Here is a 115,343-nt window from a genome sequence, read left to right on the forward strand (position 1 = left end):
GCTTTCACGCCCATTTCCTTCGCTTGCTCCAGTTTGGCCTCTTTTAAGGCTGTGGTGAGTACAAGATCACCTTCACTAGGGGCGATTTTGTTTTGCTTTGGCGATGAATCCCGCATGTTCATGACGATCCCTATCGGAAAATCTTTAAAATTCTCAATTTCCACTACAGCAATTTTTCCGCTTGCCTGTTCATAATCACCACGCTTCGTGTACACCAGTTCCCCAGTTACACCCTTTTCGTCCGTTTCCCCGGAATAAGGAAAAGCTGAAGAGACATGAATGGGCTGCTGATCAATAACCAAAGAGCTGTTCTTTTCTTCCCATCGGTCAAACGTATATTGATCACGGTATACAGTCAGCCCCATATCCGTTACCTGCTGTTCCAACCAAGCAATAAACTTATTATGGCCTTCCGAGCCGGTTGTACGGCTTCCAAAGGAATTCATCACTTCAATATTCTTTAGCATTGCTGCTGACGAATCCAATCTATGTTCATCAATGGTGGCCGTGACATCCACCTCTAACGCCACAGGTTTAGTAATCGGCTTCGCATAGATACCAAGAATCCAAAGCGCACTAACGAATAGAACAGCAATGCTGAATAACACTTTTCGACCCATCATAAACGCAGTGACTTTTCTTCGTACAGCTTGACCAAAAAGTCCTCTCCATACGCCCGCCACGATCAGCAGCAGGATAGATAGCGCCAGCAGCCAAAACTCCTCAGTCAGCAAAAATAACCCTTCTGTTACGATGGCGCTGAGCAACACCATTTGCAGCTTCTCACGTTTCTTTAGAAGTAAATATGAAGTGCCTAATTCAATCAGTAAAATGATAATCGTCGCTATCGAGATTACTGTTTCTTGACCGATAAATACGGTAGCACAGAATGCCAGGATCAACAGCAGTATAGCTGTCAATCGTCTGTATAAATTCTTTAACATGACACCCTCCCATTTTAAAAAGCGAGAAGGAACGAAGGGGAATGGTTGGAACTGTAGGAGCGAAAGCGACCGCCTGAAAGCTTTCCGCAGGAAAGCTCGCGTCGAGAACTTCCGCTGTGCCCCGATTTTAACCGCTAGAAGCGGTTAAATCGAAGAAATCTGGGGATCACAGCGACCGTAAGTCCAAATATTCACCGTAATGACGACCGAAATTTAAGTGAGAGTCTTAAGTTCGGATAGAAATGTAATTAACGGCATTTTTGTACCTTAAATCCTCTGCAGCGAGGGGGTAGTAGAGATTAAGTGCAATATTGTACCTTAAATCCTCCAGAAATACCTCTCCAGCGTCTTTTCCGAAAAATAAGATACAATAATGCCCTTATTTGCCTCATTTAGATATATACCTGAAAAATAAGGTACAAAAATGCCGTTAGTTGGGGAAGTACCCCCTCTTTTCCACTGTTAAGACGACTGGTGAAGGGAAACTTACCGCTTCTATATGACATCCCTGGATTTAAACAGCCATGAATTATAGCTCTTGCTGTCGACAGACTATGATCCGGTGCGAGCTCTCCTATGGAAATCTCGTTCAGGTGATCGCTTTGCGCCTACTGTTCCAAACTTCTCCTTTCGCTCATCTTCGCTTTTTTATTTCTTATGTTCGTCTTATGTAGCTACAACTTTGACATTACATTTGTAATGCCTTATGGTTTAGCATATTGAAAAGAGTCATGAAAAACAATAAAACGAACGCCAGAACGTACAAATGGAGGGGAATTGTCATCGCAAATCATGAATTATACAGTCCAAACACCTCTAAACATAATTCCAATAAAGAAACCAATCGCTTGACCAGGGAAGCCATCTGCACGGCATTAGTCTTCTTAATCCAGGAGCAGCCTTTTAGCAAAATCAGCATTACCGATATTGTGAAACGTGCCGGGGTCTCCCGAACCGCCTATTACAACAACTATTCCTCCAAACAGGAGATACTGGTGGATCTGGTCGATTCGCTTATTTTCGAGATTAATCAAAGGCTCCTGCCTTACACCAATGAATTAACAGGCAAAGCCAAAGAGCCTGAAAAGTTTATTAGCGTGCTTTTTGAAGTTATTTTTCAGCAGCGTGATATTTACAGAGCCTTGCAAAGCGCCAAGTTTGATTATGTGATCTTAGATTGCTTGAATGAAATGATGCTGTCTAACGCGCATGACCCAACAGACGAAAGCAGGTACCGGGTATACTTTAAAGCCGGAGCATTATATAATGCGATCTCCAAATGGATTCACTCCGACTTCGCAATATCCACGACTGAGATGACCCGAATTAGTCTCCACATTTACCATACTCCGATGTCTCAGGAATAAAATGTACTCCCCCTAATTGAATTTATCTTTCAATGATGAAAAGCCAAATAGCCCGCCACAAGTTAATGTGGCGGGCTATTTTTCAGTTATTCTAACTACATCTCGGCCGCTCCTGATATCTGCAGATGGTATCTCCAAATTAGCAGCGATGCAGCAAGACTCTCTACAGACTCTCCAACTCACCCGTTGTCTTGGACAGCAGGCCCTTCAGTTCCTTCATGAACATGTTGATATCCTTGAACTGACGGTACACAGAGGCGAAGCGGACGTATGCGACTTCATCCACTGGATAAAGCTGTTCCATCACGAGCTCGCCGATTTGACGGCTCTCGATCTCTGCCAGGGCGATCCCGCGCAAAGTCTTCTCAACCTCCGACACGATGACCTCAAGGCGCTCCACAGGCACAGGACGCTTCTCACAGGCACGGATCAATCCACGGAGGATTTTATCACGGCTGAATTCCTCGCGGCTGCCATCCTTCTTAATTACAATAAGCGGAGTCTCTTCGATCATCTCAAACGTTGTAAAACGCTTGCTACAGCGCTCACACTCCCGCCTGCGGCGGATGGACTTATTCTCGTTGGCCGGACGTGAATCAAGCACCTTGGTATTTGTATGATCGCAGTAAGGGCATTTCATAAGCTTAATCACTTCCTTTTGCAAAATGGTGTGCGTCCCGTTCCGGTACGCACCTGACTGCGATCGAACACAATCTCTTTTTCCATAATTCACCGTTTGTTTATTGTAATGAATCTGCCAAGTCCGGCACATAATACAGTTACCAACCGATAGGAGGTGAACAGCAATGGGCCAAAACAACAACTCCAACAACCTGGTAGTTCCTAATTCCCGCGCAGCTTTGGAACAATTGAAATACGAAGTTGCTCAAGAATTGGGTATCACGCTTTCTGCAGACGGATACAATGGCAATAAAACTTCTTACGAAAACGGTTCGATCGGTGGTTACATCACTAAACGTCTTGTAACTCTGGCTGAACAACAACTGGCAGGTCAAGTTCACTAATCTGCCTATAGCTTGACTAGAGAAGTATTAAACAGCTCACGGGCTGTTTAATACTTCTTTTCATATGCACAACTAAAATCCCTTATAGATATCCGTGTACTGATTATAATAGTAAATCACCCGCTGGACATAATGACGTGTCTCGCCAAACGGGATATCTTTTACATTATCCTCCGTACCGTCCCAGGTCCCCTGCTTCAGCCAGTTCTGGACATTGCCCGGACCAGCATTATAAGCAGCAATGACCGCCGTACGATTGCCGTCAAACTGACGAGAGAGCGAGGATAGATACCAGGCCCCAAGCTCAATGTTGACGGATGGCTCATGCTTCAGCCGCTCCAGCGATACATCGGGGAGCTTGGCCTTTTCCATAGCCCATTTGGCCGTATCCGGCATCAGCTGCATGAGACCGATCGCCCCTTTTTTCGACTCTTTTCCAGTCTTGAAGTTTGTCTCCACCCGGATAATCGCCGCCACAAGGAATGGATCAATCTCGTAGGTCGTGCTGTGCTTGCGGATCTCTTCTTTATAATGAATCGGATAAAACCACGACATCCAGTTCGTACTGAGGAACAGAATACCTGTGAAGCCGATGAACAGGAGGAGCAGGACTCTTTTTTTGCGCAGCCAGCTCATGACAACCCCAGCCTGTCCCACAAAGCAAGAACCTGGGCCTCAGTATGCTCAAGATCCTTGCTGTTGTCAATGACGTAACTTGCCTTGCCCGTCTTCTCCTGAAGATCCATCTGCGATTGCAGACGGCTCTCCGCCTGCTCCTGAGTCAGACTGTTCCGTTCCATTAAGCGGGTCAGTTGAATTTCACGGGGAACATATACTACAATAATGTCCTGAAAAAGACCTTCCAGCCCTGACTCAAACAGTAGCGGAATATCTACCACAATCATCGTCTCCGGCGTTTCCTGCTCCATGCGGTACATCCGGTCCTTGATCTCCTGGCGAATCGCCGGATGAGTCAGACCATTCAGCTTCTGGCGGGCCTCCGGCTCATGAAAGACAATGTTCCCAAGCTTCGCCCTGTCGAGCGTTCCATCCGGGTTCAGAATATCCTCTCCGAAATGTTCAACGACAGCAGCCAGCACCGGGTGTCCGGGCAGCATCACTTCCCTGGCAATGGCATCGGCATCCACCAGTTTGGCTCCCTTGTTCACGAACAGTGCTGACACTGTGCTTTTTCCGGATGCAATGCCTCCGGTTAAGCCCATGATCATGTACTCACCTCATAACAGCTTCATTATTCCCATAACAATCAACATTAAAGCAGGCAGGATAGCGGCATGCTTCATCCAGGAGCTTCCGGCGAACTTGAATCCTGTCTTCATGCCCATGATTAGAAAGCTTCCGCTAAACAACGCAATCGTGACCGCCGTCCAGCCCGGGTTGAAACCAAGCAGTGCGGCACCCAGTCCTGCACCGAACGCATCCAGTGACAATGCAATTCCGAGTACCATCGCCTCCACCGGCGAAATGCTTCCCGAAGCATCCATATCCGCCGAGGAAGGCGTGCGCAGGATCTGTACCACGATACCGAGCCTCCGCAGCTCCAGCGAATATACAGCCGGTTTCGCTGGCTGAGCGCGCTCATCATCATAACCTTCCCACTCAGCAGCTACTTCCCCATATTCGTCTTCGGACGAAAGTTCAGAGATACTGACTGTGGAAATCTGTGCGGTCTCCTGTTCTTGCTGCTCAGCACTTAGATCCTCTTTCTCCTTCTGAATCCGCGATTGAATCAATGACCAACAACCCATCAGGACAAGGATGACTGCGCCTACGCTCGAAGCGATACTGGGTGATACCACCTGAGCCAGCAACACGCCAACCTGCATGGAGATATAGATGACGATGCCAGAACAGAACGAGATGATCAGAATCGAGAGCAGCGGTATTTTCATTTTTCGCAAACCATATGTAATGCCTACACCAAATCCATCCAGACTCAGGGCCAACGCCAATAACAGCAATGATAAAAATGGGCTGAGCACCCGCAATCCCTCCCGTGAAGAACCGTCCTGCCTAATCTAACAAGCAAGACGTTCGCTTGATTAAAGCATTCTTCACACAGTATATGGGCGGGACAAATTGAGGGTGTCAACCATCTGCAGCTTGGGATGAAGTTCAAAATACTACATTGAGAACTCAGGCAAAATCCGGCAAGCCGGTGTATAGAATTGATTACCGAGCCAGAACTGTACTGGCACGCTGGCAGCTTGGACAATAATGCGTCCCCCGGCCGCCGACCACACTCTTCTCAATCAATGTACCACAGACGGCACAAGGCTGGTCCTTGCGGCCATAGATCAGCAATTGCTGCTGATAAGTACCGCTCTCCCCTTGGCCGTTCACATATGATTTGACGGAGGAGCCTCCAGCATTGACGGCTTCAGTAAGCGTGGATACAATCGCATGATGAAGCTTGTCGAGCTGTTCCCGGCTCAGCGCTTTAGGGCTGTCCTCCGGGTGAATGCCTGCACGGTGTAGCGATTCGTCTACATAGATATTCCCAATGCCGACCACATATTCCTGATTCAGCAGCAGGGATTTGATTTTGGTGCTTTTTCCAGACACAATCTCCCTGAACCGTTCCGGGGTAAAAGAAGGCTCGAGCGGCTCATCGCCCAGTTTATTCAGCGGCGGCAGACTCAAGTCCTCCCCCGGTTGGAACAGGTGCATCGTGCCAAATTGGCGCACATCTGTGTAGCGAAGCTCGGTACCATCTGTAAAATGAAAAATAACATGTGTATGCTTGTCCAGCGGCTCATCACTGCCATGCAGTCCGTAACGGCCTTCCATCCGCAGATGGGAGACCAGCACAAGACCGTCCAGCAAGATCCGCAAAAATTTGCCTCTACGCTCTACCTTTTCAATGGTATGACCCGCCAGCATGTGCGCGAAGGCCATGGTATCATCCGGGCGCTGAATAATCCGCGCCAAGCGGACGGTGACGTTCTCTATCTGCTTTCCTTTGACTAATTCGTTAAGTGTTCTCTTCACTGTTTCGACTTCCGGTAATTCCGGCATAGTTCTCACCTCTACTCCATTATACCGGATATCGGAGGCACGCGGGGGTTCTATTTCGCCTCATACCAGTTGCTTCCATAACTTACCTCTGCCTTGAGCGGGACCGACAGTTTTAGTGCGCCTTCCATGACCTCAGGCAGCAGCACCTTCATCAGCTCCAGTTCCTCCGCTGGCACCTCGAACACAAGTTCATCGTGTACCTGAAGCAACATGCGGCTCTTCAATCCGCGTTCGAACAGCGCCTTGTCCATATGGACCATCGCCAGTTTGATAATATCTGCGGCTGTACCTTGAATCGGTGTATTCATCGCTGTACGCTCCGCAAAGGAACGCAGGTTGAAATTGCTGGCATTAATCTCCGGCAGGTAGCGACGGCGTTCCAGCAGTGTGGTGACGTATCCGTTCTTCTTCGCCTCCACCACAATCTCATCCATATAACGGCGCACGCCCTGGAATACTTCAAAATATTGCTCGATGAACCGGGCGGCTTCCTTCCGCGGAATATTGAGGTTCTGCGATAGGCCGTAATCGCTGATACCGTACACGATACCGAAGTTTACTGCCTTGGCAGAGCGGCGCATGTTGCTATCCACTTGCTCGGCAGTCACGCCAAAGACATCCATCGCGGTCTTCGTATGAATATCCATGTCATGCAGAAAAGCGTCCTTCAACCGCTCATCGTCAGAGATATGCGCCAGAACCCGCAGCTCGATCTGGGAATAGTCTGCGGCCAGAATGGACCAGCCCGGCTCCGAAGGTACAAATACTTTGCGGAGCTTGCGCCCCTCTTCCAAGCGGATCGGGATATTCTGCAGATTCGGGAACTGGCTGCTTAGTCGTCCGGTTGCCGCAATAGTCTGGCGGTAGAACGTATGGACCTTTCCCGTATCTGGTGAAATTTCCTTAAGCAGTCCTTCCACATAAGTAGATTGAAGCTTGGCGATCGTCCGGTATTGCAGGATCAGCCGCACAACATCATGATAAGGGGCCAGCTTCTCCAGCACCTCGGCATCCGTAGAGTATCCGGTCTTCGTTTTCTTGACGACAGGCAGCCCCAGCTTCACAAACAAAATCTCACCAAGCTGCTTCGGAGAGTTCAGGTTGAATTCCGTGCCGCAAATCTCATAGATCTCTGCGACAAGCTTGGCGATCTGAGCTTCAAATTCCTTACCGAGCTCCTTCAGATCCTCTTTGTTCACGGCAATCCCTTGTTTCTCCATGTCGGCCAGGATGCGCGATAGCGGCATCTCTAGATCATCGAACAGACCGTTCATGTCTGTCTTGTCCAGTTCCTTTTCCTGCTTCTGGACAATTCCTAGCACTGCCGCACTCTTCCTAGCCACATGGTGGCCCAGAACCTCAAGCTCTGGCACCTTGTATTTGGCGCCTTTGCCGAATACACTTTCGTCCGTAGCCAGGCGTGGCAGACCGTATTTAGCCGCAAGGTCACTCAGATCCTGATTGGCTTCCGTCGGATCCAGCAGATAAGCTGCCAGCTGTACATCCTTCGCCGCCCCGGCAAAAGGAATCCCTTGCCAGTGGAGGGCCAGATCAGCCCGGTGTAAATCGTAGCCGCTCTTCGGGGTATGCTCGTCCCCCAGCCAATCCCGCAGCTTGGCAGCAGCTGGACTTTGCAACAGGGAAAACGGCACATAGTAATGCCGATCCAACGAAGACAGCCCAATGCCGATCACCTCAGCACGGTGCGGATTGTCCCCGTTCGACTCCACATGCAGTGCGGAGATACCAGGCAGTGCTGCAATCAGGTCGTCCAGTTCTTCCTCGCCCACAATGGTAATCTCAAGCTCAGCTTCCTGGGCTTCCGTAGCCTCTTCTCCCTCAGAAGCAGGGGCGCTACCACTCAGGGACAGGCGTTCCAGCAGTGATTTGAATTCCAGTTTCGCCAGCGCCGGGCCTGCAGTCTCGCGGTTCAGCCCTGTGAAGACCATATCCTCCCAGCCATGTTCCAGTGGAACTTCGCGGTAGATCGTCGCCAGCTTCTTACTCATGATGGCATCATCCGCATGTGCCTCGAGCTTCTCTTTCATCTTGCCTTTAAGCTCTCCAGTGCCTGCAATAACCCCTTCCACAGAGCCGAATTGATGCAGCAGCTTCAGTGCAGTCTTCTCGCCGACACCTGGTACGCCGGGAATGTTGTCACTGGCGTCGCCCATAAGTCCTTTAAGGTCGATAATCTGTTCCGGGGTCAGGTCATATTTCTCACGAATCTGTTCCGGACCATACAGTTCAATTTCGGTAACGCCTTTGCGGATCAAGGCAACGGTCGTATGCTCCGAAGCCAATTGCAGCATATCCTTGTCCCCTGAGACGATCATCACCTCACGACCTGCCTCGTCCGCCTTGCGGGAGATACTTCCGATGATGTCATCGGCTTCATAGCTCTCGATTTCGAACTGAGGCACGCCGAGGTTGCGTAACAGGTCTTTCAGCAGCGGGAACTGTTCGGACAGCTCCGGCGGTGTTTTTTGCCGCCCACCCTTATATTCTTGGTATCCTTCATGACGGAACGTGATCTTGCCAGCATCGAATGCCACGATCATATGCGTAGGCTTATGTTCCTCTATGAGACGAAGCAGCATCGTTGTGAACCCGTACACGGCATTCGTCTGCTGTCCAGCCGTATTCGTTAGAGGAGGCATTGCAAAAAACGCCCGGTAAATAACGTTGTTGCCATCTATTAGAATCAATTTATCCATTGTTGCACCCACCCTTTTATGTTGCATACTTTCACCATTTTAACATATGGCCGTACGAAGACGAAACGATTTCGCCCATCACCTGGCAGAACTCCTGTTAAATAGAATAAACGCCGGCGGGGGCCGGCGTTCTTAAAGGTTCATCTATTCTGTATTCCCGTATTAACGATTATTGATTCAGATCAGGGCGCTTGCCTGTAACCAGGTATACTACACTTTCACCAATGTTAGTGGCATGATCGGCAATCCGTTCGATATAACGGCCCACTAGCGTCAGCAGCATAACCTGATTCAGTGCATCCGGCTTCTCTGTCAAGAAAGTGTACAGCTCAGTGATCATCGCACTATAGAGGTGGTCTACCTGATCATCGTCCTGAGCCATTTTGTAGGCCAGATCCGTGTTCTCATCCAGATAAGCAACGATCGCTTCCTTGATCATTACGTTGACAATCTCAGCCATACGCGGGATGTCTACCAGCGGTTTGATCAATTGCTGTCCCTGAATGCGCATTGTAACCTTGGCGACATCAATCGCCAGATCGCCCATCCGCTCCAGATCGCTCGATATTTTGAAAGCAACGATAATACGACGCAGGTCCTTGGCAACTGGCTGCTGGGTAATGATCAGTTTCGATCCGATCTCCATGATCCGGTCTTCCATGGCATTAAGGCGCAAATCGGCCTTCACGATTTCCTGAGCCCGCGTAGTATCGAGGTTTTGCAACGCGGAAACCGCACCTTCGAGCGCATTTGTTACATGCTCACTCATCTGCTGTAGCAGACTGCGCAGCTCTTCCAAGTCCTTGTCAAATTCTTTTCTTTGAATCATATCCAGAGCGATCCTCCTCAGGTGGTATGTCAGATGTCACTTCAATCCCGCTTTATTAAAAAGCTTAACCGAAGCGTCCCGAAATATAATCTTCCGTGCGTGAATCCTTAGGGTTCGAGAACAGCAGCTCTGTATCTGCCGCCTCCACAATCACACCGTTCAGGAAGAATACTGTTCGTCCTGAGACGCGTGCCGCCTGATGCATGTTATGTGTAACCATAACAATCGTATACTTGTCCCGCAGCTCCTGCACCAGCTCTTCAATCTTAAGCGTGGATACAGGATCAAGCGCTGAGGTTGCTTCATCCATGAGCAGGATGTCAGGCTGCACAGCGAGTGCTCTGGCAATACAGAGCCGTTGCTGCTGTCCCCCGGACAGACTGAGCGCGGATTTCTTCAGGAAGTCTTTAACTTCCTCCCAAAGAGCGGATTGACGCAGACTTTGTTCTACGATGCCGTCCAGTTCACTCTTTGAGCGGATTCCGTGCAGTCGAGGACCGTAGGCTACATTGTCATAAATGGACTTTGGAAAAGGATTAGGCTGTTGGAATACCATGCCGACCTGCTTGCGCAAGCTTTCCACTTCAACATCGTCACTGTAAATATCTTTGCCGCCGATCTTAACTTTACCTTCAATACGTGTTCCGGGAATCATATCATTCATTCGGTTTAGGGTACGCAAAAGCGTAGACTTACCACAGCCGGAAGGCCCGATAAAAGCTGTAACCTGTTTCTCCGGAATCTGCAGTTCCACATTCTTTAGCGCGTGAAAAGACTCATAATAGAGATCCAATTTCTCTATGTCAATGATGGATTTCATTAGTTTTGCGTCTCCTTCTCATCATCTTCGTACCTCATGATACCCGGGCAGTGTAAATAGAGTTGTGGAGAAATGTTAACGCATTGTAAAATAAGACGCAAAAAAGAACCCCCGTCAATTATATGACAGGAGCCCTCTTCTTATTCACAACGAGTTTGTAGCCAACTCCGCGAATTGAATCAATATGAACCGACTCGGGATCTAGCTCCAGCTTTTTACGCAAGGAGCTGACATGCACGTCAACCGTCCGCTGTCCACCAATGTAGTCGAAGCCCCACACTGCATTCATCAGATCGTCACGTGTAAGTACAACCCCTGGCTTACGGGCTAAGTACAGCAGCACTTCAAATTCCTTCGGACGCAGGTTGATGCTGTGTCCGCCAAGCGAAACCTCGTACCGCTCGGGATAAATCTCAAGTTGTCCCAAAATAATAGTAGATGCAGACGCCGTCGTTTCCGCCGGTGCCTCTTCTGCCAGTCCAGAAATCCGGCGTAGCACTGCGCTGACCCGGGCCAGTAGCTCTGAGACGCCAAATGGTTTTGTTATATAATCATCAGCTCCCGATTTCAATCCACGGACAACATCTTCTTCTGCATTTTTGGCGGTCAGCACAATAACCGGTGTGCGGATGCCTTGACCACGCAATTTATCAAGAATGTCAATACCGTTCATTCCAGGCAGCATTAAATCCAGTACGATGAGGTCAAAGGGCTCCCGGGTCGCACGATCATATCCTGCGGTTCCATGATCCTCTACCGTGACCTCATAACCTTCCTGTGTCAGGTTGTAGGATAACAGGCGCGCCAGCGTCGGTTCGTCTTCAATGACAAGCAATCGTTGTGCCATAAGTTCCCCCGTATTCATATGTTTTAAATTTTACAAAACAGCAACAATGCCATCATATCACCGAAATGTTAACTTGGTGTAAAAAAGATAGAAACACTCAGCGATTAATTATACCCACACTTATTCTTCATCTTCCTGAAGCAGCGGAAGTTCAACAGTAAATGTGCTTCCAATGCCAAGATCACTTTCAACACTGATATTGCCACGGTGTAAATCCACGAGATGCTTCACAATGGACAATCCAAGACCTGTACCACCTGAACTTCTGGATCTGGCTTTATCCACCCGGTAGAAGCGTTCGAAGATACGCGGCAGATCCTTACGTGGAATGCCCATCCCGGTATCACTGACCGCGAAGATCACTTTCTCAGTGCCGTCGCCTTCCATCCGGTTGGCCACAGTTACCTTCACATTACCCCCGTCCTGGGTATAGTTGATGGAATTGGACAACAGGTTCATGAAGATCTGGCGAAGCTTGTCCTCGTCGCCCTCCATGAATAGCTCCGGCGGGACTGTGGCGCTGAGGCTAATATTCTTCTTCTCAGCCACTTTGCTCATCGTCTCCAGTACGGAGTCGAAGAAATCAATAACATGAACTGGCGAGCACTCCAATTGAACGCGTTTGGACTCAATTTTGGATAATTCCAGAATGTCACCGATCAGGCGGTTCAACCGTTCATTCTCATCATAGATGATTTGGAGGAACGAACGTGCGGTCTTCTCGTCTGTAACACCCCCGCCGAGCAAGGTCTCCGCAAAGCCCTTAACTGCGGCTACCGGAGTCTTCAGCTCATGAGAGACGTTCGCCACGAACTCGCTGCGCATTTTCTCCAGGCGCCGGATATCCGTAACTTCTTGCAACAGGAACAACATCCCTCTGTAAGAGCCATCCTGCATCATTGGTACACCGTCCAGGCGTACAATACGCTCTGTCGGATTATAAATACTGCGTTCCTCATGGATCGGCTCTCTTCGAGAGACACCCTCATCCACTAGCCGGGTCAACTCGTAATGGCGCTTTAGCTCCTGATACGACTGTCCGGCCATCTCGTTGTTGCTGACATCCAGCATATGCTCGGCAGCCCGGTTCAACAGCGCAATCTCGCCCTCTTCATTAATCATCAGGATGCCCCCGGTCATATTGTCGAGAACGCTTTGAAGCAGATCCTCGTTGTCGCGGATCGTCTTGAGTTGATTCTGCAGACTGTCCGCCATGGCATTAATCGCTTTGGCCAACTGCCCAATCTCATCCTTGCGCTTCATCGGCACCCGGGCGTCATAGTCCAGATCCGTGATACGCCTTGCCACCCTCGTGATCTGTTCAATCGGCGAAGTCATGCCGGACGCCACCCTGTAACTGACAAAGGTAGCGGCCATAAACAGGAGAACCAGACCTGCGGCCATAATCATCCAGGCCCGGTTCAGCCCTTCGGTCACAGCATCCAGGGACATCGAGAGACGAATATAACCGTGAAAACCTTGATCGGAATCAACAGCTCCGGCAACATACATCATTGTTTTGTTCAAAGTATCACTATAGCGAATGGCACGGCCTATGCCTTCCTTGGCAGCCAGCACCTCTTCCTCCCGTTTGGAGTGGTTGTCCATCAGCAGCGGATCCTTCTCCGAATCCCCGATCACTTTGCCGTCCTTGGTAATGAAAGTGATTCTGGACTTAGTCAAACCTGCGATATGTCTGGCTTGCTCCGTGTAGTAAGTCATAGCATCCGGGCTGTTCATTTCCCTGAACTGAAACGTACCCGACAGTAATTTTATTTCCCGGGACATGTTTTCTTCAAGCGCTGAAATATGTGATTCCTTGAAGAGATGCGCCATTGTAAATCCGGCACCGATCATCGAAATCCCGATAAGTGTCATCAGTATGATTGTAAGCCGAATACGAAACGGTTTCATGAATAAGTTTCCTCTTTCTTTACAAATGTTCTCTAAAAATAATCCTAACCTCATTTTTGTTAAAATGCCAGTTCGATTCTGTTCATTATACAGGCCAAGTTTTAACGCAATGTAAAATGCCAAAATAAAGAAGGGCCACCTCCGCAGAAAATCTGCAGCGGCGCCCTTCCTGGTTACATCCTGCTAAGAGGCACTCAATCTTGCGTACGAGTCGCAATAAACCACTGGTTGCCATGGGGATCTCTAATGCCGGCACCCCGTTCACCATAGGGTTTATCCACCGGCTCATCAATAATGATCCCACCGGACTCCAGGCATTTTAGATAGGTTTTGTCCACGTCACTAACATATAGATGAATGGTTTGCTGCACAGGCGGATATTTCTTATTGGCTTCGGACAACTCGATCATCGAATCCCCGATTCGGAGTTCGGCATGCTTGATCCGCCCGTCGTCGCTGCGCAGCATATCAATGATCCGGGCCTCAAAACAATGCACTACAAAATCTACCAAGCGGTCAGCATTAGATACAATAAAATAAGGAGTAACCGTCTGAAGCCCGTTTCTTACATAGTGTGGTGACATCTGTTGCTTCCTCCTTCACAACTGAATAAGAAAGCCCGCTGAGTCCGTCGCTATGCGTGGGGCATCCACATATAACAAGGCTATCAAACGGGCTGGATAATGATTTACTGGAATACCGGCTCCCGGAATTGAGCTAACTTGGCAGCTGAATCCTTCTCCACGTCAGCATGCAGACTGTTCCCGTGAGCGTCCATCGTGACGATGGCTGCGAAGCCATCCACCTGCAGATGCCACATGGCTTCCGGAATTCCAAACTCCATGAAATCCACAGCGTTAACTTTCTTAATGCATTCCGCATAATATTGCGCAGCTCCGCCAATGGCATTGAGGTACACGCCGCCGTGTTCCTGCAAAGCCTTCAATGTTTTGGATCCCATACCGCCTTTACCAATAACGGCACGGATACCAAATTTCTTCAGAATATCACCTTGGTATGGCTCCTCCCGGATGCTGGTGGTCGGACCCGCCGCTTTTACATGCCAGCCTTCCTCATCCTTGAGCATAACCGGACCACAGTGATAAATCACTGCGCCATTGAGATCCACCGGCGCTTCGTGATCCATCAGGTATTTATGCAATGCATCACGTCCAGTGTGCATCTCGCCTGACAAAATGACTACATCTCCGACCCGCAGGCTGCGAACGTCCTCTTCGCTGATTGGTGTCGTCAGACGCACTTCTCGTGAACCGCCTGTAGCTGTCCCGGAACCTGCATTTTCCAAACCGCTACCCGCACCGTGACTTGAAGTAATCGATGGCACAGAGACGCTACCTGCTTCGGAAGACTCCGACAAAGCCGCCACAGGAACTGCAGCCTCGGTGCCATCTTCCACGGAGATTCCAGTTCCACTTTCGTAAAGCCATTCTGTGATTCCGCCCGTAGTTGGATCGACCAGCACCCCTTGACGGCGGAAAGCCCAGCAGTTATAGGCAACGGAGACAAAGAAGCTCGCCGGAAGTCGGTTCATCACACCAACCTTGCAGCCCAGCAGCGTCACTTCGCCGCCAAAGCCCATCGTCCCAATCCCCAGCTTGTTGGCATTCTCTAAAATATAGTCTTCCAGCTTCTGCAAATCTTCCGACGGATTGACATCATCGACCTTACGGAACAGCTGTTTCTTCGCCAATTCATAACCCGTTGTGCGGTCACCGCCAATGCCAACACCGATGAATCCGGCACTGCATCCCTGACCCTGCGCTTGATACACCGCATGCAGGATACATTTGCGGATACCATCCAGATCACGTCCTGCTTTGCCCAGTCCTTCTAGTTCGGCTGGAAGGCTGTACTGAATATTTTTGTTTTCGCAGCCGCCACCTTTAAGAATGAGCCTGACATCTATGCCTTCTTCTTCCCATTGTTCAAAATGAATCACTGGCGTTCCGGCCCCAAGATTATCTCCGCTGTTCTCCCCTGTGAGCGAGTCTACAGAGTTCGGGCGCAGCTTGCCATTCTTGGTCGCTCTTTGCACAGCGCTGAAGATATCCTTCTTCATCTCGATCTGGTTGATACCCACTGGTGTGTGGATGATAAAGGTAGGCATGCCTGTGTCCTGACAGATCGGCGAAGTCTGCTGCTCTGCCATGCCGATATTTTGCGCAATCGTGGCGAGTGCCAGCCCCGATCGGGTCGCCCGGTCTTCAAGTGCACGTCCCTTGGCAACCGCCCGCCGGACATCACCCGGCAGATTCGTGGAAGTCTCTACAATCAGGTTATAAATGCTGTCTTCAAATTGCTGCATGCTTCATCAGGCTCCTCTCAGTCCTAGGTTGTCTCAGGTCTATTTATAATTAATATAATATCATATTGAGCCTCGTATGAAAGGGTTTACTTTAAATTTGACAGGTTGACCATCTACACTTTATACCTCCCGCTGCACACCAAAAAAGCGCCTCTCCAAATCCTGTTCAAGGATAGGATAGACGCTTCTGTTATAACCTCCAAATACGCTTAACCGTTAACAACCTCGCCACCGTTGACATGAATAACCTGTCCGGTTACATATGTCGAGTCGTCGGAGGCCAAATAAACATAGGCCGGTGCCAGCTCTTCTGGCTGTCCCGGGCGTTTCATCGGCTGAGTGGCTCCGAATTCACTAACCTGCTGCGCATCAAAGGTGGATGGAATCAGCGGAGTCCAGATTGGCCCAGGCGCGACCCCATTGACCCGAATACCCTTATCGGCTAAATTAGCGGACAGTGAACGGGTAAAGCTAAGAATCGCCCCTTTGGTGGATGAATAGTCCAGCAACTGCGGGCTTCCGCGATAAGCCGTAATGGAAGTCGTGTTGATGATCGTTGAGCCTTCTTTTAAATGCGGCATAGCTGCCTTCGTTAAATAGAACATGGAGAAAATATTCGTACGGAAGGTCCGCTCGAGCTGCTCAGAGGTTATGTCCTCTATTTTATCCTGCGGATGCTGCTCTGCGGCATTATTAATGAGAATATCCAGTTTGCCGAGACCGTCCACAGATTTATTGATTAAATCCTGGCAAAAGGCCTCCACGCCGATATCCCCGGAGATCAGGATGCATTTACGCCCCTCCTGCTCCACCTGACGTTTAGTCTCTTCTGCATCCGAATGTTCGTTGAGGTAGGAAATGACCACATCGGCCCCTTCTTTGGCAAAAAGAACTGCCACCGCCCGGCCAATCCCGCTGTCCCCCCCGGTAATTAACGCTGCCTTGCCCAGCAGCTTGCCTGCCGCCTTATAACCCTTCGGCTCATACTCAGGACGTGGATTCATTTGACTCTCGATACCGGGCTGGCTTTGTTGCTCCTGTGGGGGTAAAGTCTTCTTCGTCTGCTTGCTATCTGACATCTTCCCTGTCTCCTTTCGCGGTGCAATTGGATGTAAGCTGATCATCTTAGGATGGCTCAAGGGTCCATGTTTATGCGTTACTGACAGTTTGGCCTGTCTTTACGTTATGTTACTTACCACACATTGGAGTGGATCAAACATAGCAGCTCAACAAGAGGAGAATAGAAAATTTATTATTTTTCACGCCAAAAAGACCGCCTCTCGTCAGCCATGCTCACAAGTAACGGTCTTTTATCCGCTTTCAATCTGTTCCATGCAGAACTAGATAATTTGGTTGTACACCATAAAGAATACCATCAATAACAGAACCACCATTAATAGTGCACTCATGGTACGGATTTTCGCAGTCTCGCCCGAGACATCACGATTCTCGCGCATACCGGCAGCGGCCAGACGCAGCGGCTTGCTCATAATGCCACCCAGGGCAAACATCGCAAGCAACAGCACAACCACGATAATCATCCACGGTACAGAGTACTCACCTTTGGTCATCATGTAACCACCAGTCAGTAGTTGAATAACCAATCCATACTGGGCAAAACGGTTAAATCCGCCAATCGCGCTGAGCGTACCTTCTTTAGCAGCTGGTGACAGCTTCTCCGCACGTCCCAGAATAAAAGGCAGTACCAGATAAAATCCCAACGCCAGAGTCCCGATCATATGTAAGAAAAACAAAATCTTCCCGTCCATAACCTACCTCCTCCTGTATTCATTGTGATAAAAGTTATATCACTATCAATTATACCCAATATCAATAGCCAAGAAAAGGATATCGGGATGAAATTGGAAGGTTGTTTGAGAAAAGGAGGTGTTTGGGGAGAGGGTTGGTGGTATGCTCCCGGATGGGGAGCGACGACAATGGCTAAAGTGTACGCGAGTCTAATTAAATTTCAATCCACGCTCCCACATGGGGAGCGACATCTATCGGACAGCAGATACTCACTGCGGTAAAAAACATTTCAATCCACGCTCCCACATGGGGAGCGACCGACGAAACGTGTACTACCGTAGCTTATTAGGTATTTCAATCCACGCTCCCACATGGGGAGCGACCTATTTTACCATTACGGACATGCGCATTTTGTCATTTCAATCCACGCTCCCACATGGGGAGCGACACGCTGCTGGACAATAATCGCGGCGATGGAATGAAATTTCAATCCACGCTCCCACATGGGGAGCGACGGTTCCCGCTGACCGGATTTCTTGTACCCGTTACTATTTCAATCCACGCTCCCACATGGGGAGCGACAGTGTAAACTCTTCGGAATCCCCAACGCTTACGAGATTTCAATCCACGCTCCCACATGGGGAGCGACCTTTTTTCTGTATAAATCGATTCGACCATCATGATTTCAATCCACGCTCCCACATGGGGAGCGACAAACTGATTCAAGTAATTTATCAGCTTCTGCTATTTCAATCCACGCTCCCACATGGGGAGCGACTTGGTCGGATTGGCTTAGTGCTCAATAGTATTCAGATTTCAATCCACGCTCCCACATGGGGAGCGACTGTGCTTGCTCCGGCGTATAACCCCGCCGAAGGTAATTTCAATCCACGCTCCCACATGGGGAGCGACCCCAAACTCGACTCAGCAGCCACTTGATTACCATATTTCAATCCACGCTCCCACATGGGGAGCGACTTAGTAAGGAAACCATGCAGCACGGGCAAAAACAATTTCAATCCACGCTCCCACATGGGGAGCGACAAGACCCCGAAGGGTCTACTTTCCATATAGTATGCATTTCAATCCACGCTCCCACATGGGGAGCGACGAGTACGCAAGCAAGTTGAAAACGGCAGAAGAAATTTCAATCCACGCTCCCACATGGGGAGCGACGCGTGTCATAGTCGACATTGTTTTACCCCTCTCAATTTCAATCCACGCTCCCACATGGGGAGCGACTAATATTTTTGCAGGGGGTGGGGTGATTGCCCATTTCAATCCACGCTCCCACATGGGGAGCGACTTTTTCCCTTGTTTGATTTCTGGTACAGATTCCAATATTTCAATCCACGCTCCCACATGGGGAGCGACATTAATTTTGTTCGCGCTGTCCTCAATCATTTTCTATTTCAATCCACGCTCCCACATGGGGAGCGACTTTTGACAATCCGGGAACGAAGCGATGAATAGAGATTTCAATCCACGCTCCCACATGGGGAGCGACATGTCAGCGATGTTAAACAAGTCTTAGAGTTCATATTTCAATCCACGCTCCCACATGGGGAGCGACAGCAATTTTCACCCATAAAAAGGTAAAATACCTTATTTGGGGCGAAAAATTACTCATTAACCCCAGCCTAAAGGGTAAAACCACACTTTACCAACAAAGAAATATACAATTAATGTAATATTCGTGGTGCGGAAGACCCGGGATTTTTATGTGAGCTATACATTCGCACTGCCATTTGCAACGTACAAAGTCCATCGCCTCATATGCAAATTGAGTGATAACGTCGCTGGCATCGTTATATTTTCTCTTTACAAGATTCTCCATCTTTTTTCAAAATCCTTGTTTTGCGATCTATCTCAAAATCAGTACTCGCTTCGTGTTTCGTATTATAACGGACTCCAGAGACGTTATTCCTTCCGATCGACCACTTTTAGGAAAATAACGGACTCCAGAGACCCTATGAACAGAAATCCGGTTAAAAATCCGCTGTTTGGGAGGAAATAACGTCACCTGAGTCCATTACATATTCCAAGGGCAACTTAATGTATAAATAACGACCATAGGGTCCGTTAGCGCCCTTGCAAGAGCTTCAATCCTCTGAAACGGTTGTTTTACGAAATTGTTCAGACCAAGTTGTTCAGACAGAGCTGGTTTGACGAGTTTGCTTTTACGAAGCTATTTTGGCAAGCACTGATAGTGATGTCGAGCCTCTTTCTATATACAAAAAAGCACCCGAAAGCCTTCAATGGCTTCCGGGTGCTCTTCCCTTCAACATTTACCGCAACTCAGACTGTAATGATGTTCGTTACGTCACGTACGGATTCTGCCGATTTATCCAAGGCAGCCTTCTCTTCAGAAGTCAGCTCCAGTTCAAAAATCTGCTCAATCCCGCCAGCCCCAAGCCGTGTAGGAACGCCCATGAACAAGTTCTCATAGCCGTATTCACCTTCCAGCAGGGCAATGACCGGAATGATCCGCTTCTTGTCCTTGAGAATGGCTTCAGTCATCTGCACCAGCGAAGCCGCCGGCGCGTAGTAGGCACTACCGTTGCCCAGCAGGTTGACGATCTCACCACCGCCCACACGGGTGCGCTGCACGATTGCTTCGATGCGCTCCGCTGGAATAAGTGTGTCGATAGGGATGCCGCCGACGCTGGAATAACGAACCAACGGCACCATATCATCGCCATGGCCGCCCAGTACAAAGCCGCGCACATCCTCAACAGAGACGTCAAGCTCCTCGGCGATAAAAGTACAATAGCGTGCGGTATCCAGCACACCTGATTGTCCGATGACGCGATTTTTCGGGAATCCCAGGGTCTTATAAGCCACATAAGTCATAGCATCCACAGGATTACTCAGAATAATTACGATGGATTCCGGGGCTACACGCTTCACATTTTCACATACTGATTTCACAATCCCGGCGTTCGTGTTGACTAGATCATCACGGCTCATCCCCGGCTTACGGGCAATCCCCGCTGTTATGATCACAATGTCAGAATCCGCGGCATCTTCATAGTTCGACGTACCGGTAATCTGACTATCGAACTTCTGCACAGGACTGGCTTCCATCATATCAAGTGCTTTGCCTTTAGTCGGATTCTCAAGCTGGGGAATATCAAGCAGCACCACATTACCAAGCTCCTTCTGAGCCAGCATAAGTGCTGTGGTAGCACCGGTGAACCCGGCACCCACGATTGTAATTTTATACCGTTTGATAGCCACCATTTATCCTCCTAGATCGGTTTTGACGGGACAGCCGGACTAATTCGTCCATGACTGTCACCGGCGCACTCTTACATGTGGTTGATAACTTCGTCAGCGAATGCGGAGCATTTCAGCTCAGTAGCGCCTTCCATCAAGCGGGCAAAGTCATAAGTAACGGTCTTGTTGTTGATTGCAGTCTCCATGCCTTTGTAGATCAGATCAGCAGCTTCCTGCCAGCCCAGGTGCTCAAGCAACATAACGCCGGAGAGGATAACCGAACCTGGATTTACAACGTCTTTATCTGCATATTTAGGAGCTGTACCATGGGTCGCTTCGAAAATAGCATGTCCTGTCACATAGTTGATATTCGCTCCTGGAGCGATACCAATACCGCCGATTTGCGCAGCCAGTGCGTCGGACAGATAGTCACCGTTCAGGTTCAGTGTTGCAATGACGTCAAAGTCCGTAGGACGAGTCAACACTTGTTGCAGCGCGATGTCTGCAATGGCATCCTTGATGATGATTTTGCCAGCTTCTTCGGCTTCTTTCTGTGCAGCATTCGCAGCAGCTTCGCCGTCGCGATCCTTGATTACATCGTATTGGTTCCAAGTGAATACTTTATCGCCGAACTCCTGTTCAGCTACTTCGTAACCCCAGTTCTTGAAGGCACCTTCGGTGAACTTCATGATGTTGCCTTTATGCACCAGCGTAACGCTCTTGCGTCCGTGCTTGATTGCATATTCTACAGCAGCGCGTACCAGACGCTTGGAACCTTCGGAGGATACTGGCTTGATGCCGATACCGGAAGTTTCCGGGAAGCGGATCTTGTTCACATTCATCTCTTTTTGCAGGAATTCGATCACTTTCTTCACTTCTGCCGAACCTTCCTGATACTCGATACCAGCATAAATATCTTCCGTATTCTCACGGAAAATAACCATATCTACCAGTTCAGGACGTTTTACAGGGGAAGGTACGCCGTCAAAATAACGTACTGGGCGCAGACATGTATACAAATCCAGCTCCTGGCGCAGGGCCACGTTCAGGGAACGAATACCTCCGCCGATTGGCGTAGTCAGCGGTCCTTTGATCGCTACAATATATTCGCGGATAGCTTCCAGCGTATCGTTCGGCAGCCATTCACCATATGTATTGAAGGCCTTCTCGCCGGCAAAAACTTCGTACCAAGCAATCTGCTTCGAACCGCCGTAAGCCTTAGCTACTGCAGCATCGAGCACTCGTTTGGAGGCTTTCCAAATGTCACGGCCAGTGCCGTCGCCTTCAATGAATGGAATGATCGGCGTATTCGGAACAACCAGCTTGCCGTCCTCTATCGTAATTTGTTCGCCCTCTGTCGGCAATTCGTATTTTTCCAGTTTCAACATTTGTTTGTACTCCTCCCAATATTTTGTGATATGAATCATATACTTTAAAAATTACGGCGCGTACGCTTGGCTCTAATTCTACTAAAAGAGAGGAGCGGCCTGCAAGGCCGCCCTATCTTTCGTCGACCGGAACGTATGTCTGCTCTAGCAGACCGGTGTACTCTGCACGCGGACGGATCAGGCGGTTATCCTCATATTGCTCCAGGATATGCGCTGTCCATCCCGATGTCCGGCTGATGGCAAAGATCGGCGTGAACAGTTCACGCTCAATGCCCAGCTGGGTATAAACGGAAGCGGAATAGAAATCGACGTTAGGTCTCAGGCCCTTCTCGCCGGTAATCAATTCTTCGATCTTCACTGACATTTCGTACAGCTCAGTATTGCCTTTCATAGTTCCAAGCTCCCGGGACATCTTCATCAGGTGCTTGGCGCGAGGATCCCCGTTCTTGTAGACACGGTGCCCGAAGCCCATAATCTTCTCCCGACGCTCCAGCTTGCCGCGCACGTAAGGCTCTACGGATTCAATACCGCCAATTTCCTCCAGCATCTTCATAACGGCTTCATTCGCTCCACCGTGCAGCGGGCCTTTCAAGGCACCGATCGCGGAGGTAACGCCAGAGTAGATATCTGAAAGGGTTGCTACAGTTACACGACCAGCAAAAGTGGACGCATTGAGCTCATGGTCAGCATGCAGCACCAGCGCAGTGTCCAGTGCCTTGACAGAAATCTCATCCGGGTCCTGGCCACGGAGCATATACAGGAAGTTCTCAGCTACTGAGACGCCTTCCTTTGGAGCTACAGGTTCCAGCCCTTTGCGAATACGTGACAACGCAGCAACGAGAGTCGGAATTTGTGCCTGTAGCTTCACCGCCTTGATTCGGTTGGCTTCACGGCTCATATCGTCTGCCGACTCATCATAAAGAGCGAGGCTTGAGACCGCAGAGCGCAGTGCAGCCATTGTGCTGGCATCTTTGGGATACAGCTTCATTTGGGCAATAACCTGCTCCGGAACCGGTGCGAATGCACTAAGATCACGCTGCAATACCTGCAGCTCAGCGGCTGTCGGTAGCTTGCCAAACCATAGCAAAAAAGCGGTTTCTTCAAAAGTAGCATGTTCCGCAAGATCGTCAATATCGTACCCGCGGTACGTGAGCACACCATCCACAATCGAGCTGATGGAAGAAGTGGTTGCGACGATGCCTTCCAGGCCTTTGATAGCTGTCATAGTACATCTCTCCTTTGCCAACAAGGGTATAAATGCCATTAGGGTTCATGAAAACATTTACAATTTGAAGGATTAAAACATTAGGTAATAAAGACATTAAAAACGGTCGTATGCGGAGAAAGAAACGCCTCGAAGTACATCATATAATCATCATAACGGATTTTGACGGTTATGTGAACAACATGGAAGCTTACCCGCGCATCAAATGATTTTATCGGAGAGATAGAAAAATAAATATGAAACGCTGTTTCATGATTACGCTTTCAGTGTATAAGGGTGATTTTCGCATCCTTTTCATCTGCCGTTTTTAGTCTTTATCGTTGCTCTATGAATATACATAGTACGAGCATTCACATCCTGCAAGGTTACCCTTGCGCCAGAGGAAAGGAGGTAACAACATATGGACCGTCTGGTGCTAAAAAGAGTCCTGCGCGGCCTGTGGGTAGTTCTGGCTGCCGTCATCTTGGTGCTGGCCACCTATGTACTGCTCCCGCTCCTCTACCCTCTGCTGCTGGCTTGGCTGCTCGCCTATATCATGCACCCCCTGGTGCTTCTGCTTAAGGATCTAAGGCTTCCCGGCTGGCTCGCCGTCTCGCTGTCGCTGCTATTTTATATTGGAGGTACCGCTCTAGTACTGACCGCACTGATTACACGGCTCGTCAAGGAGCTGATCGTGCTGCTGCAGACCTTCAATTTACATACTGACCAGTGGCGGGAACTGCTGCTATCCTGGAGCCGCAACGCCAGTATTCAGAATATTATCAACCAAATCAACCAGTTCTATCAGGACAATCCCGGCTATCACGCCACCATCGACAGCAATATTAGCCGTACCACCGAAACGGTCGGTTATGCTGTGACCCAACTCGTGACAGGGTTCTTCAACGTCATTCTGAAACTGATTTCCGCCTTACCCAGCGTCGGCACCATTACCGTCGTGGTCGTCCTGGCTGCATTCTTCCTCAGTACCAGTTGGGATCGTCATAACGGTCGAATAACCAAATGGTTGCCTGCACCGCTGCTCAAGCCCGTCTCGGATATTTGGCAGGATCTGCGCAAGGCATTGTTCGGTTACATCCGGGCACAGTTTATCCTGATCTCTATCACCGCAGTCATTGTCATTGCCGGTTTAGTGGTGCTGGGTGTGAAGTCAGCGTTTGCTATCGGGCTCATGATCGGTATTGTCGATCTGCTTCCCTACCTTGGGGTGGGCATCGTTATGATCCCCTGGTTAGTCTATTCCTACATGACCGGCAATCTGGCACTCGGTATCGGGCTATCGGTGCTCTACGGGATCATTCTCATTACCCGCCAGGTGTTGGAGCCAAAAGTCCTCGCCAGCAGCGTCGGGCTTGATCCGCTCGCCATGCTGATCGGCATGTTCGCCGGCCTTCAACTGTTTGGGATGCTGGGACTGATACTCGGTCCGGTCCTCCTTGTGACGTTAAATGCTTTTAATCGGGCCGGTGTTTTCCACGTGTTGCACAACTACATTGTCAGCGGCCGGCTCCGGTGAATACGAGTTGTTGCAGGCTAATGCCCAGCACATGCGAACCATAGCCACGGGTCGGCTTCGGTGAATACGAATTGTTGCAGGCTAGTGCCCAGCACATGCGAACCATAGCCACGGCTGGTTCCAATGAAGGCAAGCAGTCTCAGAGCGTGCAAAGTAAATGATAGGATGGAAATGAAGATGGGAGTCGGCATGGAAAGAAACGATGAGGAAAGTGTGGAAACGCTCAGGAGTGCGGGGAATGCTGAGAAAGCGGGGAACGCTCAGGACCGTGGGGCATGCTCAGATACGCGGGGTAGCTCAGGAGTGCGGGGTATGCCCAGGAACGCGGAGTAGCTCAGATACGCGGAGTAGCTCAGATACGCGGGGTAGCTCAGATACGCGGGGGAGCTCAGAATCGCGGGGGAGCTCAGAATCGCGGGGTAGCTCAGAAACGCAGGGGAGCTCAGAAACGCGGAGTAGCTCAGAAACGCGGAGTAGCTCAGAAACGCGGGGGAGCTCAGAAACGCGGGGTATGCTCAGGAGTGCGGGGTAGCTCAGAAACGCGGGGTATGCTCAGGAGTGCGGGGTATGCTCAGGAGTGCGGGGTAGCTCAGAAACGCGGGGTATGCTCAGGAGTGCGGGGTATGCCCAGAAACGTGGTGTATGCTGCGGTAAGCCGGGAATACTGCGGAAAAATGGATGATGCATGAGATCGGGGGTGGAGATCCGAGATTGAGAGTAGTAATCGGAAACTGTGTGAGCGAAAGCGATCGCCTGAAGGCTTTCTATAGGAAATCCAGCCGCAAGCACAGTTTGTCTCTAGATTTAAACCACTACAAGCGGTAAAATATAAGAAATCTAAAGGCAAATGCAACCAAAAGCGCTATCCCCACCGGAGCGCCAACGATTCTTAGGCTAGGCGAAGAACTTATAATGTTACCGAAATGTAATTAACGACATTTTTGTACCTTAAATATTCGCTACTAAGGGTTAGGTGGAGATTAAAGGCAATATTGTACCTTAATTCTTCCACAATAGCCCCTTTCAGCATGATTTTTCGAAAATAAGATACAATAATGCCCTTATTTCCCTCATTTACTTATTTTCCAGAAAAATAAGGTACAAAATTGCTCTTATTTGGGAGAATAGACTATTCTCTCCGTTAAATATAGAGGTGCAGGGGATGCGAAATTCGAAATCTGCCCTTATAAAAAAAGAAACTCACGGATTCTGAACAAAAGGACCCCGTTCTTCCACTATTCTGGAGGATGAGGTCCTTTTGCACGCGCGAAAATTCATTTTATGAGTGGTACGGAATTACAACTACCCCATTACTTCTATCGTTTCTTCTCCTGCTTCATTCACAACGAATGATCAGACTTACGGACTATGCGTTCTTCTCCGCACAGCCCGTCAGGCCAAGCCGATTATCGGCGGTAATACGTGAAGGTGCCATTCTTCATTTTTTTCTCAATCCATCGCAGGAGAAAGGTCCGATATAACGGCCGGGTCAATGGAAACACCAGTGTAAATCCAATGATATCAGTGATGAAGCCCGGCAGAATCAACATCAGCCCGCCGAAAAAAATACATAAGCCGTCCAGCATGGTGCGGCCGGGGACACGCCCCTCCTCCACATGCCGTTTGCTGTCCTGCAGCACTTTCTTTCCTTCAAATCGCATCATCACAAGGCCGATCACTGAGGTTGTCAGCATCAGCAGCAATGTTTTGGGTGCGCCGAGAAAATCTGCAACATAGATAAACCCGAATAATTCCACGGCCGGGATAATAAATAATGCAGCCCATAGCCATTTGTTCCTCATCATAATGATCCCCCCTTATCCCGCAGCGTCCCTGTAATCGCATGAAACAGCTCCGGAAGGGCTCTGTCCAGCCTTGTAGGCTTCCATTCCCGGTTCAGCCAGACATGGCTTGTAGAGCCTGTAACCAGCAGTTCTCCGGGGTGATCACCCGCATAAAGCGGCGCCTTCATCCCTACATAAAAGTCAAGATCACCGACAGAATTACTCCCTTCCTTAGGCAGCCGCCGAATTTCATATTCGTAGACGACTCTCAGCTGAGAAAAGGTCGTCAGGCGCGCATACACGAGAATAAGATCATCATAGCGCGCCGGACTTTTAAATTGCAAATCTGCAGAGGTGACGGGTAGCAGCACCCCTCTATCTTCAAGATCCCGGTACGTAAAGCCAAGCTGGCGAAACATCTCCGTACGGCCGGTCTCGAACCAGTTCAAGTAATTGGCATGATAGACCACGCGCATTTGATCAGTTTCCTGATAACGGACACGAAAAACCGTCCCATACCAAGGGCTGGATGTTCCCAGATCACGTGAAGCCATAAGGAAATGCTCCTCTCTCTATTAAATAAAATTATGCGGACGTCAGGCACTGAGCCCCTCTGCGGGTATATTGTTTTTCCGCCGCGCACTCCTCGATACATAAATAAGCAGAACTGCCCCTGCGGCTGAACTCACCATGCACGCTACATTCATCGCCATAACACCACCCTGATTCAACAGAAATCCGTTCAGCAGGTTGCCGACGATCCCGGCAAATCCGGAGAAAACCATACTGAACACACTTTGCCCTGTAGCCTGCATGTCTGCCGACGTAATCTGTGATACATATTCCACCGCTGAAATATAGAACAGACCAAACGACAACCCATGCAGCACCTGTACCCCGATCATAACGGACGGATACGGAAATGCCACCTGAATGCCCCAGCGCAGCACATATATTAGCGCCCCGATCAGCAGTGTGCGTTCCCGGCCCAACCTGCGGATCACCTTGGAGGCGTACAGCATGGATGGCACATTAGTGACAGAGGCAATAAACAAGGCAATACCGGCAGAGCTGGTGGAGCCGCCGACTGTTTTGAAAGCAAGCACGAAATAGGTTCCGAACGCAGCCATCGTCTGATTGACAAGAAAACTGCCTCCAAGAAAGGCTAGAAACACCCGGTTGCCGAGCAACTTGCGCACTCCTTGGGAGAAGGACTGGCTCATCATATGATTTTCATCAGCTTGCTTGGGCAACGTCAAGGCAATCAGGACCGCAACCAGATTGAACAGCATAAACGGCAGCCAAATCGTCGACACAGAGAACGCAGTGATGTATCTGCCACCCAGATACCCGCCTACAGCTGCTCCTATACTCAACATGAGGCGAATGCTACCATAGCTTGACCCCACCCTATTCGCTGCCGCAATGGCGTAAGAATCGGCGATAGGGGCCTGTGTGGAGGAGAATATCGTGGCAATGGTATATACCAGGAGCAGTACGAAGAAGTATTCGGACTGATAAAAAACAGCCAACACAGCCGGTACAGCTACACTTAGGATAAGCACAAGCCGTGTCTGGTTATACCGGTCGGAAATAATGCCCCACATCGGCTGGATCACAATAGCGATCAAGGTGCCAGTGGCCATCAGCATGCCAATCTGGCTGCTGTCAAGCCCGTTGTGGACGAGCAGCAGCGTGAGATACGAGCCGAATGAGCCGCCAGCCAGCCCCAGAAAGAGATAGAAGCTGCGCAGCTTCAGAAGTTTTTCCATGTATGCCAAAAGTCCTCTCCATCCTATTTTTAACGGAACACCCATGCCTCGTATTTCTTTGGTGCATTAGATACAACAGAACCAATGAAGGTGGTGAATCTATGAATCACAGCATTTCTGTCAAGCGCCATCAGCCCTGTATTAAGGATAAAACCAATACATCACAGGCTCGCAACAAAGGGTTCGGCTGGTCCTCCAGTAACTGGAGCGGATATGCGATCAGGGGTAAAAAAGGAGCCTATCATCGAATTTCCGGCGAATGGCATGTTCCCTTCGTCAAACCCTCCGCCCGTTCAACCTATTCGTCTGCCTGGATTGGCATTGACGGCTTCGGGAACAGCAACCTGATTCAGACGGGGACAGGTCATACCTTCGAGAACGGAAAAGCGCATTATTATGCCTGGTGGGAAATCCTACCGGCATTTGAGACTATTATTCCACTACCGGTATCACCCGGTGATTCCATGCAGGCCAGCATCATCAAGATCAGCCGTACTAAATGGTGCATCACGCTCCGTAATCTGACCCGGAAATGGATCTTTCGAACTCACCAGTGCTACACCGGACCACAAAGCTCCGCCGAATGGATTTTGGAAGCCCCAAAGGTTAGCGGACGAATTACGGCGCTCGCCCGTGTAAGCCAAGTCCCCTTCAATCGGTGCCGGATTAACGGCAAACGAGCGAAGCTCACACCGGCACAGGGCGGAATTATGCTCCAGAACAAGATCACGATTGCTATACCTTCTTGTCCCAGCGCCTGTGGCGATGCTTTTACCGTCAGAAGAATCTACCGGCATAAAAGACCGTCCCCCTATATGAGTAGCTCCGTTCGATCTCGCTCCATTCCTAGACATCGGCCCCACTAGGATACCACAAATCATAGCAATCCGGACGTGAAAATAACCCCATGCATATGGGGTTATACTTCTGAAAAAAAAGCAATGGTGCATGCACCATTGCTTTTTGACATGGATCAACCTGCGGTAGGGGCAAGCCCCATACAGCCTTATTAGTTAGGAATTTGGCTCACTTTAACCAGGTTTGTGGAACCGGAACGGCCCAGTGGAATACCAGCAGTAATCACGACGAGATCGCCGCCTTGTACCAGACCGGAATCTTTACCACCTTTAAGTGCCGTTTCAAGCAGCTCGTCCGTAGAGGTTGCTACTTGTCCGTAAACCGGTGTTACGCCCCATACCAGAGACAATTGACGCATAGTTCTCTCTTGTGTTGTCACGGCAATGATAGGTGCTTTTGGACGGTATTTGGAAACTACACGTGCAGTATGACCAGTTACCGTGGAAGAAATGATTGCCTTAGCGTTCAGGTCCAGTGCGGAGATCGCAACGGATTGGCTGATCGCTTCAGTTACAGTTGTTTCTTGTGCAAATTGCTGTTTATTGAAGATTTCACGGTAATCCAGAGCGGATTCCGCTTTCTCAGCAATACGGGACATAGTCAGTACAGATTCAACTGGATATTTCCCTGCAGCAGTTTCGCCGGAGAGCATGATTGCATCCGTTCCGTCGAAGATTGCGTTCGCTACGTCACTCGCTTCAGCGCGGGTAGGACGCGGGTTACGTTGCATGGAATCCAGCATTTGGGTTGCTGTGATAACTGGTTTGCCAGCCACGTTGCATTTTTTGATCATCAGCTTTTGAGCCAATGGCACATCTTCAGCAGGGATTTCCACACCAAGGTCACCACGGGCAACCATCAGGCCGTCGGAAACTGCCAAAATTTCATCAAGGTTGTCAACACCTTGTTGGTTTTCGATTTTGGAAATGATTTGAATGTGGGAAGCGTTGTGCTTCTCAAGCAATTCGCGGATTTCCAGAACGTCGCTAGCTTTGCGAACGAAGGAAGCGGCGATAAAATCAATGTCCTGCTCGATCCCAAAAATGATATCGTTGGTGTCTTTTTCCGTAATACCAGGCAACGAGATAGCAACTCCAGGCACGTTAACACCTTTCTTGCTCTTAATCGTTCCGCCGTTGACAATACGGGTCTTGATTTCTGTGCCTTGAATGTCGACAACAGTCAAGCCGATCAGGCCGTCGTCGATCAGAATTGTGGAACCCACTTGAACATCGTTAGGAAGTTCGCTGTATGTGATAGAGATACGGTTTTGGTTACCCAAAATTTCTTCCGTAGTCAGTGTCAGATACTCGTCTTGTACCAGTTCAATTGGTTCTACTTCCAGCTTGCCTGTGCGAATCTCCGGTCCTTTGGTATCGAGCAGGATTGCAACCGTCTTGTTCAGTTCCGCAGATGCCTGACGGATGGTTTTAATCCGGTTTCCGTGCTCTTCGAAATCGCCGTGGGAGAAGTTCAGACGGGCTACATTCATACCAGCCAAAATCAATTTTTTGATATTCTCCAACGATTCACTAGCAGGACCGATCGTACATACAATTTTACTTTTCCGCATTAGGTTATCCTCCGTTTTTTCGTTCTCTCTGTCTCACTTTTTCCAACTACAGAATCTACTATAAGGCTTGTGGTTTGAATAGGAACTTTATCACATGTACCTTTTACTTCGCCCTTATGAATATTACTGCAACTCAGACACAAAATCAATGTTCCAGCGACTTTTTGCTGTAATTTCACGTCGAATTTTCAGAAAATGCCCTTAAAATAAAAATAATCCCGGCATGACACCAGGATTATTTCAATGGTATAAAATGGTTAATGGAAACTTCCAGCAACGTGGCGTTCCAAAATTATAATATGTCAGAAAGTGCAAATTAAAAGCAGGGCATTACTCCTTGCTCAGCACTTCTTCTTCCAGTATCAATTGCTCCTGCTGGGCTTCGGAAAACTCGCCGATTTTGCGGAACTTAAGATAACGATCCTCTTTCAGTTCGCCGCAATCCAGATCCGACAGCTCCTGCAAATGACGCCACAGCGCATCCTTGATCGCTACTGCCGTCGCCTCGTAATCACGATGTGCGCCGCCTTTCGGCTCCGGCACGATCTCCTCGATAACCTCCATGGCGAGCAAATCGTCCGCTGTAATCTTCATCGCTTCAGCTGCTACATCTGCCTTGGAGGCATCTTTCCACAGGATGGATGCCGCACCATTCGGGGAAATCGCTGAATAGATGGCATGCTCCAGCATCAGTACGCGATTCCCGACAGCCAGCGCGAGTGCACCTCCGCTGCCGCCTTCACCAATCACCACACAGATTACAGGAACACTAAGTTGGGACATCTCCAGCAAATTGCGGGCAATCGCTTCGGACTGACCTCTTTCTTCAGCGGTATTGCCGGGATAGGCGCCTTTGGTATCCACAAATGTGATGATTGGACGCTTGAACTTATCCGCCTGCTTCATCAGCCGCAGCGCCTTGCGGAAGCCCTCCGGGTGGGCACTGCCGAAGAAGCGCTGGATATTATCCTTCGTGTCCTTCCCGCGCTGCTGGCCCACTACGGTCACTGGCAAGCCATTCAGCTTGGCGATCCCGCCTACGACAGCCAGATCATCACCGAACATCCGGTCACCGTGCAGCTCGATGAAATCAGTAAAGATCAGATTGATCAGATCGAGCGAAGTCGGACGGCCTTGATGCCGGGCCAGGTGCATTTTTTGGGATGGAGAAATATTGGAGTACACCTCGTTCTCCAGCACCCGGTAACGATCTTCCAGACGTGCAACCTCATCGCTGAAATCGATACCCTTCTCTTCACCAAATTGCTTCAACTCAGCGATTTTTTTACGCATTTCAACCAGGGGCAATTCAAAAGGCAACTCTCCTGCCACCTAAACTCCCCCTTTCACATTATGCAGCTCCAGCAACTTGGAGAGTGTGGCACGCATTTCCTTGCGGTGTACCACCAGATCCAGCTGGCCATGCTGCAGGTTAAACTCTGCCGTCTGGAAATCATCCGGCAGCTTCTGGCGGATCGTCTGCTCAATCACAATCCGACCGGCAAAGCCGAAGACTGCTCCCGGCTCCGCTATAATAATATCGCCAAGGCTGGCAAAACTTGCGGATACACCGCCGGTTGTTGGGTCGGTGATAATGGAAATGTACAGCCCTCCGACTTCGCTAAAGCGAGCCAGTGCAGCACTGGTCTTCGCCATCTGCATCAGACTAAGAATACTCTCCTGCATCCGCGCACCGCCAGAGGTCGAGAAGATCAAGAGCGGTAGTCTTCTCTCCGTCGCCTCTTCAATAGCTCGGGTAATTTTCTCTCCGACAACCGAACCCATACTCCCGGTAAAGAACTCGAAATTCATCACCGCTACAATAACAGGCTGGCCTTCAATGGATCCCTGCCCTGTAATGACGGCATCGGGTTGTCCTGTCTTCAGTTGTTGTTGCTCCAGCTTGGTTGCGTAACCTGGAAATTCCAGTGGATCAACAGAAGTCATCTCGCTGTCAAACTCAATAAACCCTTCCGGGTCAAGTGTAATTGCTATACGCTCAGAAGCGTTCAGTCGCATATGGTACCCGCAGGACGGGCAGACCTTGAGGTTCTTCTCCAGTTCCTTGCTGTACTGGATCGTGCCGCACTTGCTGCACTTGCTCATCAGTCCTTCAGGAATCTCCCGTTTGGGGCGTTCGCCTTCCACCGGGCCGCCGCTTCGCTCCAGACGCTCTGAAGGAATCGTCGCGTACTTCCGTTTTTTCTGAAATAAATCTTTGAACAAGGGTCGCACCTCTTCAGCCGTTTATTTGAGTTATGCAGCTTGCCGCTGTCATATCTGCTTTATAAATAATCATTCAGGGATGCAAAATCAGATTTAGGACTTCCTGCACTTCTTCAAGTTCCCCTGAAGGCACCAGAATCTCAAACTGCTGCTTGGACATATTTACCGGACGGCATTTCACCAGAAATCCTTCTTCCGTAAGCTTGCTCTGAATCATATCCGCCACTCTGGCGGTTGGCGCGATATAGATTACCGTCCACATGCCCTGCAAGGCCTCCCCAATCTTAATTCCCACCCGTATCCCGTATAATGGAATCATGATAACACAGTTCTCTTTTTCCCCGCAACAGGACACCCGCCAGGAATGGAAGACTAGGGCAGACCGGTAAGCTCTGAATCATCCGTTGTTTATTGGTCGCTGCCAGTAGGTCCAGGATAGACTTTTGCCCCTTCGTGACGGTGCGCAATCCGCGCAGAGGCCGCCGCGGCAATGCCCGCCACGAGGTCATCCATGAACACATGAATCCTGCCTTTATCATCGTTCAGTTGGCCGATAATGCCAAGCTTTATTTTATCCAGGTACCCAAATCCGGTGAGACCGATCATCCCGTACACGCTGGTAATACCAAGCGCTAGCGTCTCGTCCACCCCGTACAGCGATTCATCGGCTTCCAGCACAGCTTGCAGCGGCTGCGGCAATTGCTTCTGCTCCGCCAGCTCATCCAGTGCAATTCCTGTCATCAGCGTATACTGTACCTCCCGCTTGCCAAGGACCGCTCTCACACTTGAAAGGCACTCTTCCTCCGTTAAGGCGGGATAATATGCTGACTGCAAAGTATATACAATTTTCGCGATGGACGACAAGGTTACGCCGCGACTCTCCAGTAAATCTATTGCAAACTCCTGATATGACATGATGATGTTCCCCTTTCCGCACAGGATATGCCATGTGGTTTCCTAAATGTATGCGAAAAAGGAGTGAAATGTTCTTATTTTATTCTCACTGTACCTGCACCCAGCATGCTTTCAATGGCTGTGAGCAGGGCCGGAGAGGGATCGATCCGGTAGCTGTCACTGAGCGCGAGCAGCTTCTGCGAGCGCTCGTAGAACAGCACGGTTGCGACAGGCCCCGGATGGGCCTGAAGCAGCCCGTTCAGGCGCGGCAGCAAGCCTGACTCCTCGGTATGCGGCGTGATCTTGATGAACACGCGCTGGCCGTTCTCTGTGGCCGGCGGACGGCTCTGTCCGGAGGCCACAGGCCCCCCCGGCGCAGGCGCAGGCGCCGACGGCGGGGTGGCTGGAGGCGCCCCTGCCGGTCCACCGGCAGCGCCGACGGCACTTGCGGCCGCAGGGCCGCGGGACGGCGCGGAACCTGCCGTCCGCCCCGCAGATGCGGAGCGGCCCCCGCCCTGAGTGCGGGCCGCGGCAGCATTGCGGCGCTGCAGCAGACCGCGCAGCGCATCACCCGAGAGCGGCGCGACCTCCTCGGCGAGCAGCTTGAAGCCTTCGTCTTCCTGCTGCACCTTGGCCCGGAGGGCAAGCAGCGCGCCTTTATCGATCAGGCTGCGGCTTCGCTTCCACACCTCGGGGAACAATACGACCTCGCAGCGCTCGATCTGATCCTCCCACTCGATGAAGGCCATGGCCTTGCCCGCCTTCGTCGTAATTTCCTTAACAGACACGACCATTCCGGCCGTGACAGTCTGACTCTCGTCCGGGACTTCGCTGAGGTCCATCAGCCGCTGGATGCCCTGCTCTTCCAGCAAGCCTGCACTGTCGTCCAGCGGGTGGCCGGACAGGTACAAGCCCAGCAGCTCACGCTCCAGCTCCAACTGCTGCCCTACTGAGAACCGAGGGATATCAGGGTAGCGAATCTCCCAATTGGGAGTCTCGACCAGATCATCGAACAACTGGATCTGCAGTTCGTCCCGCTCCTTGCGCCATTTTACTGCCGCATCCACTGTCTCATCCAGCATGGCCAAAAGCTGAGCCCGATGCCCAGGAAGACGATCGAAAGCACCGGCCTGCACCAGCGATTCCACCACCCGCTTGTTGCAGACCCGTAGGTCCACGCGTCGACAAAAATCGAGTAAACTGTCGAATGGACGCTCCTTGCGGGTCTCCATAATATTCTCCACGGCCAGTGTGCCGACATTCTTCACAGCGGCAAGGCCGAAGCGGATATGCCCCGCGTCCTCGCCAGACACCGGAGTGAACAGCACGCCGCTCTCGTTGACATCCGGCGGCGTAACACCGATTCCCATCCGGCGGCATTCCAGCACGTATTCCGCCACCTTCCGGTGGGTTCCCATCACTGCAGTCAGCATGGATGCCATGAACTGCACCGGATAATGGTGCTTCAGATAAGCTGTCTGGAAAGCCAGTACACCATAAGCGGCAGCGTGAGCGCGCGGGAAGCCGTAATCCGCAAAGCGCACAATCATGTCATATACGGCGTTGGCATCCTCTTCGGTGTAACCCTGCTTCAGACTGCCCTGCACAAAGTGACTGCGTTCCTTGTCCAGCGTCTCCCGCTTCTTCTTCGACACCGCACGGCGCAGCAGATCTGCCTCTCCAAGCGAGAAGCCTGCCATCAGGGAGGCAATCTGCATAATCTGTTCCTGATAGACAATAATGCCATACGTATCCGACAAAATCGGCGCCAGATCAGCATGCGGGAATTCCACCTCTATATGACCATGCTTACCGGCGATAAACTTCGGAATGAACTCCATTGGACCCGGACGGTATAGCGCGAGAACTGAAATTACATCCTCAAAACCGCTTGGTCTCAGATCCTTCAGCACCCGTCTGACACCAGCCGATTCCAGTTGAAAGACCCCTGTGGTCTCACCGGCTCCCAGCATTTCATAAGTCCCGGGATCATTGTCTGGAATCAACCGGAAATCGGGAGGACTGCCGGTCATTTCCTTGATCCAGTTCATCGTCCGCTCAATAATCGACAAAGTCCGCAGGCCCAGAAAGTCCATTTTCAACAAACCAACGCTCTCCAAATGCTCCATGGAATACTGCGTCAAGGCTGTACTTTCATTGCCCTCTTGTAGCGGTACTGCATCCGTCAGCGGTCCCTTGGAGATCACAACCCCTGCAGCATGGGTCGAAGCGTGGCGAGGCATGCCCTCGACCTTCATCGCCATATCTAGCAGTTCCCGTGTTCTCAAGTTAGTCTCATACATCGCCTTCAGATCCGGGGATGTCTCCAGCGCCCGGGCAATGCTGATGCCGAGTTGACCCGGAATAAGCTTCGCAGCCTTATCCACCTCGCCGTAAGGCAGGTTGAGCACCCGGCCCACGTCGCGCACCGCCGCCCGTGCAGCCATCGTACCGAACGTAATGATCTGCGCCACATGCTCACTGCCGTATTTATCCACGACATAGCTGATAACCTCGTCACGCCGTTCGTCGCTAAAATCGATATCAATATCCGGCATGGTGATCCGTTCGGGATTCAGAAAGCGCTCAAAGAGCAAATTATATTTAAGCGGGTCAACATCAGTAATCCGCAGCACATAGGCTGTCAGGCTGCCTGCGGAGGAACCCCGGCCCGGCCCGGTGGCAATACCCTTCTGGTGACAATAAGCGATAAAGTCCCACACAATTAGGAAATAATCGCTAAAGCCCATGTTCCCGATGACACCCAGTTCATAGGCCAGTCTCTCTTCGGCTTGCTTTCTTTGTTCCGGCGATTCCCACAATGGCGTATCTCCGTACCGTTCCTCAAGTCCCTTTCCGCAGAGCTGCTGCAAATAGGAAGCAGCATCCATCCCTTCCGGCAATGGCGAGTATGCTGGCAAAATGTGATTGCCAAAGACCAGCTCCAGATTGCACTTGTCTGCAATCACAGCCGTGTTGGCAATAGCCTGCGGCACATGCGGGAACAACGCCGCCATCTCTTCTCCGCTCTTCAGATACAGCTGATTGGAGCCTATCTTCAGCCGCTCCTCGTCATCCACAGTCTTGCCCGTGCCGATGCAGATCAGTACATCCTGCACCTCAGCATCCGCTTTGGTCAGATAGTGGGCATCATTGGTTACCACAAGGGGAATCTCGCATTCCGCGGCAAGCGCAATCAGCTTCGGATTCACTCGTTTCTGTTCAGCAATACCATGATCCTGCAGCTCCAAATAGAAGTCTTCGCCAAAAATCTCTTTATACCGCAGTGCCGCCCGGCGCGCTTCTTCATCCCTGCCATGCAGCAGATGCTGCGGTACTTCACCACCCAGACAAGCACTGAGACAAATAATGCCCTCCGCATGTGCGGCAAGGGCATCCATATCTATCCGCGGTTTATAGTGATGGCCCTCCAGATGTCCGATAGAGACCAGCTTCATCAAGTTTCGGTACCCGATCTCGTTCTTAACGAGCAGGATCAAATGATAAATGGGTTGGTCCTTGCGGCTACCCCGTTCCCGGCGTGAACCAGCCGTCAAATAGGCTTCGCAGCCGATTATAGGTTTGATGCCTTTCGCTAGGCAAGCTTTATAAAAGGGAATGGCCCCGTACATCACTCCATGATCCGTAAGCGCCAGCGATGTCATGCCGTATTCGCTGGCCCGGCGCACAAGATCGGTAATCCGCGCCGCTCCGTCCAGTAAACTGTATTCGCTGTGCACATGCAAATGCACGAAAGAGCTCATGATCCCACTTCCTTCCACTCCAAAAATCAAACATAATATGAAACTATTTTATCATATTAGAGGGGGACACGCCCATAGAATGGAGAGTGAGCATAGGGACAGGCCGAGGCAGAGGATGGCCGCGTTCCGGAAAGGGGCTATTATGAGCATTTTTTTGAGCAAGGCTGTCCTTGATTTCTTTATCGCCTGCGGAATTGTCCTCGGCGGAGCGATGCTCGGAGGCATCGGTGCTGTTCTCTCCCTTCAACCGCCTACAGATACCATGCTGGACGTGGCCAACCGGATCAAAATTTGGGCGCTTGCCGCCGCGGTGGGCGGAACGATCGATCCCATGCGGGTCATCGAAAGCAATGTATTTGACGGCAATCTGTCTCCGGCGATCAAGCAGATCCTCTATCTTGTCTTCGCTTTTCTTGGCGCTCATATGGGCAGTGAACTAGTCAAATGGGTCTGTGGCAGGGGGTAGTGATGTGAGGATTCCGCCCTTTCACCGCTACCGCCGCTTCTCGCAAATTATCGCCATATTTGTGCTGGGAATGGTCGCAGGGAGCGTTGTATACAACGCAATTTTTCATATGGGATATAATGTGCTGTGGGTGCAGAATCAGGATCTGCTCGTCCAGAATGAACAGTACCGTAAGGATATAGAGACCCTTAAGAAATACAACAACAGCTCTACAGTCATCCGGGAAATCAAGCTCCGAGCCGAGGAAGGCAAGACCAAGGAGGGGGAGCCAGTCATGGACCCTGCCAGTGTGAAGGAGATCATCAGTAAAATGAGCAAGGACCTCGCACCGATGCGTGGCCGCAGCATGTTCGAAATTGATACGGATGGCAAGCTGGCCCGCCTTCTGCTGGACGGAAAGCTCTACATTGTACGAGACAAAGAATATGCCGTACGCATCCGCACGATGCTTGTCATGGAAGGCGTGCTGCAAATCTGGGTGGAAATCAATCCTTACAAGCGCAGCTGAGGACAATCATGATACAATAAAAGGCAGCGGCAGGCGTTCATCCTCGAACCCTGCAAACCGACTCTCGTAGACCTGAAAAGGAGCTGCCTGACCATGATTATGTTCGTCAAGTACACGTTATTCATTCTGCTGGTCGCCTTTGTCATCGGCGCGGCCTACTACAGCTTCGCTTCCCGCCGCAGCGCGGACCCCGTGGATCGCGGACTCAAAAAATCCTTCATGAATATGCTGCTGGGCGCGATGCTCTTAACCTTGGCCATGATGTCCATGTTCCTCTACCGCGGTTCCACCGTCGGCATCATTGTCGAGGCTGCCTTCCTGATCATCGGCATCTTCAATCTGTTCTCGGGGCTGCGCAGCTTCGGGCATTACAGCCGTCTCAAGATAGCAGCCGAAGACGAGGCCACAGCCCAATCTGCGGGCTCTAAACGCTGATTACAGAGCCAAATGCATACGTTAAATGGGGCTATCCCGAAACTAGGTATATTCCTTGGTGAAATGCCCATCAGCTTAAAAAATAATGCAAAAAAATAGAACATGGCGGTGCTCAGGAAGTTCCTGGACCCGCCATGTTCTATTTTGACCGAAGCTCCCCTGTTGCGGTCGATGCTCCCTGTTATGGTTGACGTCCTCCCCTGTTGCGGTCGGAGCCCCCTGTTCTGGTCCACGCCTCCCCTGTTGCGGTCGATGCTCCCTGTTGCGGTCGACGTCCTCCCCTGTTGCGGTCGGAGCCCCCTGTTCTGGTCCACGCCTCCCCTGTTGTGGTCGGCGCTCCCTGTTCTGGTCCACGCCTCCCCTGTTGCGGTCGGCACTCCCTGTTGTGGTCGACGTCCTCCCCTGTTGCGGTCGGCGCCTTGCTTGAGCAAGGGATGATCAAGCTAGAACCATTCGGCCTTTAGCCGTGCAGATCCGGTAAAGTAGAAATGGATGTCATGCAGCGCTTAAACAACTGGATATTCTCCCGTTAATTTTCCGAAAATAGAGTGTCTCCAAAAAATAACAGGAAATACTCCTGTTATTCTCCAGGATCCCTCTGGATTTTCCTATACAAGGGAAAAACAACTGGAGAATTTCCCTTTAATTCGAGTAAAACCCTTGAAAAGGGAGAATTAACGGTATTTTTTCCTGCTAAATCAAAGCCAAGCTTTAAATGTAGGACATGAGGACGCACCGCTCTCTGACCAGCACGCCATGCTGCGCTACATGTGTACGGAGGTGCACGGTCCCCTTTTATTTATAATTCATCTCCGGAATCTGTACCTTCAGAGCCAGTTGCCCTTATCCGTGGTCGATCGATTGCAGCATCAGCACAGCCTTGGCTACGAGCGTATCCTGGTGACTGATCTCAATCTCGATCTTGCAGGTCCGGCGGCTGCTCTCCAGCAGCTTCGGCATAACAATTACAGAATGCTCAATTTGCACCGGCCGAATGAAGTAGGTGGACATATTGTCCAGCACATAGTCATTGCCGGTGATGTCCTTGGCCGCTTTGAACGCAGACAGGGTCATCAGCGTAGACAGCACTCCCTCCGATATCGTCCCAAGATCCGTTGCCATCTGCGGGGTGATGAAGCCGTGAAAGAACAAATGCCCCTCCTCGTCCCGCTCTTCCGCGAATCCGTTCCAGATGAGATGGTCGAAGGTCTCGCCAAGCTGTGGCTGATTGCGAACATCCCGCAAGCTCTGCAGCACTTCCTTACGAGTCAGTGAGCCGACCAGCTTGCGGTTGCGGTCCACAATCGGCAGGAAGTCGATCCCTTCCCACATCATGATCTGAGCCGCTGATGCCAAGGAGGTTTGCAGCCCGGCAGTGACGGGATTGCGAATCATCGCCTTCTCAATATTTTGCCCTGCCGTCAAGGTCTCCACATCACGGCGGCCGATGATGCCAATGACGCGGTTCCATTCATCAGTTACCGGGAACCGCTGCTCCCCGCTGTCCTGGGACAGCTGAAGCAATTCGCCGGCTGTACTGGATATTTTCAGCGTATGCAGCCTGGGCCTGCTATCCAGAATATCCTCCACGAGCATGATTTTCTTCTTAATCAGCCTGTCGAAAATCGCCCGGTTAATCATCGATGCGACCGTAAAGGTATCATGTCTGGACGAAATCACCGGCAGATCCAACTGGTCAGCCAGTGCTTTAACCTCGCGGCTTGTTCCAAAGCCCCCCGTGACCAGCACCCCGGCCCCTTGTTCCAGCGCCAGCGAATGGACATCATCACGGTTCCCGACAATCAGCAGACTGTCTGCATCGATATAACGAATCATCGCGTCGACCTTCATCGCCCCGATGACATACTTGTGCAAATGCTTGTTCAAGCCGCCCGCGCCGCCCAGCACATGGCCCTCGACAATATCCACAACGTCTCCGAAGGTGAGCTGCTCGGAAATATTGCGCGGCTTCTTCTCCACCCGAACGGTGCCGATCCGCTCCTTGGTAATTACAATGCCGAGGTTCTCAGCTTCCTTGACGGCCCGGTACGCCGTACCCTCGCTGACGGCCAATTCTTTTGCCAGTTTGCGGACCGATATCTTGGTACCGACCTTTAGACTTTCAATGTGCTGCAGCAGCTGTTCATGTTTGGTAATTGCATCGCCTTGACCTTCCAACTGTTACACCCCCATGACCCGATCTGTACTATACTGTTCTATTATACACGGGGAGAAAGCCCTAGTTCAACAGGGTTTCAGGGCTCGGTCAGAGAGAAATCCGGGATACTCCATGCAACCTCAAAAACCCCCTGCGCTCACCATTATGGTGAATTCAGGGGGTTGTCCTGCGGCAATCTATCATTTTTGCACGACTCTCTTCTCCTCATACCACCGGCCCCAGGCTGCAATCTTCTCCTTACGTACAGCCTCCAGCCGCTTCTGCTTCTCCTCATCCACCCCAATAATAAAGTGCAGATGAGCAGCAATGACCAGAAAAGCAAAGACCGACCAAACAACCCCAAATCCGAACACCCAGCTCGGCCCATTGGCCAGCGACAGCTTCGGAATAGCGTACAGCAGCATAGCCAGTGCTATGATCAGGTAAAGACTGTGCTTGAACTTATTTCTTTTTTTCATGGAAAACAGCTCCTTGTCCAAAGTTTATTCACAGTGGCCGTGTGAATCTATATCTCTACTCTATGAACACAGAGCCGGAAATATGAGACAAGTCTACAAAAAACTTATCTTTGACTTTCAGGACTGGTATAATCTGTAACTGAAGAAGGTATAGCCCTATAGTACATAACGACCGCTGCACTTCATCCAATCAGAGAGGCGTGGAATGCCATGAACAGAGCCTTTACCCATACCGAATACGTTATTCGTAAAAAAGTATTCTCCGTCCTGGGGGCCAAACTCCATATCTATGACAGTGCAGGAGAGCTGGTCTTATACTCCCATCTTAAAGCGTTCAAACTCAAGGAAGATATCTCCATCTATACGGATGAGAGTATGTACAAAGAACTTCTGCGCATCAAAGCCCGCAGCATCATCGACTTCGGGGCCACCTATGATGTGCATGACACTGAAACCGGAGAACATCTCGGTGCATTGCGGCGCAAGGGATTCAAATCGATTTTAAAGGACGAATGGACCATCCTCGACAGCCATGACCTGGAGATTGGAAAAATCAAGGAGGAGAGCATCGCTATGGCGCTGCTGTGTCGAATCTTCCCTATCATTCCCCAGAATTACAATGTCGTGGTAGACGGGATATCCATTCCAGTGTTCCGCCGGAACTTCAATCCGTTCGTGTCCAAAGTGACCGCCGATTTTGCGGACGACAGAAAAACCATGATCGACCGAAGGCTCGGCATAGCTGCGGGCATTCTGCTCTGTGCTATTGAGAACAAGCAGGAATAAACGAGTGAACTTCTTTGATTACAGTTTGTTTGTCAGAATTGTCTATTAGCACACTAAACTATGTTGGGTTCATCTCAAAGTGGAATCCATTTCAAAATTAGTGGCTGCTTCTTCCGGTAACGGACTCCAAAGACTTTATTGACTAGAGATTCCCCCCTTCAAGAAGCTAACGGACCCCAGAGACCCTATGCATAGACATCCTGTTCAAAATCCGCTGTTGGGGACGAAATAACGTCACCTGTGTCCATTACATTTTTCAGGAGTAGTTTTATGCGGTAATAACGACTCTACGGTCCGTTAGCCCACACGTGCAGTCTTCAACCTACAGTGGTTAGTCCGCATATGCAGTCTTCAGCCTACAGTCGTTAGCCGACACGTGCAGTCCTCAACCTACAGAACGTTTGCTTACACGTACAGCCTTAAACCTACTGTTCGTTAGCTCCCACAGGCAACTTTAACCTTCTGAACGAATTGTTTGGTCAGGTTATTTTAGCAAGCAGGAATAATGACGTGAACCTCTTTGCTGTGTATTGTCATGTATTTTCTCACTAAAAAAAAGGGTACTCCCCAGGCTTTCGCCGAGGGAGTACCCTTTTTTTATATGACACGTAGAATGCTAAGGATTAGCCCAGTTCTCCGTAAAGCTCCTGCAAGCTCTCCGTAATAATCTTGTTTACGTCCTCGATCACTACGCTTAGGCGACGTTCTGCATCGAACAGGCGACGGATGCCGAGATTCAGGTTCAGCACCTCAAACAGCTTCTCCATCTTCTCCATTTCTTCTTGTGCCGGCATCTCTCCACTCATCATACGCTGCTGCATTTCTGCCTGGTTCTGGCGGAAGCTCTCCAGCATCGCTTTACCTTCAGGGTCAGCATCAACCAGCTTCATCGCTGCAGAAATATCTGCCACCTCGCTGCTATCTTTGATGGCCCGTGCCAATTCATGTGCTTTGTCATAAACGTTCATTACTTCATTCCTCCTAGATTGTTATTAAAAAAATAGGTCAATCACCAAGGGTCAGATGTCTCCATATGATGAATGATATGCAACCCTTAGCTATCAATTTGCCGGCATCATGCTACCGGAAGGAGATCCAAGATGTCTAAGCTCAAGATCCCTGTCCAAACGGTCCAATCGAGCATCCTGCAGGAAAATGCCCTCATGCTTGGAGACCGATCCATGAAAAGATTGAAAATTCCGGCACACGGTACGCTTCAGCTCGCCTTCGGCTCATTCCGGCAGGACGTAACCGTCATTCCGGTTCCAAAGTCCGACGGTTTGCGCATAAGTGAGGGGCTGGCGGGGCGGGCCGGATTTAAATTCCGGCATAAACTTAACGTCTCCTACAGCACGGGTAGCCGCACCCTCCGGCTTGGACCATTGATCGGCGTTCTTGTCAGCCGCCACTATCCCGATCAGCCCGATCGGCTGTTTGGAGCCATCACGATGTTCTGCCGGGAATTGACCAATGCCTGCCATGCACAGGGAGCCTATGTATATTTCATTACCCCTGAAGCGCTGGAGACACCCAGTTCTTCCATTCAGGGCTGGGTATACGAAGAGGGCTGGCGTAAGCGAAGTCTGCCCATTGCCGATGTCATCAACAACCGACTCACCACGCGCAAGGTAGAGAACAAACCTAGCGTACAGCATTTCCTGGCCGATGTAAAATCACGCTACGGCACACATTTCTTCAACGAAAAATTCCTTGACAAAACAGAGGTGTTCGAAGCATTGAAACAGGATACCTCCTTGCAGCGGTACTTGCCAGAATCTCATATGCTGACCGGTTCTGCCGTTCTGAAGAGAATGTGCAGTCATTACCAGAGCGTCTTCCTGAAACCTGTACGCGGAAGTCTAGGCAAGGGTATCCTCCGCATTTCCAGGGAAGAAGGCGGCGGATACCGGCTGCAGTCCACCACACCTATGGGTACCCGCAAGCAGTCCTACCCCAGTCTTACGAAGCTATTTCAGGCCATCGCCCCCAAAATGAAAAGCACCCGTTACCAAATCCAGCAGGGCCTTCCGCTGATGGAACTGGGTCGGAGGCCTGTCGATTTCCGGGCTCTGGTGCAGAAGAATGGCACTGGCAAATGGGGTGTTACTTCCATCGTCGCCCGTACGGCTGGCAACAATCATTTCGTGTCGAATCTGGCGCGGGGCGGTACTCTCAGCACCGTCCGGGAAGCGGTGAACAAAAGCAGCCTTCCTTCCGGTGTGAAGGATAGTGTGCAGCTCGGATTGCCCCGAGCCGCCCTTGCTATAGCCCGCGGGATAGAGAGTCATATCCCCGCTCACTTCGGTGAACTTGGAATCGATCTGGCCCTCGACCAATCCGGCCGGATCTGGCTTCTGGAAGTGAACTCCAAGCCATCCAAGAACGACAACACACCGCTGAACGATCAAAAAATAAGACCGTCCGTCAAACAAATGGTTCTGTACTGCCGTTACCTGGCCGGTTTATAAGGAGGACCTCATGGAGACATCGGCACTAGGGTTTCTTGGCGTCATGACAGGCCGCCACAGCGGCAGCCCTCCTATCGCAGAGCCCGCCTTTTGTAGTCAGCTGTGCCAGGCCGCCCCACTGTTCAATCTGGGTGTCCTCGTCTTCCAGCCTGAAGGAGTAGCAACAGACGGATCAAGTGTTACCGGGTATGTCTGGCAAGACGGGATCTGGCAGAACGTTACGACCGCACCGCCAGATGTTGTCTACAACCGCTGCTTCTACAGCAGCCGGGAGGAACGGCAGGAAGCATCGGCAGCACTAGCTGCCCTTCCCCGCTCATTGCCTTGGTCCCGTGGACTGCCCGACAAATGGAGCGTCTACAAGATTTTGAAGTCTATTCGCAGAACGGCTCCGCTACTGCCCGAGACCCGGATCTATACTGGCCGGGACAGACTAGGCACCATGCTCGCAGAGAGAGAATACGGCGTATTCCTGAAGCCCAGGGCCGGTTCGCATGGCAAGCGCACATTACATGCCAGGTTGATTCATGGAGGCACAGGGGGGCTTCGCGTGAGTGGCCGGGACGGTGCCAACACACCGTTCCATCTTGTTTTTGCCAGCGGGCAGGAAGGTCTCGACTGGATACACGACTTCATCGATTCACGCCGCTATATTATACAACCTTATCTGCACCTCACTGGCAGCACAGGTCAGCCGTTCGACGTTCGTGTTCTTATGCAGAAAGACGGCAGTGGCGTGTGGGGACTCACCGGTATGGCCGTCCGGCTCGGCAGCAAGGGGACACTTACCTCGAACCTGCACGGCGGAGGAACTGCCGTTTCTCCATTGCCCTTCCTGACAGCAGAATACGGCTCGGCAGGCAAAGAAATCTTGGAAGAGCTGGCCAGTTATGCAGCCTTCCTGCCGCCTGTGCTGGAGAATGCCTGCGGCAGACTTGGCGAGCTCGGCCTCGACTTCGGGATTGACGAAGGCGGACGAATCTGGCTGCTCGAAGCCAATTCCAAGCCGGGGCGATCCGTGTTCCGTCTGACAGGCGACCGCCGGGCGGTCAGACTTTCTGCTGAAAACCCGCTGCGTTACGCCCGCCATCTGCTACTTTCAAGGCGTGGGCAGCCGACATGGCCACCACTGCGACTTCATTCACACGGGAATAAATCAATGATTCCTAAGGAGGATTCATAAATGGGTCTCACTTTTTGCAATGTCCATTTCACCAAACAGCCCCAGAGAGTCGTATATGTATCGGGCTCGCTGATGAAAAGCCTGAAGCTATCTGGCAAGAAAAACATCCGCCTACGGCTGGGTAAGGATACGATTCCGGCGATCATCAAACCCATCAAGCGAGCCGGCAAGCATATGTTCCTCGCCTCTGGTGTGAAGAGCGCCATCAAGGTTCCGAAGTCGGGCGGCATTTACCTGCGCAATTTGGAGAACGATGAGGTGCAGCTCGGGCCGCTGGTCGGTATATTGTCCGACGGACCGACTTCCTCTTCCCAGCCCTTCGGTTCCCGCACAGGATTCATCAAACAACTGCTGCGAGAAGGAAGCAATAAATGCTATATTTTTGCCTTCACCCCACGCGATATCAATTGGCAGCAGGAACAGATATACGGTTATTTCCTAACCTCAAGCGGCAAATTCGAACGCAAAATGGTGCCGCTGCCTGATGTCGTCTATAACCGGCTTCCCAGCAGAAGAGCAGAAACCTCACCCTACATCAACCAACTGCGGGAACGGTTCATGCGCAAGAAGATCCCCTACTTCAACTGGAGCTTCTTCAATAAATCCGATATTTATAGGCTGCTGGAGAACGATTCAGCGGCGAACCGCTACGTGCCGGAGACCCACACCTATCCCGACGTAGATAAAATGCGTGACATGCTGGACCGTCATCATTTCGTATATTACAAACCGTCGGCAGGCAGTCTGGGGCACGGCATATACCGGCTTACCTATTTACCGAAAAAGGGCTATTTTGCCCGTTACCGTAAGAACGGCAAGAACGTGCTGCTGCGCTTCTCAAGCTTCGAGAGCCTGATGCGTATGCTGCGGGGCCGCCACGGTCAGCAGCTTCAGAATTATATCGTGCAGCAGGGCATTCGCCTCATTGAAATTGACGGCTGCCCTATCGATTTCCGGTTTCATATGCACAAGAATGGCAGTAACCAGTGGGTTGTCGTAGGCATCGGCGCCAAGAAAGCCGGACGCGGTAGCGTCACTACCCACCTCAAGAATGGCGGTGCGCTGCTCACGCCACAGCAGGCGCTTGGCCGTGTATTTGGAAGCAAGGCCGATGAGGTGCTTCAGCGTGCCAAGGGTACTGCTATCAAACTGGCAGAGTCGCTGGAAATCCAGCACCGGCATCTGCTGGGCGAGATCGGCTTCGATCTCGGGATCGACCAGGACGAGGAAATCTGGATGTTCGAGGCGAATGCCAAGCCCGGACGCTCTATCTTCCGCCACCCTTCCCTGCGCGCTGAGGGCAGAGCTTCCATCGAGCATATTTTGGAACATTGCCTGTATCTCAGCAAATTCCGCAGGAGGGATGAGCCTTGAACACCCGCATTCCCGATGAGAGCAAGCCCATTATCGCCATTCTCACCACCAGTGACAAGCGACTGAAATTTTGTGGAAATCGCAGTAATTTCCGCGATATTATCCGTACGGGCAAAGAACTGGGCTACCTTGTATACGTAGTTACGGTCCGTGATCTCAAGTTGGAGGAACGGTTCATCAACGGTTTCATTCCTTCTCCCAGTGGCAAGCAGTGGTACAGCATCCCTGTACCACTGCCACAGGTCATCTATAATCGGGTGGCAAACAGGGAAAAGGAAGAGCTAAAGCCGGTGGCCCGCAAAATTGCCCAATGTCTGGAGCATCCAGACATCCATCTGTACAATCCGTATTTTTTCAACAAATGGAATTTGTTCGAATGGCTGCACAGCTCCCGCTTCACCTCGAAGCATGTGCCCACGACCCGCCGACTGCGCAGCCCGGGCACCTTGACCGCCATGCTGAAAAATCATGATAGTCTCTACCTGAAGCCCGAGAGCGGCAAAGCTGGTAAAGGCATCATGCGGCTGAAATATCTTGCGGATACGGCACTGCCCTACAGGCTGCAAATCCAGACCGGCAGAAAAAATGTCACCTACAAAACAGCTTCCATGGAACGCCTCTGGAGTCGCATTAGTAAAGAGAAGGGATCGGCTCGCTATATCGTCCAGCAGGCTATTGACCTGGCCACACACCGCGGACGTCCCTTCGATCTCCGCGTGCTGCTGCAAAAGAACAGCCGGGGTAACTGGGGCGTAACAGGCATCGGCGCAAGGCTGGCTGGTGCCCGGAGCATCACCACACATGTACCGCGCGGCGGCACCATCGAAGAACCCTCCAGCATGCTGGAGGGTACCTTCAGTACCGAACGGGCTGCGGCCATTCTCAAGAGTGTGCCCACGACAGCTCTGTTAATGGCCCGCCAGATCGAGCGAGCCTCCGAGTATAGACTGGGGGAAATGTCCATGGATCTTGGAGTCGACCATAACGGAGGCCTCTGGTTCTTCGAGGCTAATTCACGACCGATGAAATTCGATGAACCGGCGATTCGCAAGCTATCGCTGGAACGGATCTTCCAGTACAGCCAGCATCTGTCCCAGCTCCCCGATTAAACTTGCCTGAAGGAAGTGACAAAGACATGCAAATCTCTTCCATTTATGACACATCCCCTGCACAGTGGACTGCTCGGCTGGACGGCCTGCTGCATTTTATCCGGCAGCACGGTGATCGGAGGATCACGCTCCAGGGTTACCGGGCACTGGCTGCATTAACACCCGAGCAGCTTGCCCTACCTGGTGTCTCGCTGCTGATCGCTACCGTGCGCGGCCAGCATGGCCGCCAGCTCGCAGGCCTGAGCTTCGTGTCCGGCTTCGGCAAGGAAGCATGCCTTGTCGCTGTCCATCCACTCTACCGGGGAAAGCATACCGGCTCTTCGCTTCTAACGGCTCAGCTGCAACGCCTCGGCAGACTGGAATGCAGTGTCGCTAGTGACAATACCCCCAGCCTGAAGATGTGCTTCCGTGCCGGCTTGGCTGCCGTGGCTCTTACCACCGGGCCGACCGGCAAGCCTACGCTTGAGCTGCGTTCGCCCGAACATACGGGAAGTACTACCATCTCTACACAAGAAGGTGAACTACTGTGTCGCAACCCGTCTTAGGCATTCTTACGCTATATCTGAACGATGCCAAGCAGCTCGAAGAAAAAAGTGTGTATCGGAGGATGATTATTGAAGGCGGCAAGCTCGGATTGGATGTGTTTGTCTTTACGCCTATGGATGTACACGCCTCGAAAGAGCAAGTTTACGCGATGGTCTATGACCCCAAAACCGGAAAATGGTCCCGCAAGTGGCGGGCCTTGCCGGCTATGATCTTTGATCGCTGCCGTATCCAGAAAAGCGTCCGCTTCCAGCAGCTTCTTCGCTTCCGCGCCCGCTACAATCATCTGACTTTTCTAAACCGGCCATTGCGTAACAAATGGACCATCCACCAAACCTTTTCGCAAAAGCAGCGTTTCCGGCAACATCTTCCGGAGACGCTACTCTATCAGTCTTTCACTGATCTCAAACGGATGCTGAGAAACCATTCCGTCGTCTATATCAAGCCGATTAACGGCACCGGCGGACGCGGCATTCTTCGTATCGAGAAGAAGGCTAGTGCACAAGGCATCTTCGATATTCAGGGCCGCCGGCAGAACCGCCGCATTATCTCCCCCCGCAAGGTCTCGCTCTCCCAGCTTGACAGTGTAGTCCGCCAGTGGTGTATTGGAACTACCTTTCTTGCACAGCAGGGCATTCCTTTGCGTCTGCCGAGCGGACGCTTCCATGATTACCGCATGCTGGTTCAGAAGAACGGGTATGGGGTTTGGGAGCTGACGGGGATGGCCGGACGTGTCGGTGCGGCGCGCAGCGTAACCTCTAACCTGCATGGCGGCGGCCATGCTGTTCGAGCTGAGAAGCTGCTCAGGGGGTGGCTCGGCAGTCAGGAGAAAGCCGTGAAGGTGATGAAAACGGCCGAGAAGCTGGGGATCGAAGCTGCTGCCTATCTGGAGGACTGCTTCAGCTCCCTCTGCGAGCTAGCCCTGGATCTTGCCATTGACCGTGAAGGGAAAATCTATATCCTGGAGGTCAATCCCAAGCCCGCCCGCGAGGTCTTTCTCCGGTCCGGCGACACCGAAACGTACCGTAAATCGCTGGTACGACCGCTGGAATATGCGCTGTGGATTCACAGGAATAAGGAAGCTCCGGCGGCTTCCAAAGTCACCGAAGAATAGGGAGGTACACTCCCTCTCCCTCCATGTCTCTCCCTCGCTTCTTTCCCATTCATCACTGAAAGAGCCTCAGCCCGAAATACACGGACTGAGGCTTTTTCACTTGTTTAACTGCTATTGCTATCATCCGCAGCCAGTACGGGCGGAAGCTACCATCGTATTTTGTATGAAAATATAATTAAATCAGTCAAACTGCTTTATTCCGCATTGTCATAAAGCTCCAGCAGCTCGGCAATAGAATTGATAATCACATCGGAGCCCTTCAGCTCATCCTGACGTCCGAAGCCTGCGTAGGCACAGCCAATCACGGTCTGCCCGTTTCCTTTACCCGCCTCTACGTCAGATGAACGGTCTCCCACCATCCATGCGCTGCCAATTCCATGGTTGTCCAGCAGAATGCGCACCAGGTCAGTCTTGGTTGCTGTTCCTTGCCCGCCTGCACTGTACAAGCCCTCGAACAGCTCCTTCAATTCATGCACCACTACAATACTGTGGATGTAGTCCTGTAAGCCGTTGCTGGCAACGAACAGACGCACACCACGCTCTTTTAATGCCATCAGCGTCTCTGCCACCTGCGAATAAAGCAGCGTATTCCCAGCCTCCAGGCCTTCAATCTCCAACTGCAGCAGCAGTTCATCCGCGCGGCGATGTACATGCTCCCCCGCCTCCGGCATTACAATCTTCCAGATTTGATCCAGCAGCATACCAAGACTTCCAAGGATACGTTCCTCCGGTGGTGTTGGTCCTGTATATAATCCCTCCTCGCGCAAAATGTCGAACATTTTGTGATAGGCCGGCAACAGCAGGCTTTCCGTCTGGAACAAGGTCCCGTCCATATCGAAGATGACCGCTTCCGGCTTCTTCAACTGCGGGATTTGTCCGTTCTGCTCAAACCTGTTTTTTTCTTGACTCATGAAGTAACTCCCTTCTTGTGCTGTATTTATGCATTCTATGATATAAGAAAGCCAGCGGGATAGCGATGGATAAATTCATCTTGCTTTGTTTATATCAATATAAGATAGATCTATTATACATAGATGGATATATATAACTTATATAACATATATAACTTCTATATCTTATATATCTTCTATAGCTTCGCCAAAGCACCTGGTTTAAAATGTTGGAGCTCACGCACGGAAGGGAGCTAACGGACCGTATTGCCGTTATGTGCAAATAAAGCTGCTTCTGGAGCTTGCAACGGACTCAGAGGGCGCTATTTCCCCCAAACAGCTGATTTGGAGCAGGATTTCTGCCCATAGCGTCTCTGGAGTCCGTTAGCTTCCTGAAAGGTTTTCTGATTAGGCAATAAAGGCTCTGGAGTCCGTTACGAGACAAAGCGACTGTTGAGGTTGAGGTTAATGTTGGTGTTGGTGTTGGTGTTGGTGTTGGTGTTGGTGTTGGTGTTGGTGTTGGTGTTGGTGTTGGTGTTGGTGTTGGTGTTGGTGTTGGTGTTGGTGCAAATGTTGAGATTAAGTTGATGTTCATGCAAATATTGAGGTTGAGGTCAATCCATCAAGGGAGCACCCTAATATCCCTTTTAGAGCATGACAAAAGGCCGGTCAGCAAGCACAATATTGTGCTGCGAACCGGCCTCTTTAGGCTGAACATTCCCGGACTGGCCGGAAACTGAATTAGATTCTGTCGAAACTTGAAATTAGCTCATCGAGAACATCTTTGCTGACCATTTTACCTTTGAAGTTGATCAGGTTTTCCGCACTGCCGGAGAAGATGCAGGTAGGCTCATATTTTCTGAGAATGATCTTTTCGCCATCAACGAAGATTTCGAGCGGGTCTTTTATGTCAATTCCCATTGTTCTACGCAGTTCAATTGGAATTACGATACGTCCCAGTTCATCTACTTTTCTTACAATTCCTGTTGCTTTCATCTTAAGTATCCTCCCTTGAAATAACACCTAAATAATCACTAGAGTTAAAAGCTATCAAAGCTTCTATAAAGTAGTAATGATTACGCCATATCTGCATTGTAAGGTGCTATTTCTTTCCTGTCAATTTTATTTCTACATTTTTTGATATTTATCGACAACATTTTCGACAAAGATACGCGTTTATTCGACAAAGTTAAGATTTCGTAACTTATTTTATATGAAAATAGCTTTCATTGAAAGCTATTTATGGAAAATATATAAATTGCTCATACATCATTTACATTGCACTAGATAAATCCATTAAAAATGCATCGCTATCCATCGACTTCTCTCTCCGGAACTTTAGATCTCAAACCAATTCCTATAGTATAATTGAGAGAATCACTTTTATTACACGGGCATACAGGAGGCACAGAAAATGAATAACTCCCCCGCTTCTCCCGTTGCACAAGCGATCCGGGAACGTCGGAGTATCCGGCAATACAAGAGCACGCCTGTTCCACAGGAGCTGCTGCTTTCACTAATGAACACCGCCAACTGGGCGCCTAATCACGCGCTACGGGAGCCTTGGCGATTTATCCAATACAAGGGCGCTGCCCGGGAGACCTTTACGGAAGCCGTGCTAGGCGCCATGTCGAAAGAAAAACGGCAGAAATACGAGATTCAGCGGCGGAAGGAGTATATGACGATCCCGGTTCACCTCATTGTCGTCATGCCGGAAGACCCGCGGGATAAGCAATGGACAGAGGACTTCGGCGCCGTGTGCAGCTGGATTCAGAGCTTTCAGCTCGCCGCATGGGAGCAGGGGCTGGGCGTCGTCTGGAAGACCAACCCCTACATGTTCTCCCCTTTCTTCCGGGAAGCCGTCGGCGTTGCTCCTGGCGAGAAAATCGTAGGCGTGCTGCATATCGGTTACCCTGAAGTGATCCCCCCAGCCAAACCACGTACTCCCGCAGAAGCTCGGCTCACAGTGCACGAATAGGCACTCCAGCCTTAGAGCTGCTCGTACCGAGCAAAAGGGTGTCTCATCACCATTTATCATGGTAAATGAGGCACCCTCTTTGTCATTGCCGCTATAGTCCAAATTCCAGAGCAAAAAGCCTTACTTCTCCCTTACCTCGCCTGACGAATCAATCTTCGCATTGTAAGAAAGTTTGTTGAGGCGCTGTATCGTCTGAGCATTGTAATCCGGCCCCATAAAATTGGGCTGACCCGCGATTATCTTCACGGGAGTGATCCGCCCCGTCATATCCGAGCCCTTGAGCTCAATGTTCAGCAGCATGGAATGAAGCGTCTTATCCCCTCCACGGGTGGAACGGTTAAACACAAAGTTGCCTAACGAATAATAGATGGGCTTGTGCTTGTAATACTCAATGCCCATCAGACAATGACTATGCGCGCCTACAATCATGTCCGCTCCGCTGTCAATGATCTGTTTAGCCAGGGTGCGGGCATATTTCTCCGGGTAATCCTTAAACTCCTCGTTCCAGTGGATGTACACAACCGTGAAATCATTGACCTTGGATGAGGCCCTGATCTCGCTCAGCAGGGGCTCTAGCGTATACGCCGAAGCCGCACCGGGGGTAGAAGGCCCCGCATACCAGGAAGGGCTAGGGAGCACACGGCTGACGCCGAGCACAGCGATCCTCTTCCCTTTCACCGTCTTCACAAAGGGCTTGAACGCTTGCTTGATGTCGGCGCCTGCACCGGTATGTCCAATTCCGTATTTGTCCAGATGAACCAACGTATCCAGCATTGCCGTCTTGCCGTAATCCAGAATATGATTGTTCGCTAGAGTTACCCCGTCAATGCCCGCAAAGGTCAGCCCGCTCAAAGCTGAGGGATTGGAACGAAAAACAAAACTTTTCTGTGAGGGCGTCCCCCTGGTAGATACCGGCGTCTCCAGATTAGCGAAAGCCAGATCTGCCTTTCGCAGGACCGGCGCGACCTTCGCGAATGGATAATTCACCCCGTAGCGGGCAATTTGCTCGCCCACGAAGCCGTCCAGCAGGATATCGCCTGCAAAGGCCAGCTGAATGCGCTGTGGTTCCGCCCCCTCTCCGTTAGCAGGAGACGCGGCCGTAACAAGTAGTAGCATAATAATCATAAGGATTGCTGATCTGCGCAACAGTTTAACCCCTTTATCTTATTGTTTCACTGCAGTTTGATGCTATTCTACTATACAAGGCACAAACTTCCAGATAAAGGGTATAAAGTCCAATAGTCACCTTCAGAGGGTCTAGGCATATGGACCTGAATAAATCATTGCCTGTCAGATCTGCTGTTTTTTCAGCACAGCCCGGAAGCAATTCAAGCCACCCCACGCTTCCGTCCGTACGGCATCCGCAGGCAGTTCAAAGTCTGTTTCACCCCAGTACTGGAATCCCACCTCCAGCAGCAAGCCATTCATGAGCTGGAGATTTACTGTTGGGTAATCAAAGGTCAGGATTAAGAGACCCTCATCGTTCAAAATCCGGTGGAATTCTCCCAGTGTGCGATACTGTTCCACCAGCGGCAGATGCTCCAAGACAGAGATACAGAATACTATGTCAAAATATTCATCCTCATAAGGCAGCGCTGTCAGATCAGCTTGGGCCAGATGCAGACGTGTAGTCCGTCTAGCCTGTACCTGCCATGCTGCCTCCTCCCCAATATCGCGGGAAATCTCCGCCATTACAGCATCCTTGCTGACAATTCGTGCATCCACATCACAGGCATGAACCTCCTCACAGACGCCAGTGAGGTAGAACTTAAGCGGATGGGAAATACCGCAGCCTGCATCCAGCACCACATCATGAGCGGAGACAAAGTGCGTACACCATTCATATTCATAAGGGCGACTCCACCAGGATTCCGGCAAATCATAAATCAACTTATCGCGCCTTGCATCGGAGTTGACAAAGAAACGGGAGACATAGGGATGTTTTGGCATGGCCAGGACTCCTTTAACGGGAATTTCGGTAGTGAGAGTATATTCAAGATTCCCTGATTCATGCCTGAACCTCACGTAGAGGGAGGGGTATGCAGCACAAAAAGACGCTGATCCGCAAGGGTCCAGTCGTCTTTGGAAAGGGGCAGGGCCGGCATCACCTCTGGATCAGCTACCAGCATAGCCCTGCTTTATCACACCCTACCGGGCAGTGGCTTGCGCCATTGGGCTCGTTCCGCTCTAGGTATAGTACGAAATGGGCTTCGGCGCTGTACCATGTCTTTCGATCAGGTCATCCACAAGCGCCGACCATTCCGGGTCCACTGTGCAAAGCTCTGGGTGATTCTCAAACCAGGACAGTGAACGTTTGACGCCTTCGGTAAACGGAACTGTGCAGACAAAATCCGGTACCAGCGCCTTGATCTTGCTATTGTCGAATACGCTGCTCACCGCCTGGTCGCCAATCAAACCATCTGCGGTACCGGGAGGCGTAAAGGCGGCTATGAAGTCTGTGGAGATATGCACCACCTGTGGCTCTGCGCCTGCCGCGGCGCCGAGCCCTGCATAAATCTGATTCCAGTTCAGAACCTCATCCGAGGTAATATGAATCGCTTCTCCCAGCGCTTCAGGATGTCCCAGCAGACCTACGAATCCTTTGGCAAAATCGGTATTGTGCGTAAGTGTCCACAGTGAGGTTCCATCCCCATGCACGATGATCGGCTGGCCTTTGCGGATACGGTCCACGAGCGTCCATGGATGCTCCCAGCTCGTCAGCGCCGCCGGAATCGCCGTCTCCCCGTAGGTATGAGACGGTCTTACAATGGTCACCGGGAAGCCGCTATTCCGGTATGCTTCCATTAACAACTGCTCACATGCAATCTTGTCCCGGGAATACTGCCAGTAAGGATTCTCCATTGGCGTTTCTTCCGTCACCAGATAACTGCGCTGCGGCTTCTGATAAGCAGAAGCGGAACTGATGAAGATATACTGCTTGGTCTTGCCGGTAAACAACTCAATATCGGTCTGAACATGCTCCGGTGTAAAGGCGATCCAGTCCACCACGACATCGAATTCATGGTCCTTAAGCACAGCCGCGGCCTCAGCCTGCTGGCGGATATCTCCCGCAATTACCTTCGCGCCTTCCGGCACGAATTCATCCCGCCGTCCTCTATTGAACAGATATAGCTCTATTCCTCGCTCTACAGCCAGCTTGGATACAGCCTGACTGATCTGACCCGTTCCTCCGATAAACAATACTTTCATCTGACACAGCTCCTTTTTGTAGGAAATAAGTAACAGAAATAATCATTGGAAAATCCCTTGCCCACATCTATAAAGCGTTATCTCTTAAGGAAGAAAGTGCTGCTGGAGGGTACCTTTACCCTCGAATACCTCTATCTCTGCATAAGCTCCGTTAATAAGTGTCAGCTGCGGCGGGACATGCCCGAAATCCACCTCATAAATCACGGGCACGCCCAGTTCCCCGGCAAGCTCCCTGTACATGTCCTCAGCGGTGTATCCATCAAACGGAGTATTGGCCGCACTTCTGCCGAACAGTAATCCCGAGCAGTTACGGAACCAGCCTGCCAGCTTCATCTGTACGAGGGAACGACGCAAGTCTGCAGTGTTAAGCTCGCAATTTTCCAGATACCACAGAATAGGCTCGTTATGGATGACCTCCTTCTGAAAAGCTTCCACATCGCCATATGGTGTGCCGATCAGATGACGGATAACATCCACACAGCCACCAAGCAATCTTCCTTTGACCGTTTCCGGTGATCCTGAGACTGTCTTCCATTCCACGGGTTCCGTCAGATTGAAGACACTTGGCGAGGGTTCACTCTGTTTCTTCTCTTTATGATAACGGGGAGCAGAGTGCTGAATATTGGAGCCGCCTGCCTTCGTTGACAACACGGACAGCCATTGCCCGGTAGTTTCATCGCTGAACTCTCCCCGTAAATCATAGAAGCATGCCCCATGGGCTGTAGCCAGCCCCGTCTTCAGGGTCACCGCCAGCAGCAACGTGCTTATATCCGAATAACCCATAATCCATTTGCTTTGGCGTTCAATCTCTTCGAAATCGACAAACTCCAGCATTTCAATCAGCAACTCACCGCCCCAAGGCGGAAAAATCATCCCGATGGCTTCATCCCCCATCATGGCATTGAACTCTTTGCCACGCACCGGAGCTGGAGCCGACTTAGCCTTATGCTGTGTCCATACGGTATCTCCACAGACGACCTTAAAGCCCTTCTCTTCCATACGCTCACAAGCTAACTTGAACAGATCATGACCTTTTGCACTCACGCCTGATGAAGGCGCTGTCACTCCTATTGTTGCGTTCTTCTCTAAAAATGGATATCTGATCATATGTCTTCCTCCTGGGTCCATAAATCGGCCCTTTTCCACTGTGTTTGACTTTCGTCTAAGCAAAGCTGTGGAAATAGAATAAAATAAACTTAATTATACGACCTTTTGCAGAAGTTTGAAAATCGGTTGAGGGGGAGAACGCCGAATGCCCAAGATAACAGTATTAATGTCGGCTTATAACACCAGGCCTTATATTAAAAATGCGGTGGAGAGCATACTGAATCAGACCTGCCGGGACTTTGAATTTCTGATCATCGACGACTGCTCCACCGACGGTACACTGGAATATCTCCAGAGTCTGGAAGATCCGCGGATTCGTCTCATTACCCACGATTCCAACAAAGGGCTGGTTTATTGTCTTAATGAAGGACTGGACCTGTCCACAGGTGAATATATTGCGAGAATGGACAGCGACGATATCAGCGCGCCCCATCGTTTTGAGAGACAGCTACGATATATGGAAGACCACCCCGAGGTCGGTGTGCTCGGCACCTTCATCACCCTTTTTCACAATGGGGAGCTCGTCTCCAAACCTACAAGTCATGAAGATATTCGCTGCTGGCAGCTTTTCTATTGTTGTGTTGGACATCCTACCGTATTTATGCGGAGCAGCGTACTGAAGGAGCATGACATCCACTACAATCCAAGCTTTACACATGCCGAGGACTATGAATTCTGGAGCCGGCTGTCGGAACTTACACGGATCGAGAATCTGCCCGAATACCTTTTCTCCTATCGCGTGCATGAGGGGCAAATCTCTACCCAGCAGCATCTGGCCCAGCGTCTGACGGCGGACCGGGTGCGCAGGATGCTCCTGTATAACCTGGGTGTCTTTCCTACCGAGGAAGAATTCGACATTCACATGCAATTCTATCAGCGTACCATTCCTGTCCATAATTATGAGGGGTATTCACGAGCGCTCGCTTGGGCGCATAAGCTGCTAGAGCGGAACCAGGCGACCGGAATCTATGATCAAGAGACTCTTAACCGTATTCTGTCCACCTGCTTTACCTGGTCTGAAATCGCATGAATAACGTTTTAGAGAGCCTATCCTGCGCTTTCTAGACTACCATAGGATGTAAAAAGAGGAGGTGCCCCGGCACCCCCTCTTTTATATGACTACGGCTATCTCGCCGCCCTAGTTTACATGCTATAGGCTTTTTCTTACATAAGAAATTGCGTCGGTAAGAATGGTCACCCGATTGTCTTCCGCACCGTCTCTGTTAATCACGGTAAAGGTATCATCTGCGGATACAAGCTCACCGGCAAAGGTCTCCACTGCCGTTTCCACCTGAATGCTTTGCCCTACATATGCTTCGATCTTCTTGGAAAAACTCATTCTGCTTCCACCTCCGCTGGAATGCTAGGCTGAAACGCTAGTGTGTTCCGGAAATTGACGATTACACTCGCGCCTCCCTCTTCGGTTAACGCTGCATATCCGCCTCCAACTTCAGTTACAATCCCTTCAATGATTTCCCGGTTTGTTGTGATCAGCACATTATTACCAATATTCTCACGGGCCAGCTCTACGAACGGGACAGCGCTGATTCGGCCCAAAGCGCCCAGGATTCCACCGATTACATTGCTGCGTGCGGATGGCGTTCTGGTAGATGAAGCTTTGGTCGATGAAGCTTTGGCAGATGACGTACCGGACGTCGAATCGGCCGATGCAGGCTCACTAGCGGTTTGAGTCGGCTGGTCGGAGCCTGTCTTCAGAAAGTCTGCGATGCTTTTAGGAACGACGTTATCCTTGCCCAGAAGCTGAGGCAGCAGGCCCGGCCGGACCACTTTCTCGATCAATCCTGTCAAATCCTCCAATTTAAACTGTGCGGCCATTCGATCAAACCTCCAATTGTATAGAAGATATGAAGCTTTCATTTCCCTGCCTACTTACTAAGTCCATACACAAAAGGGGCTGCCCCGCAGTCAGATACGACCTTGTGGGGCAGCCCCTCGTCAGCCTATAGACGGCACTAGCGTAACCGGCTGCCTAGCAACTTTTGTACAGTATCAAGCACATTACTTCCGTTCAGATTCAACGAACCCAAGAACGGTTCAATCTGAGTCTTTGCTTGCTCAATGGTCCGGCTAAGCTCTCCAACTACTGTGTTCACATCCACATTAGAGCCTGTGAATGAAGATTGTAGGTTCCGGAGTCTGCCGAAGACATCGTCGACAAATTGACCAGCAGAAACACTGTTCACTCCGCCATCCACTTTACCAATTGCACCCAACAACTCGGATTTTGTAGCTTCATCCAAGTTCAGAGCGGCCATTTCGTCTTGCAATTGATTGAAGCTGGCTTGATCAATGTTGTCGCCCGCCGCAGTATCTACTTTGGATTGAACGGAACCCAGCTTTCTAAGAAATTGTCCCACCACATTGTCATCTTTCAAAACCAGCCCCTGTGCTTTCTCCAGAAACTGCGCCAGTTTGGCTTCCACATCACTCATTCTTTATCCCTCCTTTCCTGCTGCTATATTATGCAAGAATCAGAGGTGTGCTTGGATGGATACATATTTCCTGAAATTAATAGGTCTATAGATTAGTGCCAGTTTCAGGACCCTACCTTTTACCATATGCTGTCACAAACTTATATCTTCTATTAGGCAATGAGAGGAAGAGTTTTATTAATGCAGGCGAAGGAGGAAAGGAAGTCAATGATGCCCGCCCAGCAACAGGCAGATGCCGCATTCTGGAGGAACAAGAAAGTATTCATCACCGGACACACAGGCTTTAAGGGAACCTGGTTGTCTCTGTGGCTACATTCCCTTGGCGCCTCAGTAACCGGGTATGCTCTGAAGCCTCCCACCAATCCGAACCTGTACCATATTTGCCGCATGGATGAACTGGTTACTTCTTATCTGGATGATATCCGAAATTCTGCTTCCTTATCCAATGCCCTTGCGCAGGCTGCCCCCGATGTTGTGATTCATATGGCGGCCCAACCGCTCGTCCGTGAATCCTACATCCATCCTGCCGCTACCTTCGAGATTAATATGATGGGAACTGTGAATGTGCTTGAAGCGGTCCGCAAAGCCGTAGCGCAGGGGAGCCCGATCCGGGCTGTTCTGAATGTAACTACAGATAAGTGTTATGACAACCGGAACTGGAGCTGGGGATACAGGGAGAGCGACCGCCTCGGCGGCAGTGATCCCTACTCCGGCAGCAAAGCCTGCTCGGAGCTGATTACAGATAGCTACCGCAGAGCCTTCTTCCTATCGGGGAGCGGTGCTGCTAAGGTCGCTGTCGCATCAGCCAGAGCCGGCAATGTCATCGGCGGCGGAGACTGGAGTAAGGAACGCCTGATTCCCGATATTGTCCGGGCTGTACTGAGCCAGAAAGCTGTCCAGATCCGCTATCCGCAGGCAGTCCGGCCCTGGCAGCATGTGCTTGAGCCACTACACGGATATTTGCTGTTAGCGCAAAAACTGGTCGAGTCCGGTCCCCCTTATGATCAGGGATGGAACTTCGGTCCCGATGACGCCCACTCCGTGGAGCAACTGGTTCGCCAGTTATGCAACCTATGGGGGGAAGGGGCTAACTATGTTGTTGACCAGGAGACCACCCATCCGCCTGAGGCTCATTATCTACGGCTGGACTCGTCAATGGCGAAGCAGGAGCTTGGGTGGACTCCCCGCTGGAACCTAGAGACGGCGCTGGCCCGGACCGTGGAATGGTACAAAGCGGACCAGCACCAAGAGGACATGCGTCAGGTCAGCCTGCAACAGATCCGCGACTATATGAAAGGAGTACATGGCTGATGATCATCAAGCCAGGCAGACTGCAGGGAATTTATGAAATCAGCCTCAGTCCGAGGAACGACCACCGCGGCCATTTCACGCGGATTTATGACCAACAGCTGTTCAAGGAGCATGGTCTGGACTGGAACTGGGTTCAGGAGAATCGCTCATTTTCAGGCAAGAAAGGAACAATCAGGGGTATGCATCTGCAGTATGGTGACCATGCGGAAACTAAGCTTATTCGGGTCACTCAAGGTGCCATCTTCGATGTCTTTGTAGACCTCAGGCCTGATTCCCCTTCATTTGGCTGCTGGGACTCTATACTGCTGACGGAAAGCAACAACAAGATGGTATATATCGGCAAAGGATTCGGTCATGGATTCTGCACCCTTCAGGACGATTGTGAAGTTGTGTACAAAGTAGACCGCTGCTATGCCCCGCAGCATGAAGGCGGCGTACGCTGGAACGACGAGACACTGCGAATTACCTGGCCGATTCTGAAGCCGACTATGTCAGACAGGGATATGCTTCTTCCCACCTTGGAGGAATTCAAGCGTCGTTTAGAACAAAATTAAAGGAGCGATCAGGCTTATGCAACCACTCGTTAGTATTTTGATTCCCACCTTCAATCGGCCCGACTATTTTGAACAGGCTCTAAGAAGTGCTCTTGCCCAAACCTATTCCAACTTTGAAATCGTCATTAGTGATAACAGCGACAATACACAGACTGAACAGGTAGTGGCTCGCTACCAGGAACATCCGAACGGCTCCAAAATACGCTACCATCGCAATCCCAAGAACATCGGCCCTATTGCCAACCAACAGCAATGTCTCAATCTTGCGAACGGGGAGTACATCAATTATTTAAATGATGATGATCTATTCCATCCCCAAAAAATCGAAAAAATGATGAATTTCATCTTGGGACACGCCGGCGTAGTCCTTGTCAGTTCCCAGCGGAGAGTCATTGATGCCAACGGCAAGCAAATTTATGTCCCGCCGGTCTTAACCTTCAGGAAATTCTCTACCCGGGATACCGTAATCAACGGCCGGGTGCTGACAGAGATGATGCTGCGCAACCAGACCAATTATCTCGGCGAGCCTACTACTGTACTGTTCAAGCGCAGTGCGCTGACAGAGCCTTTCGGTGTGCTCGCGGGTAAACAGGTCTTCTTCGCCGTGGATATGGCCAGCTGGGTCAACCTGATGACACAAGGCAATGCCGCGATTCTGGTTCAACCGCTTAGCTATCTCCGCTATCATTCCACACAGTTGTCACAGCATAAATATGCAAGAAAGGTCGGGGAGTTGGATATCAAGACCTTTGAACGATTCGCCAAGATCCATGGATATACCCAATAACCAACGAAGGGATTGTTCCGGATGAAGGAGCTCCTGCGATCCTACAAGCACGCAGACGTACAGCAAACTTCCTCTTACTGTATCCCTATTGTAGTCAATGGTACCGTGCGCGGCAGATTACGTCCCATCACTGCAGAGGTTATTCACAACTCTGATGAGATCACGCAACTTACGGAATGGAGAAGTTCTTCCTCCTCCTGGTTCACTACCCAGTTCCCAGGGTCTGAAGATGGAACCCGGCGCTGGCTGGAGCATCAGGTGCTTGGCGCAGACGACCGGATTCTTTTCTTTGTCGAGGATGAAGAACACGCTCCTGTAGGACAGGTAGGCTTGCTGAATTACAACGAAACTGCCAAAAGCTGTGAGTTCGACAATCTCCTGCGGGGACGCAAAGGCGCGTTCGGGAATATCATGATCCACGCCCTCATTGCACTCGGTGAATGGAGTATTGAGGTACTGGGAGTCGAGACCGCCTGTATTCACGTGCTAGGAGACAATTACCGGGCGATGCGTATCTACAAGGGCCTGGGAGCGGTAGAATCGGAACGGGTACCTCTGCTCAAAGTGGAGGAAGAAGGCGTCATCCGTTGGGTTCCAGCCTCCCTTCCTCTGACCGAAGCGCCGGAGCGGGAACTGGTGACCATGACCATTACACGCGAAGCCTTTAGACAAATAATGAGTGCCGCATTCCATAAAAGATAAGGTGGGTATCACATGAAAATCAGACTGTTTAAGCCTTCTGTCGGTGAGGAGGAGCTGGCAAGCATCAGAGACTCGTTTGACAGCGCATGGCTTGGTCTGGGACCCAAGGTTGCCGAATTTGAGCGGCAATGGAGCCGCTATGTCGGCTCACAAGAATCTGTGGGCGTCAATTCCTGTACGGCTGCGCTTCATCTGGCGCTGTCTGCTTATCGATTCCCGGAGGGAAAAAAGGTGCTTGTGCCTGCACTAACCTTCGCCGCCACTGCCATGGCTGCACTATATAACCGCCTTATTCCCGTATTCGTAGATATCGACGAACACACACTGGGCCTGGATCTTGAAGATCTGGAACGAAAATATGACAAAGACTGCGTGGCTGTCATGCCGGTGCATTTCGGCGGACATCCTGTGCCTATGGACAATCTGGTGCCTTGGGCCAAGGCACGCGGCCTGAAGGTGATTGAGGATTGCGCGCATTCGGCTGGCGGGAAGTATAAAGGCAAGACGCTGGGTACCTGGGGAGATATCGGATGCTACAGCTTTGAGGAGAAAAAATGCATGACCACCGGCGACGGCGGGATGATCTCCTCAGACGATACGGAGCTGCTGAAGCCGCTCCGGCATTCACGCTGGATTGGCATCAACAAAGATACCTGGGAGCGTTATGAGGAGTATCAGTTAGGTCAACCAGATGTGAATAGCTGGTATTACGAGATCTCGGATATCGGCTACAAATATAATATGAATGATCTTATGGCCTCTATCGGCCTTGTTCAGCTCGGCAAGCTCGATCGTATGAACCGTAGAAGAGAAGAGATTATAGGACAGTACACTGCGGGGATTCAAGGCTTGACGAAGGTAACATCCGCCATTCCTTATGATCTTCACGACTCCTCATACTGGGCCTTTGTTGTACGGGTTCAGGAGCGGGAGCGGTTTATCGCCGCCATGCAGGCCCGCGGCATCGCTACTGGTGTTCACTATATGCCACTGCCGATGCAGCCCCTGTTCATGAAATACGCTTCGGAGAATCCGGTGGCCACCAGGATCTGGCGTGAACTTGTAACTCTTCCGCTGTTCCCCGACCTGACACCGGAAGAGGTCGAATATGTGATCTCAGCCGTTCAGGCGTACCAATAAGCGAAACCGGCACGACCATGTTCTGAAAAAGGATTGACCACCTTCTACGCCCGTCCCCCGGGACGGCAAAGCAGGGGTCAATCCTTTTTGGCTGGAGGCGGGATCATTCCACCGCCTCCTATGTGCCAGCCTGACCGCTTCCTGCGGCCAGGCACAAAATAACCCGATCCTGAATCCCTTAGAATAGGGGATCAAGTCCGGGCTATTTTCATAATAACGTGTGTCATATTCTTCTCAGCAGCTCCCTGAACTCCTGGCCTGCTGCATGCAGATTAGCATTTACCGCACAAATCTCCGCCAATTGTGTGATTCTTGAGACAAACTCGTGGTTAAACAACCGATGGGTCTGCGCATTCCACATTGGAAACTGGTTCACGGCCACCACCTTGAGCGCCAATATTGTCCGCACCCATTCTTCGTCTTGAGGTAGTATTCCCGTATGAGTGGCAAGCAGGATATGATCTACCCAGTCGCAGATCTCGCCCATTTGGGACAACGGACTGACCGATATTTGTGTTGAATGCCTGCGAAAAGAACTTAAAGGATCTGTAATATACACCAAATCGCCGCGGGACAGCAGGGTCAGCCAGGTCGCTACATCGACATTATTGAAAGCTTTACGGCCATAGAAGACACCGAAGGGCTCTGCCAGATCAGCTTTCCGGAACAATCCGGTCGTCGGTTCCCCGATATAATTGATCCGATCGCGCAGCATGGTGGCCATCGCAGCCCTTCCACTAACAAACGTTTCATAACCATTGAAATTAGCAAAAGGCACCGTGTCCGGCGAAAGCTGGGTCACACGGTTGGCCCTGTCGATAATGCTTTTCCGTGATGATACTAGCGTGACTCCGGGAAATCTTTTTAAGTAAACTGCCATTCTCTCAATCTTGACAGGATCAAACAGATCATCATCCATTAAATAGTTGACGTATTCGCCACTAGCCAGCCTCATGCATTGCAGTTGGTTGGCCACTGGACCGATGTTGCGTTTGTTCTTTACATAACGGATGCTCGAAATACCAAGCTCTGACTGGAAATGGTGAACCAAGTGCTGGGTATGGTCGTTGTCACTGTTGTCGCTGATGATAATCTCGATGTTCGGGTACGTCTGGGCTAAGGCACTTCTTAATGCCTGCTCCAGATAATGAGGCCGGTTGTAAGTTGGAATCAGAATGCTTACAAGCGGAGTTATCGCACTCATGCTCATCACCACAGCTTCCAGGGGGCTTGCCCGGAATCCCACAGCGCTTGCAGATGATTCTTGTCTCTGAGCGTATCCATCGCATACCAGAAGCCATCATGCCGGAATGCATGCAGCTCCCCTCCGCTCGCCAAGTTGATCAAAGGCTCTTGTTCAAAGATCGTATGGTCCCCTTCTATATAATCAAAGACTTCCGGCTGCAGCACCATAAATCCCCCGTTGACCCACTTGCCGTCCCCCTTCAATTTTTCGTGAAAATCATTGACCCTGTCCCCCGCACCAAGACCCAGCGCACCAAATCTCCCAGCCGGCTGCACAGCGGTGACCGTAGCCAGCTTGCCATGCGCCTTATGAAACTTCAGCAACTCCTGAAAGTTCACGTCACACAAACCGTCGCCGTAGGTGAGCATAAAAGGTTCATTGCCAATATAACGTTGAATGCGCTTGATCCTCCCGCCTGTCATAGAATCCTTACCCGTGTTCACCAGTGTGATCTGCCAGGGCTCGGCTCCCTGCGAATGGTACTGGGAATCACCGCTTCTGTAGTCCAACGTAAAATCCGACTCGTCCCGGATGTAGTTGGCGAAATATTCCTTAACCACATGCCCCTTATACCCCAGACAAATCACAAATTCATTAAAGCCATAATGGCTGTAAGTCTTCATAATATGCCACAGAATCGGTCTCTCACCAATCGGGATCATTGGCTTGGGTCTCGAATGTGTCTCTTCACTGATTCTTGTCCCGTACCCGCCCGCCAGAATTACGACCTTCATCCTCATTCTCCGTTCTATATATAGAATTAATAAGCTATAAGATAGTATATGTGAAGGATGTGGGGATGACAGGTACAGGTACTGCTACGGGTGGAAGTATAGGTGTTTATTGCTGCTGTACGAGTTGAGGTAAAGGAATTAAGTCTCTCATAGGAGGCTGGAAGGATAGACCTTAGCAGAGATGCGAGGTAAAATCTAATTAAATTGTAAAATTTTCCTCCATTTAGAAAGGAAATCTCTGTTCCCATGATGAAAACCATCAAAATAGTCTATTTATTATTTTCGATAGTCGTAGGAATAGCATGCTTCTATGGTTTATTAACCATTGCGTTCAGTACTGGCGACGGGTTGTTATCACATAAAGATCCTGCTCTTGCCACTTGGACTGGAATAGCAGTCGTGCTGGGTGTTGGTGGTTATTTGTTTTTGGGGATAAAGCTCGACAGAAGGCTATTGCCATCAGCGTTGGCTCTCATGATATTCGGTTTGTTTGCCGGCTTGCCTGCCTTGCAACTGTTCGATAGCCTGAGGGATTTGTGGAAGTAAAACTATGCTTCCGGGCATGAAGACACTTAGATGAACGGCGGCATCAGTAGGAGTGCTGTGCCAGCAAACGACAACCAGCCCACGCTAAGCGGGGCTGGTTGTCGTTCATTTTTTAAATGGAGGGAAAGCGTGTTTTTTACCACCCCAAGTCACAAGAAGTGCGATGAATATGAGAATGAACAATGCCCATGAAAAAGATTTGGCACCAAAGGTATCAAGCAACAGACCCCCTGCCACCCCTCCGCCAGCGATAGCGAGATTCCATACTGTAGTGTTAATTGGCATGACCATATCCACTTTACTCTCTCCAGCAGCGTCAGCAAGCGCCGTTTGCAGCAGTGTTGCTGCCCCGCCAAAGGTTAATCCCCAGACCGTAACAATGATATAGATCAGAAGACCACTCGAGTTGCTAAAGCTCATGGCAAGAGAGATTAAGAGAAAAGCACTCAGACTAATCAGAACAAGCTTCCGCAAGGAGCGGTCGATGAATACACCAGTTATCCATATGCCTACCAGTGCCGCAACGCCGAAGAAAGCCAGCGCCAGACCCACTCTCTCACTCATGCTATTAGCTGCAAGAAACGGAGCAATATAAGTGTACAGAATATTATGGGCTGTCATCCAAGTCAGTACAACCAACAGGATGGGCCTAATTCCCGGTGTAAGGAAAACAGCAGTGATCGATGACTGCTTCCCGGTGGATTGTCCTGCAAACTGAACAGACCCATCCCTTGGGTTGTTTAGTCATTTTGTCTGCAAATACGTGTTCACCTGAAAATAATCATATTCGTGAAATATTAACTCTTGAAAGAGCCACGACAAGGAAAAAGTTCCATACTTGTATTGAACGAGCGATCCAGACCGGAGAACTTAAAGAAGGCACAAATGTTGCAATGTTAACCACATTATTTGTTACCTTTTTAGAAGGAATATCTACGGAAGCCAGAGATGGTGTGCCCCTCGACAGCATTAATGCAGCAATTACGAAATTGATGGAACTATGGGATTCTTGTGCCTGAAGCTCCAGTCTCTATTAACACTGCGCAACCACAAACACCATCCCATAATGATTGACGGTGATTTGCTATGTATGCTCTAATACTAAAGGGTGTATTGGACTTAGGATGGGATTTTCTCAGCTCACTGCCGGGACCACCACTATTTGTGAAGGGTGGAGCTACATGCTTTCATTGTTACTAACATTAAAACGATTATTTTCAGGTTTGTGGAGAGCATTCAAGCGTAAAAATTTTCAGGTATTATTTCTTCTGGTTATGATGACGCTGTTGTCCGGAACCATTTTCTATGTCAAACAGGAAGGCTTGTCTATCATTGATGCTGTTTATTTTTGCGTTGCCACGCTGAGTACATTAGGACATCCAACATTCGTTCCCCAGACAGATCTCGGAAAAATATTTACGATCGTATACATTATTGCGGGTACAGGATTGTTCTTGGGAATGATTGGGTATATTGCCTATGAGTTGATCAAGCAAACAGGGAAAAATGGAGATTAATACGAAAAGGCCTTGTTTAGTAAAGCTAACAAGGCCTTTCTTTGTTGAATATGAAACGATAATAGTCATCAAATTGCGGCAAGCTATCCTCTCCATCTTGCTCGCAATTCCTGTCCTACGCCCGCCACTTGGTCGTCAGCGATTCCCCCGCTTCTCAGCCCAGCGCAGCGCGGGCAGCAGTAATCTGCTCCAGATGTCCCGTAGCAGGATCAATCACAAGCCCATATAGATCACGTGCTTGCTCTAAGCTGATATAGCCGTCCTTCCAATCGGCCAGCACCTTGTCAGCGGGACGCAGTAGCGGGTTGCCGTATCCGCCGCCCGTAGCCGTGATCAAGCGTACCACGTCTCCTTGATCAAGGGGAACTCTGGCGCAGATGCCCAGTTGCTGCACTTGCCGGCCATCCGCCTTCCGGATTTCAATGACGTTGCCTGATCCTGCAAGTCCGCCATTTAAACCCCATGGGACAATCTCATGCCGCCCAAAGGTACCCGAGAAGGAGTGCTCGTCACTTAAAGTACGATAGGCACGGATCACTCCGCTCCCCCCACGGAACTCCCCGGCTCCCGCACCGTCAGCAGTCAGACTGTACTCATCAACCCTGATCCCATAGCGCGCTTCCGCCACCTCAACCGGAACGTTATAGGTTTCCCCATCCCCGATACAGAATTGACCGGCCAGCCCATCCATGTCACTGCCTGCCCCCCAGCCGCCTACAGAAGGCTCAACGATCAGATAAGGCTCTTGTGTAACGGGATGGACGCCGCTTAGTATAATCCCGCAGACCGAGAGCAGATGCCCCGCGTTCAAACGGTCCGGAATGACCGGGGCCAGCGCCTTCCAAACCAGCTCCGCCCCGAACTGCATGCTCTCCCAATAGGTTGATACCGCCGCTGGCCGCTCCGCCGACAAAATCGATTTCCGGTCGGTAATGACACGCAGCGGACGGAACACCCCGTCATTCACATCCTGCGAAGGATTGGTCACTGCCAGAAAAATCGTCCGTACCGAGGAGACAAGCGCGGTATAGGAAGCATTCATTGGCCCTTTCACCTGCGGATGACTGCCGCGGAAATCGCAGATGAACTCATCGGCGGTAATCGTCACCTTGACCCTTACCGGAAACGGCCCGTTGCCGAAGCCATCATCCTCCACCTCATCTTCCGCTTCATAGACCCCTGCCGGCAGCAAGCTCAGTTGTTGTCTGGACACTTGTTCCCCATGATCCAACAGAAAGTCTATCGATGCTTGCACCGTCTGCTTGCCGTATTTACTACAGAGCTCGCCGAATCTTCGCTCCCCCGTCCGCAATCCGGCAATTTGGGCCCACATATCTCCAAGCGACAAGTTCGGAAAACGTACATTTGCTTCGATCAGATCAATGAGCGCCTGATTAATCTCCCCTTTGTTGAACAGCTTGATTGTAGGGAATTGCAGACCTTCCTGATAAATTTCAGTGGAATCGGTCGTCCATGAGCCAGGATCTTTACCGCCTACCTCTGTCCAGTGCGCTTTATTGGCCGCAAAGGCCACCAGCTCCCCTTCATGGAAAATAGGCATGACCAGTCCGACATCCGAAAGATGCGAACCGCCGCCGCCATAGGGATCATTCAGAATAATGACATCGCCGGGATGAAGTCCCTCCGGACCAAATTTGTCCAAAGCATTCTTCACCATAAAGGTAAGCATGCCGATGAAGCCTGTAACCCCGTTCCCCTGGGTCAGTAATTGGCCTTGGGCATCGGTTAGTCCACTGGCGAAATCCAGCACCTCATAGATGATCGGGCTCATGGAAGTGCGGGCCAGCGAATAGAACATCTCCTCGCCAATGGCGACGAGCGAATCTTTGACAATCTCTCGGGTAAAAGGATCAATCATGCTGCCAGCCGTCATCTGCTATGCACCTCCGTCTCAATGATCAAATTTCCGTAGCCGTCCATAGCGAGCCGCTGCCCCGGGTACACGACAACCGATGAAGAAGGCTCCTCCACAATGGCAGGCCCTTCGATCTCATTCCCCGGCTGAAGTTTATTTCGGTTATAGACCGGAGTATTCAGCCAATTAGCCTCATCGAAAAGCACTGGGCGGGTTCCTGTATGCGCATCAGAAGCATCAGAGCCATGTCCCGCCAGCGGCTTCGGTACAGGCTTGCGCACAGAACCGACGGTACTGACATGCAGATTCACTATCTCAACAGGTACCCCCTCCAGGCGGAAAGTATACTCCCGCTCATGGATCTCGTGGAATTGGCTGCTCAGCTCCGCCAGCAGTGCTGCGGTCAAATCCTCTTCAGGCATGATTACCTTCACGGTATGTTCCTGACCCAGATAACGCATATCTGCATAACGTACCCAGGCAATGTCCTCGCGGCGCAAGCCTTCATCAAGATAAGCCTGGAGACCTGATTCCTGAATTTGCGCCAATATCCCGTTCAATTCCGCAAGATCCAGACGCTCAATGCGCCGAATATACGTCTGGATATGGTCCTTCCGCAGGTCGGTCATGAGCATTCCCCAAGCCGAAAATACGGACGAGGCAAAAGGCACGACCACCTTGCGCACACCGAGCTCCCTGGCCAGCGCCGCCGCATGCAGCGGTCCGCCGCCACCGAAGGCGATCAGGGTGAAATCACGCGGATCATAGCCTCTGCGTACCGATACTAGCTTGAGTGCATTCAGCATATTCGAATTGGCAATCCGAAGAATCCCCAGCGCAGCCTCATCAGCAGAGAGGCCGAAGGGTGTGGCAATCTGTTCTTCGATTGCTTGCCGCACTGTCTCCATACTGGCAGGAGAAGCGAAGTTGTCCAGCGATAAGCGCCCGGTCAACAGGTTGGCATCCGTCGTGGTCGGCGCTTGACCCCCACGGCCGTAAGCTACCGGACCTGGCAACGCCCCAGCCGACTTAGGTCCTACGCGCAGCGAGCCCCCTTCATCGATCCAGGCAATCGAGCCTCCTCCAGTCCCGATCTCTACAATATCGACCACAGGAACCTTGACCGGATAGCCGGCATTGCGCTCGTTCTGCTCAATTTTATAATCCGTAGTCACCTTCACTTCACCCTTGTCGATCAGCGAGCACTTCGCAGTCGTTCCTCCGATGTCAAAAGCGATAATGTTCTCCTCGCCAATCCATTTCCCCAGGATCGCTGCACCAAAAATCCCCGCCACCGGACCTGACTCAACCATCTGGATCGGAGTCTGCTTCGCCTGTCTGAACGAGGTCATTCCCGCATTGGACTGCATCACATACCTGCGCCCATTCACACCCTCCGCCGTTAGCCGCTGCTCCATATGGTCAATGTAAGCGGCTGCGGTTGGCTTTACATAGGAGTTCAGCACAGCAGTATTGGTGCGCTCATATTCGCGCCACTCCTGAGAAATCTCATGCGAAGCCGTAATTTGGACCTCAGGCCACCATTCGGCAATCAACCGCAGCGCCTCCTGCTCGTGGGCGGGATTGGTGTAGGCATGCAGGAAAGAAATCGCTACAGCCTCTACTCCCTCAGCCTTTAGCTGCTGCACAGCAGCCTTCAATTCCGCTGCAGCCAGCGGAGCTACGACAGCGCCTGTATAATCCAGGCGCTCGCTCACCTCCAGCCGAAGATGTCTCGGCACGAACGGAGCGGGCTTCAAGTAGCGCACGTTGAACAGATCAGGACGGTTGCCGCGGGCGATCTCCAGCACATCGCGGAAGCCTTTGGTTGTAATCAGCCCGGTCTTCGCCCCTTTGCGCTCGGTCAGCGCATTAATGATCACGGTAGTACCATGAATAAAATCGTCAATATGATATGGGTTCACACCGCTCCGCCGAATGACGTCGAGCACCCCCTGCTCAAATTGGCCGGGGGTGGTGTCACTCTTCGCGACACCGATCTCACCAATATCATTCACATAGACCAGATCGGTAAAGGTACCTCCGATGTCTGTGGCAATACGCATCGTTTCCCCTCCTCGAATCATAAGATTTCTGAACACAAACAATAAGCACCCTGCAGGGCCTACTTGGCGGCAATGACCTGCAGGGTGCTCTCTCACTTGCGGGACTGCCTTTTCACCGCCACGGATGCCTATTCTATCTAGTGCCCGCAGAATTGAACTCACTTCTACATAGCCAGATGGCAGCGGACGGATCGGTCTCCGTCCAATTCCCGCAGGCTCTGATTCTCCTGGGTACATTTCTCAATTACATGCGGACAGCGCGAGGCGAAGCGACAGCCGACCGGAGGATCGATCGCTTTGGGCATCTCTCCGTCATAGAATGTCAGCTCCGCATTCCCCTCAATATCAGGGACTGCTTGCATTAGCATACGGGTGTAGGGATGGAGCGGATGGGCAAAAATCTGCTCGGTTGTCCCGGTCTCCACGATCTGTCCCAAATACATAACCGCCATACGGGTGCACATATGCCGCACCACGCTGAGGTCATGCGAGACGAACAGATACGTAAGCTGCTGCTCCTCCTGCAAATCCTTGAGCAGATTCAGAATCTGCGCCTGAACGGACATATCCAGCGCGGAGGTCGGCTCATCCAGGATGAGCAGCTCCGGCTGCAAGGCAATGGCTCTGGCAATTCCGATGCGCTGCCGCTGACCTCCGCTGAGCTGGCTCGGGAACCGGCGGGCAAAGTCGGCGGGCAGACCCACCTGCTCCAGCAGAATAGCAACTTTCCGGTTACGCTCGGCGGCCGACAGCTTCGTATGTGTCCGCAGCGGCTCGCCGACGACATCCCCGACCCGCAGCTTCGGATTCATCGACCAATAGGAATCCTGAAACACCATCTGTACGTTCCTGGTATTCCGGCGCCGCACCCGCCGTGTGACGGACGATATATCCGAGCCTGCAATCCGGATCGTTCCCGTGGTAGGCGCATACAGTTGGAGCAGCGTCCGTGACAGCGTGCTTTTACCGCAGCCGGATTCCCCAACCAGACCAAAGCACTCCCCCTTATGCAGACTAAGACTGACGTTGTCCACGGCATGCAGTGTCTTACTGGCACCGAACCAGCCGGAGCGTACAGTGAAATATTTACTTAGGTTATCGATTTCGACTAGAACTTCTGTCATTCTCTCCTCACCGCTCCTCTTCCCAAGGATGAAAGCAAGCTATCTCATGGCTGGAGACCACAGCCCTAAGCTGGGGCTTCTCCGCAGTGCAGCGCTCAGTCGCCCGTGGGCAGCGTCCAGCAAAGCTGCAGCCTTGTCCGCCTGCCGCCTCCTTCAGCACCGCAGTGCCAGCGATTACGGGCAGCCGGTCCCGGCGCTCCCGGAGTTTCGGTATGGCGTCAAGCAGTAGCCGGGTATACGGATGACGGGGAAACCGGAAAACTTCATCCGTCCGCCCTGTCTCCACGATACTTCCGGCATACATCACTGCGATGCGGTCAGCCATCTGCGAGACAATCCCCAAGTTGTGGGTAATGAAGAGCACCGACATGCCTTCTTCTTCCTTCAATTTGTTGATCAGGTACAGGATTTGCGATTGGATGGTCACATCCAGTGCTGTGGTTGGCTCATCGGCAATTAACAGCTTAGGCTTACAGACTATCGCCATAGCTATGGCCACCCGCTGACGCTGTCCGCCGCTAAGCTCGTGCGGATAGCGGCGCATGATGCCGGACGGGTCCGGCAGCCCTACGAACTTCAGCGACTCTTCCGCCAGTTGCTTAGCCTGTTTTTTTCCAGCACCCGTGTACCTGCGGATAATTTCTAGCATCACCTTGCCGATGCGGAAAACCGGATTCAGCGAGCTCATCGGGTCCTGAAAAATCATCGAGATTTCTTTCCCGCGAATGCCATTCATCACGCTGGGTGATGCTTCCAGCAGGTTGGTACCATTAAACAGCACCCGGCCTCCAGTAATCCGGGCTGCCGCTGTTGGGAAAAGCTGCAGGATCGACGATGCCGTCAGGGATTTACCCGATCCCGTCTCCCCCACCAGTGCGAGCATCTCACCCTTTTGCAAAGAAATATGGTCCAGATCCAGCGCGGTGACTTGACGCTCCCGGGTCTCGATACGGACTCGAAGCTGCTCCACTCTCAGCAGTTCATTCATGGATACACCTCTTTTCTAGCTGTTTCTGGTCTTCGGATCGAGATAATCCCGTAGCCCGTCGCCCAGAAAATTAAAGGCCATGACCGTCAGCAGAATGAACACGCCCGGAAACGTAACATACCACCAATTGGTCAAGAAGTAGGCCCGGCCTGTACTTATGATCAGTCCCCACTCCGGCGTCGGCGGCTGCGCGCCAAGCCCAAGAAAGCTGAGCGATGCTGCCGTCAGGATGACCGAGCCGAAGGCCATCGAAATCTGCACAATAATGACAGAAAGTGAATTGGGCCAAATATGCCGAAAAATAATGACAAGCGGATGAACGCCCATCGACTTGGCCGCTTCCACAAAACCCCGTTCTTTGATCGCAACCGCCTCACTGCGCATTAACCGCGCGAACCAAGGCCACCACGACAGGGCAATGGAGAGCATCATATTATTAAGCGATGGCCCGAGCAGGGCTACAATCGAAATAGATAGTAGCATCGACGGAAAGCTCAGAAACACTTCACAGACCCGCATCATCACATTGTCCACCCAGCCGCCGAAATAGCCGGAGATCAGACCATAAGGAATCCCGATCAGGATGGACAATAAAATAACCGAAATGCCGATCTGAAAAGACAATCTGGTGCCGTAAATGGTCCGTGTCAACAGGTCTCGTCCCAATTCATCCGTCCCGAATAAATGCGCCCAGGAAGGGGGCAGCAGCTTGTTCTCCAGATGGACTGCTTTGTAGGCATCATCAGGATAAGGAGAGATCAGGGGACCAATCACGGCAATAATAAGCAGAATCACAATAATAGATAGGCCGATAGCCGCTAGCTTGTGAACCCGCAGAAACAGGATAAACTCCTTGAGCTTATAGCCCCGTCCTGCAGATGTCTCTTCGATCACCGGAGGAAGCGGCGCCGGCAGCGAGTTTGAATTCATCAGTCGTTTTCCTCCTAATCATGTAATGGAGCATAGCTGCTCTAAGCGTTCTGATACAGCTTAATCCGGGGATCGAGCATAGCAACTACAACATCAACAAGCAGATTAATCAGAATATAAGTCACGGTAACGAGAAATGTAATCGCCATCGTCACCGGATAATCATTAGCCAAAATCGCCTGTGAAGCATACATGCCGAGACCTGGCCAGCTAAACACCGCTTCGATCAGAAACGTGGAGGTCAGCGCGTAGGCAAAGGTCAGACCCAGCGAGGTCGCCGTAGGACCCAGGGCGTTTTTAAGTCCATAGACAAAGACTCTGCGCCAAGCCGGGATACCATAGGCCTTCAGCACACGGATATGCTCCTCGCCAAGCACGTCAATCATCGACGAACGGATCATGCGTATAACCAGTCCCAAGGGATACGCCGCCATGGTCAGCGCGGGCAGTACCAGATGCAGCGCTGCATCCTTGAAGAAATCAAAGTTGCCCTGGAGCAGGGAATCCAGCAAATAGAATCCAGTCCAGTTATCAATAGGATACAACAGCGAAGTATTTGTGCTTACCCGTTCTCCAAGCGGAAAAAGACTTAGCTGACGGAAAAATACCAACTGTAAGATCAGACCCAGCCAAAAGGTAGGAATGGATACACCCCCAACACTGAAAGTGCGGGTTAGCTGGTCAATCCAAGAATCCTTTTTAACCGCTGATATCACTCCTAATGGAATGCCGATGACTACTGCTATTAGCATCCCCGCCAGAATCAGCTCCAAGCTGGACGGAAGAAAGGACAGTAACTCTCTCAGCACCGGCTGGTGGGTACGGATCGAGGTTCCCCAGTCTCCTGTGAACAAGCCCTTCATATAAGTGATGTATTGCTGCGGCAGCGGCTTGTCGAGACCAAGCTCGATGCGTGCCGCCGCAATCTGCTCCGCATTCGCGCGCGGCCCCACCCAACGTGCAGCGGGGTCAGACGGAACCACACGCGCAACTGTAAATGTAATCACGGAGACTCCTGCCAGGACAAAGAGTCCCAGCAAGAGTCTTTTAATGATAAAGCGGATCATCAGCCTATTCCCGGTAAGTGTCGTAGAAGAACACTACGTTGGCATAATAAGGGTTGCTGCTGAAGCCCTTGAAGTTATCACGCAAAGCATAACCGTACTTCAGATCAAAAATAGAAATACCCGGAGCATCATTGATCAGAATTTCTTGGGCTTGCTTGTACAAGGCAGTTGCTCCGTCGCGGTTGGAACCGGCGCTTTTCCGCGCTTGGTCAATCAAGCTGTCAAACTTGGGATTGCTGTAATAGCCTAGGTTATAGACAATTGGATTTTCAGTTTTGTAGGCAATGCTGAGGTAGCCATAAGGATCCGAATAACCCGACCAGTAGTAGAGCAGGAACAAGTCCTGACGCTGGCTGGCATCCGGAGACTTGGCCAGATCCCATTGAGCATCCCAAGTCATTCCTTTAATCTCAAGATCCAATCCGACTTTGGCCAGCTCAACCTTCAGCAGTTCAGCCACTTGACGCTCAGCCTCGTCACCGGACAAATACGTGATTGACAGTTTCCCTCCGGATACACCTGCTTCTTTCAGTAGCTCTTTCGCTTTGTCCGGATTGTAGGAATATTTGAACAGACTCGAATCTTGGCCCCATAGACCCTTCGGCAGGTAACCAGTCGACTGCTCTGCCATGCCGCCCATAATATCTTTAACAATGCTGTCGTAGTTGAGAGCATAGGCCAGCGCCTGACGCGCCTTCGGATTGTTGAATGGTGCTTTCAGCGTATTCATCTGCAGCGTCAGGTTCTGGAACGCCTCTGTCTTCAGAACTTGAACTCCAGGTTTGCCGTCCAGAGATTTCAACATTTCAGGGGTAAGCTGGTTAGTGATATCGACTTCGCCTGCTTCCAACTGCTGCTGGCGGGTATTGGCTTCCGGCGTCGTTTTGAACACTACCTTTTCAAAATTTTTAGGCGTCCAGCCTTTCCAATATTCAGGATAGCTGGTCAGGACTAGATCGCTGCCCTTGGTCCACTTCTGAACAGTGTAGGGACCGGAACCTACGTCATGACCTTCGTTGATCCAATCTTCACCGTTCTTATCCAGCGCGTCAGCATCAAAGATAAAGGCGGAGTAGCCCGCAGAAACCACGTTATCCAGTGCTTCGGCATATTTCAGCTTAAACTCTACCGTGTATTGATCGACTACGTTGATTTCCTTAACGGATTCCCAGATGTAGGAAGCGCCCTTACCTCTCTTGATGGTTCGCTCAATGGACTTCTTAACCAGATCTGCACTCAGTTCTGCTCCCGTATGGAATTTAATACCTTTGCGCAGCTTGAAAGTCCAAGTCAGGCCATCCGCCGATTTGCTATAATCTTCAGCCAGCACCTTGTCGAAGGTCTTCGTTTGCGCATTGTAGCGCAAAAGCGTTTCGTACATATTGTGCATCGCGATAATCTCATTACTGAAGCTGTCACTCGGGTCCCAGAAGGTCATCACATCGCTGTTCACGCTGTAAACGGCAATTCCGCCTTTCGGCGCATTTCCGCTCGAAGTGTTGCTCCCTGTATTACTTCCAGTATTGCTGCCTGTGTTAGCTGCCGTTGTATTACCCTTGCTGCCGCAGGCTGATAACACCAACATTACACTTAGCATCAGCAACAGCAGCGTATTTCTTGATCTCTTCTTCATCATTCTCTTCTCCCCGCTTTCTAATCTCCTATTGGCAGTCCTAATCTATATTGTGAGCTGACCGACAGCCTTGACCCGGATACGTACAGCATTCCCTGGCAAGTAAGCCAATGGCACCTCTTCAATATCAACAATCTCGACGGAATCAGCACTTGCGCCTGCCGCTTCCGCTTCACCGGCAGCCAAACGTTTGGCTTCCTCCAGCGCCTGGTCTCGTCCCCATTCCTCCAAGGAATAGATTTTCTCTACCTGACCGCTCACTTCAGCAATGGTCACACCAATGGCATTTGCCACCTCGAAGTGGAGCGGGCGAATGACTTCGGACACACCAGTCAACTGATCGGGAAGAATAATGCTGCCTCCACCGACCACGATGGCCGGAATATCATCAGATGTGGTCTTCATCTTGTCGATAGCTTCCTCCACCAGATCAATCATCGTTGCATAAGCCGACTCCACCAGTTGCGGAGACAAGCTGCCCAATTTACCGCGGTCCCCCAGTTCAGTCAACCCCTTTGCGACAGCTATGTCAGTCGCTGTGAGATCCGTGCCGCCGAAGACCAGCCCTTTCTCAGGCAACAGATAACCCACACTGTCCGGTCCGACAGTCAAGGTATCACCCTCTCCGCGAATCCGAGTTCCACCGCCAAGCCCAAAGGACAGCAAATCCGGCATTCGGAAGTTCGTCCGTACGCCGCCAATCTGAGCGACCAAAGACGATTCACGCGGGAAGCCCTGAACTAGCACACCGATATCCGTCGTTGTTCCGCCTACATCTAGCACCAGCGCCCCCTTGGCATCAGTCAGATAGGCTGCACCTCGGATGCTGTTTGTCGGACCGGAAGCAATGGTCAGCACCGGGAAGCGGAGCGCGTAATCCGAGGTCATGAGCGTACCGTCATTCTGACCGAGGAAGATTCTCGCCCCACGAATGCCATTCTCAGCCAGCGACTCCTCGAATCCCCGTACCATCAAGCGCGCCACATGAACCAAAGCCGCATTCAAGATCGTGGCATTCTCACGCTCGATCAGTCCGATGCTGCCAATTTCGCTTGACAGCGAGTAATGGATGTCATCGCCGAGAATCTCCCGGAAGATCTCTTGTGCGCGCTGCTCATCGCCGGAGTCTACCGGTGAGAAAATAGAGGTTATAGCTACCGCCGCCACCTTGCCCTTCCATTCAGCGGCCATCTCACGTAGTGCAGCCTCATCCAACGGAGCGATTCTACGTCCGTCGAACTCATGGCCCCCACTGATAATATGGCTGCCGACGAATACCTTATCGAGCAGTTCCTTCGGCCAGTTCAGGAACGGGGGAATCGCCAGGCTCGCTGGCGCGCCAATTCTCACGACTCCAATTTTGGCCAGATTCCGGCGTTCGACGATAGCGTTGGTACAATGTGTTGTTCCCAGCATAGCGAACTGAATTTCGCGCGGGTCTAACTCGCTCTGTGTAAGCAGGCCGGCGATGGCGCGCTTAATACCTGACCCGATGTCTTCGGTTGTGGGCACCTTTATTTTGCTGACCAACTGCCTGTTGTTATCCATAATGACCGCATCAGTATGCGTACCACCAACATCAATTCCGATTCTGTAGCTCATTGAAGCACCCTTCTTTCCTTGCTTTCTTCACCCAACGGGATGTAATCTACGTTGTATCCGAAATAACGCGGACCCGCCGTTTCAATCCCCTTCACCGTTCTCCATTTTTCGTTGCAGGGAATAGCAATTACCGCTAGCCGGTTGCCGTAACGCAGGGATTCGGTAGTCACCGGAACCCCTGTCTCTACATCCACAACGGTCAGCAGATCCGGTGTGGTTGCCACCACTTCTCCGTCAGCCTCTGCCACCAAAAATTCATTCTGGAAGTACAGGGTGAACGTCCGGCCTTGATCCTGCCCCAGACCGCTTAGACTCACTTCGCCTTTGGTGAACCCTCCGCTGTTCCGGCGCAACAAGTTGTTGACCTTGCCGGTGAACAGCAGCGTTCCCGCTACTTCTTCTACCAGCGCCTCGACCGGGCTTTGGTTCCGATGCTTCAGACTCCGAACCGTCTCCCCGATACGCTGTGCCAAGCTGAAGGTATGATGAATGCCTGCTTCCTTGAGCTGGAAGCCCTGCATCAGATAATCGCAGGTCGTCACCGAGCCGCCCATCGTAGTCAGTGCTTGGCGGCCGATCCGCTCACTCCATACACTATCCACACCATTCACGATTACGGAATTCCCTTTCTCGTCAGCCATCGCCACCGGACCGGAGGGGATATCTACCAGATGGAAGGTAACCATCTGCAGCTCCGGGAATGCACGACCCATGCCGTCAATATCCACCAGCGGCAGTCCGGTTGTTGCGGCCAGAATAACCGGAATCAGGGAATTAATCCCTCCGATTTCAATCGGAAAAATCGCGCTGATCTCCTTTCCGGTATGCGCCTTTAGCGCTTCAAAAGCCTGCAGCGGCTCTTGGCCGCCGGGGATCTTCTCCACGACTACCGTGGGCGCTCCCATCATGCCAACGGATACTACCCAGGCATCATCTTCCAGCTCCTCCGGTGAGATCAAGGTGACCGGGCCATATTTCTCAATGGCGGCCATAGCCATCAATTGCCCCACATAAGGGTCGCCTCCTCCACCGGTACCCAGTACAGCAGCCCCCAGTGCAATATCTTCCAAATGGTGCTTTTCAATCTTGCGCATACGCTATTGGCTCCTTCATTTGTCTTATCTGTTTTCTAGCAAATCAGTCCTGACTGTGTCGTTCAGATCATCAGCGATCTCCATTCATGCAGCTCTTCACAGCTCCAGCTGTCCTACCGCTCTAATTCGAAACCGGATCACTTCTCCTGAATAATAGTCAAACGGAATCTCTTCCATCTGGACAAAAGAAATGCTATCCTCCCTGGCCCCGCCCTGCAGCAGCTGCTGGATCGCCTCCTGCTTGACCTTCTGCAGCGCAGCCTCCTTGGTCTCGTTTTGCAACCAGCAAATCCGGTCCAGCTGCACCCCTACCGGCGCTACACAAGCGCCGACCGCAGTGCATAACTGAAATGCCGGCGGCTGCACAAGTTCACCGTATTTATAGAACAGCTTCTCCTTCAGCAGGGCGCTGCCTCCCCCAACCAGCACGACCGGCAGCTTGTCCCTGGCGGTCTGGAGCTGCTCAATCGTCTCGCGCAGCGCAGCAATAGTGCGGCGGACCACTTGTTCGGCATCTTCTTCCCGCCAATGCCCAAGCGGCTTGCCGTATTCCTTGCGCAAGGGATGTTCCTCCGGCAGCCGCCGCAGAAAAGCCTCGGTCAAGCTGCCCGCCGCTGCTTCCGGCAGTTCCCCCTCTAGATGTCCAGGATGGGCAAGGTTCGTTTCTGATCCCGAAACGGGCCAGTCATGCCCAACAGTAATCTCTCCATCTCGGATATACACCGGGCTCTCGCCGCCAAACGGCAGGGTCACCACCTTTGGCAGCCGCAGATTAACACGGATGCCGAGAAGCCTGGCGCTTTTGATATGCTCCTGCGGTTCTCCGCCGATGATCAGCCCAACCTCTGTTTTGCTGCCGCCCATATCCACAACAACGCAGTCAGGAATGCCGGTCAGGTAGGCGCTGCCACGCAAGCTGTTGGCAATTCCTGATGCTACGGCAAAGCCGGGAAAAGCAGCCGCGCGATCAAGGGAGAGAATCGATCCATCGTTCTGTGTGAACCAATACGGACAATGCAACTGCTTTTCACCGAACAGCCCCGAGAGTTGCTGGATCGATTCTCCCATGACCCGGGAGAGCATGGCATTGATCAGTGTCGCATTCTCGCGCTCCAAAAACCCTACACTGCCAATCTGGTGCGACAGTGAGATGGAGAGCTGCGGCAACGCCTCTCGGAGCAGCGCCGCCATTCGTTGCTCCTCTTCCTCGTAGAGCGGAGCGAAGGTGCCTACGATAGCGACTGCGCCAACTTCACTCTCTGCCAGACGCCGGATAAGCCGGTCCAGCTCCGGTCGCTCACTTTCCCTGCTTAGCTTCCGGCCCGTAAAATCAAACCCGCCTGGAATCTGCTCCATCCATTTCACATGCTTCAGGAGTGCTGGCGGCCAGCCCAGTCCGTAATGGATTTTGGAAGGAGAACAGATCCGTACGAGCGCTGTATCCGTAATTCCTTTTCCATGGGACAAGACGTTCAGCAAATGAGTGGTTCCTATGAAAATCCCCTTGACTTGCTGCGGCTCTATTCCACTCTCTACTAGCAACTGTTCGATTACAGTCCGGATGCCTGACAAGATATCTGCAGTTGTCCTGGACTTGGCTTGCCCAAGCAGCCTGCCTGATTGGCTAATGATTACAGCGTCTGTGTATGTGCTGCCCACATCAATGCCCATTCTCATTCCAGCCACCCCTTGCCAGCCAGCCATTCAACGGGTGCATAAGGTTCTATAATTCCATTGGCCTCTGGACCGATGTAACTCAATAATTCACCTGTCCGCAGGACATTGGGTGCAGGAATCCCCATTACCGTCACGGCCACGCCTTCTTCTATTTCATCCACCATACAGGGTGACAACCGTTCTTCATCAAGTACCAGTAGCAAATCTGGGGTGAGACACACATATGAGTCACCCTGCCGGGCTGATAAATACTCATTTTTATAGCGAATCTCCAATGCAGTTCCTTCATATCGGCCCGTACCGGCAATTTGAAAGCTGCCCTCCACCAGTCCGTCTACAAACTGCCGCAGCACTCCGTAGATTTTGCCTCTAATCAGCACATGCGGACGACCGTAGATGGAGTTGGAGAAGCAGGTGAAGAAATCGTGCAGGCACTGCGACACATCGCTGGTCTCATGGGCAATCCGGCCAAGCTCGCAGCAGGTGCTTAATGTATGCGGAATAATGGCAGTGGATAACGCCTGTCCGCCAACGCCTAATCCGGCAAAATAAGCAACACCTCCCATGTCCTGTGTCGTCTGTGACGCAAGCTGCGATAGCAGAATATTATCCGGTTCGTTCAAATACACGGTTTCTCCGAATAAGCTGGTCATGGCCATCGAGTTCCCTTGAACCTCAGCTAAATGCAGTGAAGACATATGCACTTCGGGAAAAGTCCGGGCCATGCCATCTCCATCCACCACAGGCAATCCGCACTGGGCTGCCAGAATCAGTGGAATAAGTGCGTTCGCGCCTCCAATATTAAGCGGCATAACAGCAGTCGCTCGTCGGCCGATACGTTCCTCATAAGCACGGAGTGCGGTAACTACCTCCTGTCCCGAAGGAATCATCTCTTCGCACAGAGCAGCCGATCCGGTAGCTCCGATAATCACGACATAATCTTCGGGCCCCAGTTCATCAAAAGACACAACATCAATCCCTTGCTGATCAATCACCGACTGAGCCAATGCCTGAAAAGTGTAAGTATCTCCGCCTCCGCCTGAACTAAGCAGGTTCGCGCCCAGCCCGATATGTGCCAACTGTTCTCCGGTAATCCTCCAACCCATCTCCCCGCCTCCTTTCCTCCGCTCCTCTGTAGTGCAGAAAACGGATTAATCTAACAATCCTTCCAACATCCACGCTTGATTTTGGAGTCTATTCATTTTTATCAATTTAATTATCACAGCTAATCATTTAAATTAGTTTAAAAACAACAATTAATTAAACTATATCTTCTATTTTCTCTGTTTTTATCTTTTTTTCTCATTTTTTAAATACAATAAAAAACCAACAATTGCTAGCCCTGAATTTTCAAATCTATGTTATTTAATTTTTAACTTCTTGATTTTGCGATAGAGCGTCGGCAAGCTGATCTGCAGCTTCTCCGCAACCATTCGTTTGCCTTCTGTATCCCGCCCAAGCTGATTCAGCAGTTGAATAATACTCTCCTTCTCGTGGTTCTCCTCCAGATGACGGCCACCCCGTCGTCCCGGAGCCACCATACCTGGAATTTGCCCGCGGATTTGAGCCGGCAGACTCTGTAGCGTAACCAGATCGCCAATCTCCAATTGCACAAAATGCTCTACCACGTTCTCAAGCTCACGCACATTGCCAGGCCAGTCATATAGCAGGAGCCGTTCCAGCACCTGTGGTGAGAGCCGTTTCGGCAAACGTCCGTATTTTAGCGAAACGTTCTTCATGAAATACTCAAGCAACAACGGGATGTCTTCCTTCCGCTCACGCAAAGGAGGGATATGCAATGGAATGACGTTCAACCGATAGTATAGATCCTCGCGGAATTTCTCTTCGGCCACCATTCTGTCCAGATTACGATGTGTTGCGGCGATAATACGTACATTCACATCAATCGGCTCCATGCCTCCCAGCCGCTCCACCTTGCGCTCCTGGACTACCCGCAGCAGCTTACCCTGCAAATGCAAAGACATGTCCCCGATTTCATCAAGGAATATCGTTCCGCCGTCAGCCAGCTCGAACCGTCCAGCTTTACTCTCATTCCTGTTTCCGATAAAGGCGCTGCTCTCGTATCCAAAGAGTTCGCTCTCCAGGAGCGTATCAGGGATCGCTGCACAGTTGATCGCGATGAACGCGCCATCCTTCCGGGAACTGGCTGCATGAATTGATTGGGCAAATACTTCCTTGCCGGTTCCGCTCTCTCCCAAGATCAGCAGATTCACCTCGCTTAAAGCCACCCGCTGCGACATCTCCTTGATCGTACGAATCGGGGCGCTTGTGCCCTTGATATCCTCGAATCGATAAGTAGTCTGCTTTTGAAAAGGATACTTCTTCCCTTCCAGCTTCTCGGGTTCGACTTGAAGCAGAATCGTAGCGGGCTGCCCTCCATCATAGACAGGCTTCACGCGTAACTTCCAATTGGTCCTGCTGCGGCCTGCCCGCTCAGGAACGATCGTCCGCTCCTCTAAATCCCGAGCCGCTCTGAGATGATCCCAATCCTCAGGAGAAACCCACTCCTGAATAAAGCTCCCCAGGACCTGTGTTCGGGGCAATTCCATAAGACTGGACATCGCCGGATTCAACTCTACGATTCTTCCATCCGGGTCCAGCACCAGCAGCGCCTCCTGTGCCACAGAAAGCACGGCACTCAGCTCTTTCTTCAGCAGGCTGCTCTCCGCGGCATGCTTGCGGCTGCTCTCGCTCCCAGCTATCATATATCTGAGAGACCGGGCATAGCCGCTGATGACTGGAAGATTAGCAGCAAGCCACGCCGCGGCTTCCGGGTTATCCGCCTTCACCCACAACACAGCTGTAGCGTTCAGTCTATGCCATAGGGCGCGCAACCCTTCTGACTCCGCCCCCGCTATTGCAGCAGAACCGTAATTATCATTCTCCTGAATAGACAGGCTTTCGACAATAACCTTCAATTCTTGAGCAATGAACACAGCATCATAATGACCTGTACTGTTCCATTGCTTAATTTCCATATTTACAGGCAAGAGGCTCGATAACTGCTCTGCTAGATCATAAAGGCTCTGCCAGCTATTAACCTCCAGTTGTTCCATACTCAATCCTAAGCACCCTCTCATGAACAGAACTCTCTAGTATACTCTACTAGATTAAATGAATTCCTGTATACATGATTAGAAATATTGAATTCATTCTCGCATTTTTTGTCGAAAGAGTCCAGATGTTTTTAAATAATTCCTATGAGTATTATTGGAATTAAATTTCACCCTTGTTTTATCAACTGCTTTCATTTCATTAAATTCAATTTCCGACCAATTCAATGCTGTAATTGTGAAGCATTAAAATACGAAAAATCCCGTCGCCCCTTGGATGACAGGATTTCTGGATCTGATTGCCTACGGATAGTTCTTTATTTAGTTCATTTCTGCTATAGATTCTCTGAGGCGCTTAGGAAGCTTTTTGAAAACCATATCGTAAGAGTGATCAATCATATCGAAGATATCCTGCTCTGGTAAAGAACCATCTATCGTGATTGAATTCCAGTGCTTTTTATTCATATGATATCCCGGTCGAACGCTCTCATGCTGCTCTCTCAAGTTTTCCGCAATAACCGGGTCACATTTCAGATTTAAACGAGTATCCTTGCCCTTTTCCTCAAAAATAATCGCGAACATTTTATCAGCAACTTTGATCACGACTGGAGTGAATCCAAAGGGATAATCCTCGGTCGCTCCCTGCTTCTTTAAGCAATACTCGATAATATTATTTTTCAAATCAGTCTCTCTCCTTCACCTTTCAACAGCCTTCAATATGGTAATTATAAGAACTGTTGTTCCGTTAATCAAGTTAGTATTATTTTTCTTTAGCTAATTTTGGATACCCAAAACTGCTACATAGGAAGTTACTACAGGTGAGTTCGACCTAATTAAGGGTGATATCATGGTATGTATGTAGAACGCATTAAAACAACAATCATAGTCCAGAAAAAATAGTTTATATAAAAAGGCTCAAAGTGTGATTAACGGCATTTTTGTACCTTAAATCATCTGCAACTGAGGGTTACAGGAGATTAAGTTCAATATTGTACCTTAAATATTCCGTAATACCCCATTAAGCATGCTTTTTAGGAAAATAAGGTACAAAAATGCCTCTATCTCCCTTGTTTGCCCATTTTCAAGATAAGTAAGGTACAAAAATGCTCTTAGTTGGGGAGGTGGCTCCTCTTTTTTACTGTTAAGACGATTGTTGAAGAGGAATTTACCACTTCTAGTGTTTACAGCCTAAAATTAAAAAGAGTAAAGCGAACTATGCAGTCGCTTTACTCTTTTTTATTATTCCACTCAGAAAATCTTCTTCTTTCCCCGATCATCAATCAGAATCTGCACCGACTCTTTAAACCGCAGCGCATGCACAATCTCCCGCTCCCGCAGGAACTTCAGACTGTCTTGCAGATCCACATCATCTGTCATGTCGATCAGCCACTGGTATGTAGCCCGCGCCTTTTCCTCAGCCGCAATGTCTTCGTAGAGATCAGCGAGCGGATCTCCCTTGGCCGCGATGTAAGTTGCAGTGAACGGAACACCGGCGGCGTTGTTATAGAACAGGGCGTGATCCCGGGTCGCATAGTTCGGACCGAGACCGGCGGCTTCCAGTTGCTCAATCGATGCGTCTTTTGTCAGCTTATAGATCATGGTCGCAATCATCTCGAGATGCCCGAATTCCTCAGTGGAAATATCGGTTAACACTCCAATTACTTTGTCAGGAATCGCATACCGCTGGTTCATGTAACGCAGCGCAGCGGCGAGTTCACCGTCCGCTCCACCATATTGCTCCATCAGATAACGCGCCATCCGCACGTCACATTTGCCGACTCGTACCGGATATTGCAATTTCTTTTCATAAATCCACATTCGGGACGCTCCCCTCCTTTAGTGAACTGCTGCTATCCTATCAGACCGCTACACTTGCCAAGGCCAAGGGGGCTGGTTCCACTCCCACGGGCATTTGGAAAAGGCACGCCCAAAATTCTGTAGCGGTCCATACAGCTCCTGAAAATGGCCTGCCAGCCGTGTCCGTTCCTGGGTAAGCTGGTTGAACTGCTCGATCGCCTTTAGATCCTCGGGGTGAGTATCCAGATAGAGATTCAGCTCCACGAGCGCAAAATCCAGAACCTGCAGCTGCTCCAGCAATTCGTAATACCGTTGGTCGCATGGTTGTGCCTCCATGGCTTATTTCCCTCCTTTCGACTTGGACTCATACGGACTGAACAGCGCGGGCCACAAGGTTCCGTACCTTAACGCTTCCGGCAGACTGAACTGCGGAAGATCCGGCGGCTGAAAGTTGATGAACTGGTTGGGGGGTACGACGAACGTCTTGAACGGTACCGGTGGGCAGGGATCAAACGGCCCCCTAAACGGCGTATGCACACGCTCCTGGGAATTCAATATAAACATCCTCCTTTGCTCATTTCACTGCTGAGTGCAGCAGTTATTCTGAACGCTTACCTTCGTAACTAATTTATGATAGGCAAAGGCGGAATAAGACGGTTTGTGAAAAAAAACTCTCTTGATGTCCATATACGACAAAAAAAGCCTTCCCCTTCGTGCATAATACATTGCGCGATAGGAAAAGGCTTCGTTTATAACTGAACTATGGTTAGTACTCGTTTCGTTTCTTCAAATCCATGCTTACTTCTCATCCGCTTCAGAAGATTCCTCTTCATCCTTCGCAGGCGCCTCACGGTGAATGTTTATCCGGGTAATCCGCAGCCGGGTAGACTCTTCGACCTCAAAGACGACGTCCCCGACAACAACGCGTTTGCCTTTGGATGGATTGCCTTCCAGCTCTTTGAACAACCAGCCACCGATGGAATCCACTTCATCGTCTTCAATGACTACACCGGTCAAATCGTTGACATCCTCGATAAGCATACGGCCTGCGACTGAAATGTACTCTCCATTCTGCTCCACGCTAGGACGTTCATCCTCGAACTCGTCGTGCAGATCCCCGACGATCTCTTCCAGAATCTCTTCTGCAGTCAATAACCCCGCGGTCCCGCCGTATTCGTCGACGACAAGCGTCATCTGAATCTTGTTCTTCTGCATCAGCCGCAGCACATGACTGATCTCCATCGACTCTGGCACGTTCGGAATCGGGCGGACTAATGTAGTCAAATCATTCTGCTGTTCAGGCGGTGCGAAGAGTAGATCGGTAATGTGAATAAAGCCAATAATCCGGTCTTTATCCTCCATCGCTACCGGGTAACGCGAATGCTTGGTTTCCGTAATAATGCGCATGTTATCTTCCAGGGAAAGGTTGCTGTACAGCACATCCATATCGGTACGCGGCAGCATAACCTCACGGGCCAACAGGTCGGAGAACTCGAAGATATTATCCATAAGCTTCATCTCATCTTTATCAATAACGCCACTCTTGGCACTCTGATTCATGAGAATACGTATTTCTTCCTCCGAATGCGCAGCCTCTGCCTCACTGGCAGGCTCCACCCCGATCAAACGAAGCAGACCATTCGCGGATGCGTTAAGCACCCAGATGAACGGCAGGAATAGATTATAAAAGAACATCAGCGGTGCGGACAGCAACAGCGCTGAGCCTTCTGTTTTTTGAATCGCCAATGACTTGGGTGCAAGCTCACCAAGCACAATATGTAAGAAAGTAATAATGGAGAAGCCAAGCACCAAAGATACGGTGGAGATCAGCGTATGGTCTGTAACCCCAAGCTTGAACATCAGAGGCTCTACCAGCAGCTCCGAAATGGCGGGCTCTCCTACCCAGCCGAGACCGAGCGAGGCAAGTGTAATCCCGAATTGGGTCGCAGACAGATAAGCGTCCAGCTTCTTGTTTACCTTTAGCGCATATCCAGCCATCTTGTTGCCCTCACTAACTAGCTGGGTCAGGCGTGACTGCCTGACCTTCACCAGTGAGAACTCTGCGGCGACGAATATGCCATTTAATAATACGAGCACCAGAACAAGCAAAAGATTAAGCAGCAATCTCCCTACTTCAAATTCCGTATGCACAATAACAACGCCTCATTTCTACAGATTGATCGCTTTTCTTGATTTGAAGTCAACACCCGGATAATACATATCCGCTACCAGAAGATTCGGTCCGCAGCAGCTAGCTGCGTCACAGTGACAGTTCACTTCTTGGTTAAGCGGGTGCTGGGTCTGCCAGTCTGTAAAAATATCATCCAGCTTGTTGCTGCTGATGTTGCCAAACGCTGCGATATCTGCAAAATCCGTAACGAAAACATCGCCGGTAAACATGTTTACATTCACACGGTTGCGTCCGTCCGGATCATTGCGAAGCGTAACATTCTTCTCGGAACGCAGTCGCTTCAAGAGCTTCTGGTCTTCTTCCAGGAAGCTGCAGGCGAAGAATGGAAGCGTGCCGAACAGCATCCACATCTCGGGGTCACGGTGGTCCAGCAGATCATGAATAGCAGCCTGCATATCCTTAAGCGACAGAACCGGCAGCGCGGAGGCAAAGCTTGAAGCGTACATTGGATGCACCTCATGGCGTTTTGCTCCCATATCGCCGATCAGCCGGTGAATCTCCGGCAGCTTGGTATGCGTGCGATAGTTAATCATGGATTCCGCAGAGATGAGCATGCCGTCATCACTGAGTCTGCGGGAGTTCTCGATCATCGTATCATACAAGCGGTAAGCAGCTTCCTTCGCTACAGGATGGCCGCTGTTTGCAAAGCCAACTTCATGAAAATCATCACCATTAACATAGTTGAAAGAGATATGCATAACGTCCAGATAAGGAAGCAGCTTCTCATAACGGGAATATGGCATGGTTAGATTGGAATTGATTTGCGAGCGGATTCCTCGCTCCTTGGCATACTTGAGCAGCGGGACAATCATATTGTCTACGGTGGAAGCGCGGAACATCGGCTCTCCGCCGGTAATGCTGATCGTCTGCAGGTGCTCGACTTCTTCTAGCCGATCAAGCATATTCTTAAGGGGCAGCATCTCTCCTTCTTTCATGGTGAGGCTGTCACCAACGGCGCAGTGCTCACACCGCATATTACATAAATTCGTAACCGTCATCTCCACACTGGTCAGTACATGCCGCCCGTACTGCCGCAGGGAAGTGATGGGATCCCAAGGGTCATAGCTTGGGGATAACTCCTTCTGCGGGGATAATGACATTGGTCTTATAACATTCATTTGTGATAGCTCCTTTAAAGCTTATTCCTTATTATTAACCTAAAAATCATCCGTATGAACGGATTATTATCCTATATCATACCACGAAGAACGAAAAAACTGCACTTTTGAGTTGTACTTGCTTGCTATTTACTGATATTTTCTGAAAAAAACAGCATGCAGCGAAAAGATATCCGGGCCATGTGCACCTTACGTGCCCACCCGTGTATCGATCTCGCTGCATGCCTGAGAGGCTGGAATTGCCTCATTGAGAAGTCTATGAAGCGGTGCCAGCCGGCACCCTTAATTGGCTACATCCACAATAACTACAGAAAGCATCACGGCAAGGTCCATCTCGAACGGAACCACTGGCTCTCCTTCGGGGCCGGTAAGGATGCGAACCACCGGACGGTGTGGTGTGGTGGAGTCAATTTTGACCACAACTCCGCTCTGACCCGTGCTGAGCTTCACTGTAAGCCCCAGTGGATAGATTGCTACACGGTCCCGGAACAATTCAAGCTGCCGCTGCTCATACAACGTGCCGGAGCCTACATAAAGCGCCTCTACCGCCTGATGGGGGAGCATCGCTTTTTTGTAGACACGACTGGAGGTCATCGCATCATAGGAATCGGCCACGCCAATCCATTTGGCGTACTCATGAATTTCCGCTCCCTTGAGTCCGCGGGGGTAGCCGGAACCGTCAATCCGTTCATGATGCTGCAGCGCACAATGGGCGGACAGCAACGGAATATTCGGCTCGTCCTTAAGAATCCGGTAGCCGATTTCGGTATGGGCCTGCATCTGCCGGAACTCTTCATCCGTCAGCTTGCCGGGTTTTTGGACAATCTTGACCGGAATTTGCGTCTTGCCGATGTCGTGCAGCAACGCACCCAGACCAATGACCCGCAATTCCGCTTTACTGTACCCGTGAGCGATAGCCATAACAAGTGTATAGAGGCAGACATTTAACGAGTGGACATAAAGATAATTATCCGCTGTATGCATTTCCAGCAGCATTATCATAGGTGTCTCCTGGGCAGACATTTCGTCCAGAATCGAATCCATCACGCCCGAGAATTTTTTATCCAGATGATAAAAGCCTTTGGTAATGCCGGAAGCACCGGACATGTCCTGAAATTGTGTCTTAATAACCTTGAGCGCCTGGTTGCGCGTCTCATCCTGCAGCATCCCCTCAATCACTACATCTTCAGTGAGGGAATCTTGCACATATACATAGCCGATGTCGATTCTGCCGAGGCGTTTGATCAGTGAATCGGTAAGCTCTACGCCGTCGGAAAGCAGAATCATGCCTTCATCGCTATAAATTTTTTTGCCCAGCCTCATGCCCGGTTGAAGCCGGCTGACGGATACTAAACGCACTCTGGTTCACTCCTGCCTTTAACGGTAGATTGCTATTCTGCTTAAAAACTTTGGGTCTCACACCGTGTCTATACCGTTACCTTTGGAGAACAGGCAAGCACACCTACATCGGTTTGCCCCGGACAACGCTTCCCTGGATACACCTCTAGGAAACAACCATAGCCGGGTACCGCTGTACCGATGGAATCTTGGAAATGATTAACGCATAATAAATAGCCAGAAAACAGCCGCTAAAATAAAGCGGTAAATCGCAAAATGTGTCAATCTGATCTTTTGAATCCATCGCATGAACAGAATAACTACAAGGTAAGCCACTGCGAATGAAATCAGGAAGCCAATGACAAAGTAACCAATGGTCTCACTGGTAAAATCGCGGTAAGCATCCAAAAGCTCATACCCGGAAGCCGCACACATAATCGGAATCGCGATCAGAAAAGAGAAATCGGCTGAGGCCTTATAGCTGACCCCGCTGAGCATCCCCCCCGAAATTGTGGAGCCTGAGCGGGAAAAGCCTGGCCATAATACAGAGATAATCTGGTACAAGCCAATGGCTAGCGCCTGTCCATAGGACAGATCATCCAGTTCGTGGGCAGTAATACGGATCTTGCGACGGTTGACCCACTCGGCAACAATCATTAAGATCCCTCCGGCTACTAGCGCCCAAAGCACCGTACTGGCTCCGAATAGGCCCTTGATGAAGTCACGTGCAAAAAAAGCCACGGCCAATGCCGGCGCAATCCCCAGGATCACATGAATCAGATTAAGACGGGACTGCGGCATCACGCCTCCCCGATTACTCCGACTGCGCCCGATTCCCAGCAGGTTAAGCACCCGATGACGGTAGACCAGCGCGATAGCCAGAATAGCACCTAATTGAATGACAATCTCATAGGTCTTCATAATCGATTCCTGCTCGGCAAAACCCATCAGCTTGGCCGTCAAGATCATATGGCCTGTGGAGGATACAGGGATAAACTCCGTGATTCCTTCAACAATGGCCAAAATAATGGCTGTAATAGTGTCCATACAATCCTCCTGTTTGTGGCGGAATGAATATCGGGTACAACTTTGTTATTTTAAAAAATCATACAGCACAGCCATCATTCAGGCCTTCCCTTATGTAGTACCGTTGTTCCAACGGGAAATGAAACTCTCCTCAAGACTGCCCGGCCGCTGCAGCTCCATCCGCAGCAGATCACGGAGGAAATGCGGAAGAAGATACACCGCATCCTTGCCGTTGGCGAGCGTCTCATAACCGATCCGGAAAGTGAACATATCCAGCGTCCCAACCTCATACTCCTGGTCATCTTCCAGAGGCTGCCCTTCGACAAAAACTGCAATATCGTTATCATACGGCAAAACAAGTGAATCGTACAAGATATTTAAGCCATCTACTGCAAGACTGCCCAGCTGTTTTCCCCGGAAACCATAGCCAAAGATAGCTTTATTACGGAATTCTTCTGTCAAACTTTGCTCCAGAGCTATGCGGATATCCCGCCCTTTAAGCTTCACTATGCAAGGATTGATCGGCGAAGGACACAGTCCATGCAGCATCCCCAGTGAAATATCCCCCTCTGGCAGTGGTCCCAGAAGCTGTCCGGTATTGACAATCGCTATCTTGGCGCCGGTGAATCTGCGCACAGCCTGAGCGAGAAAATTACCGAATGGGGATTCCCCCTGATAGTCAACCGGAAGCTCTCGATCTGTAATGGCCACCGATTCATGCAAAGCTTCTCTTCCCCGTTCCAGATGGGTGACGGCCGCAGAATGAACCCGTTCCTCCCTTAGCTCAGGGGAAACGGCGAGGCATTCTCCCTCTACAAGTCTGAAACCGAGATCCGGCTCCTGCCGTTCAAAAACAAGCCTGCCCAAATAATTACCAAACTTGCCGGCGCCGCAGACGGCAGTACCAGCAATAATCTGTGGACGTTCCAGCAGATGGTGAGTATGTCCACCCAAAATGGCATGAACGCCCTCCAGGTTCTCTGCCAGCCGCTGATCTGTAGGCAGACCCAGATGAGACAGCACGATCAAAATGTCTACCTGTGGAGCCAACAGACTGCATTCCTTACGAAGTGCCTCTTCCGGGTCTAGTGCATCCCAGCCCAGCAACGCATAGAACGAAGCAAAAGCCGCTGTCGCTCCAGTCACGCCTATGCGGATGCCGTCCCGCTCCAGGATAACATGGCGCTTCATCCAGTGCGGCGGCTCTCCAGTCGCAGTCTCTACAAAGTTGCAGCACACTACCGGACACTGAAGTCCGGAGAATACCGCAGAGAGCATGTCGGCTGTGAAGGTAAGCCCCTCATTATTACCAATGGTGACCGCATCGTATCCCGTCAGATTCAGAATATCAATGTTCGCCTGTCCCATCGTTCCTTCCGTCTCTATGGCCGCTCGATCCATATGGTCGCCAATATCCAGCAACAAAAGTGGTTCATCGCCCGCTGCGGCCCTTTGCTCAGCAATGACTGCCGCAAGTGGGCTCATCATGTCGAAATGACTATGTATATCATTAGTATGAAGTATTGTCAGTCGCTCTGATATAGGCTTCATCAATAACATCCTTCCCACCTGTGTAAGGCCACCTTTTTTGGAAGCGTAAGGCGCTTGTTCTTTCAGAGTTTAGCATAACATTTCCAAGCTCAATATGGTATATTTCAGTACTTACAATACCATTATACCAAGGCCTGCAAGTGCTGCGAGGCCTGCATTTCTGTACCTCTCTTTGAACCAGAATCAAGAGGATGGCTGCGCCTCCCCTTCTCCTTTTAAATACCGTGTTAGTTCGCAATCATACATTATATAGGTCTTAAAACCTACAGAATATCCTTAGAGAAATTATTGTAGTCGTCCAGTTAGCTATAGTCAGAATATACCGAAACTTCGATGCATATCTGAAGATTGTGAATATTAATTGTTAACCATTGAATGTTTGTCCTTTTCTTGCTATGCTGAGAAAAATTGACACATAAGGTGGCATAAGCATTGAGAGTACACGTCATGGATGTTAAGCCGGGGGATTATCTCGGAACAGACACCTTCAACGCCCGCGGACTTCATGTTTTGTCCAAGGGAACCCAGTTGCGCATGGATGAAATATCCAAGCTGTTGCAACACGGTATTGATTACATTGATATCGAAACCCTGGAAGGAACACTCTCCCCGCCCCATAAACCGTCCGTTATTCAAACCGTTACGGCAAGCTTTGATACCATGATCGACGGTTTCGAGACCCTTTATTTAGAAGCGTTAACCAAAGGCAGCTTTAATCCATCCGTCGTAGACGATGTTCTTCAGCCAACCCTGCAATCCCTGGACAAGCATAAAGACGTGGTAACCCTCCTTCTACTGCTGGACCGGGAGGATGAATATACCTATAATCATTCCCTTCAGGTAGGTATGCTTTCCTATTATATTGCAACTTGGCTCGGTTATTCCAAGCAGGAATGCTATGAGATCAGCCGGGCTGGTTATCTGATCGATATCGGTAAATGCCGAATCTCACCCGATTTGCTGAACAAGCCGGGGAAGCTGACCGTCGAAGAATTTGAAGAAGTGAAGCGACATACTACATACGGTTACGAAATTATCCGCAATTCCATGGACAACCCTACCGCTGCAATGGTTGCTCTCCAGCACCATGAACGGGAAGACGGCTCCGGCTATCCCGCCAATTTAACCAAATCGGAGATTCATCCCTATGCACAGATTGCCGCTGTGGCTGACGTGTATAGTGCCATGACTTCACCCAGAGTCTATCAGTCCAAGCAAGAACTTATCTCGGTGCTGCACGAATTACATAACCTCAGCTTCGGCAAGCTGAACGGCAAGACCGTTCATGCCTTTATCCAGCATTTGATGCCGAATTTCATCGGCAAGCGCGTCCTTCTTGACACCGGTGACATGGGCGTCATCGTCATGAACAACCCCATAGACGTGTTCCGTCCACTGGTGCAGGTCGACCATAAATTCCTCGACTTGTCCCGTGAGCGGAGTGTGTCGATTGTGGAGATCTACACCTAGGGGCGCTCGCCATCCCTCCCAAACCCTCCCTTCCTAAGGGAGGGCCAAGGGCGCCGCCCTCTGGACACCCGAAGGAACAGCGTGGTTGGCGGGATGACGGGGCGTCTGCGGACAGATGTTTTGGAGGGTGGGTATGCTCGCCCTTGAGCAGTCCTTGTCTTGCTCCGCAAGATACAGGACTGCTCAAAGCTTTACGGCGCAGGCCGCTCCCCGGGTAATGTGACCCGGGGGGCGGCTTTTTCTGGCCTCCGCGGTGCCCTCGCGGAGGCATTGCCATTGCGGAGGCCGGCCTAGTTTATGGCCGGGGGCATTCGGTTAGACTGATCAATAGAGTAAAACGTTGATTAGACTAACCTGAAAGGATGAAGCCTATGCTGCCGATTCACGGGCGCCTTGCTGAGCTGTATTCACTGAGCCGCCAGCGGAAGCTGACTGAATCTGAAGAGCTGGAGCAGCAGCACTGCTTGCAAGCGAATGCAACTTACTGCTGGGAGATGGCCCGGCTTAACAATGAAGCCATACTGGCGGCGCGAACGCAAGATATCAACTGGCAGCAGAACATCGGCGCTCAGATGGTTGAGCTGCGTACGTCTGGCCGGATATCAAAACGTCGTAAGTAAGGCGGCATCGTAGAAAACATACGAGCTCTCCTCTATAAATTGAACTGTAGCATGAGCGAAAAGGAAATATATAAGCCGAACAAAAAAATGAACAAACAAAAAAATGAACAAACAACAAGATGAGCGAACGAGGAAGGTTGGAACTGTAGGCGTAAAACGATCGCCTGAAAGCTTCCCATAAGAAAGCTAGCACCGGATCATAGTTGTCGACAGCAAGACCTATATCCAGAGCTGTTCAAAACCAGCGTTGTCAATAGAAACGGTAAATTCCCCTTCACCAGTCGTCTTAACAGTGAAAAAGAGGGACCAACTCCCCAACTAACGGCATTTTCGTACCTTATTTTTCTTGAATATAGGCAAATGAGGGAAATAAGGGCATTATTGTATCTTATTTTTCGGAAAAGCACGCTGGATGGGGGATTCTGGAACAATTAAGGTACAATATTGCACTTAATCTCCTCTAACCCTTAGCTTCAGAGGATTTAAGGTACAAAAATGCCGTTAATTACACTTAGAGACTTCATGTATACGCTCTCTTTTTTACTTGACTTTGTAAGCTACTTTGCGTTCTATTTGGAGAAAAAATTCGATACGTTGATACGATAGTATTTAGAGGTAATAGCATGTAGAGGCGATAGCATGTAGAGGCGATAGCATGTAGAGGCGATAGCATCTAGATACGATAGCATGTAGTGGTCATAGCATGTAGATGTAATAGCATCCACCTGAAAAAGGATCAGCGGATAACAGCTTAGGTTTTGAAGTTGATCACATGCATGAGTAGAGTGGAGGGTCGGGGGATTCTGGAGAAACGGTAGTGGTCGCCTTTAAAGCCCGATTTCAACCTCTAATTCCTTTTACAATCAAGAAATCGGGCGTTAACAGCGATCGGAAGAACCCCCGACCCGCAGGGGCTTCACTCCGCATGAACCACTGTTTTCTCCTTTGATCCTGAGAACGAACAGCAAGATACTTCCATCCTGTTCCAAATTACCAGCGTCCTAACCAAAAAAGCCCCCAACCCCACAATAAAGTGGAGCTGGAGGCTTCTTTTTGATGGCATCTTTTGATGTCATCTTCTGAGCTCTTCTTTTGCATGAATCGATTTATCAACTTGCCGTAAAAAGCGTTCTTCAGTTGCTTGCTACCTAGGCACCTACAGGAACCGGAACTGTGCTTCGATCAATCCGTTGTAGACACCGTCACGAGCAGTCAGCTCGCTATGGTTGCCCTCTTCCTTGATCTGACCGTGATCCAGTACCACGATCTTGTCAGCGTGGCGGATGGTGGACAATCGGTGAGCGACGATAAAGGAGGTCCGGCCTTGCAGCAGGGTTTTAAGAGCTTCCTGAATCTTGAGCTCGGTCTCTGTATCGATACTCGCCGTAGCTTCATCCAGAATGAGAATCCGTGGGTCCGCTAGCAGCGCTCTGGCAAAGGACAACAGCTGACGCTGACCCATGGACAGCGCACTACCCCGCTCTTCGACCTCTGTATCGTACCCGCCAGGCAGTTTAGTGATGAAATCATGGGCATCCACCGCTTTGGCGGCCTCCTCTACTTCCTGATCCGTGGCATCCAATCGTCCGAAACGGATGTTGTCACGGATCGTTCCCGAGAAGATGAATGTGTCCTGTAACACGGTACCGATCTGTCCGCGCAGGCTGTCCAGGGTGACATCACGGATATCTTTTCCATCGATCGTGATTTTACCGGTGGTGATATCGTAGAAGCGGCCAATCAGGTTGATAATGGTACTCTTACCTGAGCCGGTATGCCCCACTAGTGCAATAGACTGTCCGGCCTTAACATCAAGATCAATACCTTTGAGGGCTGCCCGCCCCTTCTCATATTCAAAGATGACCTTTTCAAACTTGATATCGCCTTGAATGGTTGGCAGCGGAGTCGCACCCGGCTTATCGGATACGTTAGGCTTCTCGTCCAGATATTCAAAGATTCGCTCCGAGGAGGCCATAGCCACCAGAAGCTGGTTGTACATTTGACCCAAACGGTTGATCGGATCCCAGAAGTTGCTGACATAAGTACTGAAAGCCACCAGGAAACCAACAGTCAGTTCACCCGACTGGATCAGATAAGCACCAAGCCAGAACAGAATCAGGGTACCGAAGCCACCAGTGATCTCGATAATTGGACCGAATGCCTGGTTCATCGCCGAGGCTTTATCCCATGATTTCTTACTTTCGCTATTCATGGCATCGAAGTATTTCATGTTCTCTTGCTCTTGCGTATACGCCTGAGTCACTCTGATCCCCTGAATGGATTCATTCAAGTGAGAGTTGATCCGCGAGTTCTTCATCCGTACATCCTGCCAGGCAATACGAATCTTCTGCCGCAGCTTGGTGGAGACAAAGAACATAATCGGTACAGTAACCATTACCGCAAGGCCGAGCTTCCAATTGATGAAAAGCAAGATGACCATAATTCCGACAAGCTGCACACAGTCAATCATCAGGTTGACGACCCCGTTGGTGAACAGGTCCTGCAAGGAATTGATGTCATTCGTAACCCGTACCAGCACTGAACCTGCCGGGCGCTTGTCGAAGAAATTAAAGGACAGCTTCTGGATGTGTCGGAACAGATCTGAGCGCAGGTCATAAATTACTCTTTGCCCAATGATATTGGTGAATTTGATCCGGTAAATTCCGGCAATCCATTGAATCAGATACAGGACCACCACGCTCGCCGTAAGGGTGTAAAGGAGCGTTAAGCTTGGACTTCCTGTCTTCGGTGCGATCGCCTTGTCTATCGCCATACTGGTCAGGAACGGCACCGTAAGCTTGGTGACGGTTCCCAGTACCATCATTACCAGTACAAGCGGCAGCATTTGCTTGGCATAAGGCTTCATGTAGCTAAACAGCCGTGTGAATTGCTTCCAGTCGAATGCCTTGTCAATAATATCGTCGTCTTTGTAGACGAACCGTTCGTCCAGCGTTTGTTCAGGTGCCGTTTTTTTCTTTGTAGTGGCTCCTGCACCCGGGTTGACTTGAGGTTCCATAACTTTACGCCTCCTTTCCTTCGGTTACTTTAGCGAGGTAATCTGCATATTGAATCCGGTACACATCCTGGTAAGGTCCAGGCACCTCGATTAACTCTTTATGGGTTCCCCGTTGCTGCACATGTCCCTCGTTCATCACGATGATCTGGTCAGCATGTCGCAGGGAGGAAATCCGGTGGGCAATAATCAGCGTAGTGCGTCCACGCATAACCTCTTGGAATCCACTCTGAATTTCATGCTCGGTCTCCATATCCACAGCGCTTGTCGCATCGTCAAGAATGAGAATCCGCGGATTCTTAAGCAATGCTCTCGCGATAGCGATCCGCTGCTTCTGACCGCCGGAAAGGCCCATTCCCCGCTCCCCGACCACGGTATCATAGCCTTCAGGCATTTCCATGATGAAATCATGGGCTTTCGCCAGCTGAGCTGCACGGATGATCTCTTCCATGCTCACATTTTTCAGGCCATAGGCAATGTTGTTGCGAATGGAAGAGGAGAATAAGAACGTCTCCTGGAACACGGTCGCAATCTGTGAACGCAGACTGCGGACATTGTATTCCCGGATATCCACCCCATCCAACGTAATATGGCCTTCGTTCACGTCATAAGCGCGCATCATCAGTTGGGTAATCGTCGATTTCCCGGAGCCAGTGCCCCCAAGGAAGCCGATGACAGACCCCGCTTTAGCTTCAAAATCAATATCCGTAACCGCCGGCATCTTATTACCGTATGCAAAGGTAACATGATTAAACGCTACATCGCCTCTGACTTCGTTATGAATCAGCTCCCGGGCGGTTTCGCTGTCCTTGACATCGATCTTCTGGTTCAGCACTTCAAGCACGCGCTCCCCTGAAGCCTTAGACTGCGTATAGTTGTTGATATGGAAGCCCAGACCCCATACCGGACCAATGATATACCAGATCAAGCTGAAGAATGCAACCAGCTCACCCAGTGACATTTTCTCGTGAATGACCAGTGTGCCGCCTACTCCGAGCAGGATCGCCACGCTGACCGATGCCAGCAGCTCCATCGCCGGGAAGTATTTACTCCACAGCACTGCGGCAAAAATCTGATTGTCCTTGTACCGTTCATTCCGGTGCGAGAACTTTTCGACCTCATGGGCTTCTCTGGCAAAAGATTTGACTGTCCGCACACCCGTCACGTTCTCTTGAACCGCTGTGGTCAAAGAGCTTAGCGCCAGGCGCATCTCCTGAAAAGCAGGATGGATCTTGGACTCAAACTTAAGTGCGACAATAGCCAGGAACGGCATCGTGATCAAGGTGATCAGCGTCAGCTGCCAATTGATCGAGAACATCATAATGGAGCCGAATAATACCATAAAAAATACGTTAAGCAACTGGGCGAATCCGAAGCCAATGAACATCCGGATTGCTTCCAGGTCCCCGGTCAGCCGGGACATCAGGTCGCCTGTCTTCGCCGTATCATAATAACGGAACGACAGGAATTGCAGTTTTTCATAACAGGCATTGCGTAGACGATACGCCAGGAAATTCCCCAGACGCCCGCCAAAGAATCCGTGTGCAAATTGCAGGCATGCTTTTACAATTACAACAACCAGCACGGTGAGAGCCAACACAGGCACCTCGGTAAATTTCATTGGAACAATAACATCGTCAATCAACCTTCTTAACAAATTGGGGGTTATAAGCCCCACTGCAGTTGCGGCAGCCAAGCATACAATCGAAAGAATCAATAAGTGCAGTTTCTCCCGATAAAAGCCCCGCAGTTGCCTGAGAACATCCATGTCTCTCCTCCTTACGCTTTACGAAGCGTAGCTGGCTTTCATTCTTAAGCCGGCTTCACAAGTATTTTTTAGCGCTTCCATTTTAGTGACTTTATGCAGTTTATCATCCATGTTTTAATGCGGCAAAGGGGAGAATCGACCGTATAACCCGTTATTTGCAATGAAAATGACATTTTCATAAAGGAAAAGGTCGCCTATGTCTTTAAATGCTTCCATTTCCTCTTGAATACTGTTGAATTAAGAATAAGCGAAATTCTTAGCACATGGACTTCCCGTCGGCATCTCCTTCTCTCCTCTTTACATAATGGGATTTACTAGCTGAAAAATGTAAAATTCTTCATCTTCCTTCCAAGTAAAAGAACAGCATGTAGCGGAACCACGTCACCCTAAGATATACTCGATCATGAACCTATACCAATTGGAGGGATGTAAGTACATGTATAAGACCATTATTTTTGATGTAGATGGAACATTAATTGATACAGAGATCGCCGTACTAGGTTCACTCCAAGCAATGCTTAAGTTCGATTACGGCAGGGAAAGTAATGCTGAGGAATTACTGTTTGTTCTGGGGATTCCAGGTTCTACTTCGCTGCCGCAGCTTGGCATCCATAATATTGATGAGGGTATGCAGCGCTGGAACGAACGGATGAAGGATTTTTACGATTCCATCAAAGTGTTTGAGGGCATTTCCGAGGTGTTGGAAACGTTGAAGAACGAGTCCTTTGTCCAGGGCATAGTGACTTCCAAGACCGCCGAAGAATTGCGAGATGACTTCATTCCATTTGGTCTAATGGATTATCTGGGCCATTCGGTCTGTGCAGATGATACGGAAAAACATAAGCCCCATCCTGATCCGTTGCTTGAATTTCTGAAGCGCTCTGGCGCTGAGGCAAATTCCTCACTCTATATCGGGGATACCTTGTATGATTATGAATGTGCCCGGGATGCCGGCGTTGACTTCGGACTCGCCCTGTGGGGCTGCAAGAAGCATGACCACATCCCGGCAAAATATAAATTTGAACGTCCAAAGGACATTCTCCGCCTGGCAAAGATTAAGTAGGGGGCACCCTCCCAAACCCTCCCTATAGGGAGGGCCCCAAGGGCTGCCAGCCCTCTGGACACCCGGAAGTGTACACCCGCAGACAGTGCGGCAATCGCGGACAGAAGCAGACGCTAGCGGGAGGCCCGGCCTTTTAAGCCTCGTCATGCGGTGCGAGCGTGATCTACGGTGATGCGGACTGCGGCGGCTCTCCCTTTGGGAATCGCCTTACTTCGGCGCATGAAGCTACGTTTAGATCCGGGGGAGCTACTGGCGACGGGACTGCGGGGGCTCTCCTTCTGAGAATCGCCTTACTCAACGAGCCTCTGAAGCTTCGCCGTTAATATCATAGAATCCAATCCGCGAAGAACGCTTTTGCCCGGATATCGTCATTTGTCCCTTCCCGTCGATCATACCAAAGGTTGTACTGGCCTTGGGATAATCATATTCAAAAAAAGCGATTTTACCGCTAATAGCCGGTATCTTTCCATCCTGGAGCCTTACGGGATAAGGTAAGAAGCTTAGCTCAGACTTGCTTGTCTGGTCTTCCAGATCAAGGGTAGCCGTCCACTTCAGCACACTCCGGTTATCAGTGATTTCATAGTAGCGGATGTAATCGGCCGTCCGGATGAAGAATTTTCCGGCTTCTCCCTCGGGAAAATAATAATGATCCGTCAGATCATCCTCATACCGGCTGCTCACGGCCAGGGACTTGAGCGCTTCGATCCGCGGAAACTCGATCGCAGCAGCACGGGCTTCAGCCAGCTTGGAGCCCGACAGCCTTGTAATCAGGGCATCCGATGCTTTGGCCACGTAGACCGTATGTTTTCCCGGTACCCACTGTACATAAGCGCCTGCGGCCTCAGAGATAAAACGCAACGGCACCATCACACGGCCCTGCTCCAATGATACAGCCACAGGCAATGTGAGTTTCTTGCTGCCTACCACCACTGACTCTTGTCCCGGAACCAAAGTGATTTTCTGCGACTTATTTGTAATCGTTATGGTCTTTGTACTGTTGTTCCAGGCAATGCTGACGTTTGGGAGCTTCTGCACAACGCCAAGGGGAACAATAACCGTATCATTCTTGATATAACTTTGAACATCTGTGTCGGCTGTTTCATTGTTGACAATCACAGAGATGGGAGATTCGGCAAAAGCTTTGTGCTGTAAGGAAAAAGACAAAACAGCAGCTAATACCACTGCATATCCGCAAGTGAGTAGAAGTTGTTTTAACATGAGGCCTCCTTGATTAAACACTATAATTAAACAGTACACGCTGTCTGCATTAATGAAACATCTAATATTTGGCATGATGACAACAAACAACAAACAAAAAACGTGTCCGCACAGCCTGGACGTTTGCACCTCCAAGTTGCTGCGGACACGTTTTATATGCCAAATCTTAAAGACAGCTCTTAATTAACCGATACTGCCTTCCATCTCGAACTTAATGAGACGGTTCATCTCTACCGCATATTCCATCGGAAGTTCTTTGGTGAATGGCTCAATGAAGCCCATGATAATCATTTGAGTCGCTTCGGCTTCCGAAAGACCACGGCTCATGAGGTAGAACAATTGCTCCTCAGATACCTTGGATACGGTCGCTTCATGCTCCAGGATGATGTTATCGTTCTTAATCTCATTGTATGGAATGGTATCCGAAGTGGATTCATTATCCAGAATGAGTGTATCGCACTTAATGTTCGATTTCGCACCTTCCGCCTGACGGCCGAAGGAAGCCAGACCGCGGTAAGTTACTTTACCGCCATGCTTACTGATCGATTTCGAGACGATAGTGGATGTAGTGTCTGGAGCCAAGTGGATCATTTTGGCGCCGGCATCCTGATGCTGATCTTTACCTGCTACTGCGATCGAAAGAACGGAACCTTTCGCTCCGCGGCCTTTAAGCACAACAGCTGGATATTTCATGGTCAGCTTGGAGCCGATGTTGCCATCTACCCATTCCATAGTCGCATTTTCTTCTGCAACCGCACGTTTAGTAACGAGGTTGTAGATGTTCGGCGCCCAGTTCTGAATCGTAGTGTAACGAACACGTGCATTCTTCATGCACAGGATTTCAACAACCGCACTGTGCAGGGAGTTCGTGCTGTAGATCGGTGCTGTACAGCCTTCTACGTAATGCACGAAGCTGTCTTCGTCAGCAAGGATCAGCGTACGCTCGAATTGTCCCATGTTCTCGGAGTTGATACGGAAGTAAGCCTGCAATGGCACTTCACATTTCACACCCTTAGGAACATAGATAAAGCTTCCGCCGGACCATACGGCACTGTTCAATGCAGCGAACTTGTTATCCGCAGGCGGGATAATGGTTCCGAAGAACTTCTTGAACAATTCCGGGTGCTCACGCAGTGCTGTGTCGGTATCGGTGAAGATAACCCCTTGATCTTCAAGGCTCTTCTGCATGCTGTGGTAGACAACCTCGGACTCATACTGTGCCGAGACACCCGCCAGGAACTTCTGCTCCGCTTCCGGGATACCCAGCTTGTCGAAGGTTTCCTTAATCTCGGAAGGAACTTCCTCCCAAGTCTTTCCTTGCTTCTCGGAAGGTCTTACATAGTACTGGATATCGTCAAAATCTAGATCATCCAGGTTGCCGCCCCATTTTGGCATCGGCATTTTGTAGAACTGTTCCAGCGATTTCAAGCGGAATTCAAGCATCCACTCAGGTTCATTCTTGATCGCTGAAATTTCACGTACGATCTCGGGAGTCAGCCCTTTACCGGACTGAAAGATCGACTTGTGCTCATCGCGGAAACCATACTGGTATTCCTCCATATCAGGCGCTTTCTTAGCCATGGTGTCAGCCTCCTTGTTTGCTGTTATTAATGTTTCTCTTCTTCGTCTATACCTTTACGAAGCGCGTTCCAGGCCAATGTGGCACATTTGATCCGCGCTGGAAATTTATTCACGCCCGAGAGGGCCTCGATGTCTTCATAGCCTTCGAACTCCACCGGTTCGCCTTTCATGAGGCCGGAGAAACGATCCGCCATATCCAGCGCCACCGCTACGGTTTTGCCTTTAACAGCTTCAGTCATCATGGATGCAGATGACATGCTGATTGAGCAGCCTTCACCGTTATAACGTGCATCCTTGACAACACCATCCTCCACCTTGAGCTGAAGCGTAATGCGGTCGCCGCAAGTCGGGTTGTTCAGTTCAATCTTCAAGGCATCGTCCTCGAATGAGCCGCGATTCCGTGGGTTCTTGTAGTGGTCCATAATTACGCGTCTGTACAAATCATCCAAGTTCATAGGTGAAATACTCCTTTGCCTTGATTAACGCATCCACCAGCCGGTCTACATCCTCTTCGGTGTTGTAGAGATAGAAGCTGGCCCGAGCCGTTGAGCTGACCTGCAGCCAGCGCATGAGCGGTTGGCAGCAATGATGGCCTGCACGAACAGCTACGCCTTCGGCATCCAGGACAGTCGCTACATCATGGGGATGCACATCCCCGAGATTGAAGGTTACAACGCCAACCTCGCGGTTGCGGGGTCCATAAATCGTCAGATCGTCGATTTGGGACAACCGCTGCTCAGCATAAGCGGCAAGCTTCATCTCATGACGGTGGATGGCATCCATCCCGATTTCCTGCAGGAAATCAATTGCAGCCCCCAGTCCGACAGCGCCAGCGATGATCGGTGTGCCGCCTTCGAATTTCCACGGAAGCTCTTTCCAGGTGGATTCATACAGGCCCACATCATCAATCATTTCACCGCCGAATTCTACGGGTTCCATGGCTTCCAGCAGCGCCCTCTTTCCGTAGAGGGCACCGATGCCGGTAGGTGCGCACATTTTATGCCCGGACAGTGTGTAGAAATCACAATCCAGATCCTGCACATCAACCTTAAGATGCGGAGTACTCTGTGCACCATCCACTACAATCACTGCACCATGACGGTGAGCGATAGCTGCAAGCTCCTTGATCGGATGGGTGACCCCCATAACATTGGACACATACGCGATTGCCACGATCTTGGTCCGGTCTGTAATGGTTTTCTCCGCATCCTCCAAGGTTATGTTGCCATCTTGTTGCAGCGGGATATACTTCAGAGTCGCTCCTGTCTTCTTAGCAAGCTGCTGCCAAGGGATCAAGTTGCTGTGATGCTCCATTTGGGTGAGCACAATCTCATCGCCTTCGCCAACATTGGCAGGGCCATACGAGGAAGCAACCAGATTCAGAGCAGTCGTGGTACCACGTGTGAAAATAATTTCCTTCGTGCTCCGCGCATTGATGAACTTGGCAAGCTTCTCACGCGCGCCTTCATAGGCATCCGTTGCCCGGCTGCCCAGAGTGTGCACCCCGCGGTGCACATTGGCATTGTCCCATTCATAATAATGCTTGAGCGCCTCAATCACCTGGCGCGGCTTCTGCGAAGTTGCCGCACTGTCCAGATACACGAGCGGATGCCCGTTAATATTCTGGTTCAGGATAGGGAACTGTTCGCGGATGGTGCTATTCATTGTCCTAACTTCCTTTCCACTAGGGATTGGAGCTGGGTCCGCAGTCCCTCCAGTGGAATTTGAGACACGACAGGTGCCAGGAAGCCGTAGATGATCAATGCTTCCGCGTCACGTCTGGAGATTCCGCGGGACATCAGGTAGTAGACCTGCTCGGGATTGACCTGTCCTACGGAAGCGGCATGGCCTGCTGTAACATCATCTTCATCTATCAGCAGAATCGGGTTAGCGTCGCCGCGTGCTTTTGGACTCAGCATCAGGACTTTTTCTGTCTGCTGACCGTCTGCACGGGTTGCGCCCTTCTCGATCTTGGTAATTCCGTTAATGATCGAATTAGCTTCCTCACGCATTACTGCACGAGTGATCATGTCACTTGGTGTGTTTTTTCCAAAATGCTGTGCTTGTGTAGTATAGTTCAGCTTCTGTGAACCAGAACCTACAGCAATAACTTTAGCATCCGAGCTTGAGCCATTACCCTTCAGGATCGACTTAGTATCACTTGCTGTATGGCCATAGTTCATCTCGCCGACGATCCATTCAATCGTTCCATCGTTATCCACGATAGCACGGCGATAGGTAATATCCGCAGTATCTGCACCCAGTTGGTGAACGGTAGCATAACGCACATGCGCACCAGCACCAACGAACACTTCCACAGCACCGTTATGCAGACCGGCTTCCGCCTTGTCCGATACATAGTTGTCGACGTAGGTTACAGAACTGTTCGTGTCCGCAACAATCAGGATGTGCGGAACGAAGGCTGCTTCTGCGTCATCTGTAAGCAACACTGCCTGCAATGGCGTTTCAATAACGACATTCTTCGGCACGTAGAGGAACACCCCTCCGTTCCAAAGTGCAGCATGTAGCGCCGCAATGGAGTGCTCTTCAGGCTTCACGGCTTGATGCAGGTACCGCTGTACCAATTCACCATGCTCTCTAGCAGCAGTCTGCAGATCAGTAAAGATCACACCTTGTGCTGCGAGTTCTGGGGAGAGGTGAGTGTACACTGCACCAGAGTTGCGCTGAATAATCAGGTTGCCCTGCTCCTGGTCCTTCACCAGTTCTGCAATAGAAGCTGGGACTGCACTCAGGTCAGTCAGTGTTTGACTTGATTTATAGGTTCCGTAATTGTCCACATTCCATGGATCAATCTTGGTTTTTTCGAGTTTAGGCAGTTCAAGTTCGGCTGCCAGTTCCAGTGCACTCAAACGGCTTGCTTGAAGCCAGTTTGGTTCGCCGTTGCTTTGCGATAGTTCGCTCAGGGCTTTGGCGTCCACCGGAAGAATGGTTTGCGTCGTCATAAGTGGTCTCCTCCTTCCTGGCGTCTCTTAAGCTTCTTGTCCTACAGTCTCGTCTTCAATGCCCAGCTCTTCCTTAATCCATTCATAACCCTCAGCTTCAAGGCGCTGTGCCAGCTCAGGACCACCGGATTTCACGATACGGCCTTGCATCATTACGTGTACGAAATCTGGTTTGATGTAGTTAAGCAAACGTTGGTAGTGCGTAATAACCAGGAAGCCGCGCTCTTCGCTACGCATAGAGTTAACGCCTTCTGCTACGATTTTGAGTGCATCGATGTCAAGACCGGAGTCAATCTCATCCAGCACGACAATCTTAGGATCCAGCATCATCATTTGCAGGATTTCGTTACGCTTTTTCTCTCCGCCGGAGAAGCCTTCGTTCAGGTAACGGTGCAGGAATTCAGGGTTCATGTCGAGTTCCTTCATCTTCGCTTCCATTTGACGGATAAAGCGGATCAGTGAAATTTCGTTGCCTTCCTCACGACGTGCGTTGATTGCACTGCGCAGGAAGTCGGAGTTAGTTACTCCGGAAATTTCGCTCGGATATTGCATTGCCAGGAACAGACCGGCGCGTGCGCGCTCGTCTACAGCCATCTCCAGAAGGTCTTCACCTTCAAGTGTTGCTGTTCCTTCAGTTACTTCATATTTAGGATGGCCCATCAAAGCGGAAGCCAGTGTACTCTTACCTGTACCATTCGGACCCATGATCGCGTGAATTTCTCCACCCTTCATGGAAAGGTTAATTCCTTTCAAAATCTCTTTCCCTTCAATCGTCGCTTTCAATCCCTCGATGACAAATTCTGCTGCCATAACTGTTATTCCCTCCATTTTTCGTGATTTGCGAAATCAGAAAGCTGCATGTGTATTTAGCAGGGCGTTCCCTGATTGCCAGCACAATTAGATTGTATATCACATTAAAATTATTATAAATTGAAAATCCCTGATTATCAATGATTCTCATTAATTTTATTATAAATGAGCTTCTTTTACAAACGCTGATCTACAATTTTCAGGGCTATAGGACTGGCATCGGCGAACATTCTCTCCCTTCAAGCTAGATATACATGAATTATAGCTTTTGTGACAGAAGTCTACAAATTTTCATGAAGCGCATCCCTCAATCAACAAGAAGAGCCTCCCGCCGGGAGGCTCTTTTGAATCCTGAACTATCATTATTTAACTCAAAATGACTTGTCTGCTATCCAGCAGTTTTATCCCAGAAAAGAACGTAGCATCCATTGCTGCTTCTCCAGATCGCTGCGGATTTTGATGAACAGATCGGCTGTCGGCTGATCGTTTCCTTTTTCCGCCAGTTCAATCCCTTCCGTCAGCTCCTCCGATACAGTCGCGAAGTCTTCAATCAGGGTCTGAACCATCGCCCGTGTATCCTCCTTGCCCGTTGCTTCCTGGATGGTAGCCAGTTCGAGATATTCCTTCAATGTAGCGGCAGGACGTCCCTTGATGCTCAGCAGGCGCTCCGCCACCTCATCCATTTTGAGCGTGATATCGTCATATAACTCTTCAAATTTAACATGCAGGGAGAAGAACTGCTCTCCTTTTACATACCAGTGATAGTTATGAATTTTTACGTACAACACATTCAGGTTGGCTACCTCACGGTTCAGAATTTGTTCCAGCGATGCAGTATCGACTTTATTCGTTGCTTTAGCCATTCTCTATCCCTTCCTTATCCGTAGATTAACCGGCTGCAGGTTTCTGTCCGGCCTAGCGTTGTCTATTCTCCATTTACCCTTCCGTATGTAGGATGAACCAAGAAGCAGCCCCTTATGCCCCCTTCATGACATTCAAAAAAGGGCCCGCAGGCCCTCTGGACTTCTTATCCTCAGTAAAAGATATCTGGAATCTCAAAGCATGCGGAGCAATGCTTCCGATCCGGGCATACCCGGAAGAATCCCCAGATTTTCTGCTTCTATAGTTACTGACTCCAGTGGTGCTTCGAGTAGTTGCGACAACGTCCGCACGCCTACTGCACGCGCAGCGATGATCCCGCGGTCGCTCAGCTTCTCATTCAGCAGGCCTACGTCCAGGGCACCGCACATAATGTAACCCCGGCTTGTGCTGATGGTAAGCAATGTTGTTTTGGGGAGTTTGACTTCCACTCCGACCAGGACATGGCCCCCTACCGTAATGGGCTCCAAAGTAACCACAGACAACACCTCCTTGTTTTGACGATCCACGATGTATTTGTATTCATACCCAGCTCTCCGCGTGTGGACGATAGACCTATAATTTCCATATGGGCAAAAGAGAAATGAAGTCCGCGTTCCCCCATTACGAGGTATATGCTTTCGTCCTGTTTAGTGGTATAGTTTATTAAGCTTTATTATTATTTTGAAAGATCGTTTTCAAACGATTTGAGCTGGGGGAAATATGGACAAGAAACTGCAAAACACGGACGGTAATTATCTTTTCAACGTCGACATCCTGATCAATGCCCGTACCAACCCGCTTGCCTTGCAATATTTGCTTGAGATGTTGAACAACAATGACAAGATTACCGATTTTAACATTAATTCGGGCCTTGAATTGGGGCGAACAATAGACAGTCTTCTCCGTTCGGCTAAAATGGCTCTGCAGCAGGAGACTCCCCCTCCTACACCCATAAAATTGCCAGCGAAGCAGACGAAGAAGCAAACACCGCAACAAGCGGAGCCAAGCGCAGAGAAAGCTCCCGACAACGGGCCTTCCGATGTGCATGGAAAGATCCGTCAGTATATTCAGAATAATCAGTTGGTCCGCCTGAGAGCGAACCGCCGCGGACAGCAGGTATCCATTCCCTGCCGCATTTTGAATTTTGATGAGACAGACAACTCGATCAGCGTCTATCATGTCGATGAGAAGCAAGTGTACACCTTCAGTTTGTACGAGATCGACGAGTTTTCGTAAAGAACGGCATAACAGGCCAACAACAAACAAGCACCCGCCTTATCATCAAGGTCGGGTGCTTGTTTGTTGTTAAATCCAAGACATTCTAGTAAATAAGATCATATAGTGTGCGACTAGCGTTGAGGTTTGCGTGCAAAGGCTTCCAGTGCCAGACAGATCCAGCCTGCAATGAAGCTCACACCACCAAGCGGCGTGATAGCGCCGAGCACCTTGATTCCGGTGATGCTCAGGACATACAGGCTTCCTGAGAACAGCACGATGCCAATCAACAGCAGCCATCCAGCCCAGCGGAGCCGGGCACTCTCTCCCCATTGTCCCGCAACCAGAGCAATCAGTACTAAACCAAGCGCATGGAACATATGGTACTGCACGCCAGTCTCATAGACCGTCATGTAATGCTCGCTGATGACCGGCTTCAGTATATGGGCACCAAAAGCGCCAATAGCTACCGCCAGCATCGCCAGCAAGGCGCCCCAAGCCATAAATGTGCGTTGCATCATAGACAACTCCTTAGAATAAGCTTCCCCTATCTTAACGTATCACCGCAGATCATTTCCAGCCGGAATCCATGAACTTTTTGCGTCCGGAGACTTGCTTTTAACTCCACCTTATGAAAAAGTTAGGAGTACACATTTATTCATAGCTCTTCTAAAGGAGTGTAGCCTGTGGAGTATAATCCTCAATCGAAGCAAGAGCCGCTGGACACAGAATCAGAAGACAGGTTTGCCAGCGAACAACCGTCTGAATTCCAGCAACCCTATCACTACCAGGAGATGAAGCAGAATTTCAAGCATTCCGGGCCCGGCATCGCTTCATTCGTCATCAGTATGGTCACCGTGCTCGGTTACGTCATTGCTTTTGTGGTCGTAGGCGCGATGGCAGCCTCCGTATTCGATCAATCAGGAAATCTATTGGCCAGTGCATCTGAAGTCATTATCACTATTGGTATTTCCGTACTGATTCTGTCAGCCCTGAATGTGATTGGCGTAGTTGTCGGCATCGTCGGGCTCGCCCTGCGCAACCGCCGCAAGGTGTTTGGTATTATTGGTACCATTATCAATGGGGTCATCGTACTTCTTTTCATGATGCTGATCTCTACTGTCTTCGTCAACGCTGGCGGACTTTAATCACGGTAATTCACCGTAGACACAAACGGGTGTGCCCTCCTTTTCAGGAATGGCACACCCGTTTTCCTTTATAAGTACACTAGTCGTGCGTCAGCCTCCCGTATCTGCCAAAGAAAGGTTCAACAGGATATGCTGCTTTACACTCTCATCGCCTTCTACGGTTTTCTCCACATATTCAAAGATAACAGAGTCGCCTTCATTCAGGGTCTCCGGCACATTCTCCGTCCCGAGTCCCAATTCGAATGAAGTAGCTCCATCCTTCGTCTCAATCTCCACAGAATGGTTGTCAATCTGACCATTATAAATTCCAGTTCCCATGATTGCATCAGCTTCGGAACTAGGGGAAGGTGTGGGCTCATTACTTTCAGCCGGGGTCACTGTCGGCACCGGTGTTGCATTGTTGCCGGCGGGCTGAGCCGAGTTATTTCCGCTACAAGCGGTCAAAGCCATCAGCAATACAGCAGCTGCTGCTGTGGCAGGGAATAAACGTTTCTGTCTCATCTTGGCTGCCTCCTTGGGGTTCAGATCGTATTCTCTATCAAACTATTTAACCTACCCCATTATTAACGTAAACCTGGGAGTCTTGGTTGCAAAAATATCCCGCAGGCACCTCTGCAGCCTAACCATAGCTCAGGTCGCGCTATACGCCACCTGACCATTCACGACGGTCATTTGGACCTTCACCTGCAGCAGCTCTTGCGGATCGGCATGAATATCACGGTCAATAACCGTAAAGTCAGCCCAGCGCCCGGCAGCGATGGCGCCACGCTCATGCTCTTCGCCGGCTGCCACAGCACTGCCAGAAGTGAACAGTCCCACCGCTTCTTCTACGCTGAGCTTCTCCCCAGGCAGATAGCCGTCATGAGTCTCCTCCGGTTTACGGCGGGTGACGGCGGCATGCAGGCCAAGGAACGGATTGATTGGCTCAATCGGCGCGTCGCTGCCACCGGCACATGGGATGCCTGAGGATAGCAGCTTGTTCCAGGCATACAGATATTCTCTCCGCTCTGTCCCCACCCGGTCCAGTACCCAAGGAAAGTCACTGGCAACGAACCGGGGCTGGATATCTGCGATCAGCCGCAGCTGCTTCATGCGCTGGACCAGTCCGGCATTCAGGACCTGGGCATGAATGAACCGGTCCGGCAATGCAGCGGACATAGGGAGCGGCGCATGCTCCATGGCGGTAAGCGTCATGCGCGCAGCGGCATCCCCGATGGCATGAACCGCAATCGGAAAACCAAGCCTGCGGGCAGCAGCGGTGATCTCATGAATCTGCTCCTGCGTATAGATGGCGATGCCTGACGTATGCGGAGCATCGCTGTAAGGCTGCTCCAGCAGCGCCGTCCGGCCGCCGATGGCTCCATCGGTAAACAGCTTGACCGCGCCAAGCCGAAGCCACTCATCACCTTGACCAGCATGAAGACCTAGCGCCTCCACCTCCGGCAGATAGGTGTTGTACAGCAGCTGATGAGTGCGGAAGAACAATCCTTCCTCCTTCAGCTCCCGGTGAATCCGCAGCATCGTCTCCACGCTGTCCAGTAACCGCAGATCCTCAGTGTGGACTGCGGTTATCCCATGCGCCAAGGCGTCCAGATACCCGCGGCGCATCGCCTCTTTCTTGGCCGCATAGTCTGGCGCGGGCTGTACGGCCATAAACGGCGCGGAAGCATCCTCATACACCCAGCCGTTCAGACGGCCGTCCTCGCCGCGTCCGTACGCGCCTGAAGCGAAGTCTGGTGTGCCTTCCGTAATCCCGGCCCGGCGAAAAGCCTCGCTATTCCCAAGATAAGCGTGGAAGCAAGTCCGGGTCAGGAACACGGGGTGACGGTCCGTGATCTCGTCCAGCTCTCCGACATGGGGAGCAACCGCCGGGCTGAACTCATTCTCGTTCCAGCCCAAGCCGAGAATCCACTGTCCGGCGGGCGTCACTTCTGCGCGTTCCCTGATCATGCGCAACATCTCTTCCTTGGAGGACACGCCGGTAAAATCAAGCATGTCCAGCTTCATCCCATGCATCCCCAGATGCAGATGGGAATCGACCAGACCGGGCAGCACATGGGCGCCCTCCCAATCCACAGTAGAGTAAGACCGGCCTGCAAGCTGCAAGGCCAGCTCCTTGCCGTTCCCTACGGCGGTAATTACGCCGTTCTCAGCTACGATTGCATCTGCCGCTCCGTGGCGGGACGGCAGCTTTCCGTTTTTATATAGAATCGTTGTCATTCTGCTCTGCTCCTTTACGGGTCACTTCACCTTTTACTTTCTGAGATTATCACATATCCCTCGTTGCCATGAATATACTTTATTTACAAGCCGGCAAGGTCCGGCTGCACAGCGCAACTTATATCCATGGGGAGGTGGTCATCCTGTCGCAATCATCCGGTCCCTTTACCTTTGTCGTATCCAAAGAAGACTGGTCCCTGCACCGCAAAGGCCATCAGGATCAGGAACGCCATCAGCAGAAGGTCAGGGAAGCCATCAAGGATAATCTGCCCGACCTTGTTACCGAAGAGAATATTATATTGTCGGACGGCAAGCAAATCGTCAAGGTCCCTATCCGCAGTCTGGATGAGTATCGCATTATCTATAACTTCCGCAAGCAGAAGCATGTCGGGCAGGGTGATGGAGACAGCCAGGTCGGAGACGTGCTGGGACGCGATTCTTCCTCTGCCCAGCCGGGCAAAGGCGAACGGGCAGGTGATCAGCCAGGCCAAGATACCATCGAGGCCGAGGTCGATCTGGAGGACCTGGAGGACATTCTGTTCCAGGACATGGAGCTACCGCACCTGAAGCCGAAGGACAAGGAAGAGATTGAAGTGAAGTCCATCGTCTTCAACGATATCCGCAAAAAGGGTATGATGTCCAATATC

107 protein-coding genes and 1 CRISPR repeat array (2 of these 108 running past the window's edge) are annotated in these 115,343 nt (G+C 50.7%); of the genes, 30 read left to right on the forward strand and 77 right to left on the reverse strand.

Features of this window, described 5'->3' with window-relative positions; translation table 11 throughout:
* Positions 1 to 944: the 5' portion of a hypothetical protein gene (locus ACFVU8_RS21070; RefSeq protein WP_387429988.1), read on the reverse strand. 904 nt of this gene lie to the left of the window's left edge; the window shows 944 of its 1,848 coding nt (coding positions 1-944); the start codon lies at positions 942 to 944; its stop codon lies beyond the left edge, outside the window.
* Between the two features lie 731 nt (positions 945 to 1,675).
* Between ACFVU8_RS21070 and ACFVU8_RS21075 the strand changes: the two genes are divergently transcribed.
* On the forward strand, positions 1,676 to 2,311 hold the full coding sequence (locus ACFVU8_RS21075; protein ID WP_387429990.1) for a TetR/AcrR family transcriptional regulator: 636 nt from the start codon (positions 1,676 to 1,678) through the stop codon (positions 2,309 to 2,311).
* Between the two features lie 163 nt (positions 2,312 to 2,474).
* Here ACFVU8_RS21075 and nrdR read toward each other — a convergent pair whose 3' ends face one another.
* Complete coding sequence (gene nrdR / locus ACFVU8_RS21080) at positions 2,475 to 2,951, reverse strand: transcriptional regulator NrdR (protein ID WP_066374240.1); 477 nt, start codon at positions 2,949 to 2,951, stop codon at positions 2,475 to 2,477.
* 166 nt (positions 2,952 to 3,117) lie between these two features.
* Here nrdR and ACFVU8_RS21085 point away from each other — a divergent pair, with 166 nt between their 5' ends.
* Positions 3,118 to 3,336 carry an alpha/beta-type small acid-soluble spore protein gene (locus ACFVU8_RS21085; protein ID WP_066374239.1) on the forward strand — a complete coding sequence of 73 codons (219 nt, stop codon included), beginning with the start codon at positions 3,118 to 3,120 and terminating at the stop codon, positions 3,334 to 3,336.
* A 72-nt stretch (positions 3,337 to 3,408) separates the two neighbouring features.
* Here ACFVU8_RS21085 and ACFVU8_RS21090 read toward each other — a convergent pair whose 3' ends face one another.
* From ACFVU8_RS21090 to citZ, 16 genes are all read right to left on the reverse strand, one after another.
* Positions 3,409 to 3,972 (reverse strand): lytic transglycosylase domain-containing protein, encoded by a 564-nt coding sequence (locus ACFVU8_RS21090; RefSeq protein ID WP_379464910.1) that lies wholly within the window; start codon positions 3,970 to 3,972, stop codon positions 3,409 to 3,411.
* Positions 3,969 to 4,565: a dephospho-CoA kinase gene (coaE, locus tag ACFVU8_RS21095; protein ID WP_387429992.1), complete on the reverse strand. Its 597-nt coding sequence runs from the start codon at positions 4,563 to 4,565 to the stop codon at positions 3,969 to 3,971. The genes ACFVU8_RS21090 and coaE overlap by 4 nt, the downstream gene beginning before the upstream one ends.
* 9 nt (positions 4,566 to 4,574) lie before the next feature.
* On the reverse strand, positions 4,575 to 5,339 hold the full coding sequence (locus tag ACFVU8_RS21100; RefSeq protein WP_387429994.1) for a manganese efflux pump: 765 nt from the start codon (positions 5,337 to 5,339) through the stop codon (positions 4,575 to 4,577).
* A gap of 190 nt (positions 5,340 to 5,529) precedes the next feature.
* A complete protein-coding gene (gene mutM, locus ACFVU8_RS21105) occupies positions 5,530 to 6,375 on the reverse strand; it encodes a DNA-formamidopyrimidine glycosylase (RefSeq protein WP_387429996.1) in 846 nt (281 codons plus the stop codon).
* 50 nt (positions 6,376 to 6,425) lie between these two features.
* Positions 6,426 to 9,092 (reverse strand): DNA polymerase I, encoded by a 2,667-nt coding sequence (polA, locus tag ACFVU8_RS21110; RefSeq protein WP_387429998.1) that lies wholly within the window; start codon positions 9,090 to 9,092, stop codon positions 6,426 to 6,428.
* 169 nt (positions 9,093 to 9,261) lie between these two features.
* Positions 9,262 to 9,921 (reverse strand): phosphate signaling complex protein PhoU, encoded by a 660-nt coding sequence (gene phoU / locus ACFVU8_RS21115; RefSeq protein ID WP_175374273.1) that lies wholly within the window; start codon positions 9,919 to 9,921, stop codon positions 9,262 to 9,264.
* 64 nt (positions 9,922 to 9,985) lie between these two features.
* On the reverse strand, positions 9,986 to 10,741 hold the full coding sequence (pstB, locus tag ACFVU8_RS21120; RefSeq protein WP_066374223.1) for a phosphate ABC transporter ATP-binding protein PstB: 756 nt from the start codon (positions 10,739 to 10,741) through the stop codon (positions 9,986 to 9,988).
* Between the two features lie 118 nt (positions 10,742 to 10,859).
* Positions 10,860 to 11,588 carry a response regulator transcription factor gene (locus ACFVU8_RS21125; protein WP_066374221.1) on the reverse strand — a complete coding sequence of 243 codons (729 nt, stop codon included), beginning with the start codon at positions 11,586 to 11,588 and terminating at the stop codon, positions 10,860 to 10,862.
* Between the two features lie 120 nt (positions 11,589 to 11,708).
* Complete coding sequence (gene pnpS / locus ACFVU8_RS21130; protein ID WP_379464915.1) at positions 11,709 to 13,502, reverse strand: two-component system histidine kinase PnpS; 1,794 nt, start codon at positions 13,500 to 13,502, stop codon at positions 11,709 to 11,711.
* A 194-nt stretch (positions 13,503 to 13,696) separates the two neighbouring features.
* Positions 13,697 to 14,086, reverse strand: a complete 390-nt coding sequence (locus tag ACFVU8_RS21135; RefSeq protein WP_387430000.1) for a VOC family protein — start codon at positions 14,084 to 14,086, stop codon at positions 13,697 to 13,699.
* A 104-nt stretch (positions 14,087 to 14,190) separates the two neighbouring features.
* Positions 14,191 to 15,828, reverse strand: coding sequence for a fumarate hydratase (locus ACFVU8_RS21140; RefSeq protein ID WP_387430002.1), 1,638 nt, complete (start codon positions 15,826 to 15,828; stop codon positions 14,191 to 14,193).
* Positions 15,829 to 16,037: 209 nt separating this feature from the next.
* The gene (locus tag ACFVU8_RS21145) at positions 16,038 to 16,907 is read right to left on the reverse strand and encodes an SDR family oxidoreductase (protein ID WP_387430004.1); all 870 of its coding nucleotides are present in this window, start codon (positions 16,905 to 16,907) and stop codon (positions 16,038 to 16,040) included.
* A gap of 261 nt (positions 16,908 to 17,168) precedes the next feature.
* Positions 17,169 to 17,597 carry a hypothetical protein gene (locus tag ACFVU8_RS21150; RefSeq protein WP_175374268.1) on the reverse strand — a complete coding sequence of 143 codons (429 nt, stop codon included), beginning with the start codon at positions 17,595 to 17,597 and terminating at the stop codon, positions 17,169 to 17,171.
* A gap of 197 nt (positions 17,598 to 17,794) precedes the next feature.
* A CRISPR array of direct repeats spans positions 17,795 to 19,150; the repeat unit is 32 nt; unit sequence ATTTCAATCCACGCTCCCACATGGGGAGCGAC.
* Positions 19,151 to 19,875: 725 nt separating this feature from the next.
* Positions 19,876 to 20,817, reverse strand: a complete 942-nt coding sequence (gene mdh, locus ACFVU8_RS21155; RefSeq protein WP_175374267.1) for a malate dehydrogenase — start codon at positions 20,815 to 20,817, stop codon at positions 19,876 to 19,878.
* Positions 20,818 to 20,888: 71 nt separating this feature from the next.
* Entirely contained in the window at positions 20,889 to 22,184 is a 1,296-nt protein-coding gene (icd, locus tag ACFVU8_RS21160; RefSeq protein ID WP_379464917.1) for an NADP-dependent isocitrate dehydrogenase, read from the reverse strand.
* Between the two features lie 112 nt (positions 22,185 to 22,296).
* Positions 22,297 to 23,409 (reverse strand): citrate synthase, encoded by a 1,113-nt coding sequence (citZ, locus tag ACFVU8_RS21165; protein WP_387430006.1) that lies wholly within the window; start codon positions 23,407 to 23,409, stop codon positions 22,297 to 22,299.
* 400 nt (positions 23,410 to 23,809) lie between these two features.
* Here citZ and ytvI point away from each other — a divergent pair, with 400 nt between their 5' ends.
* The gene (ytvI, locus tag ACFVU8_RS21170; RefSeq protein ID WP_387430008.1) at positions 23,810 to 24,925 is read left to right on the forward strand and encodes a sporulation integral membrane protein YtvI; all 1,116 of its coding nucleotides are present in this window, start codon (positions 23,810 to 23,812) and stop codon (positions 24,923 to 24,925) included.
* A 1,406-nt stretch (positions 24,926 to 26,331) separates the two neighbouring features.
* On the opposite strand, the gene ACFVU8_RS21175 is transcribed toward ytvI, so the two are convergent.
* Genes ACFVU8_RS21175 through ACFVU8_RS21185 form a run of 3 tightly spaced genes read right to left on the reverse strand, consistent with a single transcriptional unit; the run spans position 26,332 to position 28,481 of the window.
* Positions 26,332 to 26,730 carry an FxsA family protein gene (locus ACFVU8_RS21175; protein ID WP_175374262.1) on the reverse strand — a complete coding sequence of 133 codons (399 nt, stop codon included), beginning with the start codon at positions 26,728 to 26,730 and terminating at the stop codon, positions 26,332 to 26,334.
* A complete protein-coding gene (locus tag ACFVU8_RS21180; protein WP_387430010.1) occupies positions 26,727 to 27,263 on the reverse strand; it encodes an acyl-CoA thioesterase in 537 nt (178 codons plus the stop codon). The genes ACFVU8_RS21175 and ACFVU8_RS21180 overlap by 4 nt, the downstream gene beginning before the upstream one ends.
* Before the next feature lie 42 nt (positions 27,264 to 27,305).
* The gene (locus tag ACFVU8_RS21185; RefSeq protein ID WP_379464923.1) at positions 27,306 to 28,481 is read right to left on the reverse strand and encodes an MFS transporter; all 1,176 of its coding nucleotides are present in this window, start codon (positions 28,479 to 28,481) and stop codon (positions 27,306 to 27,308) included.
* 101 nt (positions 28,482 to 28,582) lie between these two features.
* Between ACFVU8_RS21185 and ACFVU8_RS21190 the strand changes: the two genes are divergently transcribed.
* Positions 28,583 to 29,347, forward strand: a complete 765-nt coding sequence (locus tag ACFVU8_RS21190; protein ID WP_387430012.1) for a G1 family glutamic endopeptidase — start codon at positions 28,583 to 28,585, stop codon at positions 29,345 to 29,347.
* Between the two features lie 143 nt (positions 29,348 to 29,490).
* Here the strand turns inward: ACFVU8_RS21190 and pyk are convergent, their stop codons facing one another.
* The 6 genes from pyk to ACFVU8_RS21220 form a co-directional block, all read right to left on the reverse strand.
* The gene (pyk, locus tag ACFVU8_RS21195; RefSeq protein WP_175374258.1) at positions 29,491 to 30,912 is read right to left on the reverse strand and encodes a pyruvate kinase; all 1,422 of its coding nucleotides are present in this window, start codon (positions 30,910 to 30,912) and stop codon (positions 29,491 to 29,493) included.
* A 330-nt stretch (positions 30,913 to 31,242) separates the two neighbouring features.
* Positions 31,243 to 32,244 carry an acetyl-CoA carboxylase carboxyltransferase subunit alpha gene (locus tag ACFVU8_RS21200; protein ID WP_379464925.1) on the reverse strand — a complete coding sequence of 334 codons (1,002 nt, stop codon included), beginning with the start codon at positions 32,242 to 32,244 and terminating at the stop codon, positions 31,243 to 31,245.
* Complete coding sequence (gene accD, locus ACFVU8_RS21205; protein WP_379464926.1) at positions 32,245 to 33,138, reverse strand: acetyl-CoA carboxylase, carboxyltransferase subunit beta; 894 nt, start codon at positions 33,136 to 33,138, stop codon at positions 32,245 to 32,247. It abuts the gene before it with no gap.
* A 73-nt stretch (positions 33,139 to 33,211) separates the two neighbouring features.
* Positions 33,212 to 33,400, reverse strand: a complete 189-nt coding sequence (locus ACFVU8_RS21210) for a glutamate decarboxylase (RefSeq protein WP_175374313.1) — start codon at positions 33,398 to 33,400, stop codon at positions 33,212 to 33,214.
* A gap of 146 nt (positions 33,401 to 33,546) precedes the next feature.
* Positions 33,547 to 34,053: a phosphatidylglycerophosphatase A family protein gene (locus ACFVU8_RS21215; protein ID WP_175374255.1), complete on the reverse strand. Its 507-nt coding sequence runs from the start codon at positions 34,051 to 34,053 to the stop codon at positions 33,547 to 33,549.
* A 74-nt stretch (positions 34,054 to 34,127) separates the two neighbouring features.
* A complete protein-coding gene (locus tag ACFVU8_RS21220; RefSeq protein WP_387430014.1) occupies positions 34,128 to 37,796 on the reverse strand; it encodes a DNA polymerase III subunit alpha in 3,669 nt (1,222 codons plus the stop codon).
* A 142-nt stretch (positions 37,797 to 37,938) separates the two neighbouring features.
* Between ACFVU8_RS21220 and ACFVU8_RS21225 the strand changes: the two genes are divergently transcribed.
* From ACFVU8_RS21225 to ACFVU8_RS21235, 3 genes are all read left to right on the forward strand, one after another.
* On the forward strand, positions 37,939 to 38,262 hold the full coding sequence (locus ACFVU8_RS21225; protein WP_379202465.1) for a YtrH family sporulation protein: 324 nt from the start codon (positions 37,939 to 37,941) through the stop codon (positions 38,260 to 38,262).
* A 4-nt stretch (positions 38,263 to 38,266) separates the two neighbouring features.
* On the forward strand, positions 38,267 to 38,770 hold the full coding sequence (locus ACFVU8_RS21230; RefSeq protein WP_379464928.1) for a sporulation membrane protein YtrI: 504 nt from the start codon (positions 38,267 to 38,269) through the stop codon (positions 38,768 to 38,770).
* A 93-nt stretch (positions 38,771 to 38,863) separates the two neighbouring features.
* Positions 38,864 to 39,205, forward strand: a complete 342-nt coding sequence (locus ACFVU8_RS21235; protein ID WP_379464929.1) for a YtpI family protein — start codon at positions 38,864 to 38,866, stop codon at positions 39,203 to 39,205.
* An 843-nt stretch (positions 39,206 to 40,048) separates the two neighbouring features.
* On the opposite strand, the gene ACFVU8_RS21240 is transcribed toward ACFVU8_RS21235, so the two are convergent.
* Together ACFVU8_RS21240 and ACFVU8_RS21245 are read right to left on the reverse strand one after the other, a co-directional pair.
* Positions 40,049 to 41,383: a DRTGG domain-containing protein gene (locus tag ACFVU8_RS21240; protein ID WP_175374251.1), complete on the reverse strand. Its 1,335-nt coding sequence runs from the start codon at positions 41,381 to 41,383 to the stop codon at positions 40,049 to 40,051.
* Between the two features lie 180 nt (positions 41,384 to 41,563).
* Positions 41,564 to 41,842, reverse strand: coding sequence for a hypothetical protein (locus tag ACFVU8_RS21245; RefSeq protein WP_379464930.1), 279 nt, complete (start codon positions 41,840 to 41,842; stop codon positions 41,564 to 41,566).
* A 210-nt stretch (positions 41,843 to 42,052) separates the two neighbouring features.
* Between ACFVU8_RS21245 and ACFVU8_RS21250 the strand changes: the two genes are divergently transcribed.
* Positions 42,053 to 42,628: an LURP-one-related family protein gene (locus tag ACFVU8_RS21250; protein ID WP_387430016.1), complete on the forward strand. Its 576-nt coding sequence runs from the start codon at positions 42,053 to 42,055 to the stop codon at positions 42,626 to 42,628.
* 623 nt (positions 42,629 to 43,251) lie between these two features.
* On the opposite strand, the gene ACFVU8_RS21255 is transcribed toward ACFVU8_RS21250, so the two are convergent.
* Positions 43,252 to 43,596: a YlbF/YmcA family competence regulator gene (locus ACFVU8_RS21255; RefSeq protein WP_175374248.1), complete on the reverse strand. Its 345-nt coding sequence runs from the start codon at positions 43,594 to 43,596 to the stop codon at positions 43,252 to 43,254.
* A 132-nt stretch (positions 43,597 to 43,728) separates the two neighbouring features.
* On the opposite strand from ACFVU8_RS21255, the gene ACFVU8_RS21260 reads away from it, so the two are divergent.
* Genes ACFVU8_RS21260 through ACFVU8_RS21285 form a run of 6 tightly spaced genes read left to right on the forward strand, consistent with a single transcriptional unit; the run spans position 43,729 to position 50,419 of the window.
* Positions 43,729 to 45,096, forward strand: a complete 1,368-nt coding sequence (locus tag ACFVU8_RS21260) for a YheC/YheD family endospore coat-associated protein (protein ID WP_379464932.1) — start codon at positions 43,729 to 43,731, stop codon at positions 45,094 to 45,096.
* 10 nt (positions 45,097 to 45,106) lie between these two features.
* A complete protein-coding gene (locus ACFVU8_RS21265) occupies positions 45,107 to 46,279 on the forward strand; it encodes a YheC/YheD family endospore coat-associated protein (protein ID WP_387430018.1) in 1,173 nt (390 codons plus the stop codon).
* A complete protein-coding gene (locus ACFVU8_RS21270; RefSeq protein WP_387430020.1) occupies positions 46,280 to 47,653 on the forward strand; it encodes a YheC/YheD family endospore coat-associated protein in 1,374 nt (457 codons plus the stop codon).
* Positions 47,650 to 48,762: a YheC/YheD family endospore coat-associated protein gene (locus tag ACFVU8_RS21275; protein ID WP_387430022.1), complete on the forward strand. Its 1,113-nt coding sequence runs from the start codon at positions 47,650 to 47,652 to the stop codon at positions 48,760 to 48,762. Before ACFVU8_RS21270 ends, ACFVU8_RS21275 begins: the two co-directional genes overlap by 4 nt.
* 26 nt (positions 48,763 to 48,788) lie before the next feature.
* A complete protein-coding gene (locus tag ACFVU8_RS21280; RefSeq protein WP_387430024.1) occupies positions 48,789 to 49,307 on the forward strand; it encodes a GNAT family N-acetyltransferase in 519 nt (172 codons plus the stop codon).
* Positions 49,289 to 50,419 carry a YheC/YheD family endospore coat-associated protein gene (locus ACFVU8_RS21285; protein WP_387430026.1) on the forward strand — a complete coding sequence of 377 codons (1,131 nt, stop codon included), beginning with the start codon at positions 49,289 to 49,291 and terminating at the stop codon, positions 50,417 to 50,419. Before ACFVU8_RS21280 ends, ACFVU8_RS21285 begins: the two co-directional genes overlap by 19 nt.
* 194 nt (positions 50,420 to 50,613) lie before the next feature.
* On the opposite strand, the gene ACFVU8_RS21290 is transcribed toward ACFVU8_RS21285, so the two are convergent.
* From ACFVU8_RS21290 to ACFVU8_RS21300, 3 genes are all read right to left on the reverse strand, one after another.
* On the reverse strand, positions 50,614 to 51,330 hold the full coding sequence (locus tag ACFVU8_RS21290) for an HAD family hydrolase (protein ID WP_387430028.1): 717 nt from the start codon (positions 51,328 to 51,330) through the stop codon (positions 50,614 to 50,616).
* Positions 51,331 to 51,622: 292 nt separating this feature from the next.
* Positions 51,623 to 51,904: a hypothetical protein gene (locus tag ACFVU8_RS21295; protein WP_387430030.1), complete on the reverse strand. Its 282-nt coding sequence runs from the start codon at positions 51,902 to 51,904 to the stop codon at positions 51,623 to 51,625.
* Between the two features lie 146 nt (positions 51,905 to 52,050).
* Positions 52,051 to 52,305, reverse strand: coding sequence for an AbrB/MazE/SpoVT family DNA-binding domain-containing protein (locus ACFVU8_RS21300; protein ID WP_066374154.1), 255 nt, complete (start codon positions 52,303 to 52,305; stop codon positions 52,051 to 52,053).
* Between the two features lie 418 nt (positions 52,306 to 52,723).
* On the opposite strand from ACFVU8_RS21300, the gene ACFVU8_RS21305 reads away from it, so the two are divergent.
* Positions 52,724 to 53,287, forward strand: a complete 564-nt coding sequence (locus ACFVU8_RS21305; RefSeq protein ID WP_387430032.1) for a nitroreductase family protein — start codon at positions 52,724 to 52,726, stop codon at positions 53,285 to 53,287.
* A gap of 120 nt (positions 53,288 to 53,407) precedes the next feature.
* Here ACFVU8_RS21305 and ACFVU8_RS21310 read toward each other — a convergent pair whose 3' ends face one another.
* The 4 genes from ACFVU8_RS21310 to ACFVU8_RS21325 form a co-directional block, all read right to left on the reverse strand.
* Positions 53,408 to 54,412 (reverse strand): CapA family protein, encoded by a 1,005-nt coding sequence (locus tag ACFVU8_RS21310; RefSeq protein ID WP_483875056.1) that lies wholly within the window; start codon positions 54,410 to 54,412, stop codon positions 53,408 to 53,410.
* 165 nt (positions 54,413 to 54,577) lie between these two features.
* Entirely contained in the window at positions 54,578 to 55,237 is a 660-nt protein-coding gene (locus ACFVU8_RS21315; RefSeq protein ID WP_387430035.1) for a class I SAM-dependent methyltransferase, read from the reverse strand.
* Positions 55,238 to 55,474: 237 nt separating this feature from the next.
* Complete coding sequence (locus ACFVU8_RS21320) at positions 55,475 to 56,497, reverse strand: SDR family oxidoreductase (RefSeq protein ID WP_387430037.1); 1,023 nt, start codon at positions 56,495 to 56,497, stop codon at positions 55,475 to 55,477.
* Positions 56,498 to 56,581: 84 nt separating this feature from the next.
* Positions 56,582 to 57,604, reverse strand: coding sequence for a S66 family peptidase (locus tag ACFVU8_RS21325; protein WP_387430039.1), 1,023 nt, complete (start codon positions 57,602 to 57,604; stop codon positions 56,582 to 56,584).
* Between the two features lie 145 nt (positions 57,605 to 57,749).
* Between ACFVU8_RS21325 and ACFVU8_RS21330 the strand changes: the two genes are divergently transcribed.
* The gene (locus ACFVU8_RS21330) at positions 57,750 to 58,634 is read left to right on the forward strand and encodes a glycosyltransferase family 2 protein (protein WP_387430041.1); all 885 of its coding nucleotides are present in this window, start codon (positions 57,750 to 57,752) and stop codon (positions 58,632 to 58,634) included.
* A gap of 120 nt (positions 58,635 to 58,754) precedes the next feature.
* On the opposite strand, the gene ACFVU8_RS21335 is transcribed toward ACFVU8_RS21330, so the two are convergent.
* The 3 genes from ACFVU8_RS21335 to ACFVU8_RS21345 all read right to left on the reverse strand — a co-directional run bounded on the left by ACFVU8_RS21335 (position 58,755) and on the right by ACFVU8_RS21345 (position 60,057).
* Positions 58,755 to 58,943, reverse strand: coding sequence for a hypothetical protein (locus ACFVU8_RS21335; RefSeq protein ID WP_387430043.1), 189 nt, complete (start codon positions 58,941 to 58,943; stop codon positions 58,755 to 58,757).
* Positions 58,940 to 59,440 carry a hypothetical protein gene (locus ACFVU8_RS21340; protein WP_387430045.1) on the reverse strand — a complete coding sequence of 167 codons (501 nt, stop codon included), beginning with the start codon at positions 59,438 to 59,440 and terminating at the stop codon, positions 58,940 to 58,942. Before ACFVU8_RS21340 ends, ACFVU8_RS21335 begins: the two co-directional genes overlap by 4 nt.
* A gap of 137 nt (positions 59,441 to 59,577) precedes the next feature.
* Entirely contained in the window at positions 59,578 to 60,057 is a 480-nt protein-coding gene (locus ACFVU8_RS21345) for a hypothetical protein (protein ID WP_379464947.1), read from the reverse strand.
* Positions 60,058 to 60,264: 207 nt separating this feature from the next.
* On the opposite strand from ACFVU8_RS21345, the gene rfbG reads away from it, so the two are divergent.
* The 5 genes from rfbG to ACFVU8_RS21370 are packed head-to-tail and all read left to right on the forward strand — an operon-like array spanning position 60,265 to position 64,551.
* Positions 60,265 to 61,368 (forward strand): CDP-glucose 4,6-dehydratase, encoded by a 1,104-nt coding sequence (gene rfbG, locus ACFVU8_RS21350; protein ID WP_387430046.1) that lies wholly within the window; start codon positions 60,265 to 60,267, stop codon positions 61,366 to 61,368.
* A complete protein-coding gene (gene rfbC, locus ACFVU8_RS21355; protein WP_379464949.1) occupies positions 61,368 to 61,922 on the forward strand; it encodes a dTDP-4-dehydrorhamnose 3,5-epimerase in 555 nt (184 codons plus the stop codon). Before rfbG ends, rfbC begins: the two co-directional genes overlap by 1 nt.
* A 16-nt stretch (positions 61,923 to 61,938) precedes the next feature.
* Positions 61,939 to 62,709, forward strand: coding sequence for a glycosyltransferase family 2 protein (locus tag ACFVU8_RS21360; RefSeq protein WP_387430048.1), 771 nt, complete (start codon positions 61,939 to 61,941; stop codon positions 62,707 to 62,709).
* 21 nt (positions 62,710 to 62,730) lie between these two features.
* Positions 62,731 to 63,411, forward strand: coding sequence for a GNAT family N-acetyltransferase (locus ACFVU8_RS21365; protein WP_387430050.1), 681 nt, complete (start codon positions 62,731 to 62,733; stop codon positions 63,409 to 63,411).
* A gap of 12 nt (positions 63,412 to 63,423) precedes the next feature.
* Complete coding sequence (locus tag ACFVU8_RS21370) at positions 63,424 to 64,551, forward strand: DegT/DnrJ/EryC1/StrS family aminotransferase (protein WP_387430052.1); 1,128 nt, start codon at positions 63,424 to 63,426, stop codon at positions 64,549 to 64,551.
* Positions 64,552 to 64,774: 223 nt separating this feature from the next.
* Here the strand turns inward: ACFVU8_RS21370 and ACFVU8_RS21375 are convergent, their stop codons facing one another.
* Positions 64,775 to 65,755, reverse strand: a complete 981-nt coding sequence (locus tag ACFVU8_RS21375) for a glycosyltransferase family 2 protein (protein ID WP_387430054.1) — start codon at positions 65,753 to 65,755, stop codon at positions 64,775 to 64,777.
* Positions 65,756 to 65,760: 5 nt separating this feature from the next.
* Entirely contained in the window at positions 65,761 to 66,531 is a 771-nt protein-coding gene (rfbF, locus tag ACFVU8_RS21380; protein ID WP_379464954.1) for a glucose-1-phosphate cytidylyltransferase, read from the reverse strand.
* 246 nt (positions 66,532 to 66,777) lie between these two features.
* Here rfbF and ACFVU8_RS21385 point away from each other — a divergent pair, with 246 nt between their 5' ends.
* Positions 66,778 to 67,077 carry a hypothetical protein gene (locus ACFVU8_RS21385; protein WP_379464955.1) on the forward strand — a complete coding sequence of 100 codons (300 nt, stop codon included), beginning with the start codon at positions 66,778 to 66,780 and terminating at the stop codon, positions 67,075 to 67,077.
* Between the two features lie 105 nt (positions 67,078 to 67,182).
* Here the strand turns inward: ACFVU8_RS21385 and ACFVU8_RS21390 are convergent, their stop codons facing one another.
* Entirely contained in the window at positions 67,183 to 67,698 is a 516-nt protein-coding gene (locus tag ACFVU8_RS21390; protein WP_387430056.1) for an MFS transporter, read from the reverse strand.
* 62 nt (positions 67,699 to 67,760) lie between these two features.
* On the opposite strand from ACFVU8_RS21390, the gene ACFVU8_RS21395 reads away from it, so the two are divergent.
* Together ACFVU8_RS21395 and ACFVU8_RS21400 are read left to right on the forward strand one after the other, a co-directional pair.
* A complete protein-coding gene (locus tag ACFVU8_RS21395; RefSeq protein ID WP_379464957.1) occupies positions 67,761 to 68,096 on the forward strand; it encodes a TetR family transcriptional regulator C-terminal domain-containing protein in 336 nt (111 codons plus the stop codon).
* Positions 68,097 to 68,258: 162 nt separating this feature from the next.
* On the forward strand, positions 68,259 to 68,594 hold the full coding sequence (locus tag ACFVU8_RS21400) for a potassium channel family protein (RefSeq protein ID WP_379464958.1): 336 nt from the start codon (positions 68,259 to 68,261) through the stop codon (positions 68,592 to 68,594).
* A gap of 154 nt (positions 68,595 to 68,748) precedes the next feature.
* On the opposite strand, the gene ACFVU8_RS21405 is transcribed toward ACFVU8_RS21400, so the two are convergent.
* From ACFVU8_RS21405 to ACFVU8_RS21505, 21 genes are all read right to left on the reverse strand, one after another.
* On the reverse strand, positions 68,749 to 70,488 hold the full coding sequence (locus ACFVU8_RS21405; RefSeq protein WP_387430058.1) for a hydantoinase B/oxoprolinase family protein: 1,740 nt from the start codon (positions 70,486 to 70,488) through the stop codon (positions 68,749 to 68,751).
* A complete protein-coding gene (locus tag ACFVU8_RS21410; RefSeq protein WP_387430060.1) occupies positions 70,485 to 72,536 on the reverse strand; it encodes a hydantoinase/oxoprolinase family protein in 2,052 nt (683 codons plus the stop codon). Before ACFVU8_RS21410 ends, ACFVU8_RS21405 begins: the two co-directional genes overlap by 4 nt.
* Before the next feature lie 164 nt (positions 72,537 to 72,700).
* On the reverse strand, positions 72,701 to 73,660 hold the full coding sequence (locus ACFVU8_RS21415; RefSeq protein ID WP_387430062.1) for an ABC transporter ATP-binding protein: 960 nt from the start codon (positions 73,658 to 73,660) through the stop codon (positions 72,701 to 72,703).
* A gap of 7 nt (positions 73,661 to 73,667) precedes the next feature.
* Positions 73,668 to 74,648, reverse strand: a complete 981-nt coding sequence (locus ACFVU8_RS21420; RefSeq protein ID WP_387430064.1) for an ABC transporter ATP-binding protein — start codon at positions 74,646 to 74,648, stop codon at positions 73,668 to 73,670.
* 15 nt (positions 74,649 to 74,663) lie between these two features.
* Positions 74,664 to 75,578, reverse strand: coding sequence for an ABC transporter permease (locus ACFVU8_RS21425; protein ID WP_387430065.1), 915 nt, complete (start codon positions 75,576 to 75,578; stop codon positions 74,664 to 74,666).
* Between the two features lie 41 nt (positions 75,579 to 75,619).
* Positions 75,620 to 76,645, reverse strand: a complete 1,026-nt coding sequence (locus ACFVU8_RS21430; RefSeq protein ID WP_066374109.1) for an ABC transporter permease — start codon at positions 76,643 to 76,645, stop codon at positions 75,620 to 75,622.
* Positions 76,646 to 76,649: 4 nt separating this feature from the next.
* Positions 76,650 to 78,281 carry an ABC transporter substrate-binding protein gene (locus ACFVU8_RS21435; protein ID WP_175374219.1) on the reverse strand — a complete coding sequence of 544 codons (1,632 nt, stop codon included), beginning with the start codon at positions 78,279 to 78,281 and terminating at the stop codon, positions 76,650 to 76,652.
* A 42-nt stretch (positions 78,282 to 78,323) separates the two neighbouring features.
* On the reverse strand, positions 78,324 to 79,880 hold the full coding sequence (locus tag ACFVU8_RS21440; protein ID WP_175374218.1) for a hydantoinase/oxoprolinase N-terminal domain-containing protein: 1,557 nt from the start codon (positions 79,878 to 79,880) through the stop codon (positions 78,324 to 78,326).
* Entirely contained in the window at positions 79,877 to 80,974 is a 1,098-nt protein-coding gene (locus ACFVU8_RS21445) for an S-methyl thiohydantoin desulfurase family protein (protein ID WP_379464964.1), read from the reverse strand. Before ACFVU8_RS21445 ends, ACFVU8_RS21440 begins: the two co-directional genes overlap by 4 nt.
* A gap of 96 nt (positions 80,975 to 81,070) precedes the next feature.
* Positions 81,071 to 82,651 carry a hydantoinase/oxoprolinase N-terminal domain-containing protein gene (locus tag ACFVU8_RS21450; protein WP_387430066.1) on the reverse strand — a complete coding sequence of 527 codons (1,581 nt, stop codon included), beginning with the start codon at positions 82,649 to 82,651 and terminating at the stop codon, positions 81,071 to 81,073.
* Positions 82,648 to 83,757 (reverse strand): S-methyl thiohydantoin desulfurase family protein, encoded by a 1,110-nt coding sequence (locus ACFVU8_RS21455; protein WP_387430068.1) that lies wholly within the window; start codon positions 83,755 to 83,757, stop codon positions 82,648 to 82,650. Before ACFVU8_RS21455 ends, ACFVU8_RS21450 begins: the two co-directional genes overlap by 4 nt.
* Before the next feature lie 255 nt (positions 83,758 to 84,012).
* Positions 84,013 to 85,728 (reverse strand): sigma-54 interaction domain-containing protein, encoded by a 1,716-nt coding sequence (locus tag ACFVU8_RS21460; RefSeq protein ID WP_387430140.1) that lies wholly within the window; start codon positions 85,726 to 85,728, stop codon positions 84,013 to 84,015.
* 318 nt (positions 85,729 to 86,046) lie between these two features.
* A complete protein-coding gene (locus tag ACFVU8_RS21465) occupies positions 86,047 to 86,406 on the reverse strand; it encodes an MmcQ/YjbR family DNA-binding protein (RefSeq protein WP_387430070.1) in 360 nt (119 codons plus the stop codon).
* Between the two features lie 567 nt (positions 86,407 to 86,973).
* Positions 86,974 to 87,543, reverse strand: a complete 570-nt coding sequence (locus ACFVU8_RS21470) for a manganese catalase family protein (RefSeq protein WP_066374095.1) — start codon at positions 87,541 to 87,543, stop codon at positions 86,974 to 86,976.
* A gap of 48 nt (positions 87,544 to 87,591) precedes the next feature.
* Positions 87,592 to 87,858, reverse strand: a complete 267-nt coding sequence (locus ACFVU8_RS21475) for a spore coat protein CotJB (protein ID WP_066374093.1) — start codon at positions 87,856 to 87,858, stop codon at positions 87,592 to 87,594.
* Positions 87,859 to 87,861: 3 nt separating this feature from the next.
* Positions 87,862 to 88,077 carry a spore coat associated protein CotJA gene (locus ACFVU8_RS21480; protein WP_387430071.1) on the reverse strand — a complete coding sequence of 72 codons (216 nt, stop codon included), beginning with the start codon at positions 88,075 to 88,077 and terminating at the stop codon, positions 87,862 to 87,864.
* Positions 88,078 to 88,320: 243 nt separating this feature from the next.
* Positions 88,321 to 89,673, reverse strand: a complete 1,353-nt coding sequence (locus ACFVU8_RS21485) for a hemolysin family protein (RefSeq protein ID WP_387430073.1) — start codon at positions 89,671 to 89,673, stop codon at positions 88,321 to 88,323.
* 18 nt (positions 89,674 to 89,691) lie between these two features.
* Positions 89,692 to 90,831, reverse strand: a complete 1,140-nt coding sequence (yfkAB, locus tag ACFVU8_RS21490) for a radical SAM/CxCxxxxC motif protein YfkAB (protein WP_379464969.1) — start codon at positions 90,829 to 90,831, stop codon at positions 89,692 to 89,694.
* Between the two features lie 282 nt (positions 90,832 to 91,113).
* Positions 91,114 to 92,190: an HD-GYP domain-containing protein gene (locus ACFVU8_RS21495; protein ID WP_387430075.1), complete on the reverse strand. Its 1,077-nt coding sequence runs from the start codon at positions 92,188 to 92,190 to the stop codon at positions 91,114 to 91,116.
* Between the two features lie 198 nt (positions 92,191 to 92,388).
* Positions 92,389 to 93,216, reverse strand: a complete 828-nt coding sequence (locus tag ACFVU8_RS21500) for an undecaprenyl-diphosphate phosphatase (protein ID WP_379464971.1) — start codon at positions 93,214 to 93,216, stop codon at positions 92,389 to 92,391.
* A gap of 90 nt (positions 93,217 to 93,306) precedes the next feature.
* Positions 93,307 to 94,746, reverse strand: coding sequence for a bifunctional metallophosphatase/5'-nucleotidase (locus ACFVU8_RS21505; RefSeq protein WP_379464972.1), 1,440 nt, complete (start codon positions 94,744 to 94,746; stop codon positions 93,307 to 93,309).
* Between the two features lie 432 nt (positions 94,747 to 95,178).
* On the opposite strand from ACFVU8_RS21505, the gene ACFVU8_RS21510 reads away from it, so the two are divergent.
* Both ACFVU8_RS21510 and ACFVU8_RS21515 read left to right on the forward strand, forming a co-directional pair.
* Positions 95,179 to 96,216, forward strand: a complete 1,038-nt coding sequence (locus ACFVU8_RS21510) for an HD-GYP domain-containing protein (protein ID WP_387430077.1) — start codon at positions 95,179 to 95,181, stop codon at positions 96,214 to 96,216.
* Positions 96,217 to 96,587: 371 nt separating this feature from the next.
* The gene (locus ACFVU8_RS21515; RefSeq protein WP_379464974.1) at positions 96,588 to 96,836 is read left to right on the forward strand and encodes a DUF7667 family protein; all 249 of its coding nucleotides are present in this window, start codon (positions 96,588 to 96,590) and stop codon (positions 96,834 to 96,836) included.
* A gap of 1,156 nt (positions 96,837 to 97,992) precedes the next feature.
* On the opposite strand, the gene ACFVU8_RS21520 is transcribed toward ACFVU8_RS21515, so the two are convergent.
* Both ACFVU8_RS21520 and ACFVU8_RS21525 read right to left on the reverse strand, forming a co-directional pair.
* A complete protein-coding gene (locus ACFVU8_RS21520; protein ID WP_387430079.1) occupies positions 97,993 to 99,852 on the reverse strand; it encodes an ABC transporter ATP-binding protein in 1,860 nt (619 codons plus the stop codon).
* Between the two features lie 4 nt (positions 99,853 to 99,856).
* Complete coding sequence (locus ACFVU8_RS21525; protein ID WP_387430080.1) at positions 99,857 to 101,617, reverse strand: ABC transporter ATP-binding protein; 1,761 nt, start codon at positions 101,615 to 101,617, stop codon at positions 99,857 to 99,859.
* Between the two features lie 436 nt (positions 101,618 to 102,053).
* On the opposite strand from ACFVU8_RS21525, the gene ACFVU8_RS21530 reads away from it, so the two are divergent.
* Positions 102,054 to 102,680 carry an HAD family hydrolase gene (locus ACFVU8_RS21530; RefSeq protein WP_387430082.1) on the forward strand — a complete coding sequence of 209 codons (627 nt, stop codon included), beginning with the start codon at positions 102,054 to 102,056 and terminating at the stop codon, positions 102,678 to 102,680.
* 294 nt (positions 102,681 to 102,974) lie between these two features.
* Here the strand turns inward: ACFVU8_RS21530 and ACFVU8_RS21535 are convergent, their stop codons facing one another.
* The 8 genes from ACFVU8_RS21535 to ACFVU8_RS21570 form a co-directional block, all read right to left on the reverse strand.
* On the reverse strand, positions 102,975 to 103,898 hold the full coding sequence (locus tag ACFVU8_RS21535) for a copper amine oxidase N-terminal domain-containing protein (RefSeq protein ID WP_387430084.1): 924 nt from the start codon (positions 103,896 to 103,898) through the stop codon (positions 102,975 to 102,977).
* Positions 103,899 to 104,081: 183 nt separating this feature from the next.
* Positions 104,082 to 105,479, reverse strand: coding sequence for a Fe-S cluster assembly protein SufB (sufB, locus tag ACFVU8_RS21540; protein WP_175374200.1), 1,398 nt, complete (start codon positions 105,477 to 105,479; stop codon positions 104,082 to 104,084).
* 26 nt (positions 105,480 to 105,505) lie between these two features.
* Entirely contained in the window at positions 105,506 to 105,934 is a 429-nt protein-coding gene (gene sufU, locus ACFVU8_RS21545) for a Fe-S cluster assembly sulfur transfer protein SufU (protein WP_066374069.1), read from the reverse strand.
* Positions 105,921 to 107,144, reverse strand: a complete 1,224-nt coding sequence (locus tag ACFVU8_RS21550; RefSeq protein WP_379464979.1) for a cysteine desulfurase — start codon at positions 107,142 to 107,144, stop codon at positions 105,921 to 105,923. The genes sufU and ACFVU8_RS21550 overlap by 14 nt, the downstream gene beginning before the upstream one ends.
* Positions 107,141 to 108,442, reverse strand: a complete 1,302-nt coding sequence (gene sufD / locus ACFVU8_RS21555; protein WP_379464980.1) for a Fe-S cluster assembly protein SufD — start codon at positions 108,440 to 108,442, stop codon at positions 107,141 to 107,143. The genes ACFVU8_RS21550 and sufD overlap by 4 nt, the downstream gene beginning before the upstream one ends.
* Positions 108,443 to 108,469: 27 nt before the next feature.
* Complete coding sequence (gene sufC, locus ACFVU8_RS21560; protein ID WP_175374197.1) at positions 108,470 to 109,252, reverse strand: Fe-S cluster assembly ATPase SufC; 783 nt, start codon at positions 109,250 to 109,252, stop codon at positions 108,470 to 108,472.
* Between the two features lie 401 nt (positions 109,253 to 109,653).
* A complete protein-coding gene (locus ACFVU8_RS21565; protein WP_175374196.1) occupies positions 109,654 to 110,115 on the reverse strand; it encodes a Dps family protein in 462 nt (153 codons plus the stop codon).
* Positions 110,116 to 110,307: 192 nt separating this feature from the next.
* On the reverse strand, positions 110,308 to 110,610 hold the full coding sequence (locus ACFVU8_RS21570; RefSeq protein ID WP_066374063.1) for a YunC family protein: 303 nt from the start codon (positions 110,608 to 110,610) through the stop codon (positions 110,308 to 110,310).
* Positions 110,611 to 110,833: 223 nt separating this feature from the next.
* Between ACFVU8_RS21570 and ACFVU8_RS21575 the strand changes: the two genes are divergently transcribed.
* Positions 110,834 to 111,349 (forward strand): hypothetical protein, encoded by a 516-nt coding sequence (locus ACFVU8_RS21575; RefSeq protein ID WP_379464982.1) that lies wholly within the window; start codon positions 110,834 to 110,836, stop codon positions 111,347 to 111,349.
* Positions 111,350 to 111,462: 113 nt separating this feature from the next.
* Here the strand turns inward: ACFVU8_RS21575 and ACFVU8_RS21580 are convergent, their stop codons facing one another.
* A complete protein-coding gene (locus ACFVU8_RS21580; RefSeq protein WP_379465524.1) occupies positions 111,463 to 111,846 on the reverse strand; it encodes a DUF423 domain-containing protein in 384 nt (127 codons plus the stop codon).
* Between the two features lie 168 nt (positions 111,847 to 112,014).
* Here ACFVU8_RS21580 and ACFVU8_RS21585 point away from each other — a divergent pair, with 168 nt between their 5' ends.
* Positions 112,015 to 112,476: a hypothetical protein gene (locus tag ACFVU8_RS21585; protein ID WP_387430086.1), complete on the forward strand. Its 462-nt coding sequence runs from the start codon at positions 112,015 to 112,017 to the stop codon at positions 112,474 to 112,476.
* Between the two features lie 90 nt (positions 112,477 to 112,566).
* Here ACFVU8_RS21585 and ACFVU8_RS21590 read toward each other — a convergent pair whose 3' ends face one another.
* On the reverse strand, positions 112,567 to 112,977 hold the full coding sequence (locus ACFVU8_RS21590) for a hypothetical protein (RefSeq protein ID WP_379464984.1): 411 nt from the start codon (positions 112,975 to 112,977) through the stop codon (positions 112,567 to 112,569).
* 129 nt (positions 112,978 to 113,106) lie between these two features.
* Complete coding sequence (locus ACFVU8_RS21595) at positions 113,107 to 114,696, reverse strand: amidohydrolase (protein ID WP_387430088.1); 1,590 nt, start codon at positions 114,694 to 114,696, stop codon at positions 113,107 to 113,109.
* A 68-nt stretch (positions 114,697 to 114,764) separates the two neighbouring features.
* Here ACFVU8_RS21595 and yhbH point away from each other — a divergent pair, with 68 nt between their 5' ends.
* Positions 114,765 to 115,343, forward strand: partial view of a sporulation protein YhbH gene (yhbH, locus tag ACFVU8_RS21600; protein WP_387430090.1) — the 5' end (the start) only. 660 nt of this gene lie beyond the right edge of the window; the window shows 579 of its 1,239 coding nt (coding positions 1-579); its start codon is at positions 114,765 to 114,767; its stop codon lies beyond the right edge, outside the window.

It is taken from the genome of Paenibacillus sp. NPDC058177 (assembly GCF_042883835.1).
Classification (GTDB): domain Bacteria; phylum Bacillota; class Bacilli; order Paenibacillales; family Paenibacillaceae; genus Paenibacillus_AQ; species Paenibacillus_AQ agri.

What these genes read in the sequence shown, in the direction of transcription:
- ACFVU8_RS21075 (WP_387429990.1), top strand. Translation starts at nt 1,676, where the DNA reads ATGAAAAACAATAAAACGAACGCCAGAACGTACAAATGGAGGGGAATT.
- nrdR (WP_066374240.1), bottom strand. Translation starts at nt 2,951, where the DNA reads ATGAAATGCCCTTACTGCGATCATACAAATACCAAGGTGCTTGATTCA.
- ACFVU8_RS21085 (WP_066374239.1), top strand. Translation starts at nt 3,118, where the DNA reads ATGGGCCAAAACAACAACTCCAACAACCTGGTAGTTCCTAATTCCCGC.
- ACFVU8_RS21090 (WP_379464910.1), bottom strand. Translation starts at nt 3,972, where the DNA reads ATGAGCTGGCTGCGCAAAAAAAGAGTCCTGCTCCTCCTGTTCATCGGC.
- coaE (WP_387429992.1), bottom strand. Translation starts at nt 4,565, where the DNA reads ATGATCATGGGCTTAACCGGAGGCATTGCATCCGGAAAAAGCACAGTG.
- mutM (WP_387429996.1), bottom strand. Translation starts at nt 6,375, where the DNA reads ATGCCGGAATTACCGGAAGTCGAAACAGTGAAGAGAACACTTAACGAA.
- polA (WP_387429998.1), bottom strand. Translation starts at nt 9,092, where the DNA reads ATGGATAAATTGATTCTAATAGATGGCAACAACGTTATTTACCGGGCG.
- phoU (WP_175374273.1), bottom strand. Translation starts at nt 9,921, where the DNA reads ATGATTCAAAGAAAAGAATTTGACAAGGACTTGGAAGAGCTGCGCAGT.
- pstB (WP_066374223.1), bottom strand. Translation starts at nt 10,741, where the DNA reads ATGAAATCCATCATTGACATAGAGAAATTGGATCTCTATTATGAGTCT.
- ACFVU8_RS21125 (WP_066374221.1), bottom strand. Translation starts at nt 11,588, where the DNA reads ATGGCACAACGATTGCTTGTCATTGAAGACGAACCGACGCTGGCGCGC.
- pnpS (WP_379464915.1), bottom strand. Translation starts at nt 13,502, where the DNA reads ATGAAACCGTTTCGTATTCGGCTTACAATCATACTGATGACACTTATC.
- ACFVU8_RS21135 (WP_387430000.1), bottom strand. Translation starts at nt 14,086, where the DNA reads ATGTCACCACACTATGTAAGAAACGGGCTTCAGACGGTTACTCCTTAT.
- ACFVU8_RS21140 (WP_387430002.1), bottom strand. Translation starts at nt 15,828, where the DNA reads ATGCAGCAATTTGAAGACAGCATTTATAACCTGATTGTAGAGACTTCC.
- ACFVU8_RS21145 (WP_387430004.1), bottom strand. Translation starts at nt 16,907, where the DNA reads ATGTCAGATAGCAAGCAGACGAAGAAGACTTTACCCCCACAGGAGCAA.
- ACFVU8_RS21150 (WP_175374268.1), bottom strand. Translation starts at nt 17,597, where the DNA reads ATGGACGGGAAGATTTTGTTTTTCTTACATATGATCGGGACTCTGGCG.
- icd (WP_379464917.1), bottom strand. Translation starts at nt 22,184, where the DNA reads ATGTTGAAACTGGAAAAATACGAATTGCCGACAGAGGGCGAACAAATT.
- citZ (WP_387430006.1), bottom strand. Translation starts at nt 23,409, where the DNA reads ATGACAGCTATCAAAGGCCTGGAAGGCATCGTCGCAACCACTTCTTCC.
- ytvI (WP_387430008.1), top strand. Translation starts at nt 23,810, where the DNA reads ATGGACCGTCTGGTGCTAAAAAGAGTCCTGCGCGGCCTGTGGGTAGTT.
- ACFVU8_RS21175 (WP_175374262.1), bottom strand. Translation starts at nt 26,730, where the DNA reads ATGATGAGGAACAAATGGCTATGGGCTGCATTATTTATTATCCCGGCC.
- ACFVU8_RS21180 (WP_387430010.1), bottom strand. Translation starts at nt 27,263, where the DNA reads ATGGCTTCACGTGATCTGGGAACATCCAGCCCTTGGTATGGGACGGTT.
- ACFVU8_RS21185 (WP_379464923.1), bottom strand. Translation starts at nt 28,481, where the DNA reads ATGGAAAAACTTCTGAAGCTGCGCAGCTTCTATCTCTTTCTGGGGCTG.
- ACFVU8_RS21190 (WP_387430012.1), top strand. Translation starts at nt 28,583, where the DNA reads ATGAATCACAGCATTTCTGTCAAGCGCCATCAGCCCTGTATTAAGGAT.
- pyk (WP_175374258.1), bottom strand. Translation starts at nt 30,912, where the DNA reads ATGCGGAAAAGTAAAATTGTATGTACGATCGGTCCTGCTAGTGAATCG.
- ACFVU8_RS21210 (WP_175374313.1), bottom strand. Translation starts at nt 33,400, where the DNA reads ATGTGGACGGTAATCTATATCGCGCCAACCGCCAGAGTGGCGGATATG.
- ACFVU8_RS21215 (WP_175374255.1), bottom strand. Translation starts at nt 34,053, where the DNA reads ATGTCATATCAGGAGTTTGCAATAGATTTACTGGAGAGTCGCGGCGTA.
- ACFVU8_RS21220 (WP_387430014.1), bottom strand. Translation starts at nt 37,796, where the DNA reads ATGAGCTCTTTCGTGCATTTGCATGTGCACAGCGAATACAGTTTACTG.
- ACFVU8_RS21225 (WP_379202465.1), top strand. Translation starts at nt 37,939, where the DNA reads ATGAGCATTTTTTTGAGCAAGGCTGTCCTTGATTTCTTTATCGCCTGC.
- ACFVU8_RS21235 (WP_379464929.1), top strand. Translation starts at nt 38,864, where the DNA reads ATGATTATGTTCGTCAAGTACACGTTATTCATTCTGCTGGTCGCCTTT.
- ACFVU8_RS21245 (WP_379464930.1), bottom strand. Translation starts at nt 41,842, where the DNA reads ATGAAAAAAAGAAATAAGTTCAAGCACAGTCTTTACCTGATCATAGCA.
- ACFVU8_RS21250 (WP_387430016.1), top strand. Translation starts at nt 42,053, where the DNA reads ATGAACAGAGCCTTTACCCATACCGAATACGTTATTCGTAAAAAAGTA.
- ACFVU8_RS21255 (WP_175374248.1), bottom strand. Translation starts at nt 43,596, where the DNA reads ATGAACGTTTATGACAAAGCACATGAATTGGCACGGGCCATCAAAGAT.
- ACFVU8_RS21260 (WP_379464932.1), top strand. Translation starts at nt 43,729, where the DNA reads ATGTCTAAGCTCAAGATCCCTGTCCAAACGGTCCAATCGAGCATCCTG.
- ACFVU8_RS21265 (WP_387430018.1), top strand. Translation starts at nt 45,107, where the DNA reads ATGGAGACATCGGCACTAGGGTTTCTTGGCGTCATGACAGGCCGCCAC.
- ACFVU8_RS21270 (WP_387430020.1), top strand. Translation starts at nt 46,280, where the DNA reads ATGGGTCTCACTTTTTGCAATGTCCATTTCACCAAACAGCCCCAGAGA.
- ACFVU8_RS21280 (WP_387430024.1), top strand. Translation starts at nt 48,789, where the DNA reads ATGCAAATCTCTTCCATTTATGACACATCCCCTGCACAGTGGACTGCT.
- ACFVU8_RS21290 (WP_387430028.1), bottom strand. Translation starts at nt 51,330, where the DNA reads ATGAGTCAAGAAAAAAACAGGTTTGAGCAGAACGGACAAATCCCGCAG.
- ACFVU8_RS21295 (WP_387430030.1), bottom strand. Translation starts at nt 51,904, where the DNA reads ATGAACATCAACTTAATCTCAACATTTGCACCAACACCAACACCAACA.
- ACFVU8_RS21300 (WP_066374154.1), bottom strand. Translation starts at nt 52,305, where the DNA reads ATGAAAGCAACAGGAATTGTAAGAAAAGTAGATGAACTGGGACGTATC.
- ACFVU8_RS21305 (WP_387430032.1), top strand. Translation starts at nt 52,724, where the DNA reads ATGAATAACTCCCCCGCTTCTCCCGTTGCACAAGCGATCCGGGAACGT.
- ACFVU8_RS21310 (WP_483875056.1), bottom strand. Translation starts at nt 54,412, where the DNA reads ATGATTATTATGCTACTACTTGTTACGGCCGCGTCTCCTGCTAACGGA.
- ACFVU8_RS21315 (WP_387430035.1), bottom strand. Translation starts at nt 55,237, where the DNA reads ATGCCAAAACATCCCTATGTCTCCCGTTTCTTTGTCAACTCCGATGCA.
- ACFVU8_RS21320 (WP_387430037.1), bottom strand. Translation starts at nt 56,497, where the DNA reads ATGAAAGTATTGTTTATCGGAGGAACGGGTCAGATCAGTCAGGCTGTA.
- ACFVU8_RS21325 (WP_387430039.1), bottom strand. Translation starts at nt 57,604, where the DNA reads ATGATCAGATATCCATTTTTAGAGAAGAACGCAACAATAGGAGTGACA.
- ACFVU8_RS21330 (WP_387430041.1), top strand. Translation starts at nt 57,750, where the DNA reads ATGCCCAAGATAACAGTATTAATGTCGGCTTATAACACCAGGCCTTAT.
- ACFVU8_RS21335 (WP_387430043.1), bottom strand. Translation starts at nt 58,943, where the DNA reads ATGAGTTTTTCCAAGAAGATCGAAGCATATGTAGGGCAAAGCATTCAG.
- ACFVU8_RS21340 (WP_387430045.1), bottom strand. Translation starts at nt 59,440, where the DNA reads ATGGCCGCACAGTTTAAATTGGAGGATTTGACAGGATTGATCGAGAAA.
- ACFVU8_RS21345 (WP_379464947.1), bottom strand. Translation starts at nt 60,057, where the DNA reads ATGAGTGATGTGGAAGCCAAACTGGCGCAGTTTCTGGAGAAAGCACAG.
- rfbG (WP_387430046.1), top strand. Translation starts at nt 60,265, where the DNA reads ATGATGCCCGCCCAGCAACAGGCAGATGCCGCATTCTGGAGGAACAAG.
- rfbC (WP_379464949.1), top strand. Translation starts at nt 61,368, where the DNA reads ATGATCATCAAGCCAGGCAGACTGCAGGGAATTTATGAAATCAGCCTC.
- ACFVU8_RS21360 (WP_387430048.1), top strand. Translation starts at nt 61,939, where the DNA reads ATGCAACCACTCGTTAGTATTTTGATTCCCACCTTCAATCGGCCCGAC.
- ACFVU8_RS21365 (WP_387430050.1), top strand. Translation starts at nt 62,731, where the DNA reads ATGAAGGAGCTCCTGCGATCCTACAAGCACGCAGACGTACAGCAAACT.
- ACFVU8_RS21370 (WP_387430052.1), top strand. Translation starts at nt 63,424, where the DNA reads ATGAAAATCAGACTGTTTAAGCCTTCTGTCGGTGAGGAGGAGCTGGCA.
- ACFVU8_RS21375 (WP_387430054.1), bottom strand. Translation starts at nt 65,755, where the DNA reads ATGAGTGCGATAACTCCGCTTGTAAGCATTCTGATTCCAACTTACAAC.
- rfbF (WP_379464954.1), bottom strand. Translation starts at nt 66,531, where the DNA reads ATGAAGGTCGTAATTCTGGCGGGCGGGTACGGGACAAGAATCAGTGAA.
- ACFVU8_RS21385 (WP_379464955.1), top strand. Translation starts at nt 66,778, where the DNA reads ATGATGAAAACCATCAAAATAGTCTATTTATTATTTTCGATAGTCGTA.
- ACFVU8_RS21390 (WP_387430056.1), bottom strand. Translation starts at nt 67,698, where the DNA reads ATGACAGCCCATAATATTCTGTACACTTATATTGCTCCGTTTCTTGCA.
- ACFVU8_RS21395 (WP_379464957.1), top strand. Translation starts at nt 67,761, where the DNA reads ATGACTGCTTCCCGGTGGATTGTCCTGCAAACTGAACAGACCCATCCC.
- ACFVU8_RS21400 (WP_379464958.1), top strand. Translation starts at nt 68,259, where the DNA reads ATGCTTTCATTGTTACTAACATTAAAACGATTATTTTCAGGTTTGTGG.
- ACFVU8_RS21405 (WP_387430058.1), bottom strand. Translation starts at nt 70,488, where the DNA reads ATGACGGCTGGCAGCATGATTGATCCTTTTACCCGAGAGATTGTCAAA.
- ACFVU8_RS21410 (WP_387430060.1), bottom strand. Translation starts at nt 72,536, where the DNA reads ATGCGTATTGCCACAGACATCGGAGGTACCTTTACCGATCTGGTCTAT.
- ACFVU8_RS21415 (WP_387430062.1), bottom strand. Translation starts at nt 73,660, where the DNA reads ATGACAGAAGTTCTAGTCGAAATCGATAACCTAAGTAAATATTTCACT.
- ACFVU8_RS21420 (WP_387430064.1), bottom strand. Translation starts at nt 74,648, where the DNA reads ATGAATGAACTGCTGAGAGTGGAGCAGCTTCGAGTCCGTATCGAGACC.
- ACFVU8_RS21425 (WP_387430065.1), bottom strand. Translation starts at nt 75,578, where the DNA reads ATGAATTCAAACTCGCTGCCGGCGCCGCTTCCTCCGGTGATCGAAGAG.
- ACFVU8_RS21430 (WP_066374109.1), bottom strand. Translation starts at nt 76,645, where the DNA reads ATGATCCGCTTTATCATTAAAAGACTCTTGCTGGGACTCTTTGTCCTG.
- ACFVU8_RS21435 (WP_175374219.1), bottom strand. Translation starts at nt 78,281, where the DNA reads ATGATGAAGAAGAGATCAAGAAATACGCTGCTGTTGCTGATGCTAAGT.
- ACFVU8_RS21440 (WP_175374218.1), bottom strand. Translation starts at nt 79,880, where the DNA reads ATGAGCTACAGAATCGGAATTGATGTTGGTGGTACGCATACTGATGCG.
- ACFVU8_RS21445 (WP_379464964.1), bottom strand. Translation starts at nt 80,974, where the DNA reads ATGCGCAAGATTGAAAAGCACCATTTGGAAGATATTGCACTGGGGGCT.
- ACFVU8_RS21450 (WP_387430066.1), bottom strand. Translation starts at nt 82,651, where the DNA reads ATGAGAATGGGCATTGATGTGGGCAGCACATACACAGACGCTGTAATC.
- ACFVU8_RS21455 (WP_387430068.1), bottom strand. Translation starts at nt 83,757, where the DNA reads ATGGGTTGGAGGATTACCGGAGAACAGTTGGCACATATCGGGCTGGGC.
- ACFVU8_RS21460 (WP_387430140.1), bottom strand. Translation starts at nt 85,728, where the DNA reads ATGGAACAACTGGAGGTTAATAGCTGGCAGAGCCTTTATGATCTAGCA.
- ACFVU8_RS21470 (WP_066374095.1), bottom strand. Translation starts at nt 87,543, where the DNA reads ATGTGGATTTATGAAAAGAAATTGCAATATCCGGTACGAGTCGGCAAA.
- ACFVU8_RS21475 (WP_066374093.1), bottom strand. Translation starts at nt 87,858, where the DNA reads ATGGAGGCACAACCATGCGACCAACGGTATTACGAATTGCTGGAGCAG.
- yfkAB (WP_379464969.1), bottom strand. Translation starts at nt 90,831, where the DNA reads ATGAATGTTATAAGACCAATGTCATTATCCCCGCAGAAGGAGTTATCC.
- ACFVU8_RS21500 (WP_379464971.1), bottom strand. Translation starts at nt 93,216, where the DNA reads ATGGACACTATTACAGCCATTATTTTGGCCATTGTTGAAGGAATCACG.
- ACFVU8_RS21505 (WP_379464972.1), bottom strand. Translation starts at nt 94,746, where the DNA reads ATGAAGCCTATATCAGAGCGACTGACAATACTTCATACTAATGATATA.
- ACFVU8_RS21515 (WP_379464974.1), top strand. Translation starts at nt 96,588, where the DNA reads ATGCTGCCGATTCACGGGCGCCTTGCTGAGCTGTATTCACTGAGCCGC.
- ACFVU8_RS21520 (WP_387430079.1), bottom strand. Translation starts at nt 99,852, where the DNA reads ATGGAACCTCAAGTCAACCCGGGTGCAGGAGCCACTACAAAGAAAAAA.
- ACFVU8_RS21525 (WP_387430080.1), bottom strand. Translation starts at nt 101,617, where the DNA reads ATGGATGTTCTCAGGCAACTGCGGGGCTTTTATCGGGAGAAACTGCAC.
- ACFVU8_RS21530 (WP_387430082.1), top strand. Translation starts at nt 102,054, where the DNA reads ATGTATAAGACCATTATTTTTGATGTAGATGGAACATTAATTGATACA.
- ACFVU8_RS21535 (WP_387430084.1), bottom strand. Translation starts at nt 103,898, where the DNA reads ATGTTAAAACAACTTCTACTCACTTGCGGATATGCAGTGGTATTAGCT.
- sufB (WP_175374200.1), bottom strand. Translation starts at nt 105,479, where the DNA reads ATGGCTAAGAAAGCGCCTGATATGGAGGAATACCAGTATGGTTTCCGC.
- sufU (WP_066374069.1), bottom strand. Translation starts at nt 105,934, where the DNA reads ATGAACTTGGATGATTTGTACAGACGCGTAATTATGGACCACTACAAG.
- ACFVU8_RS21550 (WP_379464979.1), bottom strand. Translation starts at nt 107,144, where the DNA reads ATGAATAGCACCATCCGCGAACAGTTCCCTATCCTGAACCAGAATATT.
- sufD (WP_379464980.1), bottom strand. Translation starts at nt 108,442, where the DNA reads ATGACGACGCAAACCATTCTTCCGGTGGACGCCAAAGCCCTGAGCGAA.
- sufC (WP_175374197.1), bottom strand. Translation starts at nt 109,252, where the DNA reads ATGGCAGCAGAATTTGTCATCGAGGGATTGAAAGCGACGATTGAAGGG.
- ACFVU8_RS21565 (WP_175374196.1), bottom strand. Translation starts at nt 110,115, where the DNA reads ATGGCTAAAGCAACGAATAAAGTCGATACTGCATCGCTGGAACAAATT.
- ACFVU8_RS21575 (WP_379464982.1), top strand. Translation starts at nt 110,834, where the DNA reads ATGGACAAGAAACTGCAAAACACGGACGGTAATTATCTTTTCAACGTC.
- ACFVU8_RS21580 (WP_379465524.1), bottom strand. Translation starts at nt 111,846, where the DNA reads ATGCAACGCACATTTATGGCTTGGGGCGCCTTGCTGGCGATGCTGGCG.
- ACFVU8_RS21590 (WP_379464984.1), bottom strand. Translation starts at nt 112,977, where the DNA reads ATGAGACAGAAACGTTTATTCCCTGCCACAGCAGCAGCTGCTGTATTG.
- ACFVU8_RS21595 (WP_387430088.1), bottom strand. Translation starts at nt 114,696, where the DNA reads ATGACAACGATTCTATATAAAAACGGAAAGCTGCCGTCCCGCCACGGA.